The following is a 94,350-nucleotide window of genomic DNA, read 5'->3' on the forward strand; positions in this document are numbered from 1 at the left end:
AATAATATCCGGATCTGAAATGGTTAATGGCTTCATGCTGCCATGATACCATTACGATAAATATACGCAATTACTTATGTCGCTGTGTATAGCAAGGAGATATTCTACTTGAAGTACTTTTGTTTTTACGCCTTCGTATTCCTTTATGGAAGCTTCCTTTACAGCCTCTCTCACAAGAGCATTGTATACGGGAATAAATTGGACTGGAATTCCTTCGATGGTGACGTGTTCTTTTTCAGCTTGATAGCCTTTGGCTTGAAGAGTGACGTAAAGAGGATTTAAATTAATAAGGGTTTGTGTGTTTTGATCGCCTGGAAGAAAGACAAAAATGTCGATATCGAAAGTTAAGGCTGGTTCAGTGTAAAAAAGAAGAGCTGTGGCTCCGCCCATTGCATAACCTTCGATTACACCTGCTTTTTCTAACTCATGAATAATTTGAAGAACTTTTTTCATTTTTTGCTCTCTCATTTTTATTCCAAATCAAATAAATTGAAAACAATTATCTCATTGACCCCTTTGTGACCGATCTCTATACCATCCGACCCTATGTTACGCATTCAAGGTTTAACCAAATCATACGCGTCGCAGACGCTTTTTGAAAGCGTCTCGTTTCAGATGTCGCCAGGAGAGCGGCTTGGGCTTGTTGGCCGCAATGGTCACGGAAAGTCGACCCTCTTTCGTTTGATCCTCGGGCAAGAAGATTACGATGAAGGGTCAATCGTTGTTCCTCGCAACTATCGCATTGGCCATCTTGCGCAGCATCTTCATTTTACGAAACCCACGATTCTCGAAGAAGGATGTCTCGGCCTCACCGAAGAAGAGGAACACGATCATTATAAAGTCGAACGTATTCTTTTTGGTCTTGGGTTTACCAAAACCGATTTGGAAAGAGCACCTTCAACTTTTTCAGGTGGATTTCAGATTCGACTCAATCTTGCGAAAGTTTTGGTTTCAAATCCGAACTTACTTCTCCTCGATGAACCGACAAATTATCTCGATATCGTCTCTGTTCGCTGGATTACGACCTTTCTACGTAATTGGGAAAATGAACTCATTATCATCTCTCACGATCGTGAGTTTATGGATACAGTCACAACTCATACTGCTGCGATTCATCGTCAAGGGATTCGAAAGATTGAAGGTGGGACTGAAAAACTTTACTCCCAGATTGCGCTCGAAGAAGAGATTCACGAAAAAACTCGTCTCAATGAAGAGAAACAACGAAAGCAGATCGAAATTTTCGTCAATCGTTTTCGTGCGAAAGCTTCAAAGGCTTCAAGTGTCCAGTCACGTGTCAAACTACTTGAAAAAATGCCGGCAAAAGAGAAGCTTACAAAAATTGCTGATCTCGACTTTGCTTTTCATGCCGAACCTTTTCACGCAAAGACACTCATTGAAGCGCAACATCTCTCTTTTCACTTTGATCCACAAGTTCCCCTTATTGAAAACTTTCATCTCAATATTGGTGCGAAAGATCGAATTGCTGTTATTGGAAAAAATGGAAAAGGGAAGTCGACGCTTCTCAATCTCATCGCAGGTGAGCTAACACCTCAGCAAGGTTCCATTAAGGCACATCCGAAGATGAAGCTTGGTTACTTTGGTCAAACAAACATTGATCGTTTAGCTCCAAACGCAACCGTTGAAACTGAAATTGGAACTGCAAATCCAGTGCTCGGCAGAACACAAGTGCGTGGTATTTGCGGTGTCATGATGTTCAGTGGTGATCTGGCCGAAAAGAGAATTTCTGTCCTTTCAGGAGGTGAGCGAAGTCGCGTGATGCTCGGAAAGATTCTCGCTGCACCTGCGAATCTCCTTTTTCTCGATGAACCGACCAACCATCTCGATATGCAGTCGATTGATTCACTTGTCGAAAGTATTCAAGGCTTTGATGGAGCGGTGGTGATTGTCACACACAGCGAAATGATTTTGCGTGAAGTAGCCACAAAGCTTGTCGTGTTTCAAGCGGGTGGCATTAATATTTATAACTACACCTATGATGAATTTATAGATCGAGTGGGCTGGAACGAAGAAGAGCCAGAAGATTCCCCCAAAAAGGTGAGAGAAGTGGTGAGTGAAGTTGTTCCCAATGAAAATAAAAAAGAGGCACGTAAGAAACGGGCGGAAACGCTTGCTGAAAAATCAAAAATACTCACGCCGTTGAAAGAAGAGATGACCAGGCTTGAAAACGAAATTTGCTCTCTCGAAGTAGAGCTTGCGCAGATAAATCAAAGATTGATCGAAGCTTCGACACAGAAGGTCATCGATCAATTTGTATCGCTTTCTAAATCCCTCAAAACACTCCAGCAACAGATTGAAGAAAAGTTTGTGGCCCTTGAGAAAGTGACAAAAAAACACGATGAAAAAATGCAAGAATTTGCGTCAGAAGATTAATTCACGGTGCTATCTTTTATAGGCTTGCGCAGTAAGCGGGAATGAAGTAAATTCCGCCCTCCATAAATTCAACTTTTATAAGGAGGGGAGATATGAAGACAAAAAAGTTAGGTTTCATTGTTGTGGGGTTGGCGGTATCTGTCATGTTGAGTGCATTAGCGCAGGCAAAGGGAAATGAACCTCAGATGTCGACAGAGATGCAAGAGCACATGACCAAGGCAAAAGAGGCAGGGACACCGGGACCAAATCACGAAATCCTCAAAGCATTTGAAGGAAAGTGGAAAGTAACCAGTCGTTCCTGGATGGAACCGGGAAGTAAGCCAGAGATGTCGACAGGGACCAGCTCTTTGTTCTGGACCCTTGACGGTCGTTTTCTTGAGCAAAAATTTAAAGGTGATTGGGCGGGTGAGAAATTTGATGGTCTCGGTTTTATAGGCTACGATAACCTTAAAAAACAATATGTCTCTTTTTGGCTCGATAGCATGTCGACCGGTGTTTCTCACGCGACGGGAAAATATGATCCAACAACAAAGACAATCAAAGACACGGGTACCTTTAGCTGTCCGATGACAGGGGAGAAGAACAAGTGGTTTCGCTCAGAGTGGAAAATTATCAATGACGATCAGCACGTTTACAACATGTATATGAAAGATCCGAACGGAAAAGAATTTAAAACAATGGAACTGACGTATAGCCGTAAGTAAGGTTTTTGTCATTCCCTCGAAGTTACTTTTCAAGTTTGGAGGGAAATTATTTTGTTGTCGGCATCCGTTTTGTTCTCCCATATCGTCGTTGAAACATCCCTGATTTCGCATGGGAACTTTGAGCGGTCTGACGGACTTCGTCGTTGATTTGGTATTGATCAGCGCACTGTAAACAGAGCCACTGTTTACCCGCAATGATACCAACACGATGCTGATAGCGCTCAACATCTGGCGCGGTTTTATTGCACGCGTCGCACATGATACGGAGTTGATCTTTTTGCATGTGCTCGCTTGGCTTCACATGCTGCTTTCGAACTTTTTCTCGCTCGATATCTTTCTTTGAAACCACACCCGCTTTAATCAACGCATCGCGCAAACTCATAAAATTTCCTCCATCTGCGGCACTTTCTCATGCAGGAAGCGCGGATTGTCAAGAAGGGGATTTAGATTGGATTTTTAGCTTTTTCCTAAATCGTCTCAGCAGCTTAAATACGTCCCGTGAGAAGTAAAATAATAACAATGATGAGTAAGATGCCTCCGATGCCACTTGGGAAATAGCCAAAATTGCGGCTATGCGGCCAGGCAGGTAAAGTTCCAAACACTGCAACGATGAGAAGTATAATTAAAATTGTTCCTAACATAATAAACCTCCTTGAGTTACGATATCGTTGACAGAGAAACTCTATGAGTGGGAGTTATAAAGCACAATCGGGACAAATAATATTTTAAGATAGGGGATTCCCCTGACTTGCTTCGATATCGTGAATGGATTAATGATGAAGTCGCTATGACCTCTCACGACTGGCCAAGTTTACCGCTTAAAGAATGGCAAGAGACCTACGCGACCCTCCATATATGGACGCAAATCGTCGGAAAAATCAGAATGGAGTTTACCCCCTCTCTCAATCACTGGTGGCACACGACTCTTTATGTGACGCCACGAGGGCTTAGCACTTCATTGATTCCTTATCGGCAGCTTTCTTTTGAAATCACGTTTGATTTTATTGATCATCAGCTTTTAGTTCAGACTGCTGCGAGTCACGTTCGTACTATGTTGCTTCGTCCCATGTCTGTCGCGCAATTTTATCGAGATCTCATGAAGCTGTTAGATTCTTTAGAGATCGATGCAAAAATAAATCTTCTCCCGCAAGAAGTTCCAAATCCAATTCCGTTCGATCAAGATGAAACCCATAAGTCTTACGAGAAAGAATATGCTCGTCGTCATTTTCATCTTTTGCTGCAAGCTGACAGACTCATGAAAAAATTTCGGAGTGGATTTGTGGGAAAATGCAGTCCCGTTCATTTCTTCTGGGGGAGTTTTGATATGGCAGTGACTCGTTTTTCTGGGCGGGCGGCGCCAGCAGTCGCGGGAGCTGATCACGCAACACAAGAAGCCTATTCTCAGGAAGTCTCAAGCTGCGGTTTTTGGCCAGGAAGTGGAAACATCGAAAACCCGGCATTCTATGCTTATTTTTCACCCGAACCCTCAGGTTATGCTTCAAGTCCACTCATCCCCTCCCCCGCATTTTATAATCCCCCGACCAAAGGGTATGTCCTTATGTATGATGAGGTGAAAAAAGCGAAAGATCCTGATCGTCTTGTACTCGATTTTTTTCAAAGCACCTACGAAGTAGGTGCAGATCTTGGAGAATGGAATCGAGGAAGTCTTGAGAGAAGTTGATCGCGCAGGAAATTTAGTGTAATCATGTGACCTTCAACTTTAAAAGGAGGCACATGATGAAACGCTTTTTTCAACCGATTGCTCTGTCAGCTTTTCCGTCGTTCACACTTCTTCTACTTCGCTTGATGGTCGGCGCTGCCTTTGTGCTGCATGGTTGGGGAAAGATTCAGACCCCATTTGCTTGGCTTCCCGCTCAGGCTCCTGTTGCTATTCCAGGAATACTTCAATGTTTAGCAGCGATATCTGAATTTGGTGGTGGAATGGCACTCATCCTTGGTTTGCTCACACGCCTTGGAGCCTTTGGACTCGCCTGCACCATGGGCGTTGCTGTCTATTTTCACGCTGTTGTAAATAAAGATCCCTTTGTGAACCACACTGGTGGGATGTCTTATGAGCCAGCGTTAGTCTACCTTGGCATCGCTCTTGTCTTCTTAGCCCTCGGCCCTGGAAAATTTTCGTTAGATTCCAAAATATTTAGTGAACGTGCTTGAGCAGGATGACCACAAATCGTCTTGAAGCGTTTAGTGATGGGGTGATTGCCATCATTATAACGATCATGGTGCTCGAGATGAAACCGCCGCATGAACCGAACGTCGCGGCGCTCACATCACTCGGTTCGGCCTTTCTCTCTTACATCCTCAGTTTTATCTACGTCGGTACGTACTGGAATAATCATCACCATCTGTTGCATGCTGCGCAAAAAATCGAGGGTCGCATTTTGTGGGCAAACTTACACTTGCTCTTTTGGCTCTCGCTCATTCCGTTTGTCACTGCATGGATGGGCGAAAATCATTTCGCCAAACTTCCGGTTGCGCTTTACGGTTTTGTGCTGCTGATGGCGGGGATCGCCTATTACCTTCTCGCGCACTCACTCATGTCGCAGCGTGAGAACGCGCAACTCGCCCGCGCGATCGGAAAAGATTACAAAGGGATCGCATCGATTATTATTTATGCGATCGCCATTCCACTTTCATTCCTCAATCCCTGGCTCTCTTTCTCTCTTTATGCGCTCGTTGCCATCATGTGGATCATCCCGGATCGAAGGATTGAGAAGGGGATTGGGGAGTAGAAGATTATTACTGTTTCCTTTTGCTGGCCCATAAAAGAAAGTTTCGTTCACCACAGAGGCGAAGAGCAGCATGCCATGGTAATGAACGGTGTGAAGAACGGATGGGATGAGAGATAAATTGAGCTATTGGAGTTTCATGGACAAAGAGCCCATCTGTTTTGAGAACTCTTTCAATTTCACGAAGCGCTTGTTCTGGATGAGTGGTGTAATAACAAGTCCCAAAGTCGAAGATGACATCAAATGATTCATCAGGAAAAGGCATATTCATGACGTTAACATGATGAATTGCAACTTGGATTCCTCTCTCTCTCTGGCATAATTTTCAGCGCTGATAATCAATGTTTTATCAAGATCGATCCCCGAAAGAGAAGCTGGTTTGCAGCAATTGAAAAGAACAGGAAGAGCAATACCCTGACCACAACCAACTTCAAGAATATGAGCGTGTGACGGCGATTTGAGAAGCGAGAGGAGAAGGGGAACCTCAATTTTTTCCTGAATGAAGTTTCTCATTTTGATCTTCCACAATTTTTTTCAACTCCCCATAAATCACAATCGGTTTCATGGCTTTTATTTCGGTGTCATAAAATGAAATTTCGGGGATGTCATTGAGAAGATAAATGGGTTTGCTCTGAATATACGCAAAGCCCATTTCTAAAAATGAGTTACCACCGATATATCCTTTGATTCCATTTTTGTCATAGTTGAGCACCAAAACGGCGTCGCAATCGCGAATGACATTCCAATGTTCTCGAATAGCGTCATCATTGTTTTTGTGCTGAAGCTTCAGATTCTCCTTTGCTTCGTCACTGAGTCGCAAATATTGTTCATTGAAAGAAGAAGGGAACGCTTGATGACCCATGCGGGCCAAGGCCTCTTGCACCTCTTTGGCCTTCTCCGCGAATTGCATACTATGACAGAGTGCAATTTTCATGTGAGATTCGATAGATCTTTCGGATAAGCATTGTCAATGATCTATGCTGCTTTTTGATATTCAAAACTAACAAGAAGTTTCGCTTTAAGAGCATGAGCAATGCGTTCGAGGAGATCGAGAGAGGGAATCCGCTGATCTGTTCCTGACTCCAAGCGCGCGATAACGACTTGGCTTGTTTTTGCTTTCCGAGCAAGTTCTGCTTGTGTGAGACCAACTTTTAATCGTGCATCCCGAACCATTCGGGCTATTTCACTAATAGCTCGTTCGCGTTCAAAATAAAATTTGAACTCAGAATCTCTCATCTGCTTTTTGATAACATCTTTAAGAGTAATTCGTTTTGTTTTCATGATAAAACCTCCTTCATTCGTTTAAGAGCAACTTCTCGTTCTCGAAGCGGCAATTTTTGCCCCTGTTTTTTATAAGCATGCAATAAAACCATTTCTTCTTGCTGAACCATGACATAAAAAACACGATGTGCTGAAACCTTAATCTCCCATAGCTTTCCTTCAATCTGACGAAATTGTGTTCTCACCGCATCAAAACCGTATTGTTCCACTTGATGAAGCGCTTCTAAAAGACGGGCACGTTCGGGTTTCGATAGATCGTGTACATAATCAAGCACAGGAGATCTACCGGATGCCGTCGTATAGAAGGTAACTTTCATTGTTAGAATATAACCAATTGGATATAAATTGCAAGGAGAATTTTTGAGATTTTTCTTAGACATTCATAGGGCGTATTAATGAAACGCTCTGGGGTCAAGCCTTGACATGGTTCATTTTTTAAAATTTTGAATTTGAAATTGACTTATGCGCAATCTAATTTAATAGGACAATTCAGCTATGTCTCCATTCTTTTTCAGGAAATTCGAACGGTGGCCTTTAGAAGGTGCCAAATCAATCAGTGTATGTTGCGAGAAATGCCGGAACACGAACGATCACATTATTATGGTTGATCCTGAGATTCCTCTTCTTCAATTTGGGCCATTTGGTAAAAAACCTCTCCTGAGTCTTAAGAAGTATTATCTGACATGTTCCATTTGTGGACACGACGCAAAAGAGCTGACTAAAGACCAAGCCAACGCTATGAAGGGATAGATAAAAAATGATTATCGCTGGGTGGGGGGAAAAAGCAAAAGAGTTGGCATTCGTGGGTATAAATAAATGCCCAAAGTGTAAGAACCATGTCCCCATGGATCTTTATGAATTAGCGAACAAGGTCTCCCTTTACTTCATTCCCATTGCAAAGTTTAATAAAAAGTACTTCGTGGTTTGTAGCCTATGTGAAAACGGATTTGAAATAGATGAGGAAGGTAAGTTGAAATTTTTACGGATATCGACTGAATTGCCCAATAAGACTCAAACAATGCTCGTCTGGAATGAAATGGCTAGGCGACTTGAAGAGAGGTTGAAGTCCTTCCAGAAAGGACAGCCCGATCCTCTAGACCAGATAGTTGAAGAACTTTTAGAACTTTATCCAAAAAATATTATTCAATACGTAGGAGAGTGTTTTTCGACAATGTTATTGGATGAGGATAAGCCCTCTTAAAAATTAAGTGCCGTTTCACTTCACTGAGATCACTTTTCATGCAACTGACATATCGCAATGACTGCATCTTCGTCACTTAAGATACGAGTGATGTGACCTTTTCCGGTTGTATCTTCTGCTAAAACAACATCGCCAGATTTGAACCGACGTTTTTCGCCATTTGACACTTCAACTTCGATTAAACCTGAGAGCTGAAATATGAATTGTTTTTGGGGAGCTGTGTGCAAATCTTGAATGGAATTTCCTTTAAAAGAGATAAAACGTAAGCCAGTTGTTTTTTGAATCGAATCAAAAGGAAGTTTTTCATCTTGAAAGCATGAATTCCCCTGTTCATCTGCATAAAGCCGAGTGTAATGAAATGGTTTCATCTTCTTTGTCTCATGCAGAGGCCATCGATTGTCAAGAAAGGGATGGGTAATATAAATTCTTTTCTTGTTTTTTTATTGAATCAGGGCGTATTATTGACCCATGAAATCACAGCCAATTGAGGAAATCAGAGAGCAATTTGACCATGAATGGTTGCTCATCGAAGTCGATAAAACAGATGCGTCAACCACGACGGTTCTCACTGGTCGCCTTCTTGAACATAGCCCCAGCAGAGATGAACTTTATAGAAAAGCGCGTCAACATCGTGGCCATACGATGACAGTTTATTCAGAAGATTGGCCTGACGACCTTGCAGCCGCCTTTTGATTATGTCGATATTCGTCCTCAATCCAAAAGCTCAAATCATTCTTGTGAATGCTGATATTATTGGTCCCGAAGGTACTCATACCATCCGAATGATTTTTGATACAGGCGCGAGTTTTACAATGATCCACCCGGATGTACTTGTAAGAATTGGATGCGAACCGACGACACTCAAAAAACAGAAGATCACAACGGCAAGTGGTATTGAATTTGTTTCCTTTATTACAATTCCAGAAATCAGAGTGCTTGGAGAAAGAGCAACAAATTTGGAGATTTCAGTTCACGATCTCCCATCGAACTTGCCTGCTGAAGGTCTTTTAGGTCTTAATTTTTTGAGAAATTTTAATCTTCATCTAAACTTCCTCGACAACCAACTCGAAGTTATCTCGCGATAAAATTCTTTCCGAATCACGATTTGAGGCTATCCGAGGGGTTCCGTCCCCGAGGTAATGCCTCTTTTTTCATCTCTTTTTGTGTTCCATTTTTGAATCACTGTTTCCTTTTGCTGGTCCACAAAAGAAAATTTCGTTCAGGGAGGAGGGGGCGCCAACTCGCCATAAATCACAATCGGCTTCATCGCTTTTATTTCGGTATCATAAAAAGCAATTTCGGGAATTTCGTTGAGAAGATAAATCGGTTTCTTTTGAATATATGCAAAGCCCATTTCTAAAAACGAATTGCCACCGATATAGCCTTTGATTCCATTTTTGTCATAGTTGAGCACGAGAATAATAATAAATTGCATACTACGACAGAGCGCTATTTTCATGGTGAGATGAGAGCGAATAAATCCTTCGTGTCACCGATTGTCAAGAAAGGGATGGTTATGCACCATTAATTGATTGCAATATTATTAACGTTATTGTATAAAACCGTTAATAAGAAAAAACCTTATTAAAGGTTGAAAGATTATGGCCAATAAGCTGAAAACTCATGGGAAAAAGGTTAAATGTCGCGAAGGATATTGGGCCTATGTGCCTAATCCATTGCCTCCGCCTATGGAATGGAATGAACGTCTGGCAAGACATCTCTCAGATGCTGATCGTTCGATTGGTCAGTTAGCCACGATCGGTTTGACTTTGCCAAATCCACATCTGTTGATTCGTCCTTTTGTTCGTCGTGAAGCGGTATTTTCAAGTCGCATCGAAGGAACTCAGACATCCCTCGCAGAACTTTTTGCTGATGAAGCTGGTGCACAGACTGATCAAGATCGATTCGACCTCAAGGAAGTCGATAATTATGTGAAAGCACTGGAGTATGGAATCAAACGACTAAAAACTCTGCCGCTTTCATTGCGACTTATGTGCGAAATTCATGAACATCTGATGAAAGGCGTTCGCGGTAATATCGCGACGCCTGGTGAATTCAGAAGATCGCAGAACTGGATCGGCGTTGGCGGGTGTACTTTACAAAATGCGAGCTACGTTCCGCCACCACCGCACATGCTTATGGAGTGTTTAGGCGAGTTAGAAAAATTTATTCACGCATCCACTTTGCCACCGCTTGTTGCAATCGGTCTCATTCATCAACAATTTGAAGCGATTCATCCATTTCTCGATGGGAATGGTCGCGTAGGTCGTTTGCTCATTATTCTTTATCTTGTAGAGCGAAATATTTTGCCGTCACCGATTCTGTATCTCAGCGCATTTTTTGAGGCAAAGAGAGATGAATACTATGCTCGGCTCCAAGCGGTAACAGACCACGGAGATTGGGAAGGATGGATTGAATATTTTCTGAACGGTGTCGCGCGACAGGCAGAAGATGCATTGAGTCGTATTCAACGCATGCAAGCAATGGTTACAAAATGGAAACAAATTTTTATAAAAAAAACAGACAAGAATTGTCTGTTTTTGATTGATGACTGCATGTTGAATCCGTTCATGACTGTGAATAGTGCTGCGAAGAAACATAAATTTTCATTTCCAACGGCACAGAGAGCCATCGATAAGTTAGAAAACGCCGGTGTGTTAAAACAAACTGATGATGCAAAACGAAATCGAATTTATTGTGCTCGGAAAATTTTGGATATTTTGGATGAACCAGCAAAAATTTGATTCGACAGAAGTGAGGTGTCAAAAAAGACAGGCATAGAACACAGTGCTCAATGTACGAAGCCAATCGATGGGAAGCAGGCGATAGATCAGCTTTGCAAAGTTGTTCGAGGAAAATGAAGGTAGATACCCACGTGCGTCGTGAATCCCCGATGGGGATGGTCAAGGGGAGAGCTGGATCTCCCCTTGACTAAAGCGAGTCGCGGATTCACTTCGCGCGAGCGAATAGATGAGCTTTATACCCAAGCCTGTCGGAGACGATAACTGAGTTCCAAAGAGAGCACCCCGCCAATCAAAGCTCCCAGGAGCCATAAAAGAGTGAATGCTCCAACAAGTTGTGCCCCGAAAAAGTAAAAAGCAGCAAGAGAGACTAAACCAAAAACTCCGGTTTGGAGCCATTTGTGACGCTGAATGGATTCCAGTTCCTCAAGTGTCAAAAATAGATTTGAGAAAAGATACGTCGAAGCCATAAAAAGAATACCGCAAAGGCTCATACACAATCCATGCCCGCCGATTTTCATAAACCAATCCGAGAGCGAAAAGTTTGTGTCAAAAGGATTGAGACCAAACTGGTTACACACGCTAAGAGACAGTAAACCAAAAATAACATGCACAAATGCAACCTTGCTGAACACCATCCAAGGATGTGGGAAAAGACGACGCTCCAGTTTTGTAAAAAATGCTTTTGGTGGATTGAACCGACTAACATCGATTTCCAAGAATTCTTTAAACTCTCTCTGCCAAATTTTTTTGTTTTCAATGATCATACTTCTCCCTTTAATTTCATCACTGCTCGCAGCCGCCTGAGCCCTCGGCTCACCAGTTGCCTTGCATTTTCAGAGGACGTTGCAAGTTTTGAAGCGATTTCCTCGAAGGTGGCATCATCATAAATTTTCATCGCCACTGCCGTTTTTTGATGTGGAAGGAGATGATTGAGCATTTCGTCCTGAGATTCAAAAATAGGTTCTGTAACGGGAGACAATTTTTCAAGCAATGCATGCTCTGTCGGTTCTTCCTTTCTCTTTTTTTTGAGATGATCGATCCACACACTGCGCGTAATCGAAAAAAGCCACGGGGCAAATGGCAAGTGTTGGGCATATTGCGTGCGGGAGCGATGGAGTTTCAAAAAAACATCTTGCGTGAGATCCTGGGCGAATGAAGGCTGAGAAAGTCTCTTGGATAAAAATCCAAAGACACGCCCCGAGTAACGTTGGAATAAAACTTCAAAGGCCATCTGTTTCCCCTCTTGATAATGTTTCATGAGCTCTTCATCCGACTTTGACGTAAAGTCAGTTTCATCTCTCAAGGTAATACGATCCGAATGATTTTTTTGTGACATGTATTTCTTGAATATCAAAAATGACAATGATTTCAATGAATTGTTTACTTTGTCACAAATTTCATCTTTTGATCGTATTCATATACAAAGCCCTGTTTTGTGAGGTCACTCTATGAATTGGAAAACGGGTAGCACGTTTATCCTTCTCTTTGGTTTTTTGAGTTTGGTGGCAAGCCACGTAGTGGCGGAAGAAAAAATTTCTCTCGAGAAGTTTTTAAACTTGGCTCGCGAAGAAAGTCCAGACCTTGCCATTGAATCTGCAAATGTCGATACGTCTCAATATCGAGCATCGGGGATACGTATCCCCTTAGGAATGGTTGGATTCATGCAAATGCAAAATTCTGGCAACACCAGGAATGGCATTGAGGTCTCTCAAGAGATCCCTTTTCCCACAAAAATAATTCAGGATAAAAAAACAAGAAATCTTGAATACGAAACCAAAAAACAAATGGGCGCCATCCAAAAAGTGGGGGTGATGACCAAAGCTCGCGTGGCCTATGTTGAATTTTGGGGAGCTTCAAAGAGACTTACGATTTTAAAAGAAAAACAAAATTGGTTTTACCATCATGCGGAACTTTTTCGAACGACCACTCTTTCTGACAATGAAGCCCAAATCCATTTATTAGGAGTTGAATCAGAGGTCGATCTTCTTGAAAATGACATTTTAGATGCAGAGGCAGCTCTTGTTGAAACGCGGAATGGGATGAACAATTTTGCTCCTTCACTGAAACATCAAGAACTCATTCCCATCGAACCTGCGATGGAAAACCCAAAAGTGAGTGAATTTAAAAATCCTCTTGTCGCTTGGAAAGAAAAAGAATTGAAAGCCAAGCAGGCACAGCTTTCTTTGACGAAACAATCTTACCTTCCAGATTTTTCCGTGCGCTTGCGTGCTTTCGAAGGAACGCCAATGTCACAAGGCGAACGTGAATTCATGGTAGGCATTACGGTCCCCTTTCTTTATTTTTGGCAGTCTCAAGCCAAAGTCAAAGAGGCAGCCGCTGAAAAAAAGAAAGTTGATGCAGAACTTCAAAAAGCGACCATTGCATCGGATTCAATGCTTTCCTCTTTTCTGAAGAAATCAGAAGCGCTCCAAAAGCAAATGACGATGTTGAAACATCAGCTTCTTCCGCGTGCAGCACAGAGAGTGGAGTTTATGAAAAACATCTCTCCCAGAACCATGCAGGGATTAGATGCGCATAAATCCGTCATGTCTGATTATCTTGATCTGAAGCTCAAAGCTGTTGACCTGAGAATCGACTATGAAAAAAATTTCCAGGAGATACTTCAACTGACGGAAAATGAATAAAGGAAGATAATATGATGAAACATACCATTTTATTTTTGTCGCTTGGCATTCTCGCCGTCGCACTGGTTTCAGGTTGTCAGCGCAAAGAAAACGCTTCACAGAACACGGTCGATGAGGCGGTGCATGAAGATCCGGATGGTTATTGGACGTGTCCGATGCATCCTCAAGTGCATCAGCACGAAAAAGGGAAGTGCCCAATTTGTGGAATGGATTTGGTTCACGTTAAAGCAAAAAAAAATATTGAGAAGAGTTCTTCTGACGAAATGCATATCAGTGACAAACAATTGAGTCTTGTGGCCATTGGCCGTTATACGGTGTTGCGAAAAGATCTTGCGGTGAGCATTCCGGTTTCTGGGAGCATCCTTTCATCCGAAGAAATTGCGCTTCAGATTTATGAATCTGATATAGCTCTGGTAAAGATGGAGAGTGAATTTTCAGGCTTTTCAAGCGCACTTCCGCAACAAGTATTGAAAGGAAAAATCAAAAAAATCGATTCCATGATTGATCCCACCACTCGCACGCTGAAAGTATTTGGAATTTTGGATCACCCACTTCAAAGCGTGATGAACTATGGTGGTTTTCATGGTGAGATCACAACGCAGCTCAAAAACCAAATCGTGATTCCGGAGAGCTCAGTTCTTCACGCCGGAACTCGTGATTTCGTTTATCTCATTTCATCTGACAATAGGGTCAATCCTCGGGCGGTTATTCTCGGAAGTAAATCTTTGGAAGAGTATCAAGTTATTGCAGGGCTTCAAGAGGGAGATGTGATCTCCACCGGTCCCAATTTTTTGTTGGATTCCGAATCCAAAATCAGAGGTGGCAATGATCAAACGTCTCATTGAATTTTCCGCCACCAATCGTCTTTTGATATTTGTGCTGACGGCTCTATTTATCGTGTTCGGCATCTATTCGTTGAAGCGCATACCTCTGGATGCCATTCCCGATCTCTCGGATACCCAAGTGATCATTTATTCCAAATGGGATCGCTCGCCGGAAATCATCGAAAAGCAAGTGACCTATCCCATCATTGCCTCGCTTTTGGGAGCACCAAAAATAAAATCTGTGAGAGGATTTTCAGATTATGGATTTTCTTATGTGTATGTGATTTTTGAGGATGGGACTGATCTCTACTGGGCAAGAAGCCGGGTCGTTGAATATTTAAGCCGCATTTCTTCCCAACTCCCCTCCGGAGTGAAAACAGAATTAGGACCTGATGCGACAAGTGTGGGCTGGGTATTTCAATACGCCCTTGTCGATGAAACGGGAAAAAGAAACTCTGCGGAACTTCGTTCTCTTCAGGATTGGAATCTACGATATCAACTTCAGTCCGTCCCTGGCGTTTCAGAAGTCGCAGGTGTCGGGGGTTTCGTCAAACAGTTCCAGGTCAAGGTAGATCCCGGTAAACTTGCTCTCTTTCGTCTTTCGCTTCCCCAGGTTTTGGAAGCTGTTCGCAATACAAATCAGGAAAGTGGCGGCCGTGTCATTGAATTTTCAGGCACCGAAGCGATGGTCCGCTCGGAGGGATTGGTGACAACAATTGATGAGATTGCCAATGCTGTCGTTACGTATCCTTTACAAAGTCGTTCCCCGATTCTTGTCAAGCACGTGGCTGATGTTTCGATTGGCCCCGAAATGAGAAGAGGGATTACGGATCTTGACGGCAAAGGCGACACTGTTGGCGGCATCATTGTCATGAGGCAGGGAGAAGATGTTCCTTCTGTCATCAAACGAGTGAAGGAAAAATTTCGGGAGATTCAAAAATCATTGCCTGATGGAGTGAAGATCGTCACTGTTTACGACCGTTCGGATCTTATCCATCGAGCGATGGAGACACTCAAAGAAACTTTAATTGAAGAACTGATCATCGTGAGTTTGGTGATATTACTTTTTCTTTGGCATGTTCCTTCGGCCATTGTCCCCATTGTCACTATTCCCGTCTCTGTGCTTTTGGCGTTTATCCCGCTGGTCTTGCTGGGACAGACATCCAATATTATGTCACTTGCCGGAATTGCGATTTCTATTGGCGTTCTCGTGGACGGGGCTATTGTCGAAGTTGAGAATGCTTATCGAAAGATTCAACACTGGGACGAAGGGGGAAGAAAGGAAAGTTTCTTTAAGGTGCGCCTCGAAGCGCTGAAGGAAGTCGGACCATCGGTGTTCTTCTCTTTGCTCGTGATTGCGATTTCTTTCCTCCCTATTTTTACGCTTGTGGATCAAGAAGGCCGGCTTTTCAGACCATTAGCATTTTCAAAAAATCTTACGTTGGCTATTGCCGCTCTCCTCGCGATTACCCTTGATCCCGCAATGCGCATGCTGTTTGCTCGCCCAAACCCATTTCAGGGACCCATTTCTTGGGTCAATAAAATTGGAAATGTTTTACTGGTGGGAAAATATTATTCCGAACACAAACATCCCATCAGCAGAAGATTATTTGCAGTGTATGAACCCGTTTTGCACTGGATACTTGAAAGAAAAAAGTTAGTTCTGTCACTCGCTTTCCTGGCCGTGCTCTCTATTTTCCCTGGATTTCTGATGCTCGGTTCAGAGTTCATGCCCACTTTGCATGAAGGAAGTCTTCTTTACATGCCGACGGCGCTTCCGGGAATTTCGGTCACTGAAGCCCAACGGATTCTCACACTGCAAGATCACATCATCATATCGTTTCCTGAAGTTGAGTCTGTCTTTGGCAAAGCAGGACGAGCGGATACTTCCACTGATATCGCACCGCTTTCCATGATTGAAACCACCATCATTCTCAAACCAAAATCGGAGTGGCGTAAAAAAGAGCGTTGGCACTCATTCTTGCCTGATATCATTCAGGCTCCATTGCAGCGGATCTGGCCTGAAACGATTTCTGAAGAAGACCTCATTTCAAAAATGAATGAAAAACTGAGTTTCATCGGCATGCCCAATATCTGGACGATGCCCATTAAGAATCGCATCGACATGCTTTCAACGGGAATCAGAAGTCCCATTGGCATTAAAATTTTTGGAGCGGATGTGAAAACTATCGAAAAAATTGGTCAAACTATCGAAAAAAAATTGGCGATGGTTCCTGGCACAAGAACCGTCGTCGCCGAGAGAATCGCCAGTGGTTACTTTTTGGATGTGAAGTTTGATCGGAACAAATTGACTACGTACGGACTTTCGATGAAAGAAGCGCAGGACCAGGCGATGAGCGCTATTGGTGGAGAGAACGTTTCGACCGCACTCATCAATCGCGAGCGTTATCCAATACAAGTGCGATTTGCTCCTGACTTTCGTCAAGATCAACAAGCGATCAAACGTGTCTTGATTTCAACGCCCACAGGAGCACAAATTCCTTTACGTGAAATTGCTACGGTTCAGGTGACGGAAGGGGCTTCAATGATTCGTGATGAGAACGCTTCTCTGGTTGGCTATGTGTATGTGGATATTGATTCCAGTAAAACGGATATCGGGAGTTATGTTGCCCGCGCTAAAAAACTGGTTGGGGAGAACGTCACATTACCTGAAGGCTATACGCTTGCCTGGAGCGGACAATATGAAAACATGGAAAGAGTCAAAGAACGGCTGAAACTCGTGATTCCGCTTACATTCATCATTATCCTTCTGTTACTTCATTTCAATACAGGTTCTTGGGTCAAAACAGGCATCATTCTCCTGGCTGTCCCATTTTCTTTAATTGGCGCTGTCTGGCTGCTGGTGTTTCTTGGATACAATCTTTCGATCGCCACGTGGGTGGGAATGATCGCTCTTTTAGGACTTGATGCCGAAACAGGTGTGTTTATGCTTATGTACCTTGATCTTGCTTATCATGATCGGGAAAAAAGAAATCAGATGAACACAAGAAAAGATCTTGTGGATGCCATCATCGAAGGTGCGGTGCATCGGGTGAGACCAAAACTCATGACCGTGATGGCGCTCTTCATGGGACTCATCCCGATTATGTGGTCCATTGGAGCTGGATCCGATGTCATGAAGCGCATTGCAGCGCCTATGATTGGCGGGCTCTTTACCTCATTTACGCTTGAGCTTCTCATTTATCCCGTTCTCTATCTGATGTGGAGAGAAAGAAAATTTGCTGCGCAAAAAAATCTTTGAGTTACTGAACGTCACACAAATATTTCAAAGACAAATAAGTCACCGATAACTCATGTGCTATCGGTGACTCATTATGTGTTTTCGCTAAATTTTAAATTGTTACTTACGACTTACTTTTTCAGCGCAAGGGCCTTTTTGTCCTTCACCAATGTCGAATTCAACTTTATCACCTTTGGTGATGGGACCATTCACTACAGCTGAAGAATGGACAAAAAGATCTTTGCCGCCATCGTCAGGAGTGATAAATCCAAAACCCTTATCTTCGTTGAAAAACTTTACTGTGCCTGTCGTCATTACTGCCTCCTTTGGTTGAACTTCTCGTTACTTGCGTCCCCAATGGGATTCGAACCCATGTTACCGCCGTGAAAGGGCGGTGTCCTTGACCCCTAGACGATGGGGACATCATTATAGTATGTGAGGCGCCTGGGATTCGAACCCAGGACACCCGCCTTAAAAGGGCGGTGCTCTACCGACTGAGCTAGCGCCTCTATTCGCTTGCGTGGAGTGAATCCACGACTCGCTTTACATTAAGGGGAGATCTTGCTCTCCCCTTAAAAATCCCCATCGGGTTTTGCCAATAGGAGTAAGTCCAGCTAAGCTCTCTCGACAAATCTGAAGCAAAATCGCAAAGATGGCGGAACCTAGCAACGCCCTGAAACGATGTCAACGCTGTTTGGGGAGATTTTATTTGTTTGTATTCGACTTTTTCATTCCTTTAATCTGTGTTAAACAGCCCCCATGCATCAGCTCCACAATTTTCTGGCAAATTTGACTCTGGTTCTTGGCGTTGCGGCGGTGACGGCATTTCTTTTTCAAAGGCTGCGTCAACCTGTTGTGCTTGGCTACATTCTCGCAGGGATGATCGTTGGTCCCTATATTCCTATTCCTCTTGCGGTTGATAGCGATATCGTTCACACGCTCTCTGAGCTTGGCATCATCTTTCTTTTGTTCTCTCTTGGCCTTGAGTTTAGCATTCGCAAACTCATGAAGGTTCTTCCTACAGCTGGTCTTATCACGCTCATCCAATGCGCATTTATGCTCTGGCTCGGTTACATTACAGGACGTGCATTTGGCTGGAGTAACATTGAGAGCTTCTATGCTGGTGCCATGATAGCTATCTCCAGTACGACGATTGTCGTTAAAGCGTTCTCCGAACTAGGGATTAGAGACAACGTAACAGAGACCGTCTTTGCCATTCTTATTGTCGAAGATTTTATCGCCATTCTTCTTCTTGCAGGCTTACCCGCATTGACACAATCGCGCGATAGTTCTGGGCTGATGTTCGCAAAAGCCGTCGGAACGCTTGTGATGTTTCTGGTCACGGTCATTGCTGCAGGAATGATTCTCATCCCGCGAATTTTACGCATTGTTATGCGCATGAATCGTTCTGAAGTCACACTTGTGGTGATCATCGGCATCTGTTTTGCGATCTCACTTTTGGCAAAAGAGATGGGATACTCAGTTGCTCTTGGCGCTTTCATTGCAGGATCACTCATGGCGGAGTCAGGAGATGAGGGTTACTTAGATACGTTGATTCGTCCTGTGCGTGATCTGTTTGCAGCCGTTTTTTTCGTTTCTGTGGGAATGCTTTTTGATCCTTCGGTATTTGCACGTCACTGGCTTTCTCTCCTCATTTTTATTGTTCTCGTTGTTGTCGGAAAATTTTTAGGAGTTACGGTGGGAACGTTTCTTGTTGGTTACGGTACACGACATTCCATACGAACAGGTTTGAGTCTTGCGCAGATTGGAGAGTTTTCATTTATTATTGCAGGAATGGGTGTTGCAACCGGCGCTACAGGAACATTTCTTTTTCCGCTCGCTGTTGCTGTGTCGATTATCACGACATTTGCTGCTCCGTGGCGTATTCGCGGCTCTGATACAATTGCAAAGTGGGTGGATAAATATATGCCTCATCGACTTCAAACCTTTACGACTCTCTATAGCACGTGGATTCAGCGTCTCCGACAACCTCAGTCGCCTGTGGCGCGTTCTCGCATCAAACGACTCTCATTTCTTCTCTTCATTGATACGGTCCTTTTTACAAGCATCATTCTGGGTGCGCTGTTGTCTCTGGAAACACTTACCAGTCGCCTGAAAACTTGGATTGATCTTCCCGAAATCCCAGCACAGAGCATTGGCATTCTCATGACGATCGTATTGGCAACTCCTTTTGGAGTTGGAATCATCCGCTGTATTCACGCATTAGGATTTGAGTTGACCGCACGCGTGATGCCACGACAGGAAAAGGGAAAGCTTGATCTCGCTGTAGCTCCGAGACGTGTTTTGACGGTGACGTTACAACTCGGCATCGTGCTTTTAGTCGGCTTGCCACTGTTAGCGCTCACGCAGCCTTTTGTGCCGTCGTTTTATAGCGCTCTTGTTTTTGCAATTATCTTAATGTTTCTCGGAGTTGTGTTTTGGCGCGGAACGACTCAATTGTATGGTCATGTGCGAGCTGGTGCAGAGATGGTGGTTGAAATGCTCAGTACTTCGATGGAGAAACAGAGAGAAATTTCCGTGATTCCCGAAGATCAGTTTTTGCCGGGACTTGGGTCTGTCTTTTCAATTCGTTTGGTGCCGGGCAGTCTAGCTATAGGCCGCACACTTGCAGACCTCAACTTAAGAGGCATCACTGGTGCAAGTGTGATTGCGATCACACACGGAAAACAGGGAGTGGTCGTACCCACAGGAAAAGAACGACTTCAAGAAGGAGATATCCTCGCCATTACCGGAACAGAAGAGGCACTAAAATTATCAAAACAACTCCTTCTCGGAAGAGAATAAACTTGTGAGAAATACATGAAACCAAATAATCATAATGCAAAACTTCCTTTCGAAAAGCGGCCATTTCGTGTTCTGCTGATGGCAGGCTCAGCGCGACGAGAAGATAACTGTCCTGCCGCAAATTCCAAATCACGTGCGCTGATGTTGCGTATGGCAGAACGACTTCCAAAGGAATGGGAAGTTGATACAGAAGATTTAGGGAATAGTTCTGAACGGACACGCATTCAAAGTTGTAATGCATGCGTTTCTACTTCCATGGCGCTGTGCGTTTGGCCCTGCAATTGTTACGAAAAAAACAGCAAAAAAGAACCAGATCTTCTGTGGGATCTCGACCTCTATGCACGACTGGATATGGCAGATGCGTGGGCCTTTATTGCTCCTCTGAATTGGTACGGTCCGACGACGAATCTCAAACTTCTGTTTGATCGGCTTGTCTGTATGAACGGTGGCAATCCTCGCGAAGATATTATCGATCACAAAGATGCGGAGCTCGCAAAAAAACTTGAGCATGATCCACAGTGGAAAACGCTCAGTGTGAATCATCTTGAAGGAAGAACAGCAGCATTCTTTTGTTACGGTGATGGAGGGGGAGATGAGATTGACGAAGCAGGCTCTCCGAAACTTCTTCGGCATAAACATTATTTTGATCCGCAGAAAGAACCCTTTGTCGATCCTCGACAAGCTTATGCTCCGCTTGTCTGGCAATGCCGCTACAGTGGGATTGAAGTTCCAGATGACTTATGGACCTATCTCGAATTTGGACGAGGGAAGAAATACAGCGAGAATCAAATCGAAGATATGGGTGAAGAGGTCTTTCGGCCCTTTGATGTATGGACTCAGCGCTTTGCCGCCTTCGTCGCACAAAAAGGAAAAGTTCCGCCAGGTCGTTATCGCGCTTTCAAATAAATTTTATTTCTGGTAGGACCGATGTCATCGCGAGCCTGAAGGGCGTGGCGATCTCCTGAAAAAACTATTACAGGAGATTGCTTCGTCGCTAACGCTTCTCGCAATGACATCCGAGAAACTTATGTTTCCAATCAAGAAACCTCATCTCCTTGGACTTCTGCCAGAAGCACTCATGAATCACATCAAGATATTGGGTGAAACCATGACCCTCACAGAAGCGAGAAGGGTCCAAGCTCATATTCTTGGAAATGGACATGCTGATTTTTTACTCAAACATCCGATTAAAAAATTACTTCAAAAAAAACTCACTGAACATTTTGAACTTCAGCCTTTAAAAATTCTTGAACGCATCGAAGATCCAACCGATAAAAGTGTGCGCTATCTTTTTGAGTCCTACGATCAAACACTTATCGAAGCCGTCCGTATTCCTTTAAATAAACCGGGATGTTTTACCATTTGTCTCTCATCGCAAGCAGGTTGTGCGATGGCATGTGATTTTTGCGCAACAGGACGACTCGGATTTAAGCGCAATCTGGAACCGTGGGAAATTGTCGCACAATTCTGGCAGATAAGAGCTGAAGCCCTGGGAAGAGTCACTGGGGCTGTCTTTATGGGGCAGGGTGAGCCTTTTCATAATTATGAAAACGTGATTCATGCTGCACGTATTTTGTCTTCACCCAGTGGTTGTTGTGTCGACGCTAAAAAAATTACGATTTCTACCGTCGGACTTGTCCCGTTTATCAGAAGATATACCGAAGAAAATCATCCGTATCGTTTAATTGTTTCTCTCACCTCAGCGATTCCAGAAAAACGAGCAAAACTCTTGCCCATTGCAAGTCGGTGGTCCTTAGAAGAACTTGCTGATGCGATGAAAGCCTATGTGGCAAAAGGGAATGATTTGATTACGCTTGCTTGGGTGCTCATCAAAGGAATGAATACAGACATGGACGAAGTTCTGGCCTTAAAAAAACTGATGGGAGATACTCCCTTCAAGTTAAATTTGATTGATGTGAATGACGCTCGTGCAGATGGTTTTCAGCGGGCAGATGATGTGGAACGAAATAATTTCTTTCATATGTTGCAGAAATTAAATGTCCCCATTGTCAGACGTTACTCTGTCGGCAATTCTCGTCACTCTGCCTGCGGTATGCTTTCAGGAAAACGACTTAAAGAGCTACATGTAATTGAAAACTCAAAAATGTCATCCTGAACCCTTCGACTACGCTCAGGGTAAACTCCGTGAAGGATCTCGTGTGATCACTGGAGATTCTTCGCTTTGCTCAGAATGACAACTGCTCCAAAAAAAAGCCCGCATAAAGCGGGCTTTTTTGTGACACCGTTTGGTGACGTTATTTATCTCGTGTACGATCCCCATCTTGATACGTTGGAGAATCTTCTGCTTTCTTCTCAACTTTAATGGGGGCTCCTGGTGAAATCTGCAAATGGAATTCAACACGTCGATTTTTGGCGCGACCATCTTTGGTCGTATTGTCAGCAATCGGAGCTGATTCACCCATGCCCACCGCCATAATCTTCTCTGGAGCATATCCTCTATTCACAAAGAAGGCGCGAACTGATTGAGCACGCTTTTCAGAAAGCTGTTGATTGTACTCATCTGTTCCGATGTTATCGGTATGTCCTTCAATTCGAACGCTTTCAATTTCGGAACGATCTTTGATATTCGCAAGAATCTCTTCGAGAACACTATGAGACTCAGGTCGAATATCAGCTTTGTTAAAGGCGAAGTGAATTTTATTTGTCGTAATGACTTCTTCTTGTACTGGAGCAGGAGGTGGGGGAGGAGGCGCTGCTTTCTCCTCATAAGGAGCGCGTACAGTCAGTGTTGTAAACACGCGCCAATTCGGCACACCCGCCATCTTGAGTAATCCTGCGCCACCACCCGCAGTGATTTGTACCCGTTGTTTTTCCCCAGGAAGAAATCTCAAAGCTCCATCGACTTCTAAGTTTCTATTGTTCGATTTAAAGAAATTATCGAAAAGGGTCCATCCATGGAGTTCAGTAATAAGTTCAACTGGCTTTGCAATGGCGACATTCATCGCACCACCATAGAGAAATTGATCGTCAATGGTTTGCGCTCCTGGACTTAAAACAACACTTTTGCGCATTTGTCCGCCAGCATTCACCGCAAAGGAGACTCGATCCATAATACGTGTGGTATCGAGGACCACTTTACCTCCTCCTGTGACCTTTCCATTGCCGAGAAAATGTTGATCGTTTCCTGAAGGAAACGTAATGAAAGGGACAAGAGCTAAACCGACAGGAGAGCTTTCATTATTTGCAAGCCTTACTTTCAAATTTAAAAGCACATCTCCAAAATCTTCATTTCTTGTTTGCGCCTGCGTTACCGGAGTCACAAATTGTTGGTAAGGAACTCCACTGACATTCACTCCGAGATTGAACCACTCGGAAAACCCGAGAGCCATTCCTAAATTGAGTGCCAATTGTTTCCGAATCACATCTTGGGTTGTTGCACCTGCTGCGTTTTTAAGGACCAAAGATTTACTGGAATAATCTCCCGTTACACCGATGGCAGATCCCCAAGGTCCTAAGGTCTGGGATTGTTCCACGGTGAGATAATGTCCTTGATCGGTTGCAGGTTTAAAACTTAACGAGTCGAAACTCGTTGCTGCTTGGAGCGTGAACGAAATAAAAAAGAGAGAACAAAAACTGATAAAGAAAACAGATACTTTTTGACGTACCTCTTTGGCAGAATCTTTTAGCTTTTCATCATTCATAATCATAATGGTTTCTCCTTTCAGATGTGAGTGCCGCTGAAAAGGGAATCTATTCGAAAGGAAAAAAGGAACAATCGGGGGAGAGCTGAGTTTTTCATCAGCTATTTCCCTAGGGGATAATGGAACAAAACGTTATAGTCGTTTAACTTTCAAATAGGATATTGTCATCCTCGCGTAGGCGGGGATCCAGAAAGGCTAAACATCTGGATTCCTGCTTTCGCAGGAATGACATCATACGCTAACGAAAAGTTAATTTACTATACAGGGTGTGACGGCAGACAAACCAACTTCACCCTTTCTCAAAATCAAGTGAATGATATTCGAGAGAGTGTTTACCTAAACTGGAGAAAGCTTCTTATTTCAGATGAGCTGAAATGAGTTTCGTCATTTCAAACATGTTCACTTGTTTTTTGCCGCCGAAGACGATTTTGAGTTTGTCGTCTGCATTGATGTTTCGTTTATTCTTGGCATCTTGAAGATTGTTTTTCTTGATATAAGCCCAGAGCATTTTGACAACTTCAGTTCGAGGCAGCGGTTCATTTCCGACAATTGCCGCTAATGCTGCATCTGGTTGGAGTGGTTTCATGAACGCTGTATTCTTTTTCTTTTCTGCCATAATGGCCTCCTTGTGGTGAAGGGTGCTTATAAGCACATTTGATAGAAATGAAAACTCTTTTGTTATTATTTCTGAAATATCTTCATGATAAAGAGCTTTGCCTTTTTATAAATCATCCCTGGGGCTGAGCTTTCGCGCGGACCAGCGACATTCAATACTTGAATCTGATGCTGTTCCATCCAGGCAATGACCTCCTCAGATTTGGGTTCGCGTTTGAGATTGATGATAAGGTAAGGTTTGTTGAACTTCTTTGCGCAGTCGATCGTGAATCTTGTTCCACCTTGAGGTTCCCCAAACGTTAAGATGAGCGTCCCATCTGAATCGCGCATATTCCACTGGGTTCGTTGTTTATATTCGCCCAATGAGGTCTCTTTCAGGGGATATTTGAGATCAAGAATTCCATCTTCCGCGAGTCGACCTTTTGGACACCATCCACCGCAAGGAATGTGGAGCTCGATTGCAGCATCAAGCGCCGCCCGATCAACTCCCGTTTGACCACCAGAAATAATTTTTTGAACTAACTGAGGTTTTTGTTTTTTATTCAAAGATTTTTCTCCGAGTGAACTCTTTGCCTACTATTTCATTGGCTCATTTTTAATCGCCTCTAATTCTTCAACCACTATTAAATCTCGATGACGACCCAGCGATTTTTTGCTTTTGATTAAATCATCTATTGAAATTACATAGCATTCACCACTATACAATTCGATTTTATGAGCATTCTTGAGCACATCATAAAAATTTCCGACAGCTTCTACATGAGAAATAATATCTAAAACACCTAAATCTGTTTCGAGATAGAGATTTTTGATTCCGCTTACATCTTCTGGATATTGTAAAAAAGAGAGTTTGTTTGTCGTCATCCGATGTTTAGGATTAAAAGGTTTAAGCACTGCTCGCAACACATGAATTTGTTCCGGAGATAAAACAAGACATACATCTATATCTCGAGTAGTTTGATTACATCCATGGAGAACAGCCGCAAACCCTCCAATCAGAACAAAATCGAGAGGAGTTTTAACAAGAAATTCAAGAAGGCTTTGCAGATTTTGCACGATGGAGTTGTCCTATGCGTTGTAAAGCTTCGATAGAATTTAAAGTGTCTTGATGTCGTGCTATGCGTTCCTCATAGGAGATTTTGAGATTATCTCGAATAAGCCAAATATCTATCTCTTCTTTGTCCGATGTAAATTGATTGTCTTGAACAGATTGTTTGGTCATGGCACGAATATTAAATGATTTCGCTTCAACAGACAATCTCTTTCATAATAATTACCCCACACTCTCAGCGCTGTAGCGAGCGAGAAGGCCGCTACGAACAGCTCGTCTGTAGGTAAAGGAAAAGAAAAGAGAAGCAAGGAAAATATAAAAAAGTGCAAGTGCAATTCCCAAAAAAAGTGTGATTGAAGGGAGTGGATTCCCCTGCAGAATGGTTCGAATCCCTTCAAATACATAGGATGGTGGCAAGAGAGAAGAGACATGTTGCATCCACATGGGAAGCGTTGAAACGGGATAGAGAACTCCCGCAAATGGCGAAACGATCATCGGAATGGGCCAAATAAACCACTCAGCTGAAGGTCCTAAACGAAGCACAATCGTGACGCCGACAATGCCGAGGGAGACACCGAAGAGAAAAAGAATAAGAAGAAAAGGGAGAATCAACAATCCATACACCGCAAAGCTCAGACCAAAGATGGTGCTTGCTAAAACGAGCATCGTGATCAGCGCAATGAGACTTGTAAGGGTGCTCGTGAGGACAAGTCCGATAATGTATTCGGAAATATAAAGCGGGGATGCAAAAATATTCAAAAAATTTCGCGACCAGACATCTTCAAAAAAAGACATGGAGACGCCATGCATCACACGAATAAAAAAGTCCCAGAGAAGAATCGCTCCTAAAAGGAGAGGAATAAAATTGAGACCTCCGATAGAAAGGGAATTGAGATAACGGGTGAGAAATCCCCACAAAACAATGTCGATGCCAACCCATGCAAAAATCGGCAAGAGTCGCGACGTGGAGCGTAAAAGATAGAGTTGTCGAAGGAGAATAGCGTTAATGCGATGAAGGTGCATATGGTTGATCTCGCGGTAGAGGTTCTCCTGCGACGGCCATAAAAAGTTCTTCGAGCGTTTTCTTCGAATGTTCTTGCAAAAGAACTTTTGGTTTTCCTTGAAGAAGAATTTTTCCATGCAAAAGAAAAAGAACACGATCGCAAACATCTTCGACCTCATACATATTATGTGAGGTCCAAAGAACTCCTCCCTTTTCAGTTTTGGCAAAATTTCGGATCATGGTGCGAATATCGTGAGCTGTTGTGGGATCGAGTGAAGCCGTCGGTTCATCGAGCAAAAGAAGATGTGGACGATTGAGCATTGCCTTTGCAAGTGAAACTCGAGTCTGCTCGCCAGAAGAGAGGAGTCCACATTTCACATTTCGAAATCTTTCCAGACGAAATTGGAGGAGCAAAGCTTCAATACGATTCGAAAGATCTTTGACTCCATAGAGAAGACCGAAGAAGCGCAAGTTTTGAACCACGGTTAAATTCCCGGGAAGTTGAGCATAGACAGCTGCAAAATTGGTCCGCTCAAGAGCGCGCGAACGATGGGTGCTCACATGAAGATTATCAATAATAATGTCTCCCGAGGTTGGTTCAAGCACTCCCAGAATCATATTAATGGTCGTGGTTTTGCCAGCACCGTTAGGACCGAGAAGTCCGACGATTTCATGTTGTCCGACGTCAAAGGAAATATGATCCACGGCAACCGTGGTTTTGTAGGATTTTGAAAGATTTTTTACGGAAAGAACTTTCGAATCAATCAAAGGTTGTGGAGGGTTCATGGGGTGATTCGCTTTTCCGGCTCAAGAGAAAATCTCTCATGCAACTCTACAGGCCGACGATATCTGCGTATGCGGATATTGAGAACCTCAACTCCAAGGGAGAAGGCCATGGCAAAATAAATATATCCTTTGTTGATATGTTGACCAGTTCCTTCAAGCATCAGCATGGCCCCAATCATAAGCAGAAAAGAGAGGGCTAATATTTTCATACTCGGATGTCGATGAATAAATTGACTGATCGCTCCTGCACTCCAGAGCATGACGCCCACAGCTGTGACCATGGCGATCACCATTATCGTGAGATGTTGTGCCATGCCAACCGCCGTGATCACGGAATCAAGAGAGAAGACAATATCGAGTAAAAGAATTTGAAAAAGAATCCAACGAGCGTTTACATGTGAGCTCTGGAGTTGAGTGTCATGCGCATCACCTTCGAGTTTGTCGTAGATCTCATGTGTTGCTTTGGCCATCAAGAAAAGTCCACCTGCAAGTAAGATAAGGTCTCTTCCTGAAACCACGTGTGACCAGAGTTGAAAAAGAGGAGCTGTTAAACTCATGATCCATGCAATGCTTGCAAGAAGGCCAAGACGCGCAAGCAAAGCAAGAGCAATGCCCAATCGACGAATACGGTCCTGTTTTTCCTGCGGGAGTTTTCCCACTAAAATGGAAATAAAGACGATGTTATCAATCCCAAGCACAATTTCCATCGCTGTAAGCGTTGTAAGACTGATGAGACTATCGAGAGTTAAGAGTTGTTCCATAAAACGAATCAATAATGAAATTGTAACGAAAACACAACTCTACTTGACAAAAATATCTGAGAAAATTCATTATCATTTTTTAGAAAAGGAGTCATAATGACCGCATCTGAAATGGGATTTATTGTGATCACGCTCAGTGTGTTGATGGTCAGTGTGCATAGCCTCGGTTATCTCTTCGAACGATTTCGACAACCTCGTTTAGTCGGTGAAATTTTAGCAGGTATTTTACTCGGACCTTTTGTCCTGGGAAAGCTTTCTCCATTTCTCTCAGAATTTTTTTTCGGAAATATGAATGCCACTGGCGAGAAAATGAACACGATTCTGGGATTTTTTTATTGGTTAGGACTTCTTTTGTTAATGTTCATTTCTGGAAGTCAGGCTCGTCGCGTTTTGGCACGTGAAAATCGACGTGAAACAGCATGGATATTAGCCCTTGGAACTTCGCTCCCATTTTTTATAACGCTCATTATAGGATTTTTTGCATTGATTCCTTTAGAACCTCTGATTGGAACTGCACATCAGAGAATTGCAATGCTGCTCGTCTTATCTATCGCTGTCGCGGTAACCTCCATTCCTGTTATCTCGCGTATTTTTTATGATCTGAAAATTCTTCATACACGATTTGCGAGTCTTATCCTCGGTGCGGCAGTGCTTGAAGATATTATTCTCTGGGGAGTGTTAGCCATTGCCACCGCTTTAGTTGCGTCGAGTCATCTTGCAGAACAACAGATGATCAGAAATATGACGATGCATATCGGAGCAACGATTTTCTATATGATCATCGCACTTTTTATGGCTCCCCATTTTTTACGGTGGTTACATCGACAACGATGGAATCTATTGCTCAAGTCTTCATCTGTTGGTTACATTACATTTATTCTTTTAGCCTATGCAGCTCTCGCAGCGTTGATGGAAGTGAATCTAATTTTTTCTGCTTTTCTCGCTGGATTTGGAGTTGTGGGGGGAATGAAAGGATCGGAAAGAGTTCGTTTTTCGGATGCACTCGCTTCCATTGAAAAAGTATCCTTCGGCATTTTTATTCCCATTTATTTTTTGCTGGTTGGATATAAACTTGTTTTTGGAAATGTCTTTTCCTTTTGGATGTTCATTTTCTTTTTGTTGGGTTCTTCACTGCTTGCTTTATTTTCCAGAGGCATTGCAGCACGGATGGCAGGTTTTCAGAAGCTCGATATTTTCAATCTCGCGATTGCCATGAATGCTCGTGGCGGCCCAGGAATTGTGCTTGCAACCGTGGCGTGTGAATCAGGAATTATCAGCGCTGCTTTTTATACAACACTGGTGCTCACCGCCATCATCACATCACAAGCAGCTCAACTGTGGCTCCGCTTTGTGTTGCAAAAGGGATGGCCGCTTCTTTCTACCAATTCTGAAGAATAAACCCTTTTATAAAAAAAGAGTGCACCAGAGCGAAGAACATCATAAAATAATCTTCATGTTCAAATCGCTCAAAGAAAATGCTATTTTTTGGATTCCTTTTTCCCTTCTTATTCTTGTTCTGATCTCTATAGCTGTGGGATATAACACGCTTCATCGAGAATCGACTTCCGCTTTTTTAGAACGACGTGTAGCCACGGCGGAGCTTGCTGCTATGGTTCTTGAAGAAAGGTTTTCTCGTTTGACGGATCTTGGACTCTCACTTGCAACTCGAACTCAACTCCGAAAATTAGTAGGAAAAAATAAATGGAAAGAGGCTATTGAACTTATGAAACAAGTTCCGAAACAGTTTCCTTTTGTAACGCGAGTCTATCTTACCGATCGTAAGGGAACTCTAATGGCCGATGCTCCACACATTCGAAGTACGCATGGGAAAAATTTTTCTTCTCGTGATTGGTATAAAGGAGTCAGTCGCTCTTGGAAGCAGTATTTATCCGTTGTCTCTACACGAACGGGAAAACCACAACTCAACGTCATTGCGGTTGCTACTCCCATTAAACTGAATGATGGAAAAATTTCGGGAATTCTTGTGCTTCAAGTTCCTCTCGATGCTTTTGTGGCGTGGGCCAGGGAAGTTGAAGTCGGCCCGGAAGAATTCGTCTTTTTTGTCGATCCTCAAGGAAATGTTGTCGGTCATCCCCATCTGTCAGTTCAAGAAGGAGAGATTATCAATCTTTCAGCGTATCCACCGGTTCAACACGCGCTTGCAGGAGAAAAGGGGACATTGATTGAACGAGACATCAAAAAGAACAAAAAGATTGTCATCTCCTATGCTCCGGTTCGACGTTACCAGTGGGGAGTGATCGTGCAACAGCCGGCAGAAGTTGCACTTGCTCAGCGAAATAAAAATGTGACTCTTTTTATTATCATCTCTGCTTTTATTTTTCTGATGAGTTGTTTTGCGATGTATGGACTTATTCGTATTCTCCGTTCTCGCCAGAAAAAACATGAAGATCGTTTGCGAGAACTTATTGCCATCAAATCGGAATTTACGTCGATGGTTTCTCATGAACTCCGAACTCCACTGACGGTCATTAAAGAAGGCATGAGCATGGTCGTCGACGAAACCGCAGGTCCTCTCACGGCATCCCAAAAAGAATGTCTCGAGGCTGCGGATAGGAATATTGAACGACTTACTCGTCTTATTAATGATGTGCTCGATTATCAAAAATTGGAAGCGGGAGAGATTTCACTTCATGTTGGAGAATATCATATCAATGAACTCATTGAACAGATGCTGCCAGAGATTCACAGTTTGGCGCATCGAAAAAATCTTCTTATTGTCACCAAATTTGCGGAACAGTTGCCTTCGCTTGTTCTTGATCGAGATAAAATAGTTCAAGTGGTTTTGAATTTCGTCAGTAATGCCGTAAAATTTTCAGAAAAGGGGACCATTACTCTTCAGACAGAAAGAACAAATAATCATATTCGCGTTGCTGTGTGTGACGAAGGAATTGGGATTCCTCAAGAAGATATTTCCAAACTTTTTCAAAGTTTTGTTCAACTCACGCATAGTGGAGGTCGAAAAACAGGAGGAAGTGGTTTAGGTCTCGCGATTTGTCGAAAAATTCTTGAAATGCATCATGGCCAAATTGGAGTGGAATCTGTCTATGGTCATGGCTCAACTTTTTGGTTTTTGCTTCCCATTTCGGATACAAAAAAGCCTGCTTAGTTTGCAGGCTTTTTTGTACTCGAAGCAACATCGCCACATTACTTATTTGTGGTTGGATTTGTTGCGTTTGGAGCTGTTGTTGTTGGGTTCGTTGTTCCGGTGTTGCTGGAAAGAGGCTTATTTGCTGCCTTTTGGAGCTCGTCTGTATAGCATTTGTCGAGCATAGCTCCTACCAATCCCTTTTGTTTGCAGGATTCCCAGAACGCTTTCTCTGTTGCCGTCTTTGGTGTAACGGCTGTAGTTTCAGCGAAGCTCACAGATGCTGCGAGAACGAATGAAACGCCTACAAGACCCATAAGAATTTTCTTCATAGTATCACCCCCTTTCATCTTAAGTGGCGATTGTCTATCACGAGAAAGATGAAATAATAATGAGTTGAAAATTAAAAAAAATTCATTCATAGCTTGTTCATCTGAGGTGGTTTATGCGAATCCTTGTTGCAGAAGATGAATTAAAAGTTCGTAACTTTGTCGTTATGGGTCTTCAAGAAGCAGGTATGGTGACTGATGCGGTGGCAAGTGTCGCCGAACTTCTCTCTTCATTACGTATTACCCGTTACGATGTTTTGATTTTAGATCGCCTCCTCAAAGGGGTCGATTCACTCACTTCTCTTGCCGAGCTGCGCCGTCTTTGTCCCTCCACGAAAATTTTAATTTTAAGTGCACTCGCTGAATGTGATGAACGCGTCAAAGGTCTTACAGAAGGTGCGGACGATTATCTCGGAAAACCCTTTCATGTTCATGAATTAATCGCGCGCATACGAGCTTTGGTGCGTCGTCAGCTTTCAGAAAATCAAAAAATGTATCCCGTGATGGAATATAAAGACGTCAAAATTGATCTGGAACAGCAACGAGCATTTCGTCATGAAAAGCGTATTGAGCTTACCGGAAAAGAATTGCGACTCCTTTCTCTTTTGATGCGACATCCGGGAAAAGTTTTTTCAAAAGCAGAAATTTTAGACCAATGCTGGGATATCAATCATTGTCCTGAAAGCAATGTCGTCGAAGTAACCATCGCGAGTCTCCGTTCAAAGCTCGACCGTACAGATTCACCACGTATTCAAAGTAAAAGAGGAATCGGTTATTGGTTAGGTGAACCGTAATCATGAAATTTTTTTGGCATCCACGCACATCTCTTCAAACCAAACTTCTTGCAGTTACCTGGTTGATGACAACGATTGGTACGATTACGGCTGCGATTGTCAGTAGTAGTCTTTTGATTCGAAGCCATCGTGAATCGATTCATGCGCAATTGCAAACTACAGCGACAAGTCTCATCTCTCTCGGTATTTCAGATTTTTCTGAGCTTGAAGATTTTGAAGGACTCAATGATTTTATTCTGAACGCTTTGAAGATGGAAAAAATTGATAAAATCGTTCGTATTTATAATAAAAAAGGTGCGCTTGTGTTTACGACGATTGGCGTCGACTATGATCATCTTCCGAGTCAGCTCAAACTTCCCATTCCAAAACCACAAATTGTAAACGTTCAAGGACAACAGCGAATGTATGCCAGTCTGATTGTCCCTTATGAAACAGGAAGGAAACGACAACAATTTTATTTACAGGTTGCCATTCCACTTCCTCCGTATGCGGATATTCTTTCTCTTCTCTGGGTTCGAAGTTTGATTCTTTTTGGTCTTCTCATCCTCGTTTCCTTTTTTATCTCATGGTATTTGGCGAAAAAATTGATTCAACCTGTGCGTTTCATTGCTGAACATTTAAAATCGATTGATCCCACCAAAGCGCATGAGCTCAAACCCCTTCACCTTTCCATGAAAGGTGATTTTTTGGATACGATCGTTGAGGGAATGAATCTTCTTATTCTCAGAACGCAAAAGAGTTTAGATCGACTTCAAAAAATGAGTCGATATGTCGCGCATGAACTTCGAACACCGCTGACCATTCTTCGAGGAGAAGCAGAGCTCGTACTCTCGAAACAAGATGCTTCGCGCGAAGAATATGCTCAAACACTGAAAAGTTCTCTCGAAGAAATTGATCGCATGTCAGATATTGTGGCAGGTGTTCTTTCTCTGGATGAACGAAAAAAGATGCGAGCATTGACGCAAGAGTCTTACGATTTACGGACTTGGATTCAAAAAAATGTAACGCGATGGGAAAAAACGTTAGGTCGATCTCTTTGTCTCGATCTTCCATCAACGCCTCAAATGACCCGCCTCGATCCGACACTTCTGTATCATTTGGTGGATAATCTTATTCGAAATGTTCATGCACATACTTCTTCGACCACAATCTGCACTCTTTTTCTGAAGGCAGATTCTTCTCCCACACTTTTTATTTATGATGATGGTCCTGGGGTTTCAGTTCAACTTTTAACAGCATTGAATGCCTCAACAGATGAACTGATCAATGAGCTTGGTATTGGAACACATTTATGCAAAAAAATTGCGGAACTTTGCGATTTACATCTTGCTTTTGCCAACCGACCCGAAGGAGGTTTCCTTGTCACCATCGAATTTCCAGCATCTCTCGATCTCCAAACTTCATCATCTCGCCCTCTTTGTGGATGATATTGAAGGATGTGCACAGTTTTATATCGATCTTTTTGGCTTTCAAACGCTCGATCGGAAATATAACGATACAGGAGAGCTTCGCGCTCTTTGGTTACGTTGCGGCGAAATTATTTTCATGTTCGAAAAAGGTGAACCAGAAACAGAGAGCCACGGAGTGATTGCTTTTTCGATTCAGCGAAAGGATCGAGAAACGTGGAGAAAAAAATTAAACCACATGTCAGTCCCTATCACGCGAGAAAGTCAGTTCAGTATATATTTTCCAGATCCTGAGGGGAGGGCTCTTGCACTGTCTCACTCTCCAGAAGTTCTTGAGTGGGAAGAGGAGCGATAAGTCTGCGTTCGATGAATCTCATTCTTTTCGTGACATGCCGAGGTGGCGGAAAACGTCCCCACTTTTTTGGGCTCGGTAAGATCGAAGCAAGAAAAGCTGCTTCTGAAACCGTGAGATCGGATGCTGTTTTTTTGAAATAGTAATGAGCTGCCGCTTCAGCCCCATAAATTCCTTTTCCCCATTCGGCAATGTTGAGATAGATTTCTAAAATTCGATCTTTCGAAAGAAAATATTCCATTTTCCATGCGATCCAAATTTCGGCGAGCTTCCGCCACACATATTTATCGCGTGAAAGATAGAGATTGCGCGCTACCTGCATCGTGATGGTTGAAAAACCGTGGGAGAATGAACGACGGTTCACATTTCGAAAAAAAGCGTGTTTCATCTCTTCATAATCAACGCCACGATGCTGATAAAAACGGCTGTCCTCTGCTATGACAACAGCTTGTTGAAGATTTTTTGAAATATTTGAAAGAGGAATCCAAGAATATGAAAACGGATGTTCTTCCTGCTTCATATAAGAAGTTTTTTTTATCGAACCAGAACGAAGGGAAGGAATATAAGGAACAAAAAAAAGAGAGAGGAGAAAAACAATCAGAATTCCAATAGATAAACGTTTTTTAAGGCTCAGAGATGACGTCATGCGAATATGGCCTAAACATATCCTTTTCCCCCGAGCAACCGTTTTTAATGGGGATATTGGCTATTTTTCGTTTGACAATTATCCTCTGCTTCTTGAATATCCGTCGCACAAAATAATGCCTTTAAAACCCTTATAAGGAGGAATGTATGGCAGCAGAAACACTGGTCGTGGTCTCAAAGATTAAGGATTTTGTGAAGTCAAAAGGTTTCCGTACGTCGGAAACAGCAGTGGACGCTCTTTCAAAAGCAGTTGAAGAGCTCTTAGGCAAAGCCATTGAGCGTGCAAAGGACAATGGCCGTCAGACCGTAAAAGATTCTGATATTTAATGTATTTGTAACAAAGAGAAGACAAAAACGCCCCCATTATTTGGTGGGCGTTTTTTATTTTTTCTGACATACCAATAACTGACAGTTAGTTACTGGTAAAATCGCCAAAACTGGAGGAAAAAGTGAGTATAAAACCTGATACCTGGATCCGTAGGATGGCGCTTGAAAAGGGGATGATCGAACCTTTTGAAGCGACGCAAGTTCGAAATGGTATTTCATACGGGCTTGGATCTTATGGTTATGATTTTCGGCTCGATCGAAAATTTCGTATTTTTCGAGCGGGAGCCGGAATTGTCATTGATCCAAAAAACGCTTCCACTTCGTTTGATGATCTCATTGCCGATGTGTGCGAAATTCCTCCTCATAGTTTTGTGCTTGCGCAAACCATCGAATATTTTCGTATTCCCCGTGATGTCGTAACGATCTGTTATGGCAAATCGACCTATGCTCGTTGCGGAATTCACGTAAATGTCACTCCTTTTGAGCCAGAGTGGGAGGGGCATGCGACGATTTCCATTACGAATGCGAACAGTGTTCCTGCAAAAATTTATGCAGGTGAGGGAATCGGTCAGCTCCTCTTCTTGCAATCAAACGAACCTTGTGCTGTTTCTTACGCTGATAAAAAAGGGAAATATCAGGCACAAAAAGAAATCACTCACGCTAAAGGATCAGGATAATGACAACTCATACGTATACGATTCAACGACCAGAAAAGCTCTCTTTATGGGAGAGGCTTTATCTTCCCGAAATTTTTCGAGGCATGTTTATTACTGCTCGCCATTTTTTTCGGAATCTTTTTCATATGGATAAACGGATGACCATTGAATTCCCCGAAAAAAAGAAACAATTACCTCCGGGATATCGCGCTGAACATCGTTTAATGTTACGAGAAGATGGTTCTGTTCGATGTACGGCGTGCATGCTTTGTGCAACGATTTGTCCTGCTCGTTGCATTGAAATTGAAGCTGAAGATGTGGGTGATGACAAAATTGAAAAGCGCGCGAAAAATTTTACCATTAATGAACTTCGCTGTGTCTTTTGTGGTTTTTGCGTTGAAGCCTGTCCTTGTGACGCGATTCGCATGGATACCGGAAAATTCGAAAACTCTACGTTTGATCGTAAAACCGCAATTTATGACATCAAGAAATTGATCAATAATCAAGCGACTGGATCGAGCCAACTATCACAGGGGTTATATTGACTATAAACTTTTGTCATCCCCGCGAAAGCGGGGATCTCATGAGATTCCCGCTAACTACATGCGGGAATGACCGTAGTAGATTCATTTTGTTACGGGTTCTTCGTCAATAGTCATTTATGAAAGATTTCTATCACATCTTAGGTGTTCCACGCAGTGCTTCAGCAACTGATATTAAAAAAGCTTATCGTCGTCTTGCAAAACAATATCATCCCGATGTGAGCAAAGGAAATAAAGAGACCGAAGAAAAATTTAAAGAAATTTCCGAAGCCTACAATGTTCTCTCTGATCCCGAACAGCGCAAAAAGTATGACCTGTATGGAAATGCGGCTGCAGGTCCTGGACCAGGATTTAGTGGCGCTGATTATCGCGAATTTCGCGGAGGCGATTTTCGTGGTGCTGACTTCGGTGATCTTGGCGACGTCTTCGAAGAACTTTTTCACATGGGAGGTGTTCGTCGTGGTCGACGAACAAGAACTGAAGGATACGGCGAACCTGCTCCTATGGATGGACAAGATACTTTCACCACCATTGAAATTTCATTTTCGGAAGCAATTCACGGAACAGAACGACAGATTACGATGAAACGAGAGAACAAACCGGAAACGATTACGGTGAAAATTCCCGCAGGCGTTGATATCGGTTCCAAGGTTCGTGTGGCTGGAAAAGGGCAGCCTGGTTATAATGGTGGCAAAGCCGGCGATCTTTATTTGCATATTCAAGTTTCACCTCATCCTGAATTTTGGCGAGAGGGGGCTGATATTTATATTGAGCTTCCCATCACGATTTACGATGCGATTTTTGGTGCGACCGTAGAAGTAGCAACTATAAGTGGGAAAGCGAAAATGAAAATTCCTTCCGGAACTTCGAGTGGTCAAAAATTTCGTCTCACCGGAAAAGGATCGCCGGTTCTTGGAAGTAAAGGAAAGCACGGCGATCAGTATGTGATTATTCGCATTGTTCCCCCCAAAAAACTCACTGTAGAGCAAAAGAAAATTTTTGAAGAACTTGCTGAAAAATATCCTTATGATGCTCGAGAATAAAATTATAATTTTTTTCCGTGAGAATCGAAAAGGGGAAATTGTTTCCATTTCCAACGTTGGAATCGATATTGGAACGCAGTTTTTAAAACCCCGAGACCGTACTGAACACTTCGTCGAAAATTAATACTTGAGGCTTCAGGAAAATATTTCGTAGGACACGAAATTTCACCAAGACGAAATCCGAAAAAGTGCGCTTGAACTAAAAATTGATTATCAAAAACAAAATCGTTTGAATTTTCTCCCAGAGGGAGTGTTTCTAACACTTGACGCGTATAACCTCGATAGCCTGTATGATATTCAGAAAGCTTTTGCGAAATGAGAATATTTTCCGCGAACGTTAAAAAACGATTCGAAATATATTTATAGAGCGGCATTCCCCCATGAAGTGCTCCTTTTCCTAAAATGCGCGATGCAAGGACAACATCATAGTGACCTGAAACAAGCATGGCAGCCATTGCAGGAATCAATTGAGGAGAATATTGGTAATCGGGATGGAGCATAATAATAATATCTGCCCCTTTTTGAAGCGCTAAACGATAACAAGTTTTCTGATTGCCACCATAGCCTTTGTTGGCAGGATGGCGAAAGACAGGAATACTTAAATTCTCGGCCGACAGAACAGTGCGATCCGTGCTTGCATCATCAACCACAAGAATTTCATCGACAAATCCAATGGGAATTTCTTCATACGTTCGCTTTAAGGTTTGCTCTGCATTATATGCAGGCATCACCACCACAATTTTTTTCCCCAAGAGCATCGGAGCTAAATGTCATAAAAATACATAGACATCAATGTTGGATTTTTTTAAAAAACTCCATAGACCGTTTATGAAAAGGTGTCATCGCGAGCCCGAAGGGCGTGGCGATCTCCTCAAATCACTGCTTGCAGGAGATTGCTTCGTCGCCCGCCATGAAGCGTGGCGGGCTTCTCGCAATGACATATGTGGGCTTTGTAGAAGTATGTGTCATTCTGAGCCCTTCGACTTTGCTCAGGGCAAACTCCGCGAAGAATCCCGACGGGATTCTTCACCCGTTCAGGATGACAAGAAGAGGCAACGTGATATTTCAAAAGAAAACTTTTTCTTTTTATCTCTTTTTATTCCTTCTTCTTTCATTTTTTGCCTTAGTTCTTTTTTATCGCTTAGATCATTTTACCTTTTGGCAAGATGAAGCAGAAACAGCGCTCCTTGCCAAATCGATCTTCCTTCACGGTGTTCCACAGACTCTTTTTGATGATGTTTGGATCACGCAGTTTCATGGAAAAGAATCGACTTCACAGCATCTCTGGTATTTCACTCCATGGCTTCCGTTTTATCTCTGCGCTCTTGGATTTAAACTTTTTGGGATGAACGAGTGGGGCGGCAGAGTTCTTTTTGCGCTTTCAGGCTTTTTTTCAGCCATCATGTTGGGACTCATTGCATGGAAGTGGATAAAAAACAGATCTGTAGTCGTCTGGACCCTCTTTTTTTACGTTACCAATGTTTCCGTCATTCTTTATACTCGTCAGTGCAAATATTATCCCTTGTATCTTCTCGGTTCTTGTCTCGCACTTTATGGCATTTTGAAATGGCATGAAAACCGCCGCGGTTTTTTTCTGACAGCTCTCGGTTTTCTCATCTGCTTTCATTGTAATTATCTCTCGGCTTTTTTAGCTTTTTTTGGTTTCGGATGCTACACACTTTCTTCAAAACAGCTGCGACCTCTTTTTTTCAAGATGCTGCTGACGATTCTTGTTTTCTTCGGCCCCTTTTTACTGCTCGCTTCGATGAGCGAAAGAAGTAACATTGTGAGTCAATGGCCGTCAGTTCTTCTCTATTTCAAAAAACTCGGCACCCAATTTTATTATTGGAACGGACAAGTCTTCCCCTTTCTTCTGGGATTTCTCCTTTGTTGGTTTCGACCTCCTTTTTTAAAATTCATTGGTCTTACTATCATCAGTTCCTTTCTTCTTCTCCCGCTTGTTGGCTCTGACCTCTTTCGATACAATCTTCACCTGATTCCGCTCTTTTGTTTGCTGCTCGGTTATTTACTTTATCGATCTTTTGCGTGGAACAAATATTTTGGACTCTCTCTTTTTTCAATTCTGACATTTACGAACATTCTTCAAAATTTTCCCGACGCCTTTGTCCAAAAAGAGATAAGACCCCTTTTTCAAAAACGAGAATGGATTGCTCTCAAAAATTATTATTTCAAAGCCTCTCAAGATCCCTTTAAGATTCTTCCCTCATTTTTGCCTCATCTCTCTCCAAAGAATGAACATGCATTTTTAAATCACGATCAAATGCCGTGGCAGTGGTACCTGAAAATGCCTCTCGCCTATATGGCGATGTCTGAGAAAATTTCTTCTAAAACTCCTCCTGTTCCCGAACATTTTTTAGAAAAGCACGAGATCGATTGGTGGATTGGGCCACATCTCGTCAAAATGGGAGATGGCCCGTACCTCTCTGAAGAAGAGATCGTACAATTGTGGAGAGAAAAGGGGTATCGATACGAAAGAATCGATACTCAGATTCCGATTCTTTATTGGGATTTAAATTCTCCGATTCGATATCGACATTTTTTGGAACGATTTTCTGATGATCCAAAAACTACAAAAACAATACACCTCATCAGGCGCATGAAGTGAAACCAAAACGTGCCCGGAAAATTTCTGGCGTTTTGTGTCAGAAAGTGCCGGGCACTTGTTTTGGCGAATCGCTGCAGACCAAAAGAAGTGCCAGACACTTTTTTGCACTCACAACGTGCCAAAAAGATGTCAGGCACCTTTTGATCTGCTACCAAACCATCTTTACAAATAGGCTCTTAGACGCTATGAGCTAGCAGATTTTTGCCTCAAGGGAGTCTCAAGATGGTTCACACTGTCATCGTTGCCGCAGCTCGCACACCGATTGGAAGTTTTCAGGGAGTGCTCAGTTCATTTCAAGCGCCCCAACTCGGTGCTTTGGCCATTCGCGAAGTGGTTGCACGTGCGCACGTGGATGTTTCCGAAATCGATCATGTGATTATGGGCTGTGTTTTAACCGCAGGTCTCGGCCAAGCTCCGGCGCGTCAAGCTTCCATTGGAGCAGATCTTCCAAATACGATTGGCGCTCTGACAATCAATAAAGTTTGCAGCTCTGGTCTTCGGGCCATTATGCTCGCGGATCAAATCATTCGGGCAGGGGATGCAGACGTCATTGTCGCCGGTGGTATGGAATCGATGACCAATGCTCCTTATCTCCTTCCAAAAGCGCGTACCGGATATCGACTTGGCGATGGCGCTGTCATTGACTCTATGGTCTACGATGGACTTCGCGATGCGTATGATGGCAAGCATATGGGAGAACATGCCGAGAACTGCGTTCTCAAATATCGTTTTTCACGCGAGGACTTGGATGCATTTGCCATTGAAAGTTATCGACGTGCACAGCGAGCAAGCGCAGAAGGTTTTTTTCGTGAAGAAATTGTTCCCATTGAAATTCCGCAAGCAAAAGGGATGTTGCTTCGATGTGAAACTGATGAAGAACCGAGTCGAGTCAATTTTGACAAAATTTCCTCTCTCAAACCGGTTTTCAAAAAAGAGGGATTCATTACGGTTGCCAACGCGAGCTCTCTGAATGATGGAGGAGCTGCGGTCATCGTCATGTCAGAAGCAAAGGCGAAAACATTCGGTTTAACCCCCCTTGTTCGAATTGTGGGTCATGCTGAAAGCTCTCAAGAGCCTCAATGGTACACCACAGCACCTGTAAATGCTATTAAAGCAGTTCTTGAAAAAACAAGTTTAAGTATTCAAAATATAGATATTTTTGAAATTAATGAAGCTTTTGCTGCCGTCACGTTAGCAGCGATGAAAGAATTTCACCTTTCAGCTGATCAGGTAAATATCAATGGTGGTGCTGTTGCTCTTGGTCATCCTATTGGAGCAAGTGGGGCAAGACTTGTGGCAACAGCGACTTCTTTGCTGAGACGTTTGAAAAAACAGCGAGCGATCGTCACTCTGTGTAATGGTGGTGGTGAAGCAACAGCAATGGTGTTGGAGCGTATGTCATCCTGAGTGAAACGAAGGATCCCGGGATTCTTCGCGGAGTTTACCCTGAGCAAAGTCGAAGGGCTCAGAATGACAAAAAGGGAGTTTTGAAAAATGTCATTCCTGCGAAGGCAGGAATCCAGAAGTTATTTTCAATGACTGGATCCCCGCTTTCGCGAGGATGACAAAAGGGATTCTAATGACTACTCTCAAAACAATTGGTGTGATCGGAGCAGGACAAATGGGAAGCGGGATTGCACAAGTGTTTGCGACCGCTGGTTTTCACGTAGTACTGCAAGATACCAATGCAAAACAATGCGCAGAGGCAAAGAAGGGGATTGAAAAATCGCTGACAAAGTTTGTTGAAAAAGGAAAACTTGCTGCTGATCAAAAAGAAAACATTCTTGCTCGCCTCACCACAACAACTGAGCTTCAAGGTATGAAACAAGCAGATGTGGTGATTGAAGCCGTGACTGAAAATTTAAATCTCAAACTCCAAATTTTTTCGCAACTCGATCACATCGCGCCCTTACATGCCATTCTTGCGAGTAATACTTCGTCTATTTCTATTACATCGCTCGCAGCCGCGACCCATCGTCCTGATAAAGTCATTGGAATGCATTTTATGAATCCTGTTCCTCTCATGAAAGGGGTCGAAGTGATTCATGGTCAGCAGACATCAGCAGAGACAGCGAAGGTGATTGCATCGCTCATTCAGAAATTAGGAAAAACTCATGTGAGTTCAAAAGATGTCGCTGGATTTGTGGCCAATAGAATTCTCATGCCGATGATTCGCGAAGCCATTGAAACGCTCGAACAGGGAGTAGCAAGTCGCGATGACATTGATCGTTGTATGATCGACTGCTGCAATTTTCCGATGGGACCTCTTGCGCTGGCTGATCTTATCGGGCTTGATACATGTGCGTCGATTTTACATGTGATGGCTGATGGTTTGGGAAATGATAAATATCGTCCGACGAAACTGATGCAAAAAATGATTGCCGAGGGAAAACTTGGAAGAAAAACTGGAGAAGGTTTTTATAACTATTGAGGGTGTCATCGCGAGCCCGAAGGGCGTGGCGATCTCCTGACAACACAAGAGATTGCTTCGTCGTCCCCCAAAGATTCATGGGGGACTTCTCGCAATGACATAAACAAAAAAAATGACTTCGAACTATTTAAATCTTATTACCGAAACCATCGGCTCCATTGGCGTTCTCAAAATCAATCGTCCGAAACAATTGAACGCACTGAACATGGAGACGCTCATTGAACTTGAGCGTGCGGTGACTGAGTTTGATCATCAAACAAATATTCGCGTCATAGTCATTACCGGTGAAGGTGAAAAAGCTTTTGTGGCTGGCGCGGATATCGCTGCGATGCGTGAAATGACTCCCACACAAGCAGATGAGTTTGCGCATCAAGGTCATCGCACCATGAACACCATTGAACAGGCATCAAAACCGGTGATTGCTTGTGTGAATGGATATGCACTCGGAGGTGGAACTGAGCTCGCACTTGCATGTGACATTCTTTATGCTTCGGACAAAGCGACCTTCGGCCTTCCTGAAACAAAGCTGTCGCTTCTTCCTGGGTTTGGGGGAACACAACGTATGCCGCGTTTGATTGGAGTTGCTCGTGCGAAAGAGCTCATCTTTACCGGAAAAACTCTTTCGGCTCAAGAGGCTTACGAACTCGGCATAGTCAATAAAGTCATAGCGCATGCAGAACTCCCTTCAGCCGTTCGATCTCTTGCAGAGACGATTGCTGCTAACAGTCCTGGTGCCATTCGACTTGCAAAAAAAGTCATCAATCAAGGAAACAATCTCTCCTTTCAGGCAGCGCTCGAATATGAACGGACTCAATTTGAAGAACTTTTTGCAACACAAGACTGTAAAGAAGGCCTTGCGGCCTTTCTTGAAAAACGAAAGCCTGAGTTTAAAGGAGCATAAACAAAAAGATGTCATTCCCGCGAAAGCGGGAATCTCAAGTGTTTACATGAGATCCTTCGTTTCACTCAGGATGACAACGAGGAGTACAGAATGAATTTTGAATTAACCGAAGACCAAAAATTGCTTCAACAAACGGTTCGTGAATTTGCACAGCATGAGATTGCACCTCATGCTGCAAAGCTCGATGAGCTTTCGGAGTTTCCGTATGAACATGTCAAAAAAATGGCTGAGCTGGGACTGATGGGAATGATGGTACCACCTGAGCTTGGTGGCGGTGGCATGGATAATCTCTCGTATGTTTTGGCGCTTGAAGAACTCTCTGCAGCATGCGCTTCCACCGCAGTGACGATGTCGGTCAACAATTCACTTTATTGTGGTTGTCTTCTCAGTTCTGCAAATGAAGCTCAGAAGAAAAAATATATTCCCGATTGGGCGTCAGGGAAAAAGCTCGGGGCGTACGCTCTCTCCGAACCCGGAACGGGTTCCGATGCTGCAAATCAAAAAACCACTGCGTCAAAACAAGGAAATAAATATCTGCTCAATGGAACGAAAAATTTTATTACGAATGGTCCTCAAGCCGATGCCATGATTGTTTTTGCCATGACTGACAAAGAAAAACGTCATAAAGGAATTTCGGCTTTCATTGTTGAGAAAAATTTTTCTGGATTCAATGTGGGCAAGGTCGAAAAGAAAATGGGGATTCGCGCAAGTTCCACTTCTGAAATTGTATTCAAAAATTGTGAAGTTCCAGTTGAGAATCGATTGGGAGAAGAGGGAGATGGATTCAAAATTGCGATGACAACCCTCGATGGCGGTCGCATCGGCATTGCAACTCAGGCGCTCGGCATCGCGCGCGCTGCGTTTGAAACTGCAGCGAAATATTCAACACAGCGAGAAGCTTTTGGACAAACGATTTCTCAGTTTCAAGGCATTCAGTGGAAACTTGCAGATATGGCCATGAACATTGATGCTGCGCGTCTCCTCATTCATCGTGCTGCGTGGATGAAGGCTCGTGGAGAACGTGTCACCAAGCAAGCTGCGATGGCAAAACTTTTTGCATCAGAGATGGCAATGAATGTCACAAAAGATGCGATTCAAGTTCTCGGAGGTTACGGCTATTGTCGCGAATATCCCGTCGAACGCTATTTCCGCGATGCGAAAATTACCGAGATTTACGAAGGGACCAGTGAAATTCAGCGTATTGTGATTGCTCGTGAAGTATTAAAAGAGATCACTTCATGAATGAAAAACAAAAAAAATTTGAAACTCTTTCATTTCGACCGATTGAAGAACTTTATACATCAGACAATTTGAAAGGCTTTAACGAAGCTCGTGATCTTGGTCGTCCCGGAGAATATCCCTTCACACGCGGCATTTATCCCACGATGTATCGAGGTCGACTCTGGACCATGCGTCTTTTTTCCGGCTTTGGTACGGCCGAAGAAACAAACAAACGCTATCACTATCTTCTTGAACATGGTCAGACCGGTTTATCGGTTGCTTTCGATTTTCCAACTCTCATGGGTTACGATTCAGACTCCGAGCGCTCGCAAGGCGAAGTCGGAATGTGCGGTGTTGCCATCGATACGCTCGATGACATGGAATCTCTCTTTAAAGGCATTCCACTTGATCACGTGACAACGTCGATGACGATCAATGGGCCTGCGTCAGTTCTTCTCGCTTTTTATTTTGCGGTTGCACAAAAACAGAATGTTCCTCTCACCAAAGTGGGCGGGACCGTTCAGAATGATCTTCTCAAAGAATTTATCGCGCAAAACTCTTACGCATTTCCTCCCGATCCTTCGATGCGCGTTGTGGTCGATATGATCGAGTATTGCGCAGATCATGCACCACGCTTTCATCCCGTTTCGATTTCTGGGTATCACATTCGCGAAGCAGGATCGACAGCGCTGCAAGAGCTTGCCTTTACACTTGCTGATGGCATTGCCTATGTTCAAGCTTGTGTTGATCGCGGACTTGATGTTGACAAAATTGCTCGCCGACTCTCTTTTTTCTTTAATTCCCATAATGATTTTTTTGAAGAGATTGCAAAATTTCGAGCAGCTCGTCGCATCTGGGCAAAGGTGATGCGTGAACGGTTTCATGCAAAGGACGAACGTTCATGGCAACTTCGTTTCCACACACAAACTGCTGGAGTCAGTCTCACGGCCCAACAACCTTATAATAATGTGGTTCGTACAACTCTTCAGGGCCTTGCGGCAGTGCTTGGGGGAACACAGTCCCTTCATACGAATGCGCTCGATGAAACGCTGGCACTTCCCACAGAAAAATCTGCGCGCATCGCTCTTCGCACACAACAAATCATTGCACATGAATCGGGAGTGACCAATACCGTTGATCCTTTAGCAGGAAGTTATTTTATCGAGAAGCTCACGAATGAGATGGAACAAGAAGCCATGGAACTGATTACAGAAATCGATGCCATGGGCGGCATGTTGCAAGCGGTCAAAAATGGTTTTCCTCAACGACAAATCGCCGATGCGAGTTTCAAACTTCAACAGCAAATCGAGAAAAAAGAGAGAATCATTGTCGGTCTCAATGCATTTGAAAGTAAAGATGATGACAATCTGGAAATTTTAAAAATTGATGACACAGCTCGTTTGAAACAGATGCAACGTTTAAAAAAGATAAAAGCGGGAAGAGATCAGATGCGTGTTGACAAAACATTGAAACGATTGAAAGAAGTCGCGTCTTCGAAACAAAATCTCATGGAGCCGCTCATCGAATGCGCCCGTGCTTATTGCACTCTCGAAGAGATGATCACCGTAATGAAAAGTGTGTTTGGGGAATATCATGACCCTGGGATATTTTAATTTGTGTCATCGCGAGCCCAAAGGGCGTGGCGATCTCCTAAAAGCACTGTTTGCAGGAGATTGCTTCGTCGCTAAGGCTCCTCGCAATGACAAAAAAATTTATGTCTAAAATACGCATCTTAGTCGCAAAACCGGGATTAGATGGTCACGATCGTGGCGTGAAAATTATCGCTCGCACACTGCGAGATGCTGGATATGAAGTGATTTATACGGGGCTCCATCAAACTCCGGAGCAGATTGTTTCTGCCGCAGTGCAAGAGGATGTGAATGCCATTGGACTTTCGATTCTTTCAGGAGCGCATCTTCATTTATTTAAACGCATTCTTGATCTCTTAAAAGAAAATGATGCCTCAGGTATTAAAATTTTTGGTGGTGGAATTATTCCTGATGAAGATGTAAAGGAACTCAAAAAAATGGGAGTCTCAGAAATTTTTACTCCTGGTGCACCCATCGAAGAGATACTGAGTTGGGTAAAAAAGAATATTGGTTGATAATGCTGTCATTCCCGCGAAAGCGGGAATCTCATGAGATCCCCGATAAAAACACTCGGGGATGACAATGCTCAAAACCGACATTTTGTTTTGCGCTGGCTATACTATTAACGAGGAGAACTTATGGCATTTAAAGACGCACCCCCTGTCTATGTCGTCGCTGCTGGCGTTTCGAAGTTTGCCAAAGCACGACCAGATAAAACTTTTCAAGCGATCGTCAAAGAGGCTGTCGCCTATTCTGTTACAGACATTGGAATTGAATACGGGAAATTTGTCGAACTTGTGGATGGCGCTGTTGCTTCTTATTTTTCCGATCATTTTTTACGACAACTCAAAGCAGCAGCCATGTGCCAAGATTATTTAAATCTCTGTCCAAAGCCGGCGCATCGTGTGGAAGCGGGTGGTGCAACTGGCGGCATTGCTTTCCAGGAAGGATATAAAAACATTGCCTCAGGCCTCATGGATGTTTGTCTCATCTATGGTTGGGAAACGATGAGTACCGTGAATACGTGGAAGGGAAATGAGTTCATCGCTCTTGCCTCTGATGTCAGTTTCGACTTTCCCGTCGGCGGATTTTACTCTGGCTATTACGCGATGATGGTGGTGCGTCATATGAAAGAATATGGAACCACTCCTGAACAGATGGCCTATATCTCGGTCAAAAATCACCATAACGCCTTTCATAATCCTTATGCTCAGAAGCAACAGCGACTCACGATTCAAGATGTGCGTGAATCGGAAATGGTGGCATGGCCTCTGACGCGTCTCGATATCTGTTGTATGAGTGATGGAGCAGCAGCCGTCGTGCTTGCTTCCGAAGAGGGAGTAAAAAAATTAGAAAGGGCCGCGGGCCGATCGCTTCCAAAAGCACGCATCACCGGTGTCGGTCGTGGAACTGATGCCATGCGCATGGCCGACCGTCCTCACAAAAAAGTTCCACTTCTTCCCCATGAAACAGAAGCAGATTATAAAAATCTCGATTATCCGGGCGTTCATTCATTTCGCGCAGGGCGCATGGCTTCCATACAAGCGTATGAGCATGCTGGAATTACCGATCCTCTGCGTGAAATTAATTTCATTGAACTTCATGACGCTTATACTTCGTCTGAAATTCAGACCTATGAAGACATGGGACTCTGTAAATACGGCGAAGGTGGCAGCTTCGCAGCTTCTGGGAAAACATTTATGCCCAATGTGAAGTACGGCTTAACGCTCAAAGAAAAACCGGTCTGTCCGGTGAATCCATCGGGTGGGCTCATTGCGTGCGGGCATCCAGTTGGCGCGACTGGGCTCATGCAAGCGGCATTTGCGCTCTGGCAAATTCAGGGAACCATTGAAAAACATTTTAAAGATAAAACACTGCAAGTTCCAAATGCAAAACGTGGTGTGATTCACTCTCACGCAGGAACTGGAACATTTGTGACCGTAAGTATATTGGAACGTGTATAAGACAGCTCTTTTGAAACAGATGAGATACGGGTGACGCCGGAGGTGCTTCCGGGAGGGTCTCCCGCGATAGTGGGAGATCCGGAACACCGCAGGCGGCAGGACCCGATACCAAAAAAGGTTTCAAAAGGCTGTCTTAAAAAGGAGAATCATAATGACAAAAAAAATTCAAACACGACTGCCAGAAACCGATACAGGAGCAACTGTTTTTCAAATTCCGTTTCCGAAAAATCTTGAAACGCTGAAAGAGATGTCGCCGATCATTGTGAAACAACCGTATCATATCGATTACATTCATAGTTATGGACAAGATTCACCGTGGTTTGCAGCGCTCACCAATAAAAAACTTCTCGGAAATAAATGTCGTGGTTGCGGAAGTGTTTTTGCAACCCCGCGTCTTTCATGCATGGAGTGTGGAAGCGAAACCGATTGGATTGAATTGCCTCAAAATGGCCGTCTTCATAGTTTTACGGTTTGCTACTTTGGAGCGGAAGCTTTTCTGAAAGAGACCCCTTTTATTTTAGGGCTTATTGAATTTGAGGGAGTTGATACGCTCCTTCTTTCCCGCGTGCTTGGACTCGATATGAATGAGGCGAGCCTCAAGTGGGTAGGACTTGAAGTGGAAGCCAAATTTCGACGCAATTGCAAACTCGAACCGACCGATGTCTATTTTGTTCCTCGTCAAGCGAATACAAAAGAAAGTTGCTGTTAAAAATATGCAAAGAGCAACAAAACAAAAAGAAAGAGAAGATGAAATTCTTGAAAAAATAATTGAATTGTTAGTTCGTGAACTAGAACCAACTCGGATTTATCTTTTTGGATCTCGAGCAAAAGGGAAAGCGCATAAAGGCTCTGACTTTGATATTGCAATTGATGGAGTTCAGCCAGATGACGCCTTTTTGAGAAAAATGAGAGGGGAAATTGAAGGATTTTCGGGACTTTACACGATTGACATCGTTTTTCTCTCAGAACTCAATAAACAATTTCGCGAGCTTATTTTAGAAACAGGAAAGATTATCTATGACGCAAAAGGAAGTTCAATATTCAATTGAGCAGTTTCGACAAGGCTTGCAACGACTTGAAGAAGCGGTAGAAGCTGCCCGCGATGGAGATCTTCTGAAACGCGATGGAACAATTCAGCGATTTGAATTTACGTTTGAATTGATGTGGAAACTCTTAGGAAGAATTCTCGACCATTTAGGACGTTCAGCAGGATCCTCACCACGTGAGGTACTCAAAAATGCATTTCGCGAACAATTTTTTTTAGATGAAAAAGCATATCTCGATATGCTTGATGATCGAAATTTGACTTCACATGTATATCATGTATATAAGGAAGCAACGATAGAAAAAATTTACAAAAATATTGAGGCTCATTATCTCAAGATATTGAAAGAACTCTTACAAACAGTCGAATCCCGCCTTGAAGAATTGCTCGACCAGAATGAACAGCAAAAACTGTTCTAGGAAATTATTCTGATTCAATAATATCTAATATATTCAATAAGTTATGAATGATTTACAAACTTCCCTTCAGTCTTTACATCTGTTTCAACACCCCAGAAAAAGGCGCAAGCCTCAAAAAAGTCGCAGAAACGGCGCAACATTTTCTTTTTTGGTTCGATAACCTGGTTGAAGAAATACCTTTTGATTTGGGGGAGACCCTAAGGGAGGAACGATGAAAGCAGTCGGAGTGACACTAAATTCAAATTCAACCGATAGAGGTTTGTTAGCAGCTGAATCAGATTTAAGTGAGTGGTGTGCAGAACACCCATCTCAATGTGCTGGAGATAACCAAATAACTCCTGCGATGCTGGAACAGTTGAAAGTCCTAGAATATGATTCAGTCGCTCTTCAAAAGGTCTCCGACACTTTTGCCCATGTTGGAGAAGAGGTCGAATTTCAGCGAATCCTCGGTGGCTCGTCAGCCGGCGCTGGTACTGCAACAGGTGAAAGAGTTATTCCAAAAGATGAACTACCTGGAGCAGGCGCAGTAGATGCTGCAGCCGAAACTGAAGAAGAAGCTCCTCCTGCTGCAGAAGAAGAAACCCCAGCTGCGCGAGGAGAAAGATTAGCGAGGGAAGCAGCTGCTGCAAGGGTTCGTGAAGAGGAATTAAGATCAAAACAACCAGCATCAACACCAACCGAAACCGATCTCTCCTGGCTTCACGCGTTTTGGAAAATTCCTTTGAGAAGCGTTTTCTTTGATCTCGGTATGGGAGGTCATCTTTCAGGGATTAATGTTGATGAAGCATTACGTCCTGGCGCAACGTGGCGAGATCCGGTTTCTGAAATGCAAGAGATGTACGGCTTCGATTTCGGAGCTCTCTTTATGATTAATGAAACTGCACCTAAATTTAACTTTGGTTTTGGTTACAACGCATCGATCGCTCTTACCAATATGAAATCACCAGAATCGATGACCGAAACCTTTACTCCACGACCTGCAGAACCCGATTTTTATCAAGAATGGGGTCATTATCTTCTTTTCCACGGCTCAGGACCAAACGGTAGTTTCTTTAATTTTGGGGGAGAAGTCGGCATTGGATATCGAAAAGTCGTTCCTCCGACCAATGGTGAATACGACAATTTTGTTGATCCAAGCAGTGTCGTCGGGGCCGGTGGAGCGTCGATGCTCTTTCGCCTTCTTGCATGCGTGAATCCAGACGGACAGGGACCGGTCGGCTGTGTTGGACTGGAAACGAAAACAAACTTCATGGATCCATTTCGAGAAAAATTGGAGATTTCGGATGATATGGATGGCACGCTTGGACAATTCTATATTGTCTATCCGCCGACAACATTACAATTTTTTCTCAGATTGCATCTGAGCGGTCTTTTCGATCAGGAAAAACTTTTTAAGTTAAAATAAAAGAGGGTTGGGGGGAGTACAAAACTCCATTTGGGGAGGAAGAAAATGAAAAAAGTATACACCATAACAAGTCTCTTCATCATCATGTTCATCATGACGATGACGATGACTTCAAACGCGAGAGCGGCTACCACTCAGGGTTATGACGGGAACGCGAACCGATCGCTCTGTCGTGTGGTAAGCCCCTACTGGGGACACACACGCTCAAGAGCGCTTTCTCTTGGCAGAGCTATGGATCTTGCAAATATTACAGAAGCGGCAGGGCAACTCTGTAATCGCGTTATTTATCTTGATCTTCCTCCAAGCGACACCACGATCCGAATGGAATCGCGACTCGATATTCAACCGAGTGGAGCAGGAAGTATTGGCGAATTTTATACCATCAAAGGAGGAGGCTTTGGGCCAACCCAGTTTGCTGCCGATGGATCTTTAAGTGAAGATGATGATCTTGAAAAATATGTTGTCCTCGATGCAAAAGGTATCTTTCCAAATAACTGGCGTGAAGGGGGAAGCGCTATTGTCATCCGTTTAAGTGCCATTAGACTCAAAAACATTGTTCTGAAGAACGTCATCGCTGCAAATCGATATGGCATCATTGTTCTTGGAAACGATAACGTTTTTGACAACTTTACGATTGAAAACACTATAAGCGATGCCTACTACTTCGATGCCAATGCGCGCAACAACCTGATACTTCCTGCAGCAGACATTGATAATCTCGAAGTCAAAGAGATTAACGGTGTCAAGGGCTATGCAATTCGAATTGAGAGTCTCGACTCTCAACATGGGAATAAATTGATTCCGACAAATCGTGTGATCAATGCAGACAACCCTACAAGTGAAGATGGTCTTGCCAACTTTTTACCTGGTGCGCATTATACGAATGACCAGATGATCACGACTCCTTATCAGGATCTTTTCAAAGGACTTCCTGAAGGAACCACAACAACTGGACCGGAAGAGAGAAACTTTCAAATTGTCGGTACTGATGCGAACAAATTTGTGAAAAGCAATATTCCTTATGTGATTCAGATTCATCGTATGAGATCAGTAAGCGATGGCAAAATTCGGATCGAAGGCGCTGTTGTCGCATGGCCACATGGAGCTCCTCCGTCAAAAAATGATACAGCTAAGGTTGATGAGTTCTGCTCCTCGAATACCATCAATTCTGAAGAGGTGGATCGCATTCAGATTCATAAAGCAGGCGATCGTAACGCAACGTTCCACAGCTTTATTATGCCTCGTACACAAGACAGTCGTAACAGAGGACTTCAAACGCGAGGTATCGGAACCAGTGGAAGTTTCAAAATCATCGTCGATGCCAACCTTGGAAGCATTGTGCTCATTCCTGAAGTCGGTGGTAGTGGAGCGCTGGCTTCTTCGAGCACCGCAATTCCGGTGAAAGCATTTAATTCCCGCGAAGCCGCTCCTTTTGCCATGTGTCCGGAGCGTTATATCGGCTATAACGAAGATGCAGACGATGATGGTGGCCTCGATGGCGGGGGATCCGGTCGGCTGAGTGGTAAGAAAATTTTCCGCGATGTCGGTCGTTGTATTGATCGCCGTTTTGGATCCTCAGGTCCACAGGATGGCAATACTCCGAATGAAGCCGAGCTTTTTGACAGCGATACCGATTCCATTCTCGATGACCTGGAAGATCTTGATTTCAACTGTTTATATGAAAAGAACGGACATGAGATAACAGTATCAGGCCCGATGAATTCAAAAGTTTCTGTGTTTGTCTATGAAACGGATTACTTCAGCGCTGATAGCGATAATGATGGCATTCCTGATAATGTCGGCGATGAACAACATTGTAAAGGTGTCATCAAGGAAGACGTTACGTTCGCAAGCGGGCATGTAAGACGCGACATTCCATCCTGCTTCCATAAATCGGATGGAACGCTGCGCGATGCAGACGGCAATGGAAAACTTGACAAGGGAGAATGCGACGTCAACGACAAAGACTGCGACGGCATTCCCAATATTGCTGATAATGACAGTGACGATGATGGACTGATCGACGGATTTGAAGATCGTAATCATCTCACCGGAGAAGTTCTGAGGTTTGGTCGTAGCGTCGAAATTCCGACCTATCTCTACGAAGTGAAAACCGGAGAATCAACGGTTGTCGAATGGCGCGGTGAGGATGGAAAACTGAATCTTGCAATCTGCGATATTACGAGTGGCAATGAACTTCTCGGTGTTCAGTATGCACGATATATTGTCCAACAGGATTCAAGCGGTCATGGCTACAGGGCAAATCCAGAACGGATAACGGGTGGTATTCCGGAAGGAAAGTGTATCAATGATCTGGGAGAACGAATTGCGGGTGATAACTGTACAATCAGATCACTTGCCTGTCGCGCAGCAACGTTAAGCTCTTCATTGAACTTCAACGGACAATATGATCCGCAAAATATTGAAAGTATGATCGATGAAATCGATACCGATTGTGACGGTGTGTGCGACGGGAATAGTATCTCGACTTGTGGTAATGACACTCCAAATGCAAGTGTATGTCCTCGGCTAACGCGTGGAGATGATCCGGCAGTGCTGAGCGATGCATGTCCTACTGAAGATGGAGATCCCAACACCAACAATCTGAAACTGACAGGTTGCCCAGGCGGAAAGAGAACGTGTTCCAAGGATCTGGTTTTCTTCGGTGTCCAACAGAAATATCGGACTCAAGAGCTTTGGAATTTAAAAGACGGAAAACCAGCATGGGTGATCAATGAACAGACCGGAAAAGAATTCGTGTTCGAGTTACGTGGCACCAAAGAAGAGCTTGCCTTCGTCTTCTACGGAGACACTGACGGCGACGGACTTCCGGATGCCGTTGAAAATCCAAAAGGAGTCTGCGGAGTCGATTCAAAAACAGGACTCGATTTCATGAACATCAACTCTGATGGTGATGAAACAACTCTCAACGGAACAATTGTTCCTATCGTTGACGGTCGAGGTCCGGCAACACAAGCTTTCCCAGTCGACGTCTGCCCACGTACGCCTGGATCAAACCATGCCTTTGATGAAAGAAAATCAGATGCCGATTATAGTTGCGGTGACGTGCGACGCTGGTATGTCGATGCTGCTCTGCCAACGTTGGCAATGTTCCTGGATCCAGATTCAGACGGGATTCCAACAGGCTTTGAAGATCCTGAATTGGACGGTATCTACCAGGAAGATGCAGGTGCAAGACCAGAAGGAATTACGGAAGCCGAGCTGGTTCTGATCAATAGCGATCCGCTCAGACGAGATAGTGATAACGACGGTTTAAGCGATCTTATCGAGCGCAGTGTTTCAGTGAAAACTGACGCTGGTCGTGGTCGTATCTTCACGAACCCAAGCTACCCTGACACTGACGGTGATGGACTCTTTGACGGACGTAATATTGTCGATACCGCGGGGAACATCATCCATCGTGGTGAAGATCGTGATGCCACACCGACAAGAGTCGATGCTCAGGGAAATATCCTCAACCCCGATCAACGCGGAACTTATAACGTTGTTCTACGCGAAGGTCAGGGATGTACAGCGGGCATTGCCACCGACACAGACCCAACTAATGATGACACTGACGGTGATACGCTTAAAGACGGTGAGGAACTGCTTGCGCCAATTATTGATGAGTCAGTATTCTTCGGCATGATTAGCTCTGGAACCTTCAGCATTACGCCACACGGCAGCAGTCCTGTTGCAAAAGACAGTGACGGCGATGGCATCGATGATAATGTGGAAGCTCCGCATAACCAAATAGGTCTTGAAAACTCAAACCCCTGCTTGCAGGATTCGGATGACGATAAGCGTAAGGATAAGAATCCTCTGGAAGAAGGCGGTTGTGCCCTGAACCCAAGCGAGACTTGCCAGGGTGGTGGTGAAACCTATAGAGGACCTGATGCAGACAGCGACTTTCTCACAGATGCCTGCGAATTACAGCTCGGCACAGATCCAAATGATCCGGATCACGATGGTGACGATCTGCTTGACGGTGACGAAGACAGTAACCATAACTGTCGTGTTGAAAGAAATCTGGATGAATCTGATCCAAAAAATCCAGACAGCGATGGTGACAGACTCAACGACGGTCTCGAAAAGAAATATGGAACACTCAAAACCAATCCAGATTCCGATTCAGACGGTATTTTGGACGGTATTGAAGATGCAAACCTCAACGGTAATTGGGATTCAGTAGCTGAGACCCATGCTAACCAAGCAGATACCGATGGAGACGGACTTCTCGACGGTAAAGATACACGAGGTATCGGTGAAGATCGTAACTTGAACGGTATTGTTGATGCTGGTGAGACCGATCCTCGCATCGCTGATACCGATGGTGACGGCGTGAGTGACGGCGATGAAGTTTGTCACAACGGAATCTGTTCAGTGCAGAATATTAATGGTCGCGCCTTGAAAGTCGATCAAGGTTGTTCGATGACCCCAAACAGTAACCATAACAGTATGTATGTTCTCTTCGGCATGATCTTGGCGATGAACCGAGTCATGGTACGAAGAATGAGAAAGTCGAAGGTTAGGGAATAACAGTAGGGGCGGCCCCTCCGGTCGCCCCTATCATTTACGCTCCCCCAAGGCCCTGGGGTTCGCGAAAGCGGCCCTGGGGTTTTTATTTTGCGCAAGAAAGTTTAAATAAGTGTCATCGCGAGCCCCTGATTTGTCGAAGGGGCGTGGCGATCTCCAAAAATACCTACAGGAGATTGCTTCGTCGCTTGCGCTCCTCGCAATGACTCTGATTCAGGCTGTCTATTGTTATTTTACAATCTTCTCAATGATCTCTTTTTCTTTCTGCTTCTGCTTGAGAACGAATATTTTTTGCCGATATGTATTCGCTGTGGGATCAGATGAATTTTTCTTTAAGATCTCTTCTGCGAGTGCAAGCGATTCATCATATTGCTTTAGTCCAAACGTGACGAGCATGAGTTCCTTGAGTACCGCATCATTCAATGTAGAGGCTGGAGGCGACGCTTTCTGAACGAGCGCGAAGCGCCGCTTGGCTTCTCCATATTCTTTCTTTTCACGTAAAATTTGCGCCGTCATAAAAAGAAGCATGGCATCATCCCCTTTTTTACGCAGCGCGTTTTCGAGCAGAGGAAACGCTTCCTCAGATTTCTCGCGCCGAAATAAAACACGTCCTAAATGAAGATCAATGTCTTCTCGAAGAGGATGGTGTGGATAATATTTCGGAAAATTATTTCGCGCTTCTCGATAATAATCGATACTTTCATCGAGCTTTCCAGAAGATTCATGCGTAATCCCAAGTCGATAAAGAAGAAGCGGGTCGCGGCACCCCTTTTGATAGGCTCGCTTGAGAAAGATAAGGGCGGTCGAAAAATGATCTCCGCCAAAGGATTGAAATCCAGATTCAATAAGCTCATCCCAGTCCTTAGACCTATGTCCTGAGGCAAGGTAAAGTTTATAGTCTGAAACTTCGATACGAGATCCTTCGGCTTGCGCCTCAGGATGACAAAACATGCCTAAAATAAAGAAGAAAAGGAGCAAAGCTCCAGATTTTTCCATTGCATAGACCCCGAAACGTATGGTACCAGAGCGCGTTTATTAGCAGAAGCGCAAAGAGTTAGCGAGAACCAAAGATTTGGACAGCAAACAAGGAGAATCAATGACAGAAGTCACCGTAAAGGAATTATTAGCCGCAGGAGCTCATTTCGGACATCAAACCAGACGTTGGAATCCAAAAATGCGTCCCTACATTTATACACAACGGGACGGCATTCACATTATTGATCTCGAAAAGTCAGTTCTACAAGTTCAAAAGGCTTTAAAATTTGTGACCGACACCATTGCGCTTGGCCACAAAATTCTCTTTGTAGGAACAAAAAAGCAGGCTTCAGAAGTCATTGCTGAACAAGCCAAGCGTGCAGGACAATTCTACGTTTCCAATCGTTGGCTCGGCGGAACTCTTACCAATTTCAAAACCATTAAAGCTTCCATTGAACGTTTGAACTCTCTTTATGAAAAGAAGGAAAAGGGAGAGCTTCAAAAACTGACAAAAAAAGAAGGCTTACAAATCGAGAGAACCATCGAAAAACTCGAACATAGTCTCGGCGGCATTAAAGAAATGACGCGTCTTCCCGGAGCTCTTTTCCTTGTGGATCCAGGTTACGAAGAAATTGCAAAGCTTGAAGCCATGAAGCTTGGAATTCCAGTGGTTGCCATTCTCGATACCAATGCAAATCCAGATAATATCGATTTCCCTATTGTTGCCAATGACGATGCGATTCGTTCGATTCAACTCGTCACGATTGCTCTTGCGGATGCATGTCTGAAGGGCGTAGAGCGATATGAACATCTCGCGCGCGAACAAGAAAAAACACAGGCTGAAAATAAAGCACAAAAAGCAAAAGATTCGAAAGTGCGCGAACAAAAAGTAACCTCTAAAGCAAAAGCCTACACGGCAAAAAAACCGACAGACAAAGAAGCTGAGCTTTCACCTGAAGATGTCGAAGCATACGCAAAGGCAAAAGCTGAGGAAGACGCAGATGCGGTAAAGTGACAAGTACAGTATGTCGTCATTGCGAGCCGTCCCATAGTAAGGGACGACGTGGCAATCTCATGTGGACACTGGAGATCGCCACGTCGCTACGCTCCTCGCGATGACAAAAAACACCCGTTTCAAAGTTCATTTACCATCAGGAGCAAGAAAAAATGAGTTTTACGGCAACAGACGTTAAAAATTTACGAGAAAAAACGGGCGCTGGCATGATGGAATGCAAGCGCGCTTTAGTTGAAGCAAAAGGGGATATGCAAGACGCACTTGAGCTTCTTCGAAAGCAAGGTCTTGCGATTGCGGCGAAAAAATCTGCACGAAGTGCAAGTGAAGGGACGATTGGTTCCTGGGTAAATGCGCAAACATACGAAGCAGGACTCGTAGAAATTTTTTGTGAAACTGATTTTGTTGCAAAAAACGAAGGTTTTCAGCATTTCACTTCTCGCATCACGAAAACTCTTTCTGAAAAGAAACCGAAAGATCTAGATGCGCTTCTTCAGCTTCAAACCACCGAAGGAACCGTGAAAGATACAGTAACGGCCATCGTGGCAAAGATTGGGGAAAACGTTGGTATTCGTCGTTTTGTCACGTTATCAGCAAAAAATGATGAGAAATTAGGTCAATATATTCATGCCGGAAATAAAATTGGAGTGCTGGTAAAACTCAAAGATCCGACGCATAAAGTAAATGACGCAACGCTTCGAGATGTTGCGATGCATATTGCAGCTATGAATCCGCAATATGTTCGGAGTGACGAAGTTCCGGATACGGTTTTAGCAAAAGAAAAAGAAATTCTCAAAGCTCAGATGGCAGATCAAAAAAAACCGGCTGAGATTATTGAAAAAATTGTTTCAGGAAAAATGACCAAATTCTTTTCTGAAGTTTGTCTTGAAGAACAAATGTATGTCAAAGATGTTGAAGGTAAAAAATCGGTCAAAGCTTTTTTGACTTCAATTGATCCCAATATTCGTATTGAGTCTTTTGTGCGCTATCAGGTTGGGGAGAGTGAAGTTAAGAGCGAATAACAAAACGAGTGTTTGTCATCTCCGCGCAGGCGGGGATCTCATGAGATTCCCGCTAAATACATGCGGGAATGACAGAGAAAGACAATGACCAAACCTAAATATAAGCGAGTTTTATTGAAGCTCTCGGGGGAGTCGCTTCTTCCACCGGATTCTAAATACGGCGTTAATCTTCAAACAGCGAATCACATAGCAGCGGAAATAAAAGTGGTCACCGATCTGGGAGTGCAAGTAGGTGTGGTCATCGGCGCTGGAAATATTTTCCGGGGCGCTGGCGCCGCAAAAGTGGGAATGGATCGTTCAACGGCTGATAATATGGGGATGTTAGCAACCGTCATTAATAGTCTTGCCTTACAAGATGCCATGATTCGTCTCGGGATTTCCACACGACTTCTGACATCGTTTACGATGCACCAAGTAGGGACTCCTTATTCCCATTCTTCTGCGATGCGCTATCTTGCGGAAGGCTCTGCCGTTATTTTTGCGGGCGGAACCGGAAATCCTTATTTTACCACTGATACCGCCGCTTCACTTCGCGCACTTGAAATTCATGCTGATATTGTGTGTAAAGGAACGAAAGTGGATGGAGTTTATAGTAGCGATCCTGAGCTCGATCGAAGTGCAAAACGATATGATGAACTCAGTTATATTGAAGTGCTGAGTCAAAACTTGAAGGTCATGGATGCGACTGCCATCTCCCTGTGCATGGAGGCAAAACTCCCGATCCTGGTCTTCAATGTTTTTGAAAAAGGAAACTTTCAACGCGCAGTCCTCGGGGAGAAGATTGGAACTATGGTCCATGAATAATCAAGTTTTCAACACCACTCGTGAACGAATGGAAAAAGGTTTGACAGCCCTGCGCAATGAACTCGGCAAAGTACGTACAGGAAGAGCTTCTTTAAGTATTCTCCATGATATTCGCGCCGACTATTACGGAAGTCTTTCACCGCTGAATCAAATTGCGACGCTCGGAGTTCCTGATGCGCGCACCATAACGATTCAACCTTGGGATCCAGGAGCAATTCCGGCAATTGAGAAATCGATTCAAGCTTCGGGTCTTGGTCTTTCTCCCTCAAACGATGGAAAACTTGTTCGGATTTCAATCCCTGCGCTGAATGAAGAACGTCGTAAAGAACTCGTGAAATTAACGAAGAAACACGCGGAAGAAGCCAAGGTAAGTATTCGTAACGCGCGACGAGATGGCAATGAACAATTAAAAAAGATGCAAAAAGAGAGCGCTATTACCGAAGATGAATTTCGAAAAAGCGAAGAACAAATCCAAAAAATGACAGATGACTATATTAAAAAAATTGATGAAGCTATTCTTCTTAAAGAGAAAGATATTTTAGAAGTCTAACCGTGAATCCGCATCCCCAACATATCGCCATTATTATGGATGGCAATGGTCGATGGGCTGAATACCACGAACTCCCGCGCATTGAAGGTCATCGTCGTGGCGCTGAAGTGAGCGAAGATATTATCAATGCCTGCATTGATCGTCGCGTTCCTTATTTAACACTTTACGCATTTTCAGAAGAAAATTGGAACCGACCTTCTGACGAAGTCGAAGCCTTAATGGAACTTCTCGGTCTGTATCTGACAAGTAAGCGTCAAAAAATGATTCACGAAGGCATTCGTTTTCAAACCATTGGCGATGTGAATCGTCTCTCTCCTTTTGTTCGAGAAGAAGTAGAACGCACAAAAGAACTGACACAACAAGGCTCCAACTTGACACTCACCATGGCGCTTTCTTATGGCTCACGGCAAGAAATTGCTCGTGCATTTCAAGAGCTCATAAAAAGGGGAGTTAAAAATATTACTCCTGAGATTCTCTCGCAAGCGCTTGATACGCGTGATCTTCCCGATCCTGATCTCCTTATTCGAACAAGTGGGGAATATCGCATCAGCAATTTTTTGCTTTGGCAACTTGCGTATACAGAACTCTATTTTACGGAAACGTTATGGCCAGATTTTAATGCCTATGAGCTTGATAAAGCTCTGGATGCTTTTTCAAAACGAGAACGCCGTTTTGGAATGACCAGTGAACAACTTCGGGAGCTTGTGGGATGATCCGCATACTTTCCGCAATTGTCCTGGTAGCGATTTTACTTTCTGTGGTTTGGTTTTTACCACCTTCCGCGTTTTATGCGCTCATGACCATTGCGTGCACCTTGAGTCTTTTAGAATTGACTCATCTCTTTTTTGAAGATTTTGTTGAAAAAATCGCAACCCTGCTCACAACCCTTTTTATTTTTCTTCTTATGCTTTTTGCGCGCGATCTTGTTCTTTCTCTTTTGCCCCTCATTCTTTTCTTCTTAGCGTTGGTTTTTATGTGGCGTGCAAAAGACCTTCATGGAGTTGCAAACCGTCTCGGCATTGCATGCCTGTCACTTCTCGGTCTTGGAATTTCTTTTGCCTCTTGGGGGGATTTACGACAAGCGGGACCGGAGTGGGTTCTTTTCATTTTAGCTCCTGCATGTCTTACGGATACGATGGGGCTTGTCGTGGGGAAGGCAATTGGATCTCGTAAGTTTGCACCGCTGGTGAGCCCACAGAAAACATGGGAGGGTTTTTTTGGAGCTCTCGTCGGTTCGCTTTTGGGAACTTTTTCAGTTTGGTTTTTTTTCCTCCAGACCTCTCTCTCTTTTGAAGTCACGCTGGTCGTTGCCATTATTATTTGGATCGTTTCGCCCTTAGGCGATTTGATCGAATCCATGCTCAAACGGAGTATTGGTGTCAAAGATTCAGGACATTTGATTCCAGGACATGGTGGAATGCTTGATCGTGTTGATGCACTTCTTTTTGCAGCTCCCATTTCATATCTTTATCTCTCGCGTGTTGTTGGGGTGTTACCTTGAAATCTCTCGTTATTCTCGGAAGCACAGGCTCCATTGGAAGCAGCACGCTCGACGTTGTCCGTCGTCATCGTGATCGTTTTAAGATTGTGGGACTCACAGCGCGTCACCAAATTCATCTTCTTGCAGATCAGATTCAAGAGTTTGAACCTGAAGTGGTATGCGTCGGAACCCCGGCTCTTGCTGCTGAGTTGCAACAACTTCTTGCTCATCCTCCTTCGCTCCCCAAAAATCGCGGGGAGCTACGGCGGGATACCCGCAAAAAGGCGGGTAAAATCGAAATTCTCGTAGGAGAAGAGGGACTCGTCTCTCTTGCAACGCACGATCAAGCAACTCTCATTGTTTCAGCACTTGTGGGAGCCGTCGGTCTGACACCAACACTTGCGGCGATTCGAGCAAAAAAGAATATTGCGTTAGCAAATAAAGAGACATTAGTTGTTGCTGGTGAACTGATGATGAAAGAGGCGAAAAAAAATCATATTCGTCTTCTTCCCGTTGACAGTGAACATTCAGCTCTTTTCCAATGTCTTGAAGGACAAGAGAAAAAAAATCTCAGAAAAATAACGTTGACCGCTTCGGGTGGACCTTTTCGTCAAACTCCACTCTCGAAGCTTTCATCAGTTACCGTTGCCGATGCTTTACGTCATCCAAACTGGTCGATGGGAAAAAAAATTACGATTGACTCTGCAACAATGATGAATAAAGGATTAGAGGTTATTGAAGCTTTTTGGCTTTTTGAAAGACCTCTTGAACAAATTGAGGTTGTTATTCATCCTCAAAGTATCATTCATTCCTTTGTAGAATTTGAGGATTCGTCGGTGCTCGCTCAACTTGGACTCCCCGATATGCGAACGCCTATTGCTTATGCGCTTGCTTATCCCGAACGAATCACGTCTGGCGTTGCTTCACTTGATCTGACGAAAATGAACTCGCTCTCTTTTGAACCTGTCGACCATACCCGTTTTCCTTGTTTACGACTTGCCTCTGAAGCCGCAAAATGTGGAAAATCGATGCCGGCGGTGTTAAATGCCGCCAACGAAATTGCAGTTGATGCTTTTTTACATGAGCGCATTAGGTTTCTTGACATCGCGCGCATTGTAGAAGAGACCATGATGCAACATTCACCGCGATCTTGGAGAACGCTTGAGGAAATTCTTGAAATTGATAGAGAAGCAAGAATGGTAGCGCAAACATACATATGAATATCAAAGGAAACGTCGCGCAGAGGAAAACTCGCAGAAGGTATCGCGGAAGCAATTTTATCAATCGGGATATGATAAATAAAATTGCTGAGCGTAAGCGACCATTTTGGGTCGACCAAAAATGGGACGCGGCCTTCGAGAGATTTCCTCTGGAAGCGACGTTAGGATTATCATGACTATCTTATATTTCATCATTGCTCTCAGCCTTCTCGTTTTGGTTCACGAGTTTGGCCATTTTATTATGGCAAAACGTGCCGGCATTCGTGTGGACGAATTTTCCATCGGTTTTGGACCCCGTCTTTTTGGTTTTAAAAGAGGAGAGACAGACTATCGTCTTTGCCTGATTCCTCTTGGAGGATATGTCAAAGTTCTCGGCCAAGATCCCGACGATGAAGGAGCAGATGATCCGAGATCCTTTAGTCAAAAGGGGATCATTCCTCGTTTTAAAATTCTCATTGCTGGTCCTTTGATGAATGTTCTTTTAAGCCTTCTCTTGATGCCAGCGGTCTTTTTTATTGGCCGAGACATTCCACGTTATTTTACCGAAACTCCTGTTCTTCTGGGAGTCCAGCAAGAAGTTGTGAGCCAGCAGGCTCTCAAACAAGGAGATCAGATTCTCGCAGTGAATGGAAAAAAAGTGACAACCTGGGAAGAGGTTTTTCTCATCCTCGTGGCTCAAAAGAATGCGACGCTGACACTTCAACGAGGATCCGAAATTTTTGAACATCAGCTCGAACGTTCTTCTGAAGAAGATTTTTTTGGAATTGAACCTTCTCTTTTTTATGGTGGCCCGGTCATGGTGGAAGAAATTCTTCCTGATAGTCCCGCAAAAGAGGCAGGGCTTCAACAAAAAGATAAGATTCAAGCTCTCAATGAAAGCCCTCTTCAGGGTTCTGCAGATTTTACCAGCAAAGTCCATCGATCACAGGGTGGAGAGGTGAAACTGACGATTGAACGAAATGGCGAAATTCTCGAAAAAACGCTCGCTCCTCGCTTTAATCCTGAAGTGCAAAGATGGCTTATTGGAATTCAAGTCTCACAAACTGAAAATCCTCCCATGGTCCTTCAACGTTATGACGTGAAGACCTCTCTTCAAAAAGGATTTGCAGAAAACATTCGACTGCTGACGCTTGTGACAAGTATGCTCAAAAAACTCGTGACCCTTGAAGCATCTTACAAAAATCTAGGGGGACCGATCGCCATTGCTAAAACAAGCGCTATGGCTGCGAAATCGGGCTTGAGTGAATTTCTCTATTTTTTGGCGTTCTTAAGTTTGCAACTTGGGATTTTAAATCTGCTTCCTATTCCTGTTTTGGATGGGGGACATCTTGCTTTTCTGGGACTTGAAGCTGTGCGTGGAAAGCCTCTTCCAAAACGGACTCGATTTGTGTTGCAGCAAATCGGTTTTGCCTTTCTGCTTGCGCTTATGATTGCTGCCACCGTAAATGACCTCAAAAAGCTCTTTGGTTAGGGTCTGATTCATTTGTGGTAATAAGCGTTCACCCTGAGCTTGTCGAAGGGTGACTTCATGCTTTGACAGGCTCAGCATGAGCGGAAAAAACCCTTGCAAACAACATAAAGTTGTTATTTAAACCTTATATATTAATTACTTGATATATGAAGATTTTAGTCATTGATACATGCACACTTCAAAGCGCGGTTGGTCTTGTGGACAAGGGGAAAGTAATCGCAGAAAAATATGCTCAAGAAGGCATTTCTCATTCAGAACAACTCTTTGAGCATATTCCCCAACTTCTTCAAAAAGCAGGTTGGAATCCGTATGATCTTGAGATGATCGCTGTCACGCATGGACCTGGCTCCTTTACCGGACTTCGCATTGGCATTGCTGCTGCAAAAGGGATTGCCTTTGCGTTGAATCTTCCTCTTGTGGGTGTTTCATCGCTTGAAGCTCTTCACCTGAATAAAAGAGTTCCTCCAGCCATTACGGTGCCACTTTTGGATGCGAAAAGAGGAGAGATGTATGGTCGCCTTAAGGATGAGGAAATGGTTCTTTCTCCCGAAACGTGGAAACAAGAGATCGAAAAAATTTCTGGGAAAAAAATTTTACTGGGAAGTGGGGCGTTAGTCTATGCGGATTTCTTTCATGCTGAACTGAAAGACTGTACGATTCCTTCGGAAGATTGTCATACTCCTTTTGTCTCCTCCATTGCTCATCTTGCGGAAAGAGATCTTGCGCGCAACCCAATTCCCGATGAAGTGATGCCACATTACCTGCGAATATCAGATGCAGAAATCGGGTTGCAGAAAAAAAAGAAGTTGAGTATTCATCCATAAGGAGGAGATATGGAAAAAAAAGATCTCGAATTAATCGAAAAATATCGCAAAAAAGATGAAAACCTTGCAGATCTTTACCATGAGCATCTTGATATTGAAAAAAAGCTCGCCAAATTGGATCGAAAACCATTTCTCAATCCTCAAGAAAAGCTCGAAAGAAAAAATCTTCAAAAGCAAAAGCTCATTGGTCGAGATAAAATAGAAAAGATTCTGACAACGTATCGTTCAGGAGAGACATCTTTATGACACGAAGTATTGCGACAGCCTATCGACCGATGCCACAGCAATGGATTATTGCCGCAGAGGGATTCCCTTTTCTGGTCATCACTCTTTTACTGTCACTCCTTGCGGCGCTTTTTGGATCGCTCTTTTTGGCCTGTTTTTTTCTTCTTTTAACGTTGGGGATTGCTCTTTTTTTTCGAAATCCAGAACGAGTCATTTCTCAGGAAAAGGGCGTTATTGTTTCACCAGCTGATGGACGCATTCTTTCTATTACCGATGCAAAAGCCCCATTCACGGAAAATCCAAGCAAAAAAATAAGCATCTTTCTTTCCATTTTTAATGTGCATATCAATCGAGCGCCGATTGAAGGAATGGTGAAAAATATCTCGTATCATCAAGGAAAGTTTTTTGTCGCGAGCTTCGACAAGGCCTCAGAACACAACGAGCGCAATGTGATTCTTTTTCAAGATGATCATGGTCGCGAAATTGTCATGTCGCAAATTGCCGGTCTCGTGGCACGAAGAATTGTCTGTTATCTCAAGGAATCAATGCGTATTGGAAGGGGAGAGCGCATTGGACTTATACGATTTGGTTCTCGTGTTGATCTCTATCTCCCATCGCAGGTTGAACTTCGTATCCAAGAAGGAGATAATGTTCGTGGTGGATCAACAGTCTTGGGGAAATTTTAATGACTCGAAAACGTTTACTCACAAAACGAGAGGGTTTGCGACGAAGCATCGCTATGCTGCCAAGTCTCTGTACCACCGCGAATCTTTTTTTCGGATTTTTTTCCATGACCAAAACTCTTTCGGGAGAATATGTTCTTGCGGCCTATTTTATAATTCTTTCAGGTCTTTTTGATCTCATTGATGGAAGCGTTGCGCGTCTCACCAAAGCAGAAAGTGATTTCGGACTGGCGTATGATTCTCTCGTTGATCTGATCTCGTTTGGAGTCGCTCCGGGGCTTCTCATGTATATTTGGTCACTTCAAAGTTTAGGACGCATAGGAGCACTCGCAACATTTGTCTTTATCGCCTGTGGCGCACTGCGCCTCGCTCGCTACAATGTTCAGTTCGACAATATTGAGTCAAAATATTTTCAAGGACTTCCTATTCCTTCTGGCGCCGGCATTCTTATTACCTTTGTTATTTTTTGTGAGGAATTTTTAGGACGTCAGATGACAGAGAATTATCTGGTCGTTGCTCTGACGGTTACCGCAGGTCTTCTCATGGTCAGTTCTATTCCCTATCGAAGTTTGAAAACCTTAAATTTTCGAGGGGGGCGCAATGCATTTTTAATGCTCGTGGCATTTGTTCTCTTCATTTTTATTATTTCGTTAAATCCCGATCTGATGTTTTTTGTCTTGCTGATGGGATATGTCGCGTCAGGACTTCTGGAAGAGATGATCACGCTGCGGGAAAGCCGAAAGTTTGTCACTCGCATTCGAGAGCATCGCAACGCCAAAAAGGCGCAGCGACTTGAACTTGTAAGCCATCCTCCTGTTTCGAAAATCGATAAGAGCCATCATTCATAACGGTGCAAAAATTTCTCTCAAAACATTTTCAATGTCATGGGTCCTGTCACCTCCGTCGTTCCACCTCCCCGCTGACGCGGGGCGCCCCTGGGATCCGACGTCGGAGCCACCCAAATAATTTGTCAGTTTTGAGTAAAATTTTTGAAAATTATGAGTAACCACTATTGTGCAGCATGCCACAAAGAGATTTCTCCACTTTTTCCGATTGGAAGGGGGGATGAATGTCCTCATTGCCATGCAGATCTTCATGCCTGTCGCCAATGTCGCTTTTTTGATCTCACAGTTTCACAACAATGCCGAGAACCACAGGCAGAATTTGTCAGCAACAAAGAAAAGGCCAATTTCTGCGGTTATTTTGAATTTTGTGGAAAAAGTCTCAACGTCAATCCTGCCACTGACGCAAAGCGAAAGCTTGATGATCTCTTTCGAAAATGAGAAGAATATTGTCATTGCGAGGAGCATAAGCGACGAAGCAATCTCTTGCAGACGCTTTCAGGAGATCGCCACGCCCTTCGGGCTCGCGATGACAGCCTTTGTAAGCAGACACTAGCTATGATCAAGAAACGACTTACATTAATCTTTTTTCTCATCTGCCAATGGAATATTGCTGTCCATGCCTATCCCTCCACTGAAATCAATCTTTCCGGGGGACCGCCATTCGATTTCGGCGCCTCCAGTTCTCTCTCCGGTTTTCTTCTGATCGATGACGACACGCTCGTTCTCTCGTTTGGTGAAAAACTCAAAATAATCGATATGGATACTTTTAGCAGCGCTTCAAGCCAGCCTCCGGCGCTCTCTACCACCGATAAAACAAATGGCACCATCATGGGCATTGCATACGACGCAACGGGAAAAGATATCGTCGCGAGTCAAAATGATGGTGATGTTCTCATCTTTGATCTCGACAACATTACCGCAACGCCTGCCTCTCTCGAAGTCTCTTCCAACGATGAGCTTGGAAAAATCGCGGTCGATAGCACGACACGACAAGCGTATGTGGTCAATAATACCGACAAGACCATTCATGTGGTAAATCTCGGAACAAAAGCGGTTGAAAAATCGACGGTCTCACTTACCGGACTCGGAAGTTCATTCACCATTCAGGATGCACTTTTTCATACGGCCTCGTCTCAATTTTTCTTTTCCACAAGTGACGGCAAAATACTGGTGATTGAAAGTGGTAAAACCCAAACCACCACCATCACCGTGGGAACTAATCTTTCCCTTGATTCCATGGCTGTTACACCCGGCGGAGAACATCTTTATGTGATCGATAGTACTACTCCGGCACTTGTAAAAATCGCACTTTCGACAAAGACCGTGGTCACAAGTGGAACAACGCTTTCTCTGAGTACGAACCCGACGCCGACAGATATTGTTATGAGCAATGTCAAAAATCCGATCAATGGAACTTCGGAAACTCCGTATGCTTTTGTGGCAGGTTCAAAGGGGATCACGGTGATGAACACGGTGAATGACGAAATCTTTGATCTTGGAAACCCAGATGATACGAGCATCGCCAAGGAACCCATTCCGACTTCGAATACTCCCAAATTTCTCGCTGCGAGTTCTTCTACGGACGGTTATCTCTATATCGGTAACTCAACCGGAACCGTCGGTGTTTTAAGTGCGAATCCATGGATAACAATTTCATCTCTTTCAAATGTCAGTGGAAAAGGATCTCTTGGAATCGGAGATACGCTTAAGCTGCTTTTTCAATCCAATGAAACGGGAACTTATGAAGTACGAGTAGGCGGTGATGTGAGTGCGAATGGAACACTGTTCACGATCGTTGGCGGTGGAAGTTCAAGTGGAAGTATTACCACTGATACCACGACAACCATGAGCGCAGATTACGATACGAATAGTTCACTTTTTTCTGAAGGGAGCAATAAACTTTTTGTCTTTGTCACAGATAGCAGCAGTAATCGTGGGAGAAAAGCGACAACATTTTCTGTTGATACGCCCCCGCCAGCCGTGACGATTCAAAGTACAGGATTCGGCAATCAAAAAATTTATGTGACCTTTACACGCCTTACGCAATCGGACATTGCCCACTATCACATTTATCTTTCGACCGACGCATCTGACGTGCTCACCAAAACCACTGTCGATTCCAAGATTACACAGCCATCAAGCGGGGACAATGCTACTGCTGTCATTGAAGGACTCAGTAATGGCACATCGTATTTTATTGCCATGGAAGCCACAGATTCAGCAGGAAATGTCAGCGCCACACGGACATCATCGCTGACAGGGGGTGGAACAGCCACAGCAACTCCCCAGCTCACAGGTGGACCAATCGCTTTTCTCGGAGAAGCAGGATGCTCGCTCAATTCTTATTCAGATACTTCATATTCCTTCGTTCTTCTTTTTATGCCCGTTTTGTTTTTTCTATGCTGTAAGCTGCGTATACGTCATCCCTGCGAAAGCAGGGATCTCATGAAATTCCCGCTTACAACATGCGGGAATGACTTCCAATATTTTCTGATTCTATTTCTCACATTTTTCTCTATCCTCTTCATTCCCCAAATTTCTTATGCCAAAAAAAATGCTCCACTTTTGGGAACGCTTGAACTCAAAAGTGGTTTTTGGCTTCCCTCAGATAATGGTCTCGATACGTTTTATGATCCGTGCTGCAATCAGATCACGAAAATTCAAGGAGCACTCCTTTTTCAAAAACGTTATGGCATCGAAGGAGGCGTTGGATTTCATTATAAATCAGGAAATGCCCTTGGTGTCTCGACGGGAACGGCATCGCAAGATCGCTTTAAACTTTTTTTGATTCCGATAGAAACGAGTTTCATTTGGCGCATGGATTATGCTTCATGGCGATGGATTGTGCCCTATGTACGAGTAGGAAGTGACTATGTCTATTTTCGCGAAACAACCTCTGGCACTTCCATTCAAGGAATAAAATATGGAGCGCATGGTGGTAGTGGAATGAGTATTCTTTTGTCGGAACTCAGTGATGGAAATATGCGCGGTGATCTTGGCATTGAAGATTTATTTTTAACACTTGAAGGACAATATCAATGGATCAATAATTTTGGAAAGAAAGCTGGTCTCGATCTTTCCGGGTTTGTGTATTCGATTGGATTGTTATTTGAGTTTTAATATTTTCAAAGGGTGTCATCGCGAGCCCAAAGGGCGTGGCGATCTCCTGAAATCACTATCTACAGGAGATTGCTTCGTCGCTCTGCTCCTCGCAATGACATACGAGGACTTTACAAAAAGACCCTAAGGGTGAAAATGGTACGAACACTGAAACTGACAATTGAATACGACGGCACCAACTATGTCGGCTGGCAAATCCAAAAAAATGGAATTTCCATCCAGGAACTTATTCAAACTGCTCTTCAAAAAATAACGGCAGAAAAGGGGAACCTTCTCGGAGCAAGTCGTACCGATAGCGGAGTGCACGCCCTTGCCCAAGTCGCAACGTATCAAACTGAAAGCTCTATTTCAGGTGAAGGTTTGATGAAAGCGGCAAACAGTTTGCTTCCAAATGATATCTGCGTTAAAAAAATAGAAGAAGTCGCAGATCACTTTCACCCCATTAAAAGCGCAAAAAGCAAAACCTATACTTACGTGATTCTTCAGAGTCCGGTGCATGCACCACTTCTTCTTCATCGCGTGTGGCATATCCGAAAGCCACTTGATCTCAGAGCAATGCGAAAAGCTCTGACATATTTTGTAGGGAAACATGACTTTCGCAGCTTCATGGCGCAAGGATCATCGGTGAAAACAACGACTCGTCGTCTCACAAAAGCATCTCTTCGAGTGATCAAAACATATCCACATGCACCACTGCTGCAGTTGACATTTCAAGGAGAGGGATTTCTTCGTCATCAAATTCGAAACATGGTGGGAACACTTGTTGAAGTAGGTGAGGGGAAGCGAACACCAGATTCAATCAAAGTGATACTCAAAAAGAGAGATCGCAAAAGTGTTGGCCGCTGCGCTCCGGCATGTGGATTGTATCTGGTGAAAATAAAATATTAGAGAATGTCATCGCGAGCCCGAAGGGCGTGGCGATCTCATTTTTGTCATCCCCGAATGTTGTAATCGGGGATCCAGTCCTGGATTCCCGCTTTTGCGGGAATGACAATCGGGATTTCTTCGTCGTCCCCCAAGTTACGTGGGGGACTCCTCGCAATGACATAGGATAGCCACATTGCTTATCCTTCTTCCTCAAGCACATCTTCTTCTTCAGCATACGCTTCGGTGGTATCGTTGCCTTCCGGGCCACTGCGATTGAGACGTGAACCTTCTTGATAGTAAATCGAATCATCTCCAGCTCCACCGGAAATCTCAAATCCATTCTGAATAAGCTCGGTCGTCAGCAAGATAGGAGTGACATGATCTCCCTGCGTAAGAGCATTATTTTTATCGCGCGATTGCTGCCGAATTTGAATTTGATCCTTTTTCAGTCTTGTACCGACATCAATATGGACCACAATTGTTTTTGCTGGCTCACCAGGTTGCACGAGAACCAGATAATGTCCTGTGCCACCATCTTCTATGAGATAAGCAGCCTTATATCCTTCAGGAGCATTGATCACGAGGCTATCTTCGTTGACATCAAATCCTTCACCGGTTGAGTTATCAAAGTTTGCTCCCGGTCGAATCGTCATTTGACGATTTGTACTATCAGAATCCACAACAAACATAATTTTGCCTTCTTCTGGTTCATCTACAAAATCTTCTTCGAAATCTTGCAATTCACCTGACTGAATACCCTGACTCATCGGTCCACCGACACGATTGAAATCATTAATATCCAAACCTTGCTGTGTCAGGAGATGACGCACTCCAAAAATAATATCGTCTTCGCCATTTCCAAAGAGATTAAACACATGTCCCATCTGAAGAAGATCACCATCGAGACGACTGAAATCGAGAATGTCATTTTGATCGGTGCCATGCACATTCACGATCACCGGATCTTCCATCGTGAGAATACCTTCGATTTTCATGCGAAATGTTTTACTGCCATCTTCGCTCGCAAATGTAATGATAATGTCGTTTCCACGAGCTTCGGCAAAAGCCATACGATAGCCCTCGGCTTCAAGTTCTTTCATATCGATATCAATGCTTCCGCCACCGTTGCCGCCCGTGTTACGAAGTACAACCATTCCGTTCTCGATTGCCCCAGTCCAACCTTGAGTTCCCGCACGATTATAATACCGATCATGCTGAGGAATATCCGAAGCGGTTTGATCCGGTGTTTGTTCGACGTCTGAGATACTTCCAGCACGGGTTGAACTCAGATACTGATCTTTTCCATCTCCACCCATGATATGCGTTCCACTTCCGCCGCCAATAAACGTATCATTGCCACCGAGTGAAGAGAATTGACCCGCTGTCTCATATTTATCATCACCAAAGAGTTGATTGCGAGAGAGGGGACCACTGCGCAATGTATCGTCACCGAGCATACCGGCTGCGAGGTTACGACCTTGAGAGAGTTTGATATCGTCATTAAAATCACTCCCCCAAACATAAAAATCCATCACACGATCTGGAACTGTATCTGGACGAAGACGCAAGATATGGGAAAGGTCGATCGTCACACCTTGAACTGAGCTCCCATCCGGTTTCACTTTCATTGCATCGATCACAATTGGAACACCATTTTTCAGTCCATCTTCCATGACCCATGTCTCTTTTGTTCCATCACGATTGGTAATTTCGAAGATAAGATGATTTCCCCAGACTTTCCCTTCGAGTTTTACCTGATCTTCGCCAAGTTTGAGCGCCAGCCGTGTTTGTGCAGGAGTTCCATGAAGAATGGTGCTTATGGTTCCAGCATAGGATTCACCGATATACGCTTCATGTTGAGCATTTGGTTCTTGGATATAATTGCCGTTCCATCCTGTATGCAAATCAGGAGAAGGCCGATACATATCATTGAGATCACCTTCAAGATCACTTCCCGAAAGACCGTGAAGCCCAGCAGCTTCGTATGTTGCAATATGAGCGGTAAGAAAAGCGCGAAGTTTTCCAGCCTTTGCCATATCTTCTTCGTTGAGCCATTCACCGCTTTCGCTCTCTAAATTGGAGAGAAGACGAAGGCCATCTTGCATGCGTCGTAAAATTTCAGCATCCGCAGCACGATCTTCTGGTGTTGGCTCTGTCGCATTGGCTTTCACTCCATGTGAATTCACTCGTGTCATCGTTTATCCTCGTGATGCGTCGCGTTCTGCAACCGCATCGTCAAATTCGCCCAATGCCCCTTCGGCATCTTCTCCCCATTCACCAAAGAAACTATCCACCTCAGCCGTCAGCTGTGCGTATGCCCCATCCCCATTGCCAATTTCAAATTCTTCTTTCAGTTCATCAGGCAATGTCTCTTCAGGAATCTGTTTTCTCTGATCATTCAGTTCTTTTGACCAGTTTATGTACGTCTCTCCCACCGTATTTTCGTTCCACCAGGAATCGTTTTGTTGATTGTCATATCCTTCCGGAAGATCCAAATCGACTCCATTGGCAAATGAGGCAGATCCAGAAACAATATGATAATAATCGTCCTGTACTGTGTAATCGACTGTATTCATTTCAGTATGCGTAGTACCACCTTCTACTTTCGTTTTAATCGCTTCATTGTCATGGCTCGAAGCGGTTTCAACTGGATTGTAAATGTAATTTACTCCACCATCGATATGAACGTAATTCTTGGGGTTCTTCCACGCCGATCTCCCATCACCTTGTTTGGTGGAAATAATCGTTTGATCCTTAGGTGCAGCTCCTTCGCGCCAGAAGAAGCTGACACTTTCAACGACCAAATCTCCTTCACCTTTCATGACGACCACATCGTGACCATTGCCACCTCGAACACTGGTTTTATAAGCAGGATCTGCTTTATCGAGCTTGGCTCGATCTTTCGGAACAAAGTTTTCAAGATGAGACGGCACGGCTTTATCTTTTCCATCGACAATAATCGTATTATTCGATGTCTGAGATCCTTCAATAACTCCTGAAAGACCGTAAATAAAAGGTCCATTGGTGATATTCAGAAGTGGAGAGTGAGGATCATTCCGCGGAGTATTTTTTGAAGAGATATAGGCATCATGATAAAGGGTGTTGTGATCATCGTTATAGTGAATCGGATACCAACCCTGATCACGAGCATTCGCAAATGACGTATATTCACTAAAAAGTTTGTTACTGGTACGCGGTTGATTGGCTTGATCGTGCCAATAATAACCGATATCTCCGACTTTCTTTCCCGAATCGGGTCTATCGACAAACAACTGAATATTTTCTACCCACGCTTCTGCAGCACGACGATCTTCTTTTGTTTCTCCCGTAACCGCTGGACCCTTCCCACCAAGACCAGTTTCAGTCATGTATTTATCATGTTTCACAGTATGTCGGCTCGTGCTCTTGATCTGCGAAAAATTAAAATCTCCTGCACTCAAACGATCTTCTCCACTGATAGAAAGTCCGACGTTTGATGCTGCAATATAACGTCGACCATTCGCAAGTTTAGCCGCAGCAGGATCGTCTGTTTTACTGGTTTCCACTCCTTCAACAGTCATGCGAAACGCAACAATTTCATCACCATCAAATCCACCGATGAATTCAAAGACATGATCCCACAGTTGGGTTCCATCTTTGGCTTTTTGCGAAGGAATAGAAGTTCCATCCACTTTGGTAATCGGAATCTGAATGTAATCATCAAGTTTTGCTGGAGTTTCCTGTTTTCCGTTGGCATCGAATTTATCGTAAAGTTCGAAATTACTATCTTTATTCAGTTCACGCTTCACCCAAACATATTCTGGAATTCTGATGTTAATTTGCGTTCCAAATTTGCTGGAATAGGTCGGCTGATGACCGTTGAGTTGTGTGCGAATTAAGGTTGCGTTTTTGTAGTCTTCATCAATGCTGTCAGCAGGAGTAGAAGCAGCTTTTCTGATGATTCCATTGCCATCAAAAATTTTTGCTTCGTATCCAAGATGGGAAACAGGAGAAGGAACCCGATTCCCTAAATGGTTAAAGAAAACTTTTGTTCCATCGTCTTTCACCACAATTCGAAATGAATCCTTCGCAAACGCGCGACCAATCCAGCTATCACCATTAATATCACGCATTTCTAATTTCTCGCGTTTCACAATATCATCTGTTTCACCATTGAGTTTCTGAGCCTTTGCAAGTTCTCGCTGGGCAAAATCGAGTTCTCGCTCAAGTCGTTCAATGAGTCTTTGAACTACAGATGCTTCTGATCCGGTCACTTCTCCACGAGCGAGACTTTGTTGTTTTGAAGTGATCTCTTTTTTAATGCGCTCGATGTGTTTTTCATATTTTTCAATCAGCACATCGAGTCGAGCGCGCGTTTTTGGATTGTTGACTAAAATATCGTCTACACGCGGAGTTCCAAAATCTGCCTCTTCAAGTGAAGCATCAAGCTCACTCGTCATTCCAGGCATAAAGCTCTCAATCGGACTTGAAGGGGAAGTAAGAGGATTTGACTGATTTTCCGTATCAACTTTGGAATAATGATCAACGATCTGCGAGGAAGAATGAGCGGTTTCGCTTTTGACAGACGTCTGCGAAGTTGTCGTTCGGTTCACTTTAAATTTGTCGCCCAAAATATTCATTTTTACTCCATTCGCTTGCGCGAAGTGAATTCGCGACTCGCTAACGTCAAGGGGAGATCCAACTCTCCCCTTGACCATCCCCATCGGGCTTCCAGCGCGAAGGTTCAAACATAGTAATGCAATATCTTTGCCAGCTTGAATGACTGTAACTCGTTGAAATAAAACAGCTTTATTTGAAGAGACTGCAATTTTGAGGAGATACAAGAGGAGATTTTGAGGGGATCAGTCACCACTTACGTTATTTTTTCTTCTTCCTTTTTCGCCGCAATTTTTGCCTCTTTTGCGGCAACAGCTACTTTCATTTTCGCTTGGCGATGTTCGATTTTGGCCAAGGCATAAAGACGGCGAAGTTCAGAGACATGTCGTTCGACCACCTGTTTTTCGGTGACACTCATATCGGGTCGTTCAAGAGAAAGTTTCGCATTGGCAATCAGCATTTTGATTTCTTCCACTTTTCCCGCATATCTACTCTCAATCACGCCTATCTCTTTTTCAAGTCCAGGATCGTGTTCCAAAAGTTTTTCAAGCTTTGGAACAGTTGGGAGTTGAAGGGGAGAAGGATGAAAACGTCCATCACCAACTCCCGGCATCATGGCGGTAATCGTTTGCGAAGTTCTCGCTTTATCTTGACGACGCTGGATCACTCTACCATCAAAGAAAGTCCCATTGATCATTTGCTTATAGCTATTGCCATCGACGCGACCATAACGACTTTCACCAAGCGTCTTGTTTTGAGCTTTCTCTTTCTTTTCAGGTTCTTCAGAAGGAGAAAAAAATGATGCGAGTAATTTATGCAAAAAGGAGACTTTTGTACTCATGACAGCGTCTCCTCATCCAGGCTTGCCAAGATCTGGTCGAGTTCAGAAATCTTTTGATCAATACTGGCACGGATATTCTGTGCGCGATCAGGAGTAAGATAACCCCCTTTATGCATCAGCTCGAAAAGCTCTCGCTTCGTTTCAAGACGAGTTTTTAAGGCTAAGGGATCAATCTCTGCTTCTTTTTCTCCAGGGGAGGAGAGAGGAGCGAGCTTTTTCTCGCTCTGAAGAGTTCGGATAATACTCAAAAAATCTGCTTCTTGGATCGATTTACTTCTCATCGGTCGACTCCTTCTTCTTGATAAGACTGCAAAATCTTTGCCAAAAATGAGAGAGGACTTTTGAAGCAGGTCATTCTGAGCACAGCGAAGAATATCGTGAGAAATCAACGTAATCCTTCACTTTGTTCAGGATGACAGCACGAAAAATGAGTATGAGCAAAGATGTGAAAAGAAAATTCTGGGGAGAGCAAACCTCAAATATGTTTCAACAGGAGAGCCTTGAGATGGGCTACTTGATCAAGAAGACGGTCAGGGAAAACATCTTTTTTCTTCTTTTTCAGTTTGGTGAGATGAAGAGCAATGCGATCGACCTCGCGAAGAATCTCTTCCGCTTTATTTTCAGAAGAGACGGTTCTGACTTCAGGTAATTTTCTTCGACGTTTCAAATAGCGCGCAATTAAGTCTGGCAAAAGTTCAAGATTTTCCTTTGTTTTTACAAGATACTCGCTCACTCCTTTTTTGGTAAGCTCCGCGGCTTTTCTCTCATTGCCTGAGCCGGCCATGACAAGGACGGGAGCTTTATGGCTCTTTTCAAAAAGCTCATCCAAGAATTGCTCTATGGGAACATCCCCGATTTTTGCGGAAGCAAAAATGAGATCATAGGCATTCGTCTGAAGCATGGTCATGGCATCTGAAAGATTGTCGACCGCATGAATAACAACAGGCGCCGCATATTGATCAAGCAGTTCCGTAAGAAGTTCTGCATGATGATCATTCTCTTCGAGAAGCAGAACATAATGAGGGCGATTTTTGCGAGTCTTTTGAGAAGACATCGGTTCCTTAGAGATTCAACATTCTCTTTAGATCTTGAGCACGGTCTGTTTTTTCCCACGTAAATTCCGGCTCATTTCGTCCAAAATGTCCACCTGAAGCTGTTTTACGGTAGATAGGACGCTTGAGATCAAGTGTTTTAATAATATCAGATGGCTTCAGAGGAAAAATTTCCCGCACCGCCGTCAACAGTTTATCGTGATCAACTTTTGTCGTTCCAAACCCATTGATCATGACTGACACCGGTTCTGGATAACCGATTGCGTATGCCACTTGAACTTCGCATCGATCAACGGCACCAGACGCCACAATATTCTTGGCAACGTAACGTAACATATAAGAAGCGCTACGATCGACTTTGGAAGGATCTTTTCCAGAAAATGCTCCTCCACCATGACTTCCTTGCCCACCGTATGTATCCACAATAATCTTTCGTCCCGTTAAACCACAATCAGCATGTGGACCACCCAAAACAAAACGTCCTGTGGGATTAATAAAATATCTCGTTTTTTGATCGAGCAGTTCTTTGGGAAGTACCGGATGAGCAATTTTTTCGATAATCGTCTGCTTGAGTTCATCATAACTGACATCGGGATTATGTTGAGTAGAGATGACTACGGTGTCGATATGCACGGGTTTGTGATTTTCATAACGAATGGTCACTTGAGATTTTCCATCTGGTCTGAGGAAAGGAATTTCTCCACTTTTGCGCGCTTCAGCTAAACGACGTGTTATACGGTGTGCTAAAACAATCGGCATCGGCATCAACTCTTCGGTTTCATGACAAGCATATCCAAACATAAGACCTTGATCACCTGCGCCTTGTTCTTGAAAAAGACCTTCTCCAATATTGACACCTTGGCCAATATCAGGAGATTGTCTTCCAAGACTGACAATAACCCCGCATGTTTCCCAATCAAATCCCATGGCATGATCACAATACCCAATATCTTTAATCGTTTGACGAACAACGTCGGGATAAACCACATTGGCAGTCGTCGTAATTTCACCCGCCAGCATTGCAAGTCCTGTGGTCACCAGCGTTTCGCAGGCAACGCGCGCATGAGGATCACTCGTCAAAAGAGCATCAAGAATACTATCTGAAATCTGATCTGCGACTTTATCTGGATGGCCTTCTGTAACCGATTCTGACGTAAAGAGATAATGATGTGTGCTCATGAAAACTCCTTTTTATGATAGCAATATTATGAAAAGAAGACGTTTTTATAGAAGAGGGCATGAGCCCTGTCAACGAAAGCTTTTAAGGGAGAGAAGCGCTTAATTCATCAAGTTCTTGGACGGTTTTCGGCATTTTCTTTGTTTCGAGGCGGAGAAGATGTTCAACTTCTTCCGCGCTCGAAAGAGACATTACTTTTCCAAAAAGTTTTTCAGCATTTTCGCTGGAAAGAGATCGAACAATCTTCTTTGCGCGCGGGATAGAGACTGAATTCATGGAAAGAGAATCAAATTTTAAACCCGCTAAAATACCAATCATCAAAGGATCGGCAGCAACTTCACCACAGACAGAAACCGGGATTCCTCTCCGTTCTCCCGCAGCGACAACAAATTGTAAAAGACGAAAAAGAAAAGGATGATAAGGAGTAAAAAGATGACTCACCAGTTCATTCGTACGATCAATCGCAAGACTATATTGAAGTAGATCGTTCGTTCCGATCGAAAAAAAATCGACTTCTTTTGCCAACTGATCTGCCATGATTGCAGCCGATGGAATTTCAATCATAATGCCCAGAGGAATTTTCTCTGCAAATGGAATTTTTTTTCGCTTCAAATCTTTTTGGACCTCTTGCAATATTTTTTTCACTTGGCGAATTTCTTCCACATGCGACACCAGTGGAATCAAAATACGGAGGTTCCCAATGGTGCTCGCTCGTAAAAGAGCTTTCAATTGAGTTTTAAAAAGTGTTTTTTCCCTGAGACAAAGTCGAATCGCACGAAGTCCTAACGCTGGATTTTGTTCTTCTTCGTGATCCTGAATTAAACCGAGTTTATCGGCCCCCAAATCAAGAGTGCGAATGGTTACAGGACGAGGGTGAAATCGTTTTAAGACTTCCATATAGTTCTCAATTTGTTCTTCTTCAGAAGGTTCATGTAAACGATTGAGAAAAAGGAATTCGGTACGATAAAGTCCAATGCCCTCAGCGCCATGTTGAATCGCTGATGTCACTTCGCTTACAAACTCAATATTGGCCTCGAGGCGAATATGCACTCCATCTTTCGTAACGGTGGGGAGATGAATATCTTGCATAAGGAGTTGTTCAAGCGCTTCATATTTTCGTTGAATCATTTTGTATTGTTGAAGTTCTTTCTTCGCAGGAGAAGCAATAACCAGACCTTTCATTCCATCGAGCACAATGGTTTCCCCATCCCTTATCATATCGAGCGCGTTCGAAACTCCGAGAATGGCCGGAATTTCAAGCGTACGGGAAATGATCGCCGTATGCGAAGCTTCTCCTCCGGACTCGGTCACAAAACCAAGCACGTGTTCGCGCGGAATCATCACCACTTCTGCGGGAGCAATATCGTGAGCAATAAGAATAAGTGGTCCTTCTGGAAGAGAGGAAAAAGCAATGTCCTCATTTCCAATAAGATGAGAGATGACTCGGTAGCCAGTTTGTTCAATATCCTGTTGTCGATCACGAAAAAAATCATCTTGAACTGATAAAAAAGAAAGTTTCAGTTGAGCAATAATTTTCTCAAGAGCCCATTCTGCATTAATCTTTGTTTCTTGAATCAAATCAATTGTTCCCGCCACGAAAAGATCATCTTTCAGAAAGAGACGATGAGATTCAATAATGCCGATCTGTTCATGTCCTTGAATGCGACACAATTTTGCTTGGATACTCGAAAGTTGTGAGCGCGTTTTTTGAAGCGCTTGACGAAAACGTTTAATTTCCTGCACGATATGTTTATCTTGAATCCAATAGTGGGGAATAATAAAACCGCGACGCGCAAGACGATGAGCTTTGCCGATAGCAATCCCTGGAGCCATTGCATGAGAATGAAATCGACGCTGTTTCGTCATGCTTCTTCTCCAAACTTGTCGTTAATTAACTTCCCAAGCGCTTCAAGCGCTTCATGCGCATCCTCTCCCTCAGCAGCCACAATAATAGAAGTTCCTTTTGCCGCAGCTAACATCAAAACACCCATAATACTTTTTCCATTTACGGAAATAGAATCCTTGATGACGGTAATATGAGCCTTGAATCGATTTGCGATCTTCACAAAAGCAGCGGCAGCGCGGGCATGCAGTCCAAGCATGTTTTGGATCTCAAACTTCCTCGAAATGGTTTGTATTTTGTTACTCATAGCTACTGATGTCGCCCTCAAGAACATCGCTCGCAACCACAATATTGCGACGTCCATATTGTTTTAAAAAATGCGCTACCTTCTCAAAAGGAGGAAAATCCGTTTTCATACTCGCAAGCTTAATGAGCATCGGAAGATTGACGCCTGAAATCATTTCAACCTTATTTTCAGATAAAAGAGAGGTGCAAGCATTTGAAGGAGTTCCTCCAAACATATCCGTTAAAATGAGAGTGCCATCTTCATGGGGCACCTGATGAATCGCTTTTTCCACCTGTTTGCGAATAGAAGAGGGAGACAGGTCAGGAGTCACGGAAACCGCAGCAAGATGAAGAGCGTCAGGTATAATGCGCTTGGCGGCTTGCACCATTTCAAGTCCGATATTGCCATGTGTCACCACAATGATTCCAATCATTCGAGGAGCTCCAAAATTCTTCTTGTTCGTTCAGTTTCATCTCCAGTCGCAATAATTTCACGAGAAAGTTTTTCCTGAAATTCACGCGCTGAATGATAGCCGCCAAGTTTCAATAAATGATTTCGCACAGCAACTTCAATAATTGCCGACATATTCCTTCCAGGGCGCACTGGTATTTGAATCAGCGGCAAATTGACATCAAGCAACGTATATCGCTGTTCCTCAATGCCAAGACGATCATATTCTGCTTCCGGATCCCATTCGGTCAGTTCTACCACCATCTCAATTAATTTACGATCACGAACTGCGGAAATTCCAAAAAGCTCTTTGATGCTAATAATTCCGAGACCACGAATCTCCATATGATATTTAATAATGTCAGATCCCACTCCAAAAAGAGTAGAGGGAGGTTTCTTTTTTATATTGATAATATCATCAGCCACAAGTCGATGACCGCGCAAAATCAAATCGAGAGCGCATTCACTTTTTCCAACACCACTTTTACCAATAAGAAGCGTCCCCACACCGAAAATATCAAGCAAAACACCATGAATTGTCGTTGTCGCTGAAAGACTTTCATCGAGAAATTTGGAAACACGATTGACAAAAGTAGAGGTCAAAAGCTTTGTCGACAAAAGAGGAATATCATTTTTATGACACATTTCGACCAGAGGTTTAGGGGGTTCATTCTCACACGTAATAACAATACATGCTAAATCTCGGGAAGTGATTTTTTGCGAAATGTCCTTGAGCTTTTTTTGCGCTAAACTTTGCAAATACTGCATTTCTGGTTTTCCCAAGACTTGGATGCGTCCCGAGTGAAGATTCGATGTCTCACCAAAAAGAGCCAAGCCTGGTTTTTGAATGTGAGGAATCGTAATACGTTTCCCCAAGCCTGACTTCCCGGCCAGCAATTTTAAATACAACTTATGTTTTGAATCCTTGAGAAGGGAGATGACGGGAATACTGAACATGAAATCCTTTCATTTATTCGCCTTTATGTTGTTTTATGCGATCACGATCCCTTTTTACTTGGGTTAAAAGTTTTCGTATCGCATCGTCGATCGAAGGATACATATCATCGCTTTTTCCAATGCCAACATACGTGTGTCCATTTGCACTTAAGGTAATTTCAGCAATCTGCTCATGACGTTCGATATGAAACATCACATGAGCAGAGACCGGCTTTACGAGATACTTTTTCAATTTTTCCATTTTTTCAATCGTATGGTTGCGAAGCGCATCCGTCGAATGAATATTACGAAATGTAAATATCGTTTCCATATATTTTCCTCTCTTACACAGAACGTCGTCGACGTCGTGACGATGGAAGTACTCCCATCATCTCACGATATTTTGCAACTGTCCGCCGAGCGATGTCGATATTAAATTTCTTCAGTTGATCTGCAATGTCTTGATCCGAATAAGGTTTTAAAACATTTTCTTCATCAATAATTTTTTGAATTCGCGATTTCACAGCTTCAGAAGCAATGCCTGCGCCTTCAAATTGTTGAACTCCGCTATTAAAAAAGTATTTGAGCTCAAAAATGCCACGGGGAGTATGCATATACTTATTGGTGGTCACTCGACTAATCGTTGATTCATGCATCTCCACATCCTCAGCCACATCCTTCAGCACCAAAGGCCGTAACGCATTCACACCTTCATCAAAAAACTTACGTTGAAACTTCACAATACTTTTTGAAACGCGATAAAGTGTTCGCTGTCGTTGATGAATAGATTTGATAAGCCACATCGCAGCGCGAAGACGTTCTTGAATATATTCTTTCGTTTGCCCCGCAACATTGGTCCCCTTCATCAGGGAACGGCGATAGAGTGGACTAATTTGAAGACGAGGAAGGCCGTCTTCATTGAGCGCGATAAAATAATCGTCGCCTACTTTTGTGACGTAAACATCAGGCGTGATATATTGTGGCGCTTCTGAATTATAAGGACGACCGGGTTTTGGTTCGAGTTCAGAAATAATATGGGCAAGATGCTGAACTTGTTCAATTGAAAATCCGGTTAATTTGGAAATTTTTGGATAATCGTGTCGTTCTAAAAGAGAAAGGTGTTCTCGAATAAGCAGAGCAAGAGGTTCTGCATCTTCTCCCAAATGAGCTATTTGTAAAAGAAGACATTCTGTAAGATCACGCGCTGCGACGCCAAGCGGATCAAAGCTCTGCACTCTCTGAAGAAGTTTTTCAACCATCTCAAAAGGAAAAGAAAGTTTTTTCGCAATCTCTTCTGTAGATGCTGTGAGATATCCATCATCTGTAATATTGCCAATAATAAGCGATCCCATTTGTTTTTCATCATCTGTAAAAGATCCCAGATGTAACTGCCAGAGAAGATGATCTTGAAGGGTTTCTGATTGACGAACAACATTTTCATAGGTGGGCGTTTCATCGCTTCCATTGACTTCCCGTTCTCCTGAATATCCCGGAGAATTATAACTTCCCACATAGTTTTCCCAATCAAAATTATCCGGCTCTTTCATCGGGCCATCTTTAGTACCGACTTCATCCATTTCATGCTCGTGCCCACGATCTTCATTTTTTGCTTGTTCGTGAAGCTCCGCGTTTGATTCTTGCTCCGTTTTTTCTTCAACTTCAGAAGCTTCTTCAAGACACGGATTTTCTACCATTTCATTTTGAATAAGATCGGCGAGTTCAATTCTTGAAAGCTGAAGGAGTTTTATCGCTTGTTGAAGCTGTGGAGTAACAACGAGCTGTTGGGAAAGTCGAACACTTTGCTTGATCTCTAATGCCATGCTAAGATCATAAGTATCTTGAGATAAAAAGTCAACGAAAGAGAGAGCTAACTATTTGATTTTTGAGCCTTTACGGGGGTAGGGGGGCTTTTCAGCTCTAAGTTTTTTTCTTCTTTTTGTTGAGACCATTCACGTCGCCTCGAATACCCAATGGCTGCTTGAATAAAATGAGAAAAAAGAGGATGAGGTGTCTGAGGTCGCGATTTGAATTCAGGATGAAATTGGCATCCGACAAACCAGGGGTGATCTTCAATTTCAATAATTTCAACAAGCCCTGCAGGTTCTGAAACTCCTGCGATGATCATGCCCTGTTCTTTCAATGCACTTTTATAAGCATTATTAAATTCATATCGATGACGATGACGCTCTTCAATGTGTTTTTCGCCATATGCTGCAATTGATGTGGTTCCTTTCTCAAGCGTACAAGGATAAGAACCGAGGCGCATCGTTGCCCCTTTATTATGGACCGCTTTTTGTTCTTCCATCAAACTAATCACAGGGTCCGGAGTATTGGCATCAAACTCAAGACTATTTGCATGGGAAAGACCACAAACATGACGCGCGAATTCAATAACAGCGAGCTGCATCCCAAGACAAATACCGTAAAAAGGAATTTTTTTCTCACGCGCGTATTGAATCGCGCGAATCTTTCCTAGAATTCCTCGTTCGCCAAAACCACCGGGAACTAAAATAGCATCGACATCTTGAAGCAATGTCTCAAGAGATGAAGCGGTGTTTTCAAGCGTTCCTGCATCGATAAAGTGAAGTTTCACCGTAGCCGCGTTTGCAATGCCACCATGCTTGAGAGCTTCATTTAAACTTTTATAGGAATCTGTCATATCGATATACTTTCCGACAATTCCAATCGTGACTTCAGAAGTAGGATTTCGAATCTTGCGACCAAGATCTTCCCACGAACGCAAATTGGGAGCTTTTGTCCATATCCCTAAAAGTTCGACAATTTTTTCATCAAGTCCTTCGCGGTGATAAACAAGAGGGACGTCATAAATATTTTCCACATCCAGAGCTGTCTTCACACAATCAGCAGGTAAGTTACAAAAGAGAGCAATTTTTTGTTTTACTTCCTTTGGAAGAGGTTCATGAGAGCGACACAATAAAATATCGGGTTGAATACCGATCTCACGAAGCTTTTGAACACTGTGTTGTGTCGGTTTTGTTTTTAATTCACCAGAAGCTTCAATAAAAGGAACAAGCGTCAGGTGAACATAGAGAGCATTCTCTCGGCCAACGTCAGCGCGAAACTGACGAATCGCTTCTAAAAAGGGGAGGCTTTCGATATCACCAACGGTTCCTCCAATTTCAACCAAAACAAGGTCGACATCACTTGCCGCCTTCATAATAGAGGCTTTAATCTCATCGGTAATATGGGGAATCACTTGAACCGTACGGCCTAAATAATCCCCGCGCCGTTCTTTGCGAATGACAGAATCATAAATTTTTCCGGTCGTAAAATTGGAAAGGTGGGTCGTGCGAACAGTGGTAAAACGTTCATAATGTCCCAAATCCAAATCTGTCTCTGCTCCATCGTCAGTAACAAAAACTTCTCCATGCTGAAACGGATTCATCGTTCCTGGATCGACATTAATATAAGGATCAAATTTCTGAAGGCTAATTGTCAGTCCGCGACTTTCGAGAAGGGCACCAATAGAAGCTGAAGCGATACCTTTTCCAAGACCTGAAACAACACCACCTGTAATAAAAATAAATTTTGTCTTCTTTGGCATGGCTGGAAGAGAAGTATAAAGATCGAGTTTGTGAGTGTCAATGAAGAAAGATTATCGTTTTGAATACTGTGGTCGACGACGAGCTTTACGACAACCAACTTTTCGACGTTCTTTTTCGCGCGCATCACGCGTGAGAAATCCAGCGGTCTTTAAAGGTTTGCGAAGATCGAGATTCATTTTTAAAAGAGCACGTGAAATGCCGTGGCGCACAGCACCGGCTTGACCGGAAAGTCCACCACCACACACATTCACATTCACATTAAATTTTCCGGCGGTTCCTGTTTCTTCGAAAGGCTGTCTCACCAACATTTGAAGTGTTGCACGTCCAAAATAAGTTGAAAGAGGCCGCTCATTAATCACCATCGTTCCATCACCAGAACTCAAACGAACACGTGCGATCGAATTTTTGCGCTTTCCCGTTGCAAGAAATTCTATACGTTTTTTATCTTTCGTTCCTTTTTGCGATGTTGGAATAATTTGCGCCATGAGAATCCTTTATAAGGTAACTTTTTCGAATTTTTGTGCTTGATGCGGATGAGTTTCGCCTGGATAGACTTTTAACTTTGTCAGTATTTTGCGAGAAAGAAAATTTTTCGGAAGCATACCCCAAACAGTATCAAGCACGAGTTTTTCAGAATCTTTTTGAAGACGTTCGCGAGCTGTTTGTTCCTTCATACCACCGGGATAACCTGTATGATGATAATAAATTTTTGTATCAAGTTTTTTTCCTGTAAACCGAACTTTGTTAGCATTCATGGCAATAACAAAATGACCTGTATCAGCATTCGGACTAAAACGAGGATTATCTTTGCCGCGTAAAAGTTTAGCAATTTTGGATGCTGCGCGACCTAAAACTTGGCCGTCAAGATCTACCAGAATCCACGTGCGTTCAACAGTGAGAGCTGTACCTAAAAAGCTTTTTTGGGGTCTTGGCATAGAAAAAACCTACTCCTCATTCATAAAAAAGTTGCTGGAACCTAGTATAAAAAAGAGAGGGAAGTCAAGCTCTTTGGAAGGCTTTTTTCTTCATCTTTTGAAGGGTTTCGACTAATTTCTCCTTTAGGTATTCGGCTTCCTTTTCTGTCGATTCCCGAGAAAAGCTTATACGTAGGGTTCCAGAAGCCTGTGAGGGAGAATGCCCTAAAGCCACAAGCACACGCGAAGGCTCAAGAGATCCAGTACTACAAGCAGATCCGGTAGAAACACAAATACCATGTTCACTGAGCATGAGGACAAGAGCTTCTGCTTCTCTTCCCGAAAACGTCATGCTCGATGTGTTTGGAACGCGCTTTTCTTCCCCACCATTGATCAGAACATCGGAAATATCTTTTTTAATTTGGGATTCGAAATGATCACGCAAGCGACGAACACGATCCATCTGTGAAAGATGTGACAAAGCGAGCTCCGCTGCTTTTGAAAAACCGATAATCGATGCTACATTTTCAGTTCCAGCTCTACGCCCCATTTCTTGGGTTCCTCCAGAAAAAAGAGGAGTAAACTTTGTTCCCCGACGAACATACAGAGCGCCAACACCCTTTGGTCCATGGATCTTATGAGCGGAAAGCGAAAGCGAGGTCAGAGGAAGTGAGGAGACATCGAGAGGAATTTTTCCCGCTGTTTGAACGCCATCCACATGCAAAGGAATGTGATGCTGTTCACAGAGCGGAGCAATGGTTTCGATAGGGAAAAGAACTCCCGTCTCATTATTCGCCCACATTATAGATACTAAAGCGACTTGAGCTGTAAGAGATGCTTTGAAGGCTTCAAGATTGAGAGCGCCAGATTTCTTAACCGGAATAAGAATGAGTTCATATCCTTTTTGTTGCAGCTCATGACACACACCATACACAGAAGAATGTTCCACGGCAGAGATCACAATACGTTTTTTATGTGGATTCAAATGAAGCGCTGAATGAACCGCCGTGAAATTACTTTCGGATCCAGAACTTGTAAAAAGAATTTCGCTTGGACGACGCGCACCAATAAGTTGCGCAACCTGTGCTCGAGCTTTTTCAATATGGGAGACAATCTGATGACCAAAGGAATAGAGACTGGAAGGGTTTCCCCACATCTCCGTATAAAAGGGGAGCATCGCTTCGATTACTTGAGGATCTGGACGAGTCGTTGCATTGTTGTCAAAATAAATGACCATAGACAAGTGACCATAGACCATGGACTAAAGTCGAAGGTCAATCTTGAAAAAGTCTCTCGGAGGCGCTGTCTCACTACGGCAAAAATCCTCAGACGCCAGATTTTTGCCTGCGCTTCAGCCTACTGGATATTGAGGCTTCGCTTCCAGTGTCTGAAGACGCCGCTCGACAATCGCCTCCTGCGGACTTTTTCAATATATTGTTACACGCGACGTGCATGAGCCGGAAGATCATCAGCGCGCTGGACTTGAGCGAGAAAAATATCGATCATCGATTGGGTATATCCCAAAACTTTTGGAATATATTCTTGTGTTTCGCGATAAGGAGGAACTTTATTGCCATTTTTTTTAACGGCCCCTTCGCCAGCGTTATAAGCAGCAAGGGTGAGTTCAATATCTCCCTTAAATTCATCCATCAACCACCGAAGATAGCGAGTTCCCGCATCAATATTTTGTTCAGGATCAAAACTATTTTTCACTCCAAAACGTTCAGCAGTTTTTGGCATTAACTGCATCAGGCCTTGAGCCCCCGATGGCGAAACCGCTTTCGTTTGACAGTTCGATTCTTGCAACATCACTCCGCAAATAAGTTCCACTGGGACATTATGTTTTCGAGCCGCCTCTTGAATCAAGGGAGCATGGCGAGCAAGACGACGGGCTTGCGCTGTCGAAATTTCTCGTGGGCGAGCCAGACGTGGATGTTCCGCATCTCGCTCCCGAGAGGTATTTACCTTTAAAGGTTCTTTTTTTTCAGCCTCGGAAGAGAGTTTCTCGAGAAAAACACGGCCAGATCGATCGTGTTCACGACGATATTCAACATACTTATTAAAGCGATTTGTAAGCGTTTTTCCGTTAATGGGTTGATTTTGCATATACTTATCCAAGTTTATTATCGGATGAAGAGAGTCTCAAAGTTGCTTCCGTGGTCATATTATCAGGAAAAAGAGGGGATTCCAAATCGTGCTTCGTGGTATCGAGCTAATGCTAAAAGAGGGAAATAATGGCGATATCCATGATATCGAATATAAAAATGTCCCGGGAACCCAGTGCCGGTATACTCTTTTTCATCCCACATCCCCTCTGCATTGCGATTTTTCAGCAAATATTCAACCCCCCGTTCCACTTCTGGAGATGCTTCTTCTCCAGCGGAAATGAGCCCCATCACGGCCCAAGATGTTTGAGAAGGGACACTCTTTGTAAGAGGAACATACGTTTTCTGAACATAACTTTCGGGGGATTCGCTAAAACCACCATCAGCATGTTGAATGGATTTCAGCCAATCCGCTCCGCGTCGAAGCAGGGGAGAGAGACTCCTTTTTCGAAGCGCAGAAATGCCCGTAAGCACAGCCCAAGTTCCATAAATATAATTGATCCCCCAACGACCAAACCAACCTCCAAAATCTTCTTGCGTTCGCACCAGGTATTGAATGGCGCGATGAACTGGATCATCTGAAACCGACATCCCTTCTGTAGCAAGGAGCTCAATCATTCTCCCCGTAATGTCAGGACTTGAAGGGTCGAGACACGCCCCATGATCAGAGAAAGGAATTTTATTCACCAGCTCTTGGTTATTATTTTTATCAAACGCACCCCAGCCACCATCATCATTTTGCATCGCAAGCATCCAGGTTAAAGCACGATCGATTGCCGGTTTCACTTCTTTCTCAGGAAGTTTTACTTTTTTTAAAACATGGACCACTTGAATTGTATCATCCACGTCAGGAAAATAAGTATTTTCAAATTCAAACGACCAACCACCCGGTTCAACATGTGGACATTTTATCGACCAATCTCCATGCATATATGTGATCTGTTTTTTCAAAAGCCACCGACTGGCGTGAAGAAGAGCAGGGTGATCTTTAGGAAGACCTGCTTCCGCAAGCGCAACACACGCCCAAGGCGTGTCCCAAACAGGAGAGATACAACATTGCTGATGAATTTTTGAACCGCGCTCTTCAGATGCATCGTGTTTCGGATCAATTCCTCGCACACGAAGAAGTGAAGGAGGAGTCACACCATCATCCTTAATTTCAGCCGGAAGACGAGGAAGATCTAATGTCGCATAACGTTGTTGGAACATCTTCAACGCTTCTAAAGCTTTTTTCATTTCAGGACTGTCGTGAGAAGGCTCAAGTGATTTCAGTCCAATGGCCGCATACGCAAGCGCTGGATAGATATCTTCAACTTGCTCGAGATGATCTTGAATCCACTTTTTTGCTTTTTCGAAAGCAAGTTGACGCATCGGCTTAAAAGGAATTTTGGAAGCAGCCTTCATCGAACGATCAAGATGAATAAAAATTGCATCCCATGAGATCAAACCATTTAAAGATTTAAAACCGTAACGACGTTTTTTTGGTGGATGACAAAAGAGTTCTTCGAGATCGATCGATATTTTTTGAACAGGCCTTTTTGAAAGCACAATCAAGAGAGGAACAATCGAAGCTCGCGCCCAACTCGAAAATTCGTAAATATTCAGCGGAAACCATTCTGGCAATAACATTACTTCTACAGGCATTTTTGGACATGCGCTCCAAGGGACGATACCAAAAAGAGCGAGATGAATACGCGTAAAAATGCGAGCTTTTTCAATTCCTCCGTGCCGCAGAATAAAATCGCGCGCCTTAAGCATAGGAGGAGCCACAGGATCATCGCCCGCAAGTTTCAATGCAAAATAACATTCGATAGTGACGGAGAGATCTGCGGGACCTTGATAATAGAGCGACCAGGTTCCATCATCGCGCTGAACGTCACGAAGACGATGGGCAATGCCGTGAAGAATATCAGCATCGATCTTTTCCAAAAAGTGCATGAGAAAAATAAATTCAGCGCCAATGCTTTCATTGGCTTCAAGCGCAAACCACCAATATCCATCAGTACGTTGCAGCTTTAAGAGAACATTCGTGGCTTGAGAAAGAGCATGGAAGAGATCAGGAGAATGTTGTCGCTGTCCTCTCAAAAGAGGCTGAGGAAGAGTAATGTCAGATTGGAGGGTATCAGAGGAAGTCATATAATGAAGGAGAGTTACTATATGAGAGACTGAAGAGATTCAAGTGAGAAACCAATATAACGTCGTATAAGATATATTATGTAAATTGTTTACGACAGATTCTCGAAACCAACTTTTCAACCTCTTTTATGCCGATTTTGGCTTTCCCTTCTCGTGACAGAGAACATCCTCTGTCACGTTTCCATAAGGTTCCTATTACGACCGAGACAAAAAAGAAACAGCCACTATCTCGTTGATTTGTAAAAACAACTCTTGTACGGATCGAACAAATTTTAAGGAGGAAGTGCCATGAATAAAATATATCAATTTAAAATATCGCTCAATTATTCGGCCCCATTCATCTGGAGACGAGTTCATGTTCCCTCTTCATTTACCTTTGATAATCTCCACCGCGTGATTCAGGTCCTGTTCAATTGGGATGAATCTCATCTGCACGAATTCAATGCGGGCAAGGCTTTTCGGGGAGAAAAAATAAGTGGACGCACTCCGCTCGTGAGTTATTTTGAGAGTCCCAAACAAAAAGCGAATTACACTTACGATTTTGGTGACAGCTGGGAACATGACATCCTCTTTGAACAATGGATTGAAACCACTACTGCACTGACACATCCTCTGTGCGTAGCAGGTGCAAATAATGCTCCTCCGGAAGACTGCGGAGGCATCCCGGGTTACTATTCCATGCTGGAGATTGTTCAGGATAAAAATCATCCGGATCATGAGAGTCTCAAAGAATGGCTGGGCGAAGACTTCGACCCAACTTTTTTTGATATGGGAACCCTTAATACACAACTCAAAAAAATCAGAGGAAAGAAAAGAAAAACGGACTCATGAAAAAAAAGAAAAAGAAACCCAAACAGCTCATCAAGAGAGTTGCTGCAAATCGTCTCTTTGAACGTGTGGTTGCTATTCTGGAAGAAGCCAGGGTCAAGGTTGTCCGATCGGAGTACGGCGAGCGAATCATCAGCAACCTGTCCGGTCGTTTGAGTGAACGCTATGGCCAAGGTTTTTCAACGACGAATCTGAGGACTTTGAGCATCTTGTCATTAATAGGAAGCATCGGTCGTTTGTCCCAGTACGCAAAAATGATTTCACATTTCATCCGAAGCCCTGCATCTCGCCTTCAGAAAAGAATTTTGCCAGTTCTTCTCTGAAGGTAGAATCATATTGAATCGAAACGGCACCGTATATTCAGGACCTTTCTCAGTAATTCGCCAGATTCAATCTGGCGTTTCTAATTCTCCCCAAGCCTTGTGGAGTTTTCGTCGGCATATTTACTCATCTAAAATTTTTCGCCCCTTTTCCGTCAGCCGGTATTTTTGCAGACGGCTGTTGGGCTTATCGGGAATGGTCCTTTCAAGCAGTTCCATCTCCAATAACGGTTTGATAAATTGGTCACGGAATTTAGTCCGATCCTTCCGACCGATGGCGTTTATCAGCTCCAACAAGGTCTTTTCCTCATGGCATAATTCAAGAATTTTGACTTGATCCTGACTTAGTGCCGACTTAGTGCCCACTTGGTGCCCACTTGGTGCCTTGGTTTTCGGGCCGATCTGTGCCCAGAACGTGACGATCAAATATCCTTGCCGCTCTTCGAAGGTTGGCGGCTTAATCCCATACCGTTTGCATTCAGCAAATACTCGATTCGTTCCACGTCCCCAGATTTCAACGGCTCCAGTTCGATGAAAAGTATTGGCAATGAAGGGGTTTCTTAACTCAGAAAGATGCGGTCCTGAAAGTTGATCTACAGTGACACCTTTTGGAAGAGTTCCTGAGCTTCTGATCTCGACTCGGTTATCAAAAACAACAATGGCAACGTGCCCCATGTAGTTGGAGTAGTCTCGATGCATGACGGCATTGAGAAGCACTTCACGTAGGGCATTGGCTGGAACAGCAAGTCTGTCTTCTCGAAAAATTTTTCCTTCGGGAAACTTAGCTCCAAGAGGGAGTGTCCTATCCAGAAATGCCATGCCTTCGCGCATCATCGCAAAAGCGTTCATATGTTCCTGTTTGTTGTCGATAATTTCGCCGGTAATTTCTGTTCCGCGAAATCGGCCCATCTTCAGATGGCACTGGGGATAATGAGTCAGAAAATTTGTGCCATACAAAACTTGCGCGGCATTGGTGAGCACGCCCTTCACGCGTAGGCCCAGTCGATCCAAGATATCACCAATATTTCGGCTCGTCCCGGCGGAGATACGCCGTTGTTCTATAGCGGCTTCTCTCGTGCGTAAAATTTCTTCATGGTCGAGTTCCTTGAGTGTTACGTCCTCGGCAAGTTCATTTTCCCACCGGCGTTTGGCATGGGCTCGCTGAAACAAAAGAGACTCGTAACGATTTTGGGACATTTTGCGCGTGGTATTGCCAACGCGCTCAAAAGCACGACCATCAAAAGTATAAGGAACAGGATCAAAATTTTCTTTCGCAACAAGCACAATGACTTCGAGTCCTCGAGCAATCTTGATGCGTTCAATTTCTACCGGAGCCGGAGGTTCAAAACGGTTCAGCGCCGCCGTGATCTCATGGATCGTTTGCTCTGAAACCTGCTGTCCTTCAATGACACCTTTACGATTCACTCCCAATAGGACCATGCCGCCTTTACCGTTTAAAAACGCACAGAGAGTTTGCAGACCTTCTTTCAGTTCACCTGTCGACTTTTTAAACTCAAGTCTTGGTCCTTCATTTCTCTTGATAAGTTGGGCAAGCTCTTTGGTGTTTTTAGGCACATTTAAAGCCAAATTCAGAGTCGGTGTTTTTTTCTTTTTTGTTTTCTTCATCAATTTCTCAATTCGGTTTAATCAACCACACCTTATGAATAAATCTAATTCTCTTCCCTCCCGAACACAAATCTACTCAACATGCAAATCAAGAAAACCGGAGGATATCATTGCACACCTCTCAAAGAACTTTGCGATAAGAAAAATGTAACGTTGCTCCTCGAACTTTTGATTGTGATTTTCTGAAATCGTGTTAAAAGGTGTCTCAATCAGGATTAGCTGGAAGAGAGTATCTTATGTCAACGTCGCGATAGGTTCATTATTGTCGCCCGATCATAGGAGATATTATGTTAACAATATCCTATTGGTACTGTTCTATTGGTTCTGCACAGTGGGCTCCACAAAACCTCCTCACATCTTGAATCATAATCCTAGCAATTTCTGTTTTTGCGTCGAGAAAGGCTTCCACTTTATCTGGGGATGGAGAATCGCATTCAGATCCATATAATTGCTTTCCATTTTTTCCATTCCAAACAAGCATGGCGATAGCTCCGCGTGGTATAGATGTACCAAAATCCACTCGTCGCACTCCATCTTTTTCTTCCGTTGCGGATGGAAGGACGTGTAAAGCTCTGAGAGAACGCAAGACAAGTGCATGCTCAACGCTGCTTGTCTTACCAAGATTTGTAATTGCAAATCCGACAACAAAACATGCATGTGTAGGTTTATGGGCTGATGGTGTTAGAGAAGTGGCCTCACTTTTTAGGACAGGAAATGGGTCTGTCATAAGTGATGCCCTGCGGTTTTAGCCTAGGCTGCACAATGCAGTTTCGGTAGG

Annotated in this window: 99 protein-coding genes and 2 tRNA genes; 54 read left to right on the forward strand and 47 right to left on the reverse strand. The window is 43.6% G+C overall.

Annotated elements, in window-relative coordinates; all coding sequences use genetic code 11:
* Positions 1 to 51 precede the first annotated feature (51 nt).
* Positions 52 to 453, reverse strand: coding sequence for a hypothetical protein (locus A3C46_03960; GenBank protein OGQ22959.1), 402 nt, complete (start codon positions 451 to 453; stop codon positions 52 to 54).
* 93 nt (positions 454 to 546) lie between these two features.
* Between A3C46_03960 and A3C46_03965 the strand changes: the two genes are divergently transcribed.
* Positions 547 to 2,391 (forward strand): ABC transporter ATP-binding protein, encoded by a 1,845-nt coding sequence (locus A3C46_03965; protein OGQ22960.1) that lies wholly within the window; start codon positions 547 to 549, stop codon positions 2,389 to 2,391.
* A 92-nt stretch (positions 2,392 to 2,483) separates the two neighbouring features.
* The gene (locus A3C46_03970) at positions 2,484 to 3,095 is read left to right on the forward strand and encodes a hypothetical protein (protein OGQ22961.1); all 612 of its coding nucleotides are present in this window, start codon (positions 2,484 to 2,486) and stop codon (positions 3,093 to 3,095) included.
* A gap of 46 nt (positions 3,096 to 3,141) precedes the next feature.
* On the opposite strand, the gene A3C46_03975 is transcribed toward A3C46_03970, so the two are convergent.
* Complete coding sequence (locus tag A3C46_03975) at positions 3,142 to 3,477, reverse strand: hypothetical protein (GenBank protein OGQ22962.1); 336 nt, start codon at positions 3,475 to 3,477, stop codon at positions 3,142 to 3,144.
* Positions 3,478 to 3,580: 103 nt separating this feature from the next.
* Complete coding sequence (locus A3C46_03980; protein OGQ22963.1) at positions 3,581 to 3,736, reverse strand: DUF3309 domain-containing protein; 156 nt, start codon at positions 3,734 to 3,736, stop codon at positions 3,581 to 3,583.
* Positions 3,737 to 3,882: 146 nt separating this feature from the next.
* Here A3C46_03980 and A3C46_03985 point away from each other — a divergent pair, with 146 nt between their 5' ends.
* From A3C46_03985 to A3C46_03995, 3 genes are read left to right on the forward strand one after another with little or no spacing between them, the layout of a single operon-like run.
* Positions 3,883 to 4,776 (forward strand): hypothetical protein, encoded by an 894-nt coding sequence (locus tag A3C46_03985; protein OGQ22964.1) that lies wholly within the window; start codon positions 3,883 to 3,885, stop codon positions 4,774 to 4,776.
* Positions 4,777 to 4,829: 53 nt separating this feature from the next.
* Positions 4,830 to 5,267, forward strand: a complete 438-nt coding sequence (locus tag A3C46_03990) for a hypothetical protein (GenBank protein OGQ22965.1) — start codon at positions 4,830 to 4,832, stop codon at positions 5,265 to 5,267.
* A 5-nt stretch (positions 5,268 to 5,272) separates the two neighbouring features.
* The gene (locus A3C46_03995) at positions 5,273 to 5,845 is read left to right on the forward strand and encodes a hypothetical protein (protein OGQ22966.1); all 573 of its coding nucleotides are present in this window, start codon (positions 5,273 to 5,275) and stop codon (positions 5,843 to 5,845) included.
* Positions 5,846 to 5,852: 7 nt separating this feature from the next.
* Here the strand turns inward: A3C46_03995 and A3C46_04000 are convergent, their stop codons facing one another.
* From A3C46_04000 to A3C46_04020, 5 genes are read right to left on the reverse strand one after another with little or no spacing between them, the layout of a single operon-like run.
* On the reverse strand, positions 5,853 to 6,113 hold the full coding sequence (locus A3C46_04000) for a hypothetical protein (protein OGQ22967.1): 261 nt from the start codon (positions 6,111 to 6,113) through the stop codon (positions 5,853 to 5,855).
* Positions 6,110 to 6,355: a hypothetical protein gene (locus A3C46_04005; protein ID OGQ22968.1), complete on the reverse strand. Its 246-nt coding sequence runs from the start codon at positions 6,353 to 6,355 to the stop codon at positions 6,110 to 6,112. The genes A3C46_04000 and A3C46_04005 overlap by 4 nt, the downstream gene beginning before the upstream one ends.
* Positions 6,327 to 6,776 carry a hypothetical protein gene (locus A3C46_04010; protein OGQ22969.1) on the reverse strand — a complete coding sequence of 150 codons (450 nt, stop codon included), beginning with the start codon at positions 6,774 to 6,776 and terminating at the stop codon, positions 6,327 to 6,329. Before A3C46_04010 ends, A3C46_04005 begins: the two co-directional genes overlap by 29 nt.
* A gap of 41 nt (positions 6,777 to 6,817) precedes the next feature.
* Complete coding sequence (locus A3C46_04015) at positions 6,818 to 7,123, reverse strand: hypothetical protein (GenBank protein ID OGQ22970.1); 306 nt, start codon at positions 7,121 to 7,123, stop codon at positions 6,818 to 6,820.
* Complete coding sequence (locus A3C46_04020; GenBank protein ID OGQ23053.1) at positions 7,120 to 7,440, reverse strand: hypothetical protein; 321 nt, start codon at positions 7,438 to 7,440, stop codon at positions 7,120 to 7,122. Before A3C46_04020 ends, A3C46_04015 begins: the two co-directional genes overlap by 4 nt.
* Positions 7,441 to 7,880: 440 nt before the next feature.
* On the opposite strand from A3C46_04020, the gene A3C46_04025 reads away from it, so the two are divergent.
* Entirely contained in the window at positions 7,881 to 8,324 is a 444-nt protein-coding gene (locus A3C46_04025; GenBank protein OGQ22971.1) for a hypothetical protein, read from the forward strand.
* Between the two features lie 29 nt (positions 8,325 to 8,353).
* Here A3C46_04025 and A3C46_04030 read toward each other — a convergent pair whose 3' ends face one another.
* Positions 8,354 to 8,692, reverse strand: coding sequence for a hypothetical protein (locus A3C46_04030; GenBank protein ID OGQ22972.1), 339 nt, complete (start codon positions 8,690 to 8,692; stop codon positions 8,354 to 8,356).
* Between the two features lie 100 nt (positions 8,693 to 8,792).
* On the opposite strand from A3C46_04030, the gene A3C46_04035 reads away from it, so the two are divergent.
* Together A3C46_04035 and A3C46_04040 are read left to right on the forward strand one after the other, a co-directional pair.
* Complete coding sequence (locus tag A3C46_04035; protein ID OGQ22973.1) at positions 8,793 to 9,017, forward strand: hypothetical protein; 225 nt, start codon at positions 8,793 to 8,795, stop codon at positions 9,015 to 9,017.
* Positions 9,018 to 9,019: 2 nt separating this feature from the next.
* Complete coding sequence (locus A3C46_04040; protein ID OGQ22974.1) at positions 9,020 to 9,409, forward strand: hypothetical protein; 390 nt, start codon at positions 9,020 to 9,022, stop codon at positions 9,407 to 9,409.
* 134 nt (positions 9,410 to 9,543) lie between these two features.
* Here A3C46_04040 and A3C46_04045 read toward each other — a convergent pair whose 3' ends face one another.
* Entirely contained in the window at positions 9,544 to 9,783 is a 240-nt protein-coding gene (locus A3C46_04045; protein OGQ22975.1) for a hypothetical protein, read from the reverse strand.
* 142 nt (positions 9,784 to 9,925) lie between these two features.
* Between A3C46_04045 and A3C46_04050 the strand changes: the two genes are divergently transcribed.
* Positions 9,926 to 11,068 (forward strand): cell filamentation protein Fic, encoded by a 1,143-nt coding sequence (locus A3C46_04050; GenBank protein OGQ22976.1) that lies wholly within the window; start codon positions 9,926 to 9,928, stop codon positions 11,066 to 11,068.
* 233 nt (positions 11,069 to 11,301) lie between these two features.
* On the opposite strand, the gene A3C46_04055 is transcribed toward A3C46_04050, so the two are convergent.
* Complete coding sequence (locus A3C46_04055; GenBank protein ID OGQ22977.1) at positions 11,302 to 11,832, reverse strand: hypothetical protein; 531 nt, start codon at positions 11,830 to 11,832, stop codon at positions 11,302 to 11,304.
* Complete coding sequence (locus A3C46_04060) at positions 11,829 to 12,404, reverse strand: hypothetical protein (protein OGQ22978.1); 576 nt, start codon at positions 12,402 to 12,404, stop codon at positions 11,829 to 11,831. The genes A3C46_04055 and A3C46_04060 overlap by 4 nt, the downstream gene beginning before the upstream one ends.
* Before the next feature lie 112 nt (positions 12,405 to 12,516).
* Here A3C46_04060 and A3C46_04065 point away from each other — a divergent pair, with 112 nt between their 5' ends.
* Genes A3C46_04065 through A3C46_04075 form a run of 3 tightly spaced genes read left to right on the forward strand, consistent with a single transcriptional unit; the run spans position 12,517 to position 17,799 of the window.
* Entirely contained in the window at positions 12,517 to 13,713 is a 1,197-nt protein-coding gene (locus A3C46_04065; GenBank protein OGQ22979.1) for a hypothetical protein, read from the forward strand.
* Between the two features lie 11 nt (positions 13,714 to 13,724).
* Positions 13,725 to 14,558 (forward strand): hypothetical protein, encoded by an 834-nt coding sequence (locus A3C46_04070; GenBank protein OGQ22980.1) that lies wholly within the window; start codon positions 13,725 to 13,727, stop codon positions 14,556 to 14,558.
* The gene (locus A3C46_04075) at positions 14,539 to 17,799 is read left to right on the forward strand and encodes a cation transporter (GenBank protein ID OGQ22981.1); all 3,261 of its coding nucleotides are present in this window, start codon (positions 14,539 to 14,541) and stop codon (positions 17,797 to 17,799) included. The genes A3C46_04070 and A3C46_04075 overlap by 20 nt, the downstream gene beginning before the upstream one ends.
* Before the next feature lie 99 nt (positions 17,800 to 17,898).
* Here the strand turns inward: A3C46_04075 and A3C46_04080 are convergent, their stop codons facing one another.
* From A3C46_04080 to A3C46_04090, 3 genes are all read right to left on the reverse strand, one after another.
* The gene (locus tag A3C46_04080) at positions 17,899 to 18,093 is read right to left on the reverse strand and encodes a cold-shock protein (protein ID OGQ22982.1); all 195 of its coding nucleotides are present in this window, start codon (positions 18,091 to 18,093) and stop codon (positions 17,899 to 17,901) included.
* Positions 18,094 to 18,124: 31 nt separating this feature from the next.
* Positions 18,125 to 18,200, reverse strand: a tRNA-Glu gene (locus A3C46_04085).
* 14 nt (positions 18,201 to 18,214) lie between these two features.
* Positions 18,215 to 18,287 (reverse strand) — tRNA-Lys (locus A3C46_04090).
* 250 nt (positions 18,288 to 18,537) lie between these two features.
* Here A3C46_04090 and A3C46_04095 point away from each other — a divergent pair.
* The 3 genes from A3C46_04095 (at position 18,538) to A3C46_04105 (ending at position 22,699) form a co-directional block, all read left to right on the forward strand.
* Positions 18,538 to 20,583 (forward strand): potassium transporter, encoded by a 2,046-nt coding sequence (locus A3C46_04095; protein ID OGQ22983.1) that lies wholly within the window; start codon positions 18,538 to 18,540, stop codon positions 20,581 to 20,583.
* 15 nt (positions 20,584 to 20,598) lie between these two features.
* On the forward strand, positions 20,599 to 21,489 hold the full coding sequence (locus A3C46_04100; protein OGQ22984.1) for a hypothetical protein: 891 nt from the start codon (positions 20,599 to 20,601) through the stop codon (positions 21,487 to 21,489).
* Between the two features lie 172 nt (positions 21,490 to 21,661).
* Positions 21,662 to 22,699, forward strand: coding sequence for a hypothetical protein (locus A3C46_04105; protein ID OGQ23054.1), 1,038 nt, complete (start codon positions 21,662 to 21,664; stop codon positions 22,697 to 22,699).
* A gap of 139 nt (positions 22,700 to 22,838) precedes the next feature.
* Here A3C46_04105 and A3C46_04110 read toward each other — a convergent pair whose 3' ends face one another.
* The 8 genes from A3C46_04110 to A3C46_04145 all read right to left on the reverse strand — a co-directional run bounded on the left by A3C46_04110 (position 22,839) and on the right by A3C46_04145 (position 28,461).
* Positions 22,839 to 24,251: a hypothetical protein gene (locus A3C46_04110; protein OGQ22985.1), complete on the reverse strand. Its 1,413-nt coding sequence runs from the start codon at positions 24,249 to 24,251 to the stop codon at positions 22,839 to 22,841.
* Between the two features lie 349 nt (positions 24,252 to 24,600).
* The gene (locus A3C46_04115; GenBank protein ID OGQ22986.1) at positions 24,601 to 24,861 is read right to left on the reverse strand and encodes a hypothetical protein; all 261 of its coding nucleotides are present in this window, start codon (positions 24,859 to 24,861) and stop codon (positions 24,601 to 24,603) included.
* Between the two features lie 65 nt (positions 24,862 to 24,926).
* Positions 24,927 to 25,406: a hypothetical protein gene (locus A3C46_04120; GenBank protein OGQ22987.1), complete on the reverse strand. Its 480-nt coding sequence runs from the start codon at positions 25,404 to 25,406 to the stop codon at positions 24,927 to 24,929.
* 30 nt (positions 25,407 to 25,436) lie between these two features.
* Entirely contained in the window at positions 25,437 to 25,916 is a 480-nt protein-coding gene (locus A3C46_04125) for a hypothetical protein (GenBank protein ID OGQ22988.1), read from the reverse strand.
* Positions 25,891 to 26,118, reverse strand: coding sequence for a hypothetical protein (locus A3C46_04130; GenBank protein OGQ22989.1), 228 nt, complete (start codon positions 26,116 to 26,118; stop codon positions 25,891 to 25,893). The genes A3C46_04125 and A3C46_04130 overlap by 26 nt, the downstream gene beginning before the upstream one ends.
* Before the next feature lie 15 nt (positions 26,119 to 26,133).
* Positions 26,134 to 26,934, reverse strand: coding sequence for an ABC transporter (locus A3C46_04135; protein ID OGQ22990.1), 801 nt, complete (start codon positions 26,932 to 26,934; stop codon positions 26,134 to 26,136).
* Complete coding sequence (locus A3C46_04140; GenBank protein OGQ22991.1) at positions 26,915 to 27,700, reverse strand: ABC transporter ATP-binding protein; 786 nt, start codon at positions 27,698 to 27,700, stop codon at positions 26,915 to 26,917. The genes A3C46_04135 and A3C46_04140 overlap by 20 nt, the downstream gene beginning before the upstream one ends.
* The gene (locus A3C46_04145; protein ID OGQ22992.1) at positions 27,697 to 28,461 is read right to left on the reverse strand and encodes a hypothetical protein; all 765 of its coding nucleotides are present in this window, start codon (positions 28,459 to 28,461) and stop codon (positions 27,697 to 27,699) included. Before A3C46_04145 ends, A3C46_04140 begins: the two co-directional genes overlap by 4 nt.
* Positions 28,462 to 28,557: 96 nt before the next feature.
* Between A3C46_04145 and A3C46_04150 the strand changes: the two genes are divergently transcribed.
* Together A3C46_04150 and A3C46_04155 are read left to right on the forward strand one after the other, a co-directional pair.
* Entirely contained in the window at positions 28,558 to 29,859 is a 1,302-nt protein-coding gene (locus A3C46_04150) for a sodium:proton exchanger (protein OGQ22993.1), read from the forward strand.
* Positions 29,860 to 29,914: 55 nt separating this feature from the next.
* Positions 29,915 to 31,588 (forward strand): hypothetical protein, encoded by a 1,674-nt coding sequence (locus A3C46_04155; GenBank protein OGQ22994.1) that lies wholly within the window; start codon positions 29,915 to 29,917, stop codon positions 31,586 to 31,588.
* A gap of 38 nt (positions 31,589 to 31,626) precedes the next feature.
* On the opposite strand, the gene A3C46_04160 is transcribed toward A3C46_04155, so the two are convergent.
* Complete coding sequence (locus A3C46_04160) at positions 31,627 to 31,989, reverse strand: hypothetical protein (protein OGQ22995.1); 363 nt, start codon at positions 31,987 to 31,989, stop codon at positions 31,627 to 31,629.
* Between the two features lie 23 nt (positions 31,990 to 32,012).
* Here A3C46_04160 and A3C46_04165 point away from each other — a divergent pair, with 23 nt between their 5' ends.
* Complete coding sequence (locus A3C46_04165; protein OGQ22996.1) at positions 32,013 to 32,690, forward strand: hypothetical protein; 678 nt, start codon at positions 32,013 to 32,015, stop codon at positions 32,688 to 32,690.
* A 2-nt stretch (positions 32,691 to 32,692) separates the two neighbouring features.
* Positions 32,693 to 34,117 (forward strand): hypothetical protein, encoded by a 1,425-nt coding sequence (locus A3C46_04170; protein OGQ22997.1) that lies wholly within the window; start codon positions 32,693 to 32,695, stop codon positions 34,115 to 34,117.
* A 248-nt stretch (positions 34,118 to 34,365) separates the two neighbouring features.
* Here A3C46_04170 and A3C46_04175 read toward each other — a convergent pair whose 3' ends face one another.
* Positions 34,366 to 35,094: a monofunctional biosynthetic peptidoglycan transglycosylase gene (locus A3C46_04175; protein ID OGQ22998.1), complete on the reverse strand. Its 729-nt coding sequence runs from the start codon at positions 35,092 to 35,094 to the stop codon at positions 34,366 to 34,368.
* A 146-nt stretch (positions 35,095 to 35,240) separates the two neighbouring features.
* Between A3C46_04175 and A3C46_04180 the strand changes: the two genes are divergently transcribed.
* From A3C46_04180 to A3C46_04195, 4 genes are all read left to right on the forward strand, one after another.
* On the forward strand, positions 35,241 to 35,420 hold the full coding sequence (locus tag A3C46_04180; GenBank protein OGQ22999.1) for a hypothetical protein: 180 nt from the start codon (positions 35,241 to 35,243) through the stop codon (positions 35,418 to 35,420).
* A gap of 122 nt (positions 35,421 to 35,542) precedes the next feature.
* Entirely contained in the window at positions 35,543 to 36,097 is a 555-nt protein-coding gene (locus A3C46_04185; protein ID OGQ23000.1) for a dCTP deaminase, read from the forward strand.
* A complete protein-coding gene (locus A3C46_04190; protein ID OGQ23001.1) occupies positions 36,097 to 36,621 on the forward strand; it encodes a hypothetical protein in 525 nt (174 codons plus the stop codon). The genes A3C46_04185 and A3C46_04190 overlap by 1 nt, the downstream gene beginning before the upstream one ends.
* A gap of 116 nt (positions 36,622 to 36,737) precedes the next feature.
* Positions 36,738 to 37,661, forward strand: a complete 924-nt coding sequence (locus tag A3C46_04195; protein ID OGQ23002.1) for a hypothetical protein — start codon at positions 36,738 to 36,740, stop codon at positions 37,659 to 37,661.
* Positions 37,662 to 37,663: 2 nt separating this feature from the next.
* On the opposite strand, the gene A3C46_04200 is transcribed toward A3C46_04195, so the two are convergent.
* Entirely contained in the window at positions 37,664 to 38,419 is a 756-nt protein-coding gene (locus A3C46_04200; GenBank protein ID OGQ23003.1) for a glycosyl transferase family 2, read from the reverse strand.
* A 152-nt stretch (positions 38,420 to 38,571) separates the two neighbouring features.
* On the opposite strand from A3C46_04200, the gene A3C46_04205 reads away from it, so the two are divergent.
* The 13 genes from A3C46_04205 (at position 38,572) to A3C46_04265 (ending at position 55,801) form a co-directional block, all read left to right on the forward strand.
* Positions 38,572 to 40,287: a hypothetical protein gene (locus A3C46_04205; GenBank protein ID OGQ23004.1), complete on the forward strand. Its 1,716-nt coding sequence runs from the start codon at positions 38,572 to 38,574 to the stop codon at positions 40,285 to 40,287.
* A 222-nt stretch (positions 40,288 to 40,509) separates the two neighbouring features.
* The gene (locus A3C46_04210; protein ID OGQ23005.1) at positions 40,510 to 41,694 is read left to right on the forward strand and encodes an acetyl-CoA acetyltransferase; all 1,185 of its coding nucleotides are present in this window, start codon (positions 40,510 to 40,512) and stop codon (positions 41,692 to 41,694) included.
* 154 nt (positions 41,695 to 41,848) lie between these two features.
* Positions 41,849 to 42,718 (forward strand): 3-hydroxybutyryl-CoA dehydrogenase, encoded by an 870-nt coding sequence (locus A3C46_04215; GenBank protein OGQ23006.1) that lies wholly within the window; start codon positions 41,849 to 41,851, stop codon positions 42,716 to 42,718.
* A 112-nt stretch (positions 42,719 to 42,830) separates the two neighbouring features.
* A complete protein-coding gene (locus A3C46_04220) occupies positions 42,831 to 43,619 on the forward strand; it encodes a hypothetical protein (GenBank protein ID OGQ23007.1) in 789 nt (262 codons plus the stop codon).
* Positions 43,620 to 43,709: 90 nt separating this feature from the next.
* Positions 43,710 to 44,861, forward strand: a complete 1,152-nt coding sequence (locus A3C46_04225) for an acyl-CoA dehydrogenase (GenBank protein ID OGQ23008.1) — start codon at positions 43,710 to 43,712, stop codon at positions 44,859 to 44,861.
* Positions 44,858 to 46,453 carry a methylmalonyl-CoA mutase gene (locus tag A3C46_04230; GenBank protein ID OGQ23009.1) on the forward strand — a complete coding sequence of 532 codons (1,596 nt, stop codon included), beginning with the start codon at positions 44,858 to 44,860 and terminating at the stop codon, positions 46,451 to 46,453. The genes A3C46_04225 and A3C46_04230 overlap by 4 nt, the downstream gene beginning before the upstream one ends.
* Positions 46,454 to 46,554: 101 nt before the next feature.
* Positions 46,555 to 46,944, forward strand: coding sequence for a methylmalonyl-CoA mutase (locus tag A3C46_04235; GenBank protein OGQ23055.1), 390 nt, complete (start codon positions 46,555 to 46,557; stop codon positions 46,942 to 46,944).
* A 123-nt stretch (positions 46,945 to 47,067) separates the two neighbouring features.
* A complete protein-coding gene (locus A3C46_04240) occupies positions 47,068 to 48,393 on the forward strand; it encodes an acetyl-CoA acetyltransferase (protein ID OGQ23010.1) in 1,326 nt (441 codons plus the stop codon).
* A 151-nt stretch (positions 48,394 to 48,544) separates the two neighbouring features.
* On the forward strand, positions 48,545 to 49,102 hold the full coding sequence (locus A3C46_04245) for a nucleotide-binding protein (protein OGQ23011.1): 558 nt from the start codon (positions 48,545 to 48,547) through the stop codon (positions 49,100 to 49,102).
* A gap of 4 nt (positions 49,103 to 49,106) precedes the next feature.
* Complete coding sequence (locus A3C46_04250; protein OGQ23012.1) at positions 49,107 to 49,442, forward strand: hypothetical protein; 336 nt, start codon at positions 49,107 to 49,109, stop codon at positions 49,440 to 49,442.
* The gene (locus A3C46_04255; protein OGQ23013.1) at positions 49,411 to 49,857 is read left to right on the forward strand and encodes a hypothetical protein; all 447 of its coding nucleotides are present in this window, start codon (positions 49,411 to 49,413) and stop codon (positions 49,855 to 49,857) included. The genes A3C46_04250 and A3C46_04255 overlap by 32 nt, the downstream gene beginning before the upstream one ends.
* A gap of 211 nt (positions 49,858 to 50,068) precedes the next feature.
* Positions 50,069 to 51,262 (forward strand): hypothetical protein, encoded by a 1,194-nt coding sequence (locus A3C46_04260; protein OGQ23014.1) that lies wholly within the window; start codon positions 50,069 to 50,071, stop codon positions 51,260 to 51,262.
* Between the two features lie 45 nt (positions 51,263 to 51,307).
* A complete protein-coding gene (locus A3C46_04265; GenBank protein OGQ23015.1) occupies positions 51,308 to 55,801 on the forward strand; it encodes a hypothetical protein in 4,494 nt (1,497 codons plus the stop codon).
* Positions 55,802 to 56,026: 225 nt separating this feature from the next.
* On the opposite strand, the gene A3C46_04270 is transcribed toward A3C46_04265, so the two are convergent.
* The gene (locus tag A3C46_04270) at positions 56,027 to 56,794 is read right to left on the reverse strand and encodes a hypothetical protein (GenBank protein ID OGQ23016.1); all 768 of its coding nucleotides are present in this window, start codon (positions 56,792 to 56,794) and stop codon (positions 56,027 to 56,029) included.
* 100 nt (positions 56,795 to 56,894) lie between these two features.
* On the opposite strand from A3C46_04270, the gene A3C46_04275 reads away from it, so the two are divergent.
* The 16 genes from A3C46_04275 (at position 56,895) to A3C46_04350 (ending at position 70,917) form a co-directional block, all read left to right on the forward strand.
* On the forward strand, positions 56,895 to 57,788 hold the full coding sequence (locus A3C46_04275) for a 30S ribosomal protein S2 (GenBank protein ID OGQ23017.1): 894 nt from the start codon (positions 56,895 to 56,897) through the stop codon (positions 57,786 to 57,788).
* A gap of 152 nt (positions 57,789 to 57,940) precedes the next feature.
* The gene (locus A3C46_04280; protein ID OGQ23018.1) at positions 57,941 to 58,807 is read left to right on the forward strand and encodes a translation elongation factor Ts; all 867 of its coding nucleotides are present in this window, start codon (positions 57,941 to 57,943) and stop codon (positions 58,805 to 58,807) included.
* An 84-nt stretch (positions 58,808 to 58,891) separates the two neighbouring features.
* The gene (locus tag A3C46_04285) at positions 58,892 to 59,611 is read left to right on the forward strand and encodes a UMP kinase (GenBank protein ID OGQ23019.1); all 720 of its coding nucleotides are present in this window, start codon (positions 58,892 to 58,894) and stop codon (positions 59,609 to 59,611) included.
* On the forward strand, positions 59,604 to 60,161 hold the full coding sequence (locus A3C46_04290) for a ribosome recycling factor (GenBank protein ID OGQ23020.1): 558 nt from the start codon (positions 59,604 to 59,606) through the stop codon (positions 60,159 to 60,161). Before A3C46_04285 ends, A3C46_04290 begins: the two co-directional genes overlap by 8 nt.
* A gap of 2 nt (positions 60,162 to 60,163) precedes the next feature.
* Positions 60,164 to 60,874: a di-trans,poly-cis-decaprenylcistransferase gene (locus A3C46_04295; protein OGQ23021.1), complete on the forward strand. Its 711-nt coding sequence runs from the start codon at positions 60,164 to 60,166 to the stop codon at positions 60,872 to 60,874.
* The gene (locus tag A3C46_04300) at positions 60,871 to 61,662 is read left to right on the forward strand and encodes a hypothetical protein (protein OGQ23022.1); all 792 of its coding nucleotides are present in this window, start codon (positions 60,871 to 60,873) and stop codon (positions 61,660 to 61,662) included. Before A3C46_04295 ends, A3C46_04300 begins: the two co-directional genes overlap by 4 nt.
* Entirely contained in the window at positions 61,659 to 62,861 is a 1,203-nt protein-coding gene (locus A3C46_04305; GenBank protein OGQ23023.1) for a 1-deoxy-D-xylulose-5-phosphate reductoisomerase, read from the forward strand. The genes A3C46_04300 and A3C46_04305 overlap by 4 nt, the downstream gene beginning before the upstream one ends.
* A complete protein-coding gene (locus A3C46_04310) occupies positions 62,858 to 63,037 on the forward strand; it encodes a hypothetical protein (protein OGQ23024.1) in 180 nt (59 codons plus the stop codon). The genes A3C46_04305 and A3C46_04310 overlap by 4 nt, the downstream gene beginning before the upstream one ends.
* Positions 63,034 to 64,332 carry an RIP metalloprotease RseP gene (locus A3C46_04315; protein OGQ23025.1) on the forward strand — a complete coding sequence of 433 codons (1,299 nt, stop codon included), beginning with the start codon at positions 63,034 to 63,036 and terminating at the stop codon, positions 64,330 to 64,332. The genes A3C46_04310 and A3C46_04315 overlap by 4 nt, the downstream gene beginning before the upstream one ends.
* 146 nt (positions 64,333 to 64,478) lie before the next feature.
* The gene (locus A3C46_04320) at positions 64,479 to 65,156 is read left to right on the forward strand and encodes a tRNA (adenosine(37)-N6)-threonylcarbamoyltransferase complex dimerization subunit type 1 TsaB (GenBank protein ID OGQ23026.1); all 678 of its coding nucleotides are present in this window, start codon (positions 64,479 to 64,481) and stop codon (positions 65,154 to 65,156) included.
* Between the two features lie 9 nt (positions 65,157 to 65,165).
* Entirely contained in the window at positions 65,166 to 65,402 is a 237-nt protein-coding gene (locus A3C46_04325; protein OGQ23027.1) for a hypothetical protein, read from the forward strand.
* A gap of 29 nt (positions 65,403 to 65,431) precedes the next feature.
* The gene (locus tag A3C46_04330) at positions 65,432 to 66,067 is read left to right on the forward strand and encodes a phosphatidylserine decarboxylase (protein ID OGQ23056.1); all 636 of its coding nucleotides are present in this window, start codon (positions 65,432 to 65,434) and stop codon (positions 66,065 to 66,067) included.
* A complete protein-coding gene (locus tag A3C46_04335) occupies positions 66,067 to 66,912 on the forward strand; it encodes a CDP-diacylglycerol--serine O-phosphatidyltransferase (GenBank protein OGQ23028.1) in 846 nt (281 codons plus the stop codon). Before A3C46_04330 ends, A3C46_04335 begins: the two co-directional genes overlap by 1 nt.
* 150 nt (positions 66,913 to 67,062) lie before the next feature.
* Positions 67,063 to 67,347 carry a hypothetical protein gene (locus A3C46_04340; GenBank protein ID OGQ23029.1) on the forward strand — a complete coding sequence of 95 codons (285 nt, stop codon included), beginning with the start codon at positions 67,063 to 67,065 and terminating at the stop codon, positions 67,345 to 67,347.
* A 117-nt stretch (positions 67,348 to 67,464) separates the two neighbouring features.
* Positions 67,465 to 70,029, forward strand: a complete 2,565-nt coding sequence (locus A3C46_04345; protein OGQ23030.1) for a hypothetical protein — start codon at positions 67,465 to 67,467, stop codon at positions 70,027 to 70,029.
* Positions 70,030 to 70,164: 135 nt separating this feature from the next.
* Entirely contained in the window at positions 70,165 to 70,917 is a 753-nt protein-coding gene (locus A3C46_04350; protein OGQ23031.1) for a tRNA pseudouridine(38-40) synthase TruA, read from the forward strand.
* A gap of 176 nt (positions 70,918 to 71,093) precedes the next feature.
* Here the strand turns inward: A3C46_04350 and A3C46_04355 are convergent, their stop codons facing one another.
* The 18 genes from A3C46_04355 to A3C46_04440 all read right to left on the reverse strand — a co-directional run bounded on the left by A3C46_04355 (position 71,094) and on the right by A3C46_04440 (position 90,798).
* Positions 71,094 to 73,091: a hypothetical protein gene (locus tag A3C46_04355; protein ID OGQ23032.1), complete on the reverse strand. Its 1,998-nt coding sequence runs from the start codon at positions 73,089 to 73,091 to the stop codon at positions 71,094 to 71,096.
* A 3-nt stretch (positions 73,092 to 73,094) separates the two neighbouring features.
* A complete protein-coding gene (locus tag A3C46_04360) occupies positions 73,095 to 75,719 on the reverse strand; it encodes a hypothetical protein (protein ID OGQ23033.1) in 2,625 nt (874 codons plus the stop codon).
* Positions 75,720 to 75,748: 29 nt separating this feature from the next.
* Positions 75,749 to 76,333, reverse strand: coding sequence for a hypothetical protein (locus A3C46_04365; GenBank protein OGQ23034.1), 585 nt, complete (start codon positions 76,331 to 76,333; stop codon positions 75,749 to 75,751).
* Positions 76,330 to 76,722, reverse strand: coding sequence for a hypothetical protein (locus A3C46_04370; protein OGQ23035.1), 393 nt, complete (start codon positions 76,720 to 76,722; stop codon positions 76,330 to 76,332). Before A3C46_04370 ends, A3C46_04365 begins: the two co-directional genes overlap by 4 nt.
* An 86-nt stretch (positions 76,723 to 76,808) precedes the next feature.
* Entirely contained in the window at positions 76,809 to 77,387 is a 579-nt protein-coding gene (locus A3C46_04375; GenBank protein ID OGQ23036.1) for a hypothetical protein, read from the reverse strand.
* A gap of 7 nt (positions 77,388 to 77,394) precedes the next feature.
* Complete coding sequence (locus A3C46_04380; GenBank protein ID OGQ23037.1) at positions 77,395 to 78,564, reverse strand: methionine adenosyltransferase; 1,170 nt, start codon at positions 78,562 to 78,564, stop codon at positions 77,395 to 77,397.
* A gap of 82 nt (positions 78,565 to 78,646) precedes the next feature.
* On the reverse strand, positions 78,647 to 80,428 hold the full coding sequence (locus A3C46_04385) for a phosphoenolpyruvate--protein phosphotransferase (GenBank protein ID OGQ23038.1): 1,782 nt from the start codon (positions 80,426 to 80,428) through the stop codon (positions 78,647 to 78,649).
* Complete coding sequence (locus A3C46_04390; GenBank protein OGQ23039.1) at positions 80,425 to 80,712, reverse strand: phosphocarrier protein HPr; 288 nt, start codon at positions 80,710 to 80,712, stop codon at positions 80,425 to 80,427. The genes A3C46_04385 and A3C46_04390 overlap by 4 nt, the downstream gene beginning before the upstream one ends.
* Positions 80,705 to 81,124, reverse strand: coding sequence for a hypothetical protein (locus tag A3C46_04395; GenBank protein ID OGQ23040.1), 420 nt, complete (start codon positions 81,122 to 81,124; stop codon positions 80,705 to 80,707). Before A3C46_04395 ends, A3C46_04390 begins: the two co-directional genes overlap by 8 nt.
* Positions 81,121 to 82,098, reverse strand: coding sequence for an HPr kinase/phosphorylase (locus A3C46_04400; GenBank protein OGQ23041.1), 978 nt, complete (start codon positions 82,096 to 82,098; stop codon positions 81,121 to 81,123). Before A3C46_04400 ends, A3C46_04395 begins: the two co-directional genes overlap by 4 nt.
* A gap of 13 nt (positions 82,099 to 82,111) precedes the next feature.
* Positions 82,112 to 82,408, reverse strand: a complete 297-nt coding sequence (locus A3C46_04405; protein OGQ23042.1) for a ribosomal subunit interface protein — start codon at positions 82,406 to 82,408, stop codon at positions 82,112 to 82,114.
* A 13-nt stretch (positions 82,409 to 82,421) separates the two neighbouring features.
* A complete protein-coding gene (locus tag A3C46_04410) occupies positions 82,422 to 83,897 on the reverse strand; it encodes an RNA polymerase sigma-54 factor (GenBank protein OGQ23043.1) in 1,476 nt (491 codons plus the stop codon).
* Between the two features lie 47 nt (positions 83,898 to 83,944).
* Entirely contained in the window at positions 83,945 to 85,642 is a 1,698-nt protein-coding gene (locus A3C46_04415) for a CTP synthase (GenBank protein ID OGQ23044.1), read from the reverse strand.
* Between the two features lie 51 nt (positions 85,643 to 85,693).
* Positions 85,694 to 86,128 (reverse strand): 30S ribosomal protein S9, encoded by a 435-nt coding sequence (locus tag A3C46_04420; GenBank protein ID OGQ23045.1) that lies wholly within the window; start codon positions 86,126 to 86,128, stop codon positions 85,694 to 85,696.
* A gap of 9 nt (positions 86,129 to 86,137) precedes the next feature.
* The gene (locus A3C46_04425) at positions 86,138 to 86,578 is read right to left on the reverse strand and encodes a 50S ribosomal protein L13 (GenBank protein ID OGQ23046.1); all 441 of its coding nucleotides are present in this window, start codon (positions 86,576 to 86,578) and stop codon (positions 86,138 to 86,140) included.
* A 64-nt stretch (positions 86,579 to 86,642) separates the two neighbouring features.
* Entirely contained in the window at positions 86,643 to 87,794 is a 1,152-nt protein-coding gene (locus A3C46_04430; GenBank protein OGQ23057.1) for a hypothetical protein, read from the reverse strand.
* Between the two features lie 200 nt (positions 87,795 to 87,994).
* Positions 87,995 to 88,663 (reverse strand): hypothetical protein, encoded by a 669-nt coding sequence (locus tag A3C46_04435; protein ID OGQ23047.1) that lies wholly within the window; start codon positions 88,661 to 88,663, stop codon positions 87,995 to 87,997.
* Between the two features lie 62 nt (positions 88,664 to 88,725).
* Entirely contained in the window at positions 88,726 to 90,798 is a 2,073-nt protein-coding gene (locus A3C46_04440; GenBank protein OGQ23048.1) for a squalene--hopene cyclase, read from the reverse strand.
* 288 nt (positions 90,799 to 91,086) lie between these two features.
* On the opposite strand from A3C46_04440, the gene A3C46_04445 reads away from it, so the two are divergent.
* Together A3C46_04445 and A3C46_04450 are read left to right on the forward strand one after the other, a co-directional pair.
* Positions 91,087 to 91,629, forward strand: coding sequence for a hypothetical protein (locus A3C46_04445; GenBank protein OGQ23049.1), 543 nt, complete (start codon positions 91,087 to 91,089; stop codon positions 91,627 to 91,629).
* Positions 91,626 to 91,949 carry a hypothetical protein gene (locus A3C46_04450; protein OGQ23050.1) on the forward strand — a complete coding sequence of 108 codons (324 nt, stop codon included), beginning with the start codon at positions 91,626 to 91,628 and terminating at the stop codon, positions 91,947 to 91,949. Before A3C46_04445 ends, A3C46_04450 begins: the two co-directional genes overlap by 4 nt.
* 120 nt (positions 91,950 to 92,069) lie before the next feature.
* On the opposite strand, the gene A3C46_04455 is transcribed toward A3C46_04450, so the two are convergent.
* Positions 92,070 to 93,572 (reverse strand): hypothetical protein, encoded by a 1,503-nt coding sequence (locus A3C46_04455; protein OGQ23051.1) that lies wholly within the window; start codon positions 93,570 to 93,572, stop codon positions 92,070 to 92,072.
* Positions 93,573 to 93,873: 301 nt separating this feature from the next.
* Positions 93,874 to 94,299, reverse strand: coding sequence for a hypothetical protein (locus A3C46_04460; protein OGQ23052.1), 426 nt, complete (start codon positions 94,297 to 94,299; stop codon positions 93,874 to 93,876).
* Between the last annotated feature and the right edge of the window lie 51 nt (positions 94,300 to 94,350).

Source organism: Deltaproteobacteria bacterium RIFCSPHIGHO2_02_FULL_44_16, assembly GCA_001798185.1.
Taxonomy (GTDB): Bacteria; UBA10199; UBA10199; order 2-02-FULL-44-16; family 2-02-FULL-44-16; genus 2-02-FULL-44-16.

What these genes read in the sequence shown, in the direction of transcription:
- A3C46_03960 (OGQ22959.1), bottom strand. Translation starts at nt 453, where the DNA reads ATGAAAAAAGTTCTTCAAATTATTCATGAGTTAGAAAAAGCAGGTGTA.
- A3C46_03965 (OGQ22960.1), top strand. Translation starts at nt 547, where the DNA reads ATGTTACGCATTCAAGGTTTAACCAAATCATACGCGTCGCAGACGCTT.
- A3C46_03970 (OGQ22961.1), top strand. Translation starts at nt 2,484, where the DNA reads ATGAAGACAAAAAAGTTAGGTTTCATTGTTGTGGGGTTGGCGGTATCT.
- A3C46_03975 (OGQ22962.1), bottom strand. Translation starts at nt 3,477, where the DNA reads ATGAGTTTGCGCGATGCGTTGATTAAAGCGGGTGTGGTTTCAAAGAAA.
- A3C46_03980 (OGQ22963.1), bottom strand. Translation starts at nt 3,736, where the DNA reads ATGTTAGGAACAATTTTAATTATACTTCTCATCGTTGCAGTGTTTGGA.
- A3C46_03985 (OGQ22964.1), top strand. Translation starts at nt 3,883, where the DNA reads ATGACCTCTCACGACTGGCCAAGTTTACCGCTTAAAGAATGGCAAGAG.
- A3C46_03990 (OGQ22965.1), top strand. Translation starts at nt 4,830, where the DNA reads ATGATGAAACGCTTTTTTCAACCGATTGCTCTGTCAGCTTTTCCGTCG.
- A3C46_03995 (OGQ22966.1), top strand. Translation starts at nt 5,273, where the DNA reads ATGACCACAAATCGTCTTGAAGCGTTTAGTGATGGGGTGATTGCCATC.
- A3C46_04000 (OGQ22967.1), bottom strand. Translation starts at nt 6,113, where the DNA reads ATGAATATGCCTTTTCCTGATGAATCATTTGATGTCATCTTCGACTTT.
- A3C46_04005 (OGQ22968.1), bottom strand. Translation starts at nt 6,355, where the DNA reads ATGAGAAACTTCATTCAGGAAAAAATTGAGGTTCCCCTTCTCCTCTCG.
- A3C46_04010 (OGQ22969.1), bottom strand. Translation starts at nt 6,776, where the DNA reads ATGAAAATTGCACTCTGTCATAGTATGCAATTCGCGGAGAAGGCCAAA.
- A3C46_04015 (OGQ22970.1), bottom strand. Translation starts at nt 7,123, where the DNA reads ATGAAAACAAAACGAATTACTCTTAAAGATGTTATCAAAAAGCAGATG.
- A3C46_04020 (OGQ23053.1), bottom strand. Translation starts at nt 7,440, where the DNA reads ATGAAAGTTACCTTCTATACGACGGCATCCGGTAGATCTCCTGTGCTT.
- A3C46_04025 (OGQ22971.1), top strand. Translation starts at nt 7,881, where the DNA reads ATGATTATCGCTGGGTGGGGGGAAAAAGCAAAAGAGTTGGCATTCGTG.
- A3C46_04030 (OGQ22972.1), bottom strand. Translation starts at nt 8,692, where the DNA reads ATGAAACCATTTCATTACACTCGGCTTTATGCAGATGAACAGGGGAAT.
- A3C46_04035 (OGQ22973.1), top strand. Translation starts at nt 8,793, where the DNA reads ATGAAATCACAGCCAATTGAGGAAATCAGAGAGCAATTTGACCATGAA.
- A3C46_04040 (OGQ22974.1), top strand. Translation starts at nt 9,020, where the DNA reads ATGTCGATATTCGTCCTCAATCCAAAAGCTCAAATCATTCTTGTGAAT.
- A3C46_04045 (OGQ22975.1), bottom strand. Translation starts at nt 9,783, where the DNA reads ATGAAAATAGCGCTCTGTCGTAGTATGCAATTTATTATTATTCTCGTG.
- A3C46_04050 (OGQ22976.1), top strand. Translation starts at nt 9,926, where the DNA reads ATGGCCAATAAGCTGAAAACTCATGGGAAAAAGGTTAAATGTCGCGAA.
- A3C46_04055 (OGQ22977.1), bottom strand. Translation starts at nt 11,832, where the DNA reads ATGATCATTGAAAACAAAAAAATTTGGCAGAGAGAGTTTAAAGAATTC.
- A3C46_04060 (OGQ22978.1), bottom strand. Translation starts at nt 12,404, where the DNA reads ATGTCACAAAAAAATCATTCGGATCGTATTACCTTGAGAGATGAAACT.
- A3C46_04065 (OGQ22979.1), top strand. Translation starts at nt 12,517, where the DNA reads ATGAATTGGAAAACGGGTAGCACGTTTATCCTTCTCTTTGGTTTTTTG.
- A3C46_04070 (OGQ22980.1), top strand. Translation starts at nt 13,725, where the DNA reads ATGATGAAACATACCATTTTATTTTTGTCGCTTGGCATTCTCGCCGTC.
- A3C46_04075 (OGQ22981.1), top strand. Translation starts at nt 14,539, where the DNA reads ATGATCAAACGTCTCATTGAATTTTCCGCCACCAATCGTCTTTTGATA.
- A3C46_04080 (OGQ22982.1), bottom strand. Translation starts at nt 18,093, where the DNA reads ATGACGACAGGCACAGTAAAGTTTTTCAACGAAGATAAGGGTTTTGGA.
- A3C46_04095 (OGQ22983.1), top strand. Translation starts at nt 18,538, where the DNA reads ATGCATCAGCTCCACAATTTTCTGGCAAATTTGACTCTGGTTCTTGGC.
- A3C46_04100 (OGQ22984.1), top strand. Translation starts at nt 20,599, where the DNA reads ATGAAACCAAATAATCATAATGCAAAACTTCCTTTCGAAAAGCGGCCA.
- A3C46_04105 (OGQ23054.1), top strand. Translation starts at nt 21,662, where the DNA reads ATGAATCACATCAAGATATTGGGTGAAACCATGACCCTCACAGAAGCG.
- A3C46_04110 (OGQ22985.1), bottom strand. Translation starts at nt 24,251, where the DNA reads ATGATTATGAATGATGAAAAGCTAAAAGATTCTGCCAAAGAGGTACGT.
- A3C46_04115 (OGQ22986.1), bottom strand. Translation starts at nt 24,861, where the DNA reads ATGGCAGAAAAGAAAAAGAATACAGCGTTCATGAAACCACTCCAACCA.
- A3C46_04135 (OGQ22990.1), bottom strand. Translation starts at nt 26,934, where the DNA reads ATGCACCTTCATCGCATTAACGCTATTCTCCTTCGACAACTCTATCTT.
- A3C46_04140 (OGQ22991.1), bottom strand. Translation starts at nt 27,700, where the DNA reads ATGAACCCTCCACAACCTTTGATTGATTCGAAAGTTCTTTCCGTAAAA.
- A3C46_04145 (OGQ22992.1), bottom strand. Translation starts at nt 28,461, where the DNA reads ATGGAACAACTCTTAACTCTCGATAGTCTCATCAGTCTTACAACGCTT.
- A3C46_04150 (OGQ22993.1), top strand. Translation starts at nt 28,558, where the DNA reads ATGACCGCATCTGAAATGGGATTTATTGTGATCACGCTCAGTGTGTTG.
- A3C46_04155 (OGQ22994.1), top strand. Translation starts at nt 29,915, where the DNA reads ATGTTCAAATCGCTCAAAGAAAATGCTATTTTTTGGATTCCTTTTTCC.
- A3C46_04160 (OGQ22995.1), bottom strand. Translation starts at nt 31,989, where the DNA reads ATGAATGAATTTTTTTTAATTTTCAACTCATTATTATTTCATCTTTCT.
- A3C46_04165 (OGQ22996.1), top strand. Translation starts at nt 32,013, where the DNA reads ATGCGAATCCTTGTTGCAGAAGATGAATTAAAAGTTCGTAACTTTGTC.
- A3C46_04170 (OGQ22997.1), top strand. Translation starts at nt 32,693, where the DNA reads ATGAAATTTTTTTGGCATCCACGCACATCTCTTCAAACCAAACTTCTT.
- A3C46_04175 (OGQ22998.1), bottom strand. Translation starts at nt 35,094, where the DNA reads ATGACGTCATCTCTGAGCCTTAAAAAACGTTTATCTATTGGAATTCTG.
- A3C46_04180 (OGQ22999.1), top strand. Translation starts at nt 35,241, where the DNA reads ATGGCAGCAGAAACACTGGTCGTGGTCTCAAAGATTAAGGATTTTGTG.
- A3C46_04190 (OGQ23001.1), top strand. Translation starts at nt 36,097, where the DNA reads ATGACAACTCATACGTATACGATTCAACGACCAGAAAAGCTCTCTTTA.
- A3C46_04195 (OGQ23002.1), top strand. Translation starts at nt 36,738, where the DNA reads ATGAAAGATTTCTATCACATCTTAGGTGTTCCACGCAGTGCTTCAGCA.
- A3C46_04200 (OGQ23003.1), bottom strand. Translation starts at nt 38,419, where the DNA reads ATGCTCTTGGGGAAAAAAATTGTGGTGGTGATGCCTGCATATAATGCA.
- A3C46_04205 (OGQ23004.1), top strand. Translation starts at nt 38,572, where the DNA reads ATGAAGCGTGGCGGGCTTCTCGCAATGACATATGTGGGCTTTGTAGAA.
- A3C46_04210 (OGQ23005.1), top strand. Translation starts at nt 40,510, where the DNA reads ATGGTTCACACTGTCATCGTTGCCGCAGCTCGCACACCGATTGGAAGT.
- A3C46_04215 (OGQ23006.1), top strand. Translation starts at nt 41,849, where the DNA reads ATGACAAAAGGGATTCTAATGACTACTCTCAAAACAATTGGTGTGATC.
- A3C46_04220 (OGQ23007.1), top strand. Translation starts at nt 42,831, where the DNA reads ATGACTTCGAACTATTTAAATCTTATTACCGAAACCATCGGCTCCATT.
- A3C46_04225 (OGQ23008.1), top strand. Translation starts at nt 43,710, where the DNA reads ATGAATTTTGAATTAACCGAAGACCAAAAATTGCTTCAACAAACGGTT.
- A3C46_04230 (OGQ23009.1), top strand. Translation starts at nt 44,858, where the DNA reads ATGAATGAAAAACAAAAAAAATTTGAAACTCTTTCATTTCGACCGATT.
- A3C46_04235 (OGQ23055.1), top strand. Translation starts at nt 46,555, where the DNA reads ATGTCTAAAATACGCATCTTAGTCGCAAAACCGGGATTAGATGGTCAC.
- A3C46_04240 (OGQ23010.1), top strand. Translation starts at nt 47,068, where the DNA reads ATGGCATTTAAAGACGCACCCCCTGTCTATGTCGTCGCTGCTGGCGTT.
- A3C46_04245 (OGQ23011.1), top strand. Translation starts at nt 48,545, where the DNA reads ATGACAAAAAAAATTCAAACACGACTGCCAGAAACCGATACAGGAGCA.
- A3C46_04250 (OGQ23012.1), top strand. Translation starts at nt 49,107, where the DNA reads ATGCAAAGAGCAACAAAACAAAAAGAAAGAGAAGATGAAATTCTTGAA.
- A3C46_04255 (OGQ23013.1), top strand. Translation starts at nt 49,411, where the DNA reads ATGACGCAAAAGGAAGTTCAATATTCAATTGAGCAGTTTCGACAAGGC.
- A3C46_04260 (OGQ23014.1), top strand. Translation starts at nt 50,069, where the DNA reads ATGAAAGCAGTCGGAGTGACACTAAATTCAAATTCAACCGATAGAGGT.
- A3C46_04265 (OGQ23015.1), top strand. Translation starts at nt 51,308, where the DNA reads ATGAAAAAAGTATACACCATAACAAGTCTCTTCATCATCATGTTCATC.
- A3C46_04270 (OGQ23016.1), bottom strand. Translation starts at nt 56,794, where the DNA reads ATGGAAAAATCTGGAGCTTTGCTCCTTTTCTTCTTTATTTTAGGCATG.
- A3C46_04275 (OGQ23017.1), top strand. Translation starts at nt 56,895, where the DNA reads ATGACAGAAGTCACCGTAAAGGAATTATTAGCCGCAGGAGCTCATTTC.
- A3C46_04280 (OGQ23018.1), top strand. Translation starts at nt 57,941, where the DNA reads ATGAGTTTTACGGCAACAGACGTTAAAAATTTACGAGAAAAAACGGGC.
- A3C46_04285 (OGQ23019.1), top strand. Translation starts at nt 58,892, where the DNA reads ATGACCAAACCTAAATATAAGCGAGTTTTATTGAAGCTCTCGGGGGAG.
- A3C46_04290 (OGQ23020.1), top strand. Translation starts at nt 59,604, where the DNA reads ATGAATAATCAAGTTTTCAACACCACTCGTGAACGAATGGAAAAAGGT.
- A3C46_04300 (OGQ23022.1), top strand. Translation starts at nt 60,871, where the DNA reads ATGATCCGCATACTTTCCGCAATTGTCCTGGTAGCGATTTTACTTTCT.
- A3C46_04310 (OGQ23024.1), top strand. Translation starts at nt 62,858, where the DNA reads ATGAATATCAAAGGAAACGTCGCGCAGAGGAAAACTCGCAGAAGGTAT.
- A3C46_04315 (OGQ23025.1), top strand. Translation starts at nt 63,034, where the DNA reads ATGACTATCTTATATTTCATCATTGCTCTCAGCCTTCTCGTTTTGGTT.
- A3C46_04320 (OGQ23026.1), top strand. Translation starts at nt 64,479, where the DNA reads ATGAAGATTTTAGTCATTGATACATGCACACTTCAAAGCGCGGTTGGT.
- A3C46_04325 (OGQ23027.1), top strand. Translation starts at nt 65,166, where the DNA reads ATGGAAAAAAAAGATCTCGAATTAATCGAAAAATATCGCAAAAAAGAT.
- A3C46_04330 (OGQ23056.1), top strand. Translation starts at nt 65,432, where the DNA reads ATGCCACAGCAATGGATTATTGCCGCAGAGGGATTCCCTTTTCTGGTC.
- A3C46_04335 (OGQ23028.1), top strand. Translation starts at nt 66,067, where the DNA reads ATGACTCGAAAACGTTTACTCACAAAACGAGAGGGTTTGCGACGAAGC.
- A3C46_04340 (OGQ23029.1), top strand. Translation starts at nt 67,063, where the DNA reads ATGAGTAACCACTATTGTGCAGCATGCCACAAAGAGATTTCTCCACTT.
- A3C46_04345 (OGQ23030.1), top strand. Translation starts at nt 67,465, where the DNA reads ATGATCAAGAAACGACTTACATTAATCTTTTTTCTCATCTGCCAATGG.
- A3C46_04350 (OGQ23031.1), top strand. Translation starts at nt 70,165, where the DNA reads ATGGTACGAACACTGAAACTGACAATTGAATACGACGGCACCAACTAT.
- A3C46_04355 (OGQ23032.1), bottom strand. Translation starts at nt 73,091, where the DNA reads ATGACACGAGTGAATTCACATGGAGTGAAAGCCAATGCGACAGAGCCA.
- A3C46_04365 (OGQ23034.1), bottom strand. Translation starts at nt 76,333, where the DNA reads ATGAGTACAAAAGTCTCCTTTTTGCATAAATTACTCGCATCATTTTTT.
- A3C46_04375 (OGQ23036.1), bottom strand. Translation starts at nt 77,387, where the DNA reads ATGTCTTCTCAAAAGACTCGCAAAAATCGCCCTCATTATGTTCTGCTT.
- A3C46_04380 (OGQ23037.1), bottom strand. Translation starts at nt 78,564, where the DNA reads ATGAGCACACATCATTATCTCTTTACGTCAGAATCGGTTACAGAAGGC.
- A3C46_04385 (OGQ23038.1), bottom strand. Translation starts at nt 80,428, where the DNA reads ATGACGAAACAGCGTCGATTTCATTCTCATGCAATGGCTCCAGGGATT.
- A3C46_04390 (OGQ23039.1), bottom strand. Translation starts at nt 80,712, where the DNA reads ATGAGTAACAAAATACAAACCATTTCGAGGAAGTTTGAGATCCAAAAC.
- A3C46_04395 (OGQ23040.1), bottom strand. Translation starts at nt 81,124, where the DNA reads ATGATTGGAATCATTGTGGTGACACATGGCAATATCGGACTTGAAATG.
- A3C46_04400 (OGQ23041.1), bottom strand. Translation starts at nt 82,098, where the DNA reads ATGTTCAGTATTCCCGTCATCTCCCTTCTCAAGGATTCAAAACATAAG.
- A3C46_04405 (OGQ23042.1), bottom strand. Translation starts at nt 82,408, where the DNA reads ATGGAAACGATATTTACATTTCGTAATATTCATTCGACGGATGCGCTT.
- A3C46_04410 (OGQ23043.1), bottom strand. Translation starts at nt 83,897, where the DNA reads ATGGCATTAGAGATCAAGCAAAGTGTTCGACTTTCCCAACAGCTCGTT.
- A3C46_04415 (OGQ23044.1), bottom strand. Translation starts at nt 85,642, where the DNA reads ATGCCAAAGAAGACAAAATTTATTTTTATTACAGGTGGTGTTGTTTCA.
- A3C46_04420 (OGQ23045.1), bottom strand. Translation starts at nt 86,128, where the DNA reads ATGGCGCAAATTATTCCAACATCGCAAAAAGGAACGAAAGATAAAAAA.
- A3C46_04425 (OGQ23046.1), bottom strand. Translation starts at nt 86,578, where the DNA reads ATGCCAAGACCCCAAAAAAGCTTTTTAGGTACAGCTCTCACTGTTGAA.
- A3C46_04430 (OGQ23057.1), bottom strand. Translation starts at nt 87,794, where the DNA reads ATGGTCATTTATTTTGACAACAATGCAACGACTCGTCCAGATCCTCAA.
- A3C46_04435 (OGQ23047.1), bottom strand. Translation starts at nt 88,663, where the DNA reads ATGCAAAATCAACCCATTAACGGAAAAACGCTTACAAATCGCTTTAAT.
- A3C46_04440 (OGQ23048.1), bottom strand. Translation starts at nt 90,798, where the DNA reads ATGACTTCCTCTGATACCCTCCAATCTGACATTACTCTTCCTCAGCCT.
- A3C46_04445 (OGQ23049.1), top strand. Translation starts at nt 91,087, where the DNA reads ATGAATAAAATATATCAATTTAAAATATCGCTCAATTATTCGGCCCCA.
- A3C46_04450 (OGQ23050.1), top strand. Translation starts at nt 91,626, where the DNA reads ATGAAAAAAAAGAAAAAGAAACCCAAACAGCTCATCAAGAGAGTTGCT.
- A3C46_04455 (OGQ23051.1), bottom strand. Translation starts at nt 93,572, where the DNA reads ATGAAGAAAACAAAAAAGAAAAAAACACCGACTCTGAATTTGGCTTTA.
- A3C46_04460 (OGQ23052.1), bottom strand. Translation starts at nt 94,299, where the DNA reads ATGACAGACCCATTTCCTGTCCTAAAAAGTGAGGCCACTTCTCTAACA.